This is a genomic window from Chryseobacterium sp. 'Rf worker isolate 10', assembly GCF_050753305.1.
In the GTDB taxonomy this organism is placed as follows: domain Bacteria; phylum Bacteroidota; class Bacteroidia; order Flavobacteriales; family Weeksellaceae; genus Chryseobacterium.
Map to the genome: position 1 here is coordinate 173,015 of NZ_JBOZOF010000004.1, position 115,343 is coordinate 288,357.

The 115,343-nt window shown below is 35.6% G+C and carries 101 protein-coding genes, 4 tRNA genes and 1 pseudogene (2 of these 106 running past the window's edge); 60 read left to right on the top strand and 46 right to left on the bottom strand.

Features of this window, described 5'->3' with window-relative positions; translation table 11 throughout:
• Positions 1-375, bottom strand: partial view of a bifunctional metallophosphatase/5'-nucleotidase gene (locus LKL37_RS18725; RefSeq protein WP_431611969.1) — the beginning only. It extends 576 nt beyond the left edge of the window; 375 of the gene's 951 nt are visible here — the first part of the coding sequence; it begins with the start codon at positions 373-375; its stop codon lies beyond the left edge, outside the window.
• Entirely contained in the window at positions 375-1,133 is a 759-nt protein-coding gene (locus LKL37_RS18730; protein WP_431611970.1) for a 5'-nucleotidase C-terminal domain-containing protein, read from the bottom strand. The genes LKL37_RS18725 and LKL37_RS18730 overlap by 1 nt, the downstream gene beginning before the upstream one ends.
• Positions 1,134-1,240: 107 nt before the next feature.
• Between LKL37_RS18730 and dapA the strand changes: the two genes are divergently transcribed.
• The 4 genes from dapA (at position 1,241) to LKL37_RS18750 (ending at position 4,153) form a co-directional block, all read left to right on the top strand.
• Entirely contained in the window at positions 1,241-2,113 is an 873-nt protein-coding gene (gene dapA / locus LKL37_RS18735; protein WP_431611971.1) for a 4-hydroxy-tetrahydrodipicolinate synthase, read from the top strand.
• 221 nt (positions 2,114-2,334) lie between these two features.
• A complete protein-coding gene (locus tag LKL37_RS18740; RefSeq protein WP_431611972.1) occupies positions 2,335-2,847 on the top strand; it encodes a GNAT family N-acetyltransferase in 513 nt (170 codons plus the stop codon).
• Positions 2,848-3,132: 285 nt separating this feature from the next.
• Positions 3,133-3,714: a helix-turn-helix domain-containing protein gene (locus tag LKL37_RS18745; RefSeq protein ID WP_431611973.1), complete on the top strand. Its 582-nt coding sequence runs from the start codon at positions 3,133-3,135 to the stop codon at positions 3,712-3,714.
• Positions 3,707-4,153: a response regulator gene (locus tag LKL37_RS18750; protein WP_431611975.1), complete on the top strand. Its 447-nt coding sequence runs from the start codon at positions 3,707-3,709 to the stop codon at positions 4,151-4,153. Before LKL37_RS18745 ends, LKL37_RS18750 begins: the two co-directional genes overlap by 8 nt.
• Before the next feature lie 622 nt (positions 4,154-4,775).
• Here the strand turns inward: LKL37_RS18750 and recG are convergent.
• The 6 genes from recG to LKL37_RS18780 all read right to left on the bottom strand — a co-directional run bounded on the left by recG (position 4,776) and on the right by LKL37_RS18780 (position 13,200).
• Positions 4,776-6,869, bottom strand: a complete 2,094-nt coding sequence (recG, locus tag LKL37_RS18755) for an ATP-dependent DNA helicase RecG (RefSeq protein WP_431612153.1) — start codon at positions 6,867-6,869, stop codon at positions 4,776-4,778.
• Between the two features lie 160 nt (positions 6,870-7,029).
• On the bottom strand, positions 7,030-7,563 hold the full coding sequence (locus LKL37_RS18760) for a thioredoxin family protein (protein ID WP_431611977.1): 534 nt from the start codon (positions 7,561-7,563) through the stop codon (positions 7,030-7,032).
• A gap of 41 nt (positions 7,564-7,604) precedes the next feature.
• Entirely contained in the window at positions 7,605-9,116 is a 1,512-nt protein-coding gene (locus tag LKL37_RS18765; RefSeq protein WP_431611979.1) for a peptide MFS transporter, read from the bottom strand.
• A gap of 84 nt (positions 9,117-9,200) precedes the next feature.
• Positions 9,201-9,596 carry a DUF1016 N-terminal domain-containing protein gene (locus LKL37_RS18770; protein ID WP_431611980.1) on the bottom strand — a complete coding sequence of 132 codons (396 nt, stop codon included), beginning with the start codon at positions 9,594-9,596 and terminating at the stop codon, positions 9,201-9,203.
• 61 nt (positions 9,597-9,657) lie between these two features.
• Entirely contained in the window at positions 9,658-11,412 is a 1,755-nt protein-coding gene (locus LKL37_RS18775; protein ID WP_431611981.1) for a peptide MFS transporter, read from the bottom strand.
• A 132-nt stretch (positions 11,413-11,544) separates the two neighbouring features.
• Positions 11,545-13,200: a peptide MFS transporter gene (locus tag LKL37_RS18780; protein WP_105704065.1), complete on the bottom strand. Its 1,656-nt coding sequence runs from the start codon at positions 13,198-13,200 to the stop codon at positions 11,545-11,547.
• Positions 13,201-13,463: 263 nt separating this feature from the next.
• Between LKL37_RS18780 and LKL37_RS18785 the strand changes: the two genes are divergently transcribed.
• The 3 genes from LKL37_RS18785 to LKL37_RS18795 all read left to right on the top strand — a co-directional run bounded on the left by LKL37_RS18785 (position 13,464) and on the right by LKL37_RS18795 (position 16,108).
• Positions 13,464-13,646 carry a hypothetical protein gene (locus LKL37_RS18785; protein WP_431611982.1) on the top strand — a complete coding sequence of 61 codons (183 nt, stop codon included), beginning with the start codon at positions 13,464-13,466 and terminating at the stop codon, positions 13,644-13,646.
• 72 nt (positions 13,647-13,718) lie between these two features.
• Positions 13,719-15,281, top strand: a complete 1,563-nt coding sequence (locus LKL37_RS18790) for a vitamin K epoxide reductase family protein (protein WP_431611983.1) — start codon at positions 13,719-13,721, stop codon at positions 15,279-15,281.
• 8 nt (positions 15,282-15,289) lie between these two features.
• Positions 15,290-16,108 (top strand): GLPGLI family protein, encoded by an 819-nt coding sequence (locus LKL37_RS18795; RefSeq protein ID WP_431611984.1) that lies wholly within the window; start codon positions 15,290-15,292, stop codon positions 16,106-16,108.
• A 49-nt stretch (positions 16,109-16,157) separates the two neighbouring features.
• Here LKL37_RS18795 and LKL37_RS18800 read toward each other — a convergent pair whose 3' ends face one another.
• The 3 genes from LKL37_RS18800 to LKL37_RS18810 all read right to left on the bottom strand — a co-directional run bounded on the left by LKL37_RS18800 (position 16,158) and on the right by LKL37_RS18810 (position 19,320).
• Entirely contained in the window at positions 16,158-16,868 is a 711-nt protein-coding gene (locus LKL37_RS18800; RefSeq protein WP_431611985.1) for a hypothetical protein, read from the bottom strand.
• A gap of 8 nt (positions 16,869-16,876) precedes the next feature.
• Positions 16,877-19,006 (bottom strand): S9 family peptidase, encoded by a 2,130-nt coding sequence (locus LKL37_RS18805; RefSeq protein ID WP_431611986.1) that lies wholly within the window; start codon positions 19,004-19,006, stop codon positions 16,877-16,879.
• 92 nt (positions 19,007-19,098) lie between these two features.
• Positions 19,099-19,320 (bottom strand): bacteriocin-like protein, encoded by a 222-nt coding sequence (locus tag LKL37_RS18810; RefSeq protein ID WP_431611987.1) that lies wholly within the window; start codon positions 19,318-19,320, stop codon positions 19,099-19,101.
• A gap of 125 nt (positions 19,321-19,445) precedes the next feature.
• On the opposite strand from LKL37_RS18810, the gene LKL37_RS18815 reads away from it, so the two are divergent.
• A complete protein-coding gene (locus tag LKL37_RS18815) occupies positions 19,446-19,919 on the top strand; it encodes a hypothetical protein (protein WP_047377895.1) in 474 nt (157 codons plus the stop codon).
• 11 nt (positions 19,920-19,930) lie between these two features.
• Positions 19,931-20,119 carry a DUF6496 domain-containing protein gene (locus tag LKL37_RS18820; RefSeq protein ID WP_431611988.1) on the top strand — a complete coding sequence of 63 codons (189 nt, stop codon included), beginning with the start codon at positions 19,931-19,933 and terminating at the stop codon, positions 20,117-20,119.
• A gap of 97 nt (positions 20,120-20,216) precedes the next feature.
• Here the strand turns inward: LKL37_RS18820 and glgP are convergent, their stop codons facing one another.
• A complete protein-coding gene (gene glgP, locus LKL37_RS18825; protein ID WP_431611989.1) occupies positions 20,217-21,881 on the bottom strand; it encodes an alpha-glucan family phosphorylase in 1,665 nt (554 codons plus the stop codon).
• 205 nt (positions 21,882-22,086) lie between these two features.
• Here glgP and LKL37_RS18830 point away from each other — a divergent pair, with 205 nt between their 5' ends.
• From LKL37_RS18830 to LKL37_RS18850, 5 genes are all read left to right on the top strand, one after another.
• Positions 22,087-22,884 carry a hypothetical protein gene (locus tag LKL37_RS18830; protein WP_431611990.1) on the top strand — a complete coding sequence of 266 codons (798 nt, stop codon included), beginning with the start codon at positions 22,087-22,089 and terminating at the stop codon, positions 22,882-22,884.
• Positions 22,885-23,074: 190 nt separating this feature from the next.
• Complete coding sequence (locus tag LKL37_RS18835) at positions 23,075-25,177, top strand: T9SS type B sorting domain-containing protein (RefSeq protein ID WP_431611991.1); 2,103 nt, start codon at positions 23,075-23,077, stop codon at positions 25,175-25,177.
• A gap of 88 nt (positions 25,178-25,265) precedes the next feature.
• Positions 25,266-25,856 carry a DUF1572 family protein gene (locus LKL37_RS18840; RefSeq protein WP_431611992.1) on the top strand — a complete coding sequence of 197 codons (591 nt, stop codon included), beginning with the start codon at positions 25,266-25,268 and terminating at the stop codon, positions 25,854-25,856.
• Positions 25,857-25,922: 66 nt separating this feature from the next.
• A complete protein-coding gene (gene mtaB, locus LKL37_RS18845; protein ID WP_431611993.1) occupies positions 25,923-27,269 on the top strand; it encodes a tRNA (N(6)-L-threonylcarbamoyladenosine(37)-C(2))-methylthiotransferase MtaB in 1,347 nt (448 codons plus the stop codon).
• 54 nt (positions 27,270-27,323) lie between these two features.
• Entirely contained in the window at positions 27,324-28,841 is a 1,518-nt protein-coding gene (locus tag LKL37_RS18850) for an FMN-binding glutamate synthase family protein (RefSeq protein WP_431611994.1), read from the top strand.
• Positions 28,842-28,922: 81 nt separating this feature from the next.
• Here the strand turns inward: LKL37_RS18850 and LKL37_RS18855 are convergent, their stop codons facing one another.
• Positions 28,923-29,693: a hypothetical protein gene (locus tag LKL37_RS18855; RefSeq protein ID WP_431611995.1), complete on the bottom strand. Its 771-nt coding sequence runs from the start codon at positions 29,691-29,693 to the stop codon at positions 28,923-28,925.
• Between the two features lie 55 nt (positions 29,694-29,748).
• Here LKL37_RS18855 and LKL37_RS18860 point away from each other — a divergent pair, with 55 nt between their 5' ends.
• Positions 29,749-30,186, top strand: a complete 438-nt coding sequence (locus LKL37_RS18860) for an RNA-binding S4 domain-containing protein (RefSeq protein ID WP_431611996.1) — start codon at positions 29,749-29,751, stop codon at positions 30,184-30,186.
• A 17-nt stretch (positions 30,187-30,203) separates the two neighbouring features.
• Here LKL37_RS18860 and LKL37_RS18865 read toward each other — a convergent pair whose 3' ends face one another.
• Positions 30,204-30,719: a shikimate kinase gene (locus LKL37_RS18865; RefSeq protein ID WP_431611997.1), complete on the bottom strand. Its 516-nt coding sequence runs from the start codon at positions 30,717-30,719 to the stop codon at positions 30,204-30,206.
• A gap of 115 nt (positions 30,720-30,834) precedes the next feature.
• Here LKL37_RS18865 and LKL37_RS18870 point away from each other — a divergent pair.
• The 3 genes from LKL37_RS18870 (at position 30,835) to LKL37_RS18880 (ending at position 31,153) form a co-directional block, all read left to right on the top strand.
• A tRNA-Lys gene (locus LKL37_RS18870) sits at positions 30,835-30,907 on the top strand.
• Between the two features lie 35 nt (positions 30,908-30,942).
• Positions 30,943-31,025 (top strand) — tRNA-Leu (locus LKL37_RS18875).
• A gap of 55 nt (positions 31,026-31,080) precedes the next feature.
• Positions 31,081-31,153, top strand: a tRNA-Lys gene (locus LKL37_RS18880).
• A 187-nt stretch (positions 31,154-31,340) separates the two neighbouring features.
• Here LKL37_RS18880 and panC read toward each other — a convergent pair.
• On the bottom strand, positions 31,341-32,189 hold the full coding sequence (gene panC, locus LKL37_RS18885) for a pantoate--beta-alanine ligase (protein ID WP_431611998.1): 849 nt from the start codon (positions 32,187-32,189) through the stop codon (positions 31,341-31,343).
• Positions 32,190-32,360: 171 nt separating this feature from the next.
• On the opposite strand from panC, the gene LKL37_RS18890 reads away from it, so the two are divergent.
• The 9 genes from LKL37_RS18890 (at position 32,361) to LKL37_RS18930 (ending at position 42,945) form a co-directional block, all read left to right on the top strand.
• Complete coding sequence (locus tag LKL37_RS18890; RefSeq protein WP_431611999.1) at positions 32,361-33,131, top strand: glycogen/starch synthase; 771 nt, start codon at positions 32,361-32,363, stop codon at positions 33,129-33,131.
• A gap of 13 nt (positions 33,132-33,144) precedes the next feature.
• Complete coding sequence (locus tag LKL37_RS18895) at positions 33,145-34,785, top strand: DUF4270 family protein (RefSeq protein WP_431612000.1); 1,641 nt, start codon at positions 33,145-33,147, stop codon at positions 34,783-34,785.
• Between the two features lie 31 nt (positions 34,786-34,816).
• Complete coding sequence (gene glmS / locus LKL37_RS18900; RefSeq protein WP_431612001.1) at positions 34,817-36,670, top strand: glutamine--fructose-6-phosphate transaminase (isomerizing); 1,854 nt, start codon at positions 34,817-34,819, stop codon at positions 36,668-36,670.
• A 108-nt stretch (positions 36,671-36,778) separates the two neighbouring features.
• A complete protein-coding gene (gene gldK, locus LKL37_RS18905; RefSeq protein ID WP_105704375.1) occupies positions 36,779-38,203 on the top strand; it encodes a gliding motility lipoprotein GldK in 1,425 nt (474 codons plus the stop codon).
• A gap of 53 nt (positions 38,204-38,256) precedes the next feature.
• Positions 38,257-38,955: a gliding motility protein GldL gene (gldL, locus tag LKL37_RS18910; RefSeq protein WP_431612002.1), complete on the top strand. Its 699-nt coding sequence runs from the start codon at positions 38,257-38,259 to the stop codon at positions 38,953-38,955.
• Between the two features lie 52 nt (positions 38,956-39,007).
• The gene (locus LKL37_RS18915) at positions 39,008-40,600 is read left to right on the top strand and encodes a GldM family protein (protein ID WP_431612003.1); all 1,593 of its coding nucleotides are present in this window, start codon (positions 39,008-39,010) and stop codon (positions 40,598-40,600) included.
• Between the two features lie 20 nt (positions 40,601-40,620).
• Entirely contained in the window at positions 40,621-41,559 is a 939-nt protein-coding gene (gene gldN / locus LKL37_RS18920) for a gliding motility protein GldN (RefSeq protein ID WP_431612004.1), read from the top strand.
• Between the two features lie 54 nt (positions 41,560-41,613).
• Entirely contained in the window at positions 41,614-42,648 is a 1,035-nt protein-coding gene (locus LKL37_RS18925; RefSeq protein ID WP_431612005.1) for an NAD(P)/FAD-dependent oxidoreductase, read from the top strand.
• Between the two features lie 36 nt (positions 42,649-42,684).
• Positions 42,685-42,945, top strand: a complete 261-nt coding sequence (locus tag LKL37_RS18930) for a SemiSWEET transporter (protein WP_431612006.1) — start codon at positions 42,685-42,687, stop codon at positions 42,943-42,945.
• 64 nt (positions 42,946-43,009) lie between these two features.
• Here the strand turns inward: LKL37_RS18930 and LKL37_RS18935 are convergent, their stop codons facing one another.
• Positions 43,010-43,444: an META domain-containing protein gene (locus tag LKL37_RS18935; RefSeq protein WP_431612007.1), complete on the bottom strand. Its 435-nt coding sequence runs from the start codon at positions 43,442-43,444 to the stop codon at positions 43,010-43,012.
• Positions 43,445-43,482: 38 nt separating this feature from the next.
• A complete protein-coding gene (locus LKL37_RS18940) occupies positions 43,483-43,875 on the bottom strand; it encodes a multicopper oxidase domain-containing protein (protein ID WP_431612008.1) in 393 nt (130 codons plus the stop codon).
• Between the two features lie 657 nt (positions 43,876-44,532).
• Between LKL37_RS18940 and LKL37_RS18945 the strand changes: the two genes are divergently transcribed.
• The 11 genes from LKL37_RS18945 to LKL37_RS18995 all read left to right on the top strand — a co-directional run bounded on the left by LKL37_RS18945 (position 44,533) and on the right by LKL37_RS18995 (position 62,826).
• On the top strand, positions 44,533-44,919 hold the full coding sequence (locus LKL37_RS18945) for a hypothetical protein (protein WP_431612009.1): 387 nt from the start codon (positions 44,533-44,535) through the stop codon (positions 44,917-44,919).
• A gap of 147 nt (positions 44,920-45,066) precedes the next feature.
• Positions 45,067-46,149 (top strand): efflux RND transporter periplasmic adaptor subunit, encoded by a 1,083-nt coding sequence (locus LKL37_RS18950; protein ID WP_431612154.1) that lies wholly within the window; start codon positions 45,067-45,069, stop codon positions 46,147-46,149.
• 21 nt (positions 46,150-46,170) lie between these two features.
• Positions 46,171-49,362, top strand: a complete 3,192-nt coding sequence (locus LKL37_RS18955) for an efflux RND transporter permease subunit (RefSeq protein ID WP_431612010.1) — start codon at positions 46,171-46,173, stop codon at positions 49,360-49,362.
• Positions 49,334-50,791, top strand: a complete 1,458-nt coding sequence (locus LKL37_RS18960) for a TolC family protein (RefSeq protein ID WP_431612011.1) — start codon at positions 49,334-49,336, stop codon at positions 50,789-50,791. Before LKL37_RS18955 ends, LKL37_RS18960 begins: the two co-directional genes overlap by 29 nt.
• A gap of 270 nt (positions 50,792-51,061) precedes the next feature.
• Positions 51,062-52,627 (top strand): T9SS type A sorting domain-containing protein, encoded by a 1,566-nt coding sequence (locus tag LKL37_RS18965; RefSeq protein WP_431612012.1) that lies wholly within the window; start codon positions 51,062-51,064, stop codon positions 52,625-52,627.
• 6 nt (positions 52,628-52,633) lie between these two features.
• Entirely contained in the window at positions 52,634-56,770 is a 4,137-nt protein-coding gene (locus tag LKL37_RS18970) for a DUF5977 domain-containing protein (RefSeq protein ID WP_431612013.1), read from the top strand.
• A 6-nt stretch (positions 56,771-56,776) separates the two neighbouring features.
• Positions 56,777-60,265: a DUF6443 domain-containing protein gene (locus tag LKL37_RS18975; protein ID WP_431612014.1), complete on the top strand. Its 3,489-nt coding sequence runs from the start codon at positions 56,777-56,779 to the stop codon at positions 60,263-60,265.
• Positions 60,265-60,729, top strand: coding sequence for a hypothetical protein (locus LKL37_RS18980; protein WP_431612015.1), 465 nt, complete (start codon positions 60,265-60,267; stop codon positions 60,727-60,729). Before LKL37_RS18975 ends, LKL37_RS18980 begins: the two co-directional genes overlap by 1 nt.
• A complete protein-coding gene (locus LKL37_RS18985) occupies positions 60,719-61,354 on the top strand; it encodes a hypothetical protein (RefSeq protein ID WP_431612016.1) in 636 nt (211 codons plus the stop codon). Before LKL37_RS18980 ends, LKL37_RS18985 begins: the two co-directional genes overlap by 11 nt.
• Positions 61,355-61,969: 615 nt before the next feature.
• The gene (locus LKL37_RS18990) at positions 61,970-62,473 is read left to right on the top strand and encodes a hypothetical protein (RefSeq protein ID WP_431612017.1); all 504 of its coding nucleotides are present in this window, start codon (positions 61,970-61,972) and stop codon (positions 62,471-62,473) included.
• Positions 62,473-62,826 (top strand): hypothetical protein, encoded by a 354-nt coding sequence (locus tag LKL37_RS18995; protein ID WP_431612018.1) that lies wholly within the window; start codon positions 62,473-62,475, stop codon positions 62,824-62,826. The genes LKL37_RS18990 and LKL37_RS18995 overlap by 1 nt, the downstream gene beginning before the upstream one ends.
• 114 nt (positions 62,827-62,940) lie before the next feature.
• Here LKL37_RS18995 and LKL37_RS19000 read toward each other — a convergent pair.
• Positions 62,941-63,066: pseudogene (locus tag LKL37_RS19000) on the bottom strand (XRE family transcriptional regulator); the annotation flags it as partial.
• A gap of 981 nt (positions 63,067-64,047) precedes the next feature.
• On the opposite strand from LKL37_RS19000, the gene LKL37_RS19005 reads away from it, so the two are divergent.
• Positions 64,048-64,467, top strand: a complete 420-nt coding sequence (locus tag LKL37_RS19005; RefSeq protein ID WP_431612019.1) for a hypothetical protein — start codon at positions 64,048-64,050, stop codon at positions 64,465-64,467.
• A gap of 104 nt (positions 64,468-64,571) precedes the next feature.
• Here the strand turns inward: LKL37_RS19005 and LKL37_RS19010 are convergent, their stop codons facing one another.
• Complete coding sequence (locus tag LKL37_RS19010) at positions 64,572-64,976, bottom strand: helix-turn-helix domain-containing protein (protein WP_431611080.1); 405 nt, start codon at positions 64,974-64,976, stop codon at positions 64,572-64,574.
• A gap of 536 nt (positions 64,977-65,512) precedes the next feature.
• Between LKL37_RS19010 and map the strand changes: the two genes are divergently transcribed.
• Entirely contained in the window at positions 65,513-66,277 is a 765-nt protein-coding gene (gene map / locus LKL37_RS19015; RefSeq protein ID WP_431612020.1) for a type I methionyl aminopeptidase, read from the top strand.
• A gap of 264 nt (positions 66,278-66,541) precedes the next feature.
• Here the strand turns inward: map and LKL37_RS19020 are convergent, their stop codons facing one another.
• Complete coding sequence (locus LKL37_RS19020) at positions 66,542-67,129, bottom strand: FMN-dependent NADH-azoreductase (protein WP_431612021.1); 588 nt, start codon at positions 67,127-67,129, stop codon at positions 66,542-66,544.
• 131 nt (positions 67,130-67,260) lie between these two features.
• Here LKL37_RS19020 and LKL37_RS19025 point away from each other — a divergent pair, with 131 nt between their 5' ends.
• The 4 genes from LKL37_RS19025 (at position 67,261) to LKL37_RS19040 (ending at position 71,687) form a co-directional block, all read left to right on the top strand.
• Positions 67,261-67,806 (top strand): Crp/Fnr family transcriptional regulator, encoded by a 546-nt coding sequence (locus LKL37_RS19025; RefSeq protein WP_431612022.1) that lies wholly within the window; start codon positions 67,261-67,263, stop codon positions 67,804-67,806.
• 130 nt (positions 67,807-67,936) lie between these two features.
• Positions 67,937-69,067 (top strand): alpha/beta hydrolase, encoded by a 1,131-nt coding sequence (locus LKL37_RS19030; protein ID WP_431612023.1) that lies wholly within the window; start codon positions 67,937-67,939, stop codon positions 69,065-69,067.
• 143 nt (positions 69,068-69,210) lie between these two features.
• The gene (locus LKL37_RS19035) at positions 69,211-70,743 is read left to right on the top strand and encodes a M20/M25/M40 family metallo-hydrolase (RefSeq protein WP_431612024.1); all 1,533 of its coding nucleotides are present in this window, start codon (positions 69,211-69,213) and stop codon (positions 70,741-70,743) included.
• A 248-nt stretch (positions 70,744-70,991) separates the two neighbouring features.
• Positions 70,992-71,687: a hypothetical protein gene (locus LKL37_RS19040; RefSeq protein ID WP_431612025.1), complete on the top strand. Its 696-nt coding sequence runs from the start codon at positions 70,992-70,994 to the stop codon at positions 71,685-71,687.
• 179 nt (positions 71,688-71,866) lie between these two features.
• Here the strand turns inward: LKL37_RS19040 and LKL37_RS19045 are convergent, their stop codons facing one another.
• Positions 71,867-74,032, bottom strand: coding sequence for a hypothetical protein (locus LKL37_RS19045; RefSeq protein WP_431612026.1), 2,166 nt, complete (start codon positions 74,030-74,032; stop codon positions 71,867-71,869).
• A gap of 172 nt (positions 74,033-74,204) precedes the next feature.
• Positions 74,205-74,996: a hypothetical protein gene (locus tag LKL37_RS19050; RefSeq protein WP_431612027.1), complete on the bottom strand. Its 792-nt coding sequence runs from the start codon at positions 74,994-74,996 to the stop codon at positions 74,205-74,207.
• Positions 74,997-75,473: 477 nt separating this feature from the next.
• On the opposite strand from LKL37_RS19050, the gene LKL37_RS19055 reads away from it, so the two are divergent.
• Entirely contained in the window at positions 75,474-77,945 is a 2,472-nt protein-coding gene (locus LKL37_RS19055) for a TonB-dependent receptor domain-containing protein (RefSeq protein ID WP_431612028.1), read from the top strand.
• Between the two features lie 68 nt (positions 77,946-78,013).
• On the opposite strand, the gene LKL37_RS19060 is transcribed toward LKL37_RS19055, so the two are convergent.
• Together LKL37_RS19060 and LKL37_RS19065 are read right to left on the bottom strand one after the other, a co-directional pair.
• Complete coding sequence (locus tag LKL37_RS19060; protein ID WP_431612029.1) at positions 78,014-78,748, bottom strand: hypothetical protein; 735 nt, start codon at positions 78,746-78,748, stop codon at positions 78,014-78,016.
• Positions 78,749-78,935: 187 nt separating this feature from the next.
• Positions 78,936-79,352 carry a hypothetical protein gene (locus tag LKL37_RS19065; RefSeq protein WP_126653696.1) on the bottom strand — a complete coding sequence of 139 codons (417 nt, stop codon included), beginning with the start codon at positions 79,350-79,352 and terminating at the stop codon, positions 78,936-78,938.
• A 253-nt stretch (positions 79,353-79,605) separates the two neighbouring features.
• Between LKL37_RS19065 and LKL37_RS19070 the strand changes: the two genes are divergently transcribed.
• From LKL37_RS19070 to LKL37_RS19080, 3 genes are all read left to right on the top strand, one after another.
• Positions 79,606-81,861, top strand: coding sequence for a zincin-like metallopeptidase toxin domain-containing protein (locus LKL37_RS19070; protein ID WP_431612030.1), 2,256 nt, complete (start codon positions 79,606-79,608; stop codon positions 81,859-81,861).
• Positions 81,861-82,133 carry a hypothetical protein gene (locus LKL37_RS19075; protein WP_431612031.1) on the top strand — a complete coding sequence of 91 codons (273 nt, stop codon included), beginning with the start codon at positions 81,861-81,863 and terminating at the stop codon, positions 82,131-82,133. Before LKL37_RS19070 ends, LKL37_RS19075 begins: the two co-directional genes overlap by 1 nt.
• Positions 82,134-82,227: 94 nt before the next feature.
• A complete protein-coding gene (locus tag LKL37_RS19080; RefSeq protein WP_431612032.1) occupies positions 82,228-82,443 on the top strand; it encodes a hypothetical protein in 216 nt (71 codons plus the stop codon).
• A gap of 123 nt (positions 82,444-82,566) precedes the next feature.
• On the opposite strand, the gene LKL37_RS19085 is transcribed toward LKL37_RS19080, so the two are convergent.
• Together LKL37_RS19085 and LKL37_RS19090 are read right to left on the bottom strand one after the other, a co-directional pair.
• A tRNA-Ser gene (locus tag LKL37_RS19085) sits at positions 82,567-82,653 on the bottom strand.
• A 55-nt stretch (positions 82,654-82,708) separates the two neighbouring features.
• On the bottom strand, positions 82,709-83,725 hold the full coding sequence (locus LKL37_RS19090) for an asparaginase (RefSeq protein ID WP_431612033.1): 1,017 nt from the start codon (positions 83,723-83,725) through the stop codon (positions 82,709-82,711).
• A gap of 161 nt (positions 83,726-83,886) precedes the next feature.
• Between LKL37_RS19090 and LKL37_RS19095 the strand changes: the two genes are divergently transcribed.
• Positions 83,887-84,567, top strand: coding sequence for a TrmH family RNA methyltransferase (locus LKL37_RS19095; RefSeq protein WP_431612034.1), 681 nt, complete (start codon positions 83,887-83,889; stop codon positions 84,565-84,567).
• Between the two features lie 49 nt (positions 84,568-84,616).
• On the opposite strand, the gene LKL37_RS19100 is transcribed toward LKL37_RS19095, so the two are convergent.
• Genes LKL37_RS19100 through tsaD form a run of 3 tightly spaced genes read right to left on the bottom strand, consistent with a single transcriptional unit; the run spans position 84,617 to position 86,717 of the window.
• The gene (locus LKL37_RS19100; protein ID WP_431612035.1) at positions 84,617-85,312 is read right to left on the bottom strand and encodes an RsmE family RNA methyltransferase; all 696 of its coding nucleotides are present in this window, start codon (positions 85,310-85,312) and stop codon (positions 84,617-84,619) included.
• The gene (locus LKL37_RS19105) at positions 85,309-85,704 is read right to left on the bottom strand and encodes a hypothetical protein (protein WP_431612036.1); all 396 of its coding nucleotides are present in this window, start codon (positions 85,702-85,704) and stop codon (positions 85,309-85,311) included. The genes LKL37_RS19100 and LKL37_RS19105 overlap by 4 nt, the downstream gene beginning before the upstream one ends.
• On the bottom strand, positions 85,701-86,717 hold the full coding sequence (gene tsaD / locus LKL37_RS19110) for a tRNA (adenosine(37)-N6)-threonylcarbamoyltransferase complex transferase subunit TsaD (RefSeq protein WP_431612037.1): 1,017 nt from the start codon (positions 86,715-86,717) through the stop codon (positions 85,701-85,703). The genes LKL37_RS19105 and tsaD overlap by 4 nt, the downstream gene beginning before the upstream one ends.
• 4 nt (positions 86,718-86,721) lie before the next feature.
• Between tsaD and LKL37_RS19115 the strand changes: the two genes are divergently transcribed.
• From LKL37_RS19115 to LKL37_RS19125, 3 genes are all read left to right on the top strand, one after another.
• Positions 86,722-91,512 (top strand): translocation/assembly module TamB, encoded by a 4,791-nt coding sequence (locus LKL37_RS19115; RefSeq protein ID WP_431612038.1) that lies wholly within the window; start codon positions 86,722-86,724, stop codon positions 91,510-91,512.
• Between the two features lie 134 nt (positions 91,513-91,646).
• Entirely contained in the window at positions 91,647-92,117 is a 471-nt protein-coding gene (locus LKL37_RS19120; RefSeq protein WP_034696982.1) for an Lrp/AsnC family transcriptional regulator, read from the top strand.
• A gap of 69 nt (positions 92,118-92,186) precedes the next feature.
• The gene (locus LKL37_RS19125; RefSeq protein ID WP_414843949.1) at positions 92,187-92,564 is read left to right on the top strand and encodes a hypothetical protein; all 378 of its coding nucleotides are present in this window, start codon (positions 92,187-92,189) and stop codon (positions 92,562-92,564) included.
• A gap of 134 nt (positions 92,565-92,698) precedes the next feature.
• Here LKL37_RS19125 and LKL37_RS19130 read toward each other — a convergent pair whose 3' ends face one another.
• Positions 92,699-94,549 (bottom strand): helix-turn-helix transcriptional regulator, encoded by a 1,851-nt coding sequence (locus LKL37_RS19130; protein WP_431612039.1) that lies wholly within the window; start codon positions 94,547-94,549, stop codon positions 92,699-92,701.
• 238 nt (positions 94,550-94,787) lie between these two features.
• Between LKL37_RS19130 and LKL37_RS19135 the strand changes: the two genes are divergently transcribed.
• From LKL37_RS19135 to LKL37_RS19165, 7 genes are all read left to right on the top strand, one after another.
• Entirely contained in the window at positions 94,788-95,108 is a 321-nt protein-coding gene (locus tag LKL37_RS19135) for a DUF4870 domain-containing protein (RefSeq protein ID WP_431612040.1), read from the top strand.
• 18 nt (positions 95,109-95,126) lie between these two features.
• Entirely contained in the window at positions 95,127-95,588 is a 462-nt protein-coding gene (locus tag LKL37_RS19140; RefSeq protein WP_431612041.1) for a hypothetical protein, read from the top strand.
• Between the two features lie 29 nt (positions 95,589-95,617).
• A complete protein-coding gene (locus LKL37_RS19145; RefSeq protein ID WP_431612042.1) occupies positions 95,618-96,571 on the top strand; it encodes a DUF3829 domain-containing protein in 954 nt (317 codons plus the stop codon).
• A gap of 25 nt (positions 96,572-96,596) precedes the next feature.
• A complete protein-coding gene (locus LKL37_RS19150) occupies positions 96,597-96,773 on the top strand; it encodes a DUF6903 family protein (RefSeq protein WP_431612043.1) in 177 nt (58 codons plus the stop codon).
• Between the two features lie 99 nt (positions 96,774-96,872).
• Positions 96,873-97,406, top strand: a complete 534-nt coding sequence (locus LKL37_RS19155) for a DUF4303 domain-containing protein (RefSeq protein ID WP_431612044.1) — start codon at positions 96,873-96,875, stop codon at positions 97,404-97,406.
• 144 nt (positions 97,407-97,550) lie between these two features.
• Entirely contained in the window at positions 97,551-98,030 is a 480-nt protein-coding gene (locus tag LKL37_RS19160) for a hypothetical protein (protein ID WP_431612045.1), read from the top strand.
• On the top strand, positions 98,008-98,526 hold the full coding sequence (locus tag LKL37_RS19165; RefSeq protein WP_431612046.1) for a hypothetical protein: 519 nt from the start codon (positions 98,008-98,010) through the stop codon (positions 98,524-98,526). Before LKL37_RS19160 ends, LKL37_RS19165 begins: the two co-directional genes overlap by 23 nt.
• Before the next feature lie 194 nt (positions 98,527-98,720).
• On the opposite strand, the gene LKL37_RS19170 is transcribed toward LKL37_RS19165, so the two are convergent.
• The 3 genes from LKL37_RS19170 to LKL37_RS19180 form a co-directional block, all read right to left on the bottom strand.
• Positions 98,721-99,665 (bottom strand): transketolase family protein, encoded by a 945-nt coding sequence (locus LKL37_RS19170; RefSeq protein ID WP_431612047.1) that lies wholly within the window; start codon positions 99,663-99,665, stop codon positions 98,721-98,723.
• A gap of 30 nt (positions 99,666-99,695) precedes the next feature.
• The gene (locus tag LKL37_RS19175; RefSeq protein ID WP_228406948.1) at positions 99,696-100,580 is read right to left on the bottom strand and encodes a transketolase; all 885 of its coding nucleotides are present in this window, start codon (positions 100,578-100,580) and stop codon (positions 99,696-99,698) included.
• 77 nt (positions 100,581-100,657) lie between these two features.
• Positions 100,658-101,176, bottom strand: a complete 519-nt coding sequence (locus LKL37_RS19180) for a hypothetical protein (protein WP_431612048.1) — start codon at positions 101,174-101,176, stop codon at positions 100,658-100,660.
• Positions 101,177-101,511: 335 nt separating this feature from the next.
• On the opposite strand from LKL37_RS19180, the gene LKL37_RS19185 reads away from it, so the two are divergent.
• Positions 101,512-103,749, top strand: coding sequence for a reprolysin-like metallopeptidase (locus LKL37_RS19185; protein ID WP_431612049.1), 2,238 nt, complete (start codon positions 101,512-101,514; stop codon positions 103,747-103,749).
• A gap of 70 nt (positions 103,750-103,819) precedes the next feature.
• Here LKL37_RS19185 and LKL37_RS19190 read toward each other — a convergent pair whose 3' ends face one another.
• The 13 genes from LKL37_RS19190 to LKL37_RS19250 form a co-directional block, all read right to left on the bottom strand.
• The gene (locus tag LKL37_RS19190) at positions 103,820-105,379 is read right to left on the bottom strand and encodes a sodium:solute symporter (RefSeq protein ID WP_431612050.1); all 1,560 of its coding nucleotides are present in this window, start codon (positions 105,377-105,379) and stop codon (positions 103,820-103,822) included.
• A 185-nt stretch (positions 105,380-105,564) separates the two neighbouring features.
• Entirely contained in the window at positions 105,565-105,852 is a 288-nt protein-coding gene (locus LKL37_RS19195) for a GNAT family N-acetyltransferase (protein WP_171006298.1), read from the bottom strand.
• A 1-nt stretch (position 105,853) separates the two neighbouring features.
• Positions 105,854-106,249, bottom strand: a complete 396-nt coding sequence (locus tag LKL37_RS19200; protein WP_431612051.1) for an OsmC family protein — start codon at positions 106,247-106,249, stop codon at positions 105,854-105,856.
• A complete protein-coding gene (locus tag LKL37_RS19205; protein ID WP_431612052.1) occupies positions 106,249-106,467 on the bottom strand; it encodes a (4Fe-4S)-binding protein in 219 nt (72 codons plus the stop codon). The genes LKL37_RS19200 and LKL37_RS19205 overlap by 1 nt, the downstream gene beginning before the upstream one ends.
• Before the next feature lies 1 nt (position 106,468).
• Entirely contained in the window at positions 106,469-107,047 is a 579-nt protein-coding gene (locus LKL37_RS19210; protein ID WP_431612053.1) for a TMEM175 family protein, read from the bottom strand.
• Complete coding sequence (locus LKL37_RS19215) at positions 107,048-107,578, bottom strand: NADPH-dependent FMN reductase (RefSeq protein ID WP_431612054.1); 531 nt, start codon at positions 107,576-107,578, stop codon at positions 107,048-107,050.
• 21 nt (positions 107,579-107,599) lie between these two features.
• Positions 107,600-108,499, bottom strand: coding sequence for a pirin family protein (locus LKL37_RS19220; RefSeq protein ID WP_431612055.1), 900 nt, complete (start codon positions 108,497-108,499; stop codon positions 107,600-107,602).
• A 58-nt stretch (positions 108,500-108,557) separates the two neighbouring features.
• Entirely contained in the window at positions 108,558-108,869 is a 312-nt protein-coding gene (locus tag LKL37_RS19225) for a GNAT family N-acetyltransferase (RefSeq protein ID WP_431612056.1), read from the bottom strand.
• Positions 108,870-109,014: 145 nt separating this feature from the next.
• The gene (locus tag LKL37_RS19230; RefSeq protein ID WP_431612057.1) at positions 109,015-109,890 is read right to left on the bottom strand and encodes a pirin family protein; all 876 of its coding nucleotides are present in this window, start codon (positions 109,888-109,890) and stop codon (positions 109,015-109,017) included.
• 124 nt (positions 109,891-110,014) lie between these two features.
• Complete coding sequence (locus LKL37_RS19235; RefSeq protein WP_431612058.1) at positions 110,015-111,418, bottom strand: MFS transporter; 1,404 nt, start codon at positions 111,416-111,418, stop codon at positions 110,015-110,017.
• Between the two features lie 141 nt (positions 111,419-111,559).
• Entirely contained in the window at positions 111,560-112,402 is an 843-nt protein-coding gene (locus tag LKL37_RS19240) for a hypothetical protein (RefSeq protein WP_431612059.1), read from the bottom strand.
• Positions 112,403-112,701: 299 nt separating this feature from the next.
• Positions 112,702-114,369, bottom strand: a complete 1,668-nt coding sequence (gene asnB, locus LKL37_RS19245; protein WP_431612060.1) for an asparagine synthase B — start codon at positions 114,367-114,369, stop codon at positions 112,702-112,704.
• Between the two features lie 321 nt (positions 114,370-114,690).
• Positions 114,691-115,343, bottom strand: partial view of a GLPGLI family protein gene (locus LKL37_RS19250; protein WP_431612061.1) — the 3' end only. 1,015 nt of this gene lie beyond the right edge of the window; only the last 653 of its 1,668 coding nucleotides appear in the window; its start codon lies off the right edge, out of view — the gene reads right to left on this strand; its stop codon occupies positions 114,691-114,693.

Sequence of the window (115,343 nt, forward strand, 5' to 3'; positions counted from 1 at the left end):
ATGATTACCCATAGTGGAAGCATCATATTTCATCATGGACATTAATTTGAATTCCAGTTCTCCTCCAAAGAAATTAAAATAAGGAGTTCCCTGAAAAATATCTCCTGAATCAAGAAGCAGTACATTGCTTTCCTGACTTCTGATTTGCTGAATTAAGCTGGCTCTTCTTGCAAAACCTCCCTGATTAGGATTTTTGGTATAGCTTGCATCGAAGGGTTCTATTCTGCTATGCTGGTCATTAGTATGAAGAATAGTCAGTTTATTTGCGGATTTTAAGTCAGGAATTTTTAATTCTTCCGCCATCATCATATTGGGAGCTAAAGCCATTGCTAAAGATCCACCGCCTATTGCTTTTAAAAAACTTTTTCTATCCATTATTTCTTCCCGATAAAATTTAAACGAACATCAGAATTGGCTGCAACTTCAGGTGCTTTCTTGAAATAATCAATAAATAGATCTCTCATTTTAATCCCTGTTGCAATAGATTCTCCTTTTGCAAAAAATTTCATATTGTCTCCACCCAGTGCAAGATAGTCTGAAGTAGCAATATAATAATCCTTTGCCGGATCTACTTCTTTTCCATTGATTAAAGATTTGATGACCTGTCCGTTCTTGGTTTCAATATATAAATGAGAAACAGGATTGTTGACCTGCGTTTTTGCATAATAGTCAAAAAGCCCCTGTAAATCTGCCCCCTTCATTTTCACAATCACGACCTCATTCTCGAAAGGCATTACTTCAAATACATTTTTGAGTAAAATATCCCCTTTCCCGATAGTAGTACGAATTCCTCCTATATTGATCAGCGCAGCGTCTACATTTTGTTTAAGATGAGTTTTTATCCATTCATTACCTCCTTCAAACGTATAGTCAGCTAAAAGATTTCCCAGATTGCTGTTGTCGCCCTGCTTGGTAAGATCCACATTGGTGTGTGAGATCTTCTGGTTCATTTCTTTATCCAGTTTCTGCTTATAGGGCTCAATAAATTTTACAAATTCCTCATCATTTTTTAGCTCATTATTAATAGAAATATTTTTCTGGGTCTTTACATTCGCAAGCTGCGGCGAAGAAGCCGTTTTGCATGCTGTAAGGGACGCCAGGGCAATTCCTAGTAACAAGAATTTATTTTTCATAATATCTTTTAGTATATGCAAATATAACTATATGTATAATAAAACATTATTATTTATTACAAATTCTTAGAGTAAATGATTAAATTTGGCAAAAATAATTCTAACAGATGAGCATTTTAAAAGGAGTAGGTGTTGCATTGGTAACGCCCTTTAATGAAGATTTATCCGTTGATTTCGACAGTTTAACAAAACTTGTTGAATATAATATCGAAAACGGAACCAATTATTTAGTAGTATTGGGAACTACGGCAGAGGCCGCTACGCTTTCTGCAGAGGAGAAGAAACAGGTAATTGAGCATATCATTAAGGTGAATAATAAACGTCTTCCTTTAGTTTTAGGAATTGGCGGCAACGATACTCTTGACGTAAAGAAACAGATCGAAGAAGCAGATCTTTCAGCATTTGAAGCAGTACTTTCAGTATCTCCGTATTATAATAAACCGAATCAGGAAGGTCTTTACCAGCACTATAAAGCTTTAGCTTCCACAGGGAAGAATATTATTATCTATAATGTACCCTCAAGAACAGGACAGAATGTAGAAGCAGATACAACGCTTCGTTTGGCAAAAGAATTTCCAAATTTATTCCTGATTAAGGAAGCTTCACCTAATATTTTACAATATTTTGATATTTTGAGAAAGAAACCTGAAGGATTTTCTTTAGTTTCAGGTGATGATGAATATACATTACCAGTAACGCTTGCAGGAGGAGATGGCGTGATCTCTGTAATCGGACAGGCGTATCCTAAAGAATTCTCTACGATGGTTCAGTTAGCTTTTGAAGGTAAGGTAAAAGAAGCTTATGAGATCCATAATAAGCTGGTAGATATTACCCGTCTTATTTTTGCTGAAGGAAATCCTTGTGGTATTAAAGTAATTCTGACTGAAAAAGGGATTATCAAAAATTTCTTAAGACTTCCTTTAGTAAAGGCTTCAGAAGGTCTTCATGCTAAGATTAAAGCTGAAATGGCAAACATTTAAAGAATGGCTGAATATGTTATCTGGTCACGAATTTTGAATTTTTCCAGTAACATTTTAATATTCCAATAAACTTATTAGGTGAAAGGTTAATACTTTTCACCTTTTTTGTATTCCATTTTTGCTGAATGGAAGGCTTGTTGAAGTATAAAATTTAATATATTCAGGTAAGAATTTTTATAAAGTTTACGTTTGAAATTAAAATAGAAACAAAATTTAAAATAATGAAATTAATAGAAGCAAAAGAAAAGGATATTCCTTTGATTCAGGATTTGGCAAGAAGGTCGTGGGAGAGTGCATATGTGGGTATTATTTCCAATGATCAGATCAATTATATGTTGGAAGAAATGTATTCTAAAGTTGAAATTTCAAAGCATCTTGAGAATACAAACTATCATTATTATTTAATTTTTGATGAGAATAATGATTCTTTTGAAGGCTTTATTGGTTATGAACATGGTTATGAAGAGGGTACGACAAAGCTGCACAGAATTTATCTTGTTCCGGAAAGCAAAGGAAAGGGGTTTGGGAAAGGAGCACTTGACTTTCTGAAGGAAAAACTTGCTGAAAGTAATGACAAAAGAATCATATTAAACGTAAACAAAGACAACAACGCAAAAAAATTCTATGAATCTCAGGATTTTAAAGTATATAATGAAATGATTTTGGATATAGGGAATGGTTTCGTGATGGATGACTATCAAATGGAGTATATAATTCACTTTGATTTGACTTAAAATTCTGTAACATTTAATTATAATTCTATAACAAGTGATGTGTTTTTTTGATTCATCTTTGCTTCAGAACCAAATCACTTATAACAATACATTCATATGCTTGGTTTTGAGCTGAACAGCTTTTTATCAGTATATTTTTTTCATCCTTAGTGTTTAAATTCCTGTATTCAATAATACAGGAGTTTTTGCGTATATACCCCAAAATAAAAAAAAGACAGCTATTTCACTTTTAAATGAAATAAATTGTTATATTTACTAAATAATATTGGCTTATATAATACTAGGATGAAAATGTATGTTAAATTTGATTTCAATGCCCTTTGCAAAAAGGTATTGGACGAGAAACTTAAAGAACACGGGCTGAAGTACAGGTTGCTGAACTTCGGTGAAGTGGAGTTCTATGAGCCCCTTACTCAGGAACAGCATAATCTTTTTAAGAAGAATCTTGAAGATTATGGTATCGAAATCATAGAAAGCCAGAAAACTGCACTGGTACAAAAAATAAAAGATGCCATCGTAGAATTGGTCTTTTCTGATGAGATTATACCGGTAAAAGCATCTATTTATATTTCTGAAAAACTGAATCACAGCTACGGATATCTTTCCAATCTATTTTCAGAAGTTGCCTATACTTCAATTGAGAATTTTATTATTCTTCAAAAAATTGAGCATGCGAAAGCCCTGATTATACGAAATAAACAGAGCCTTACAGAAATTGCCCATAAACTGAATTATTCCAGTGTGGCACATTTGAGCACTCAGTTTAAAAATACAACAGGAGTTACACCATCTCAGTTTCAAAAAATTATTGGCAAACGAAGAAGAATCCAAAGCACGGTAATAAACCCAAAAATGCAGTATGAATAAAGAATTTCTGAACGTAATAGTAGCAGATAACGATGAAAACACTTTAATTTTTTTTAAAAATATTCTGAAAGAGCTGAAAATCTCTATAAAAGTTCAATGCTTCAGCAACGGGAAAGATCTGATGGAATATCTTAATAATGAAGATGCTGTAGTTCCGGAAATCGTTTTCATAAAATATACAATCCCCGGAAAAGAAAGTATGGAATGCCTTGAAGAAATTGAATCAAATTCAAAATTCAATAACATGGTTACAGCTATTTTTTCTGAACCTATTCCGGAAGATGAGATAGAAGATATTTTTGTAAAAGGAGCTAATATTTTCATGAAAAAACCCGAGTGTTTTGAGAAGCTTAAAAAGGTTCTGTCGGAAGTTATTACCATCAATTGGCAGTATCATACATCAGGATTAAACAAAGATCATTTCATCCTTAAAGTTTGATTAATAAAGGATTTATTAATTTAATATTAATAAATCATAAATCATATTTATTGCATACTATTCACAAATAAGTGAAAATTTTATAACTAATAATTAAAATAATATAAAAAGGATTTGAATTAATATACTGACATTTGTAAAAGTAAACTCAGACACAAATTTCATTATATAGTAGAAGATACAGATGAATGAGAAGTAATTGTTTCTAAAGAACAAAAAATTATATAAATCACGATGTTAGTTAAACAAAATGGATTATAATAATTTTCCAATTTTAAAGCATAGAAGATCTTTAAACAAAACGGTACAATCATGAAAACTCAAAAGTAGTTGGAGATATTTTTATTCGTTTCATTCCCTCATCTCCACCGAAACACAGTTAGTTTTTATAATAAGCAAGTTGGAAAAAATAATTCATTTTGTTTTTTATAATTTATTTTAATAGTTATGGTTTTTAACTTATTCAAATAATATTGTATATAAATATTTTCACACCACACCACATCACAAAATATTAAGCTAGAACTATTAAAATAAATTTTTTTGGAGCAGACCAAAAAGTAATTTCTTCTAAATAACAGTTTTATAAGGGGGCCGCAGGAAAATTTTTCTGCGGTTTTTTTTATGAAATTTTACTCCATTTATTTTTCCCTTTGTAATATCTGATATAATAGTTTTTGATGATCAGATTATCGGGTCTGGAAAGCATAGGATCAGCTTCCAGGATTCTTTCTACCGTATTTTTTGTAGTCTTAATGATCGCCGAATCATTGATGAGGTCCAGTCTCTTAAAATCTACCACACCACTTTGCTGAGTACCCAGAATGTCTCCGGGACCACGAAGCTGCATATCCACCTCAGAAATTTTAAAACCATCATTAGTTTCAGTCATTGTCTTGATACGTGTTCTGCTTTCCTTGGATAATTTGTCAGAGGTCATCAGAATACAGTAACTCTGTTCAGCACCTCTTCCCACACGCCCTCTCAGCTGGTGGAGCTGTGAAAGCCCAAATCTTTCTGAACTTTCAATTACCATTACCGAAGCATTAGGTACATTTACACCCACTTCAATCACAGTAGTTGCCACCATGATTTCAGCTTTCCCGGAAGCAAAATAAGCCATTGCAGCATCTTTTTCATCCGGTTTCATCTTTCCGTGAAGCATGGTTACGTTATAATCTGAGAAAAACTCCATAACGTGTTCCAGTCCTTCCATTAGATTTTTATAATCCAACGTTTCAGATTCCTCAATAAGAGGATATACGAAATAGACCTGCCTGCCTTTTTTAATTTCATCTTTACAGAAATTATACACATATAATCTGTCTTTTTCACGTCTGTGAGCTGTAATAATAGGTTTTCTTCCTACAGGCATCTCATCAATTACAGAAACATCCAGATCAGAATAAAAGCTCATTGCCAGTGTCCTTGGAATAGGAGTGGCGGTCATCACCAGAATATGAGGCGGAATTTTATTCTTTGCCCAGAGTTTAGCCCTTTGAGCAACTCCAAATCTATGCTGCTCATCAATAATTGCTAATCCAAGATTTTTAAATTTAACCTTATCTTCTAAAACAGCATGAGTTCCAACCAAGATTGAAAGAGAACCGTTTTCTAGTTCCTCATGTATAATTCTTCTTTCCGCAGCTTTGGTAGATCCTGTTAGAAGGCGGATATTGATTCCTGTTTTTTCTAATAATTCTTTGATCCCGTTATAATGCTGCTGAGCAAGAATTTCCGTAGGGGCCATCAAACAGCTTTGAAAGCCATTATCCATAGCGATCAGCATTGTAAGAAGAGCAACCATTGTTTTTCCGGAGCCTACATCGCCCTGCAAAAGCCTGTTCATCTGAATCGGCCTCTTCATATCCAAACGAATTTCCTTTAAAACTCTTTTCTGTGCATTCGTAAGTTCAAAAGGAAGATGATTTTCATAAAAATCATTGAAATGATCTCCGATAATAGGAAAAGGATTACCATGAGACTGTGTTTTATGATGGAGTTTTTTTAATCCATATCCTAGCTGAAAGAAAAAGGATTCTTCAAATTTCAATCTATAATCAGCCTTATCAAAGTGGATCTGATCCTTTGGGAAGTGTACATTCAGAAAAGCGTGCTGCCTTGATATAAACTTAAAGGTTTTCATCAGGTAATCCGGAAAATTCTCTTCAATAAGATTGGGAATCTCCCTGCAGATATTTCTCAATGCATTCTGAAAAAATCTTTGATTTAAACCTCTCTTAGTCAGTTTTTCAGAACTTGGATAAATCGGTTTAAGACGGGTATCTCCCTCTTTATTTTCTTCAGCTTCTATTTCCGGATGAGGCATAGAAAACTGACGGTTGAAAACATTGATCTTCCCAAAAATATAAACCTCTTTGTTAATAGGAAGCTGCTCTTTCAGCCATTTGGAATACTGAAACCAAACCAGATCCATACTGCCTGTTTCATCATTGAATTTTGCAGATAATCTTTTCGTTTTTCCAGTCTGGATTTCCTGTACATGAGTGATTCTTCCCTTTAGCTGTATTTCCTGACTGGTTTCTTCTTTCAGTTGGGAAACGGTATAAATTTTACTTTTGTCCAGGTAGCGGATAGGATAGAAATTCAGCATATCTTCCACGGTAGATAAGCCCAACACACTTTTGATGAGTTTGGCTCTTTCCGGACCTATTCCTTTTACATATTCTATGGAGGTTTCGAGATTCATCTTCAGGTTTCGGGATGCGGATTTTAGAATTTTTTTGATCCTTATTTCTGACAAAAGAAATAAAGGTTCGAATTTCGGTAAAATAAAAAAGACTTCCAAAAAAATTGGAAGTCTCTATAGTGAATTTTTAGAATTGAAACCGAAAATCAGGATTCAAAGTTCTAAATTAATCTTTGATTTTAGATTTAAACTTTTTCTGATAATCCTCCCATTGCTCTCTGGTCTTGATTTTTTTGAATAAATCTTTCGAGATCAGTTCCAGGTAAGGTTCCAGTTCTTTTGCTGAAAGTTCCCCCTGAAGAATGGTGATAGGATCTCCGTGTCCATCCAGAAATACTGTACTTGGGACGGCTCCTACATTCATATATTGGGTGAATTCATGCAGTGAGTTTTTTCCTTTTTTATGTTCAGTATCAGGATTGGAAAATGTTCTTCCGAAGATCTCAATACTCTTTTTTTCTTCTGCATTAAACTTTACAGGATAGTAATTCTCGTTTAAAATCTGAGCAATTACCGGATGCCCGTAAGTTTTCTTATCCATTATTTTGCATGGGCCACACCAATCTGCATAGAAATCAATCAGTATTTTTTTTGGATTTTCCTTTTGAGCTTTGAGAGCTTCCTCAATGGTCATCCACTTTACCTGAGCAAAACTAAAATTTAATAAAAATAAGAGTACTATGCTTAAAATTTTCTTCATATTGTGGTATTTATGTAAAAATAAGCATAATTACTTATTTTTTATTTTACATCCTGCATTAATTTTTTCACGTACGGAGATATCAAAATTAATACCACTCCGGCAATTACCGCGTATAAACCCAATTGTTTATATCCATCAGTATAAGTGATTAATTCATCATAGTTGGTAGAACCTTTTTTTGCGGTAGCAAGACTGGCTCCGATAATCCCTGCAACATACTGTCCATAGGCAGAAGCGAGAAACCACATTCCCATCATCATTCCCTGAAGATTCTTAGTAGAAAGCTTGGTCATGATGGATAATCCGATAGGAGAGAGACACAATTCTCCAAGAGTAATGATTAGCAATGCCAATGTGAAGAAATTCAGTGAAGTGATTCCCTGAAGGTCTGCAAATAGACGGGTTGCAAACAAAACATAATATCCTAATCCTAGGAAAATAAATCCTAATCCGAATTTGATAATCGTGTTAGGTTCAATTTTTCTTTTGTTGAGCCAGATCCAAAGAAGCCCGATTAATGGAGCAAGGAAAATAATGAAGAAAGCTCCTCCTGAGTTATTCACCCCATTTGGGTCTAATCCTAAGAGGTCTTTGTTTAGATTTTTAGCCGCGAAAATACTTAAAGAACCTCCACTTTGTTCATAAATTCCCCAGAATATGATTGAGAATATAATAAATACTAGTGCTGCCCAAAGCTTTTTACGCTCTGAAGCTGTTACTTTAGACATTTCATAGAACAAATAGATTAAAGTTAATGGCCCGATGGTCCACATAAAATAATCTGTATATTCTGTCTTAGCAACCATTGTCATAATGATAGGTACAAAAACCAATGATAAAACATATACTCCGTATTCTTTCCATTTTGGTATTGGAGCTGTTTTTTCTTCTGCTAAAGGATGTCCTGGCTGTAGGCCAATAGTGCCCAATGTTCTTTGAGTGAATACAAAGTTAATTAAGCTTACCACCATTACTATTGAAGCAAGTCCGAAAGCAATATGCCATCTCATCTCTTCTGCGATCACATTACTTAGAAATTCTCCCTTACCGATGGCAATACACAAATAACCTCCTAATAATGCCCCAAGATTAATTCCCGCATAGAAAAGTGAGAATCCTGCATCCGCTCTTGAATCATTAGGTTTATAAAGCTGACCTACCATAGATGAAATATTAGGTTTGAAGAAACCTGTACCTACTACAGTGAATGCTATTCCTAAGAAAAAGAATTTGTGGGGATCTGTGGCAAGAATTAAACTTCCTACGATCATTAGAAGACCACCCCAGAACAGGGATTTTCGGAATCCTAAAATTTTATCGGCAAAAAGACCTCCTACAAAAGTAAAGGCATATACGAAGGCCTGGGTGGCACCATATTGAAGGTTGGCTTCTTTTTCATGGAAATTAAGCTGTGAGATCATAAAGAAAACCAGCATTCCGCGCATTCCGTAGAAACAGAAACGTTCCCACATTTCAGAGAAAAACAGGCTCCAGATTTGTCTGGGATATTTTCCTTTGAAATTTTGTATTTCATCTAAAGTTAAGCTCATAATGATATATGATTAAGTTCTAATTAGGGTTTTTATTTTCCTGATCCAGTTCAAAACGGATTCTGTCCTGATCAATAATTTGTTTTAATTCTTCTTCTTTTGGGAGGTACAGCAGGTATTTGCTGGCAAATAAATTGTTTTTATCATTGTGAATGGAAAAAGTCTGTAGTGAGTCCAACTTAATTGTTGACGCAATGCGTCAACAATTGGAAATGCTGTGTAAAACTTCCGCATATTGGATAAGTTGGTATAATCAAACCCTTTTCCAAATTCTAATGTAAGCTTCTGAGAAAGTTTTTTCAGCGTATACTTTCCATATTCTGCCCGTTCTTTTCCCTGTTGTTCATCTTCAACAATAAGTTTTCCAATCTGCCAGTAAGTGAGCAGTAGCGTAGAATTCGCTATTCGAAAAACTTTTTCGCGCGATTGTCTAACAATTTCCTTTACGGATTGGAATAAAGAATCTTCGGAGATTTCCATCGTACGAAAATAAAAAAAACCTCTGACTTAGCAGAGGTTTTATTATATTTTGTTGATACAATTAGTTTACACCGTGCATCATTTTCTTTAAGATCGGTGAAATTAAACCTAAAATCACAGAAGCAATACCACAAAGTACTACGAATACCATGAAGAATTCAAATAGATTGTGAATTTCAAATCCTACAAAAGTAGGGTTGTGTAATGGAAGCTGAGCTTTATCAAAAGCGGCAATCTGATCAGCTGTCAGGGTTACTTTTTTATCCAAAACATCCTGTAAATTAACTCCCAATTCTTCAGCTTTCTTGAATTTATCACCTGTTGCAGGGATAAGCGCTCCTAATGAGCCTGCTAATGCATAACCAGCAGCGTTAGAAATGAAGAAAACACCATATAGTAATGAAGCAAATCTTTTTGGAGCTAGTTTACCAACCAATGATAAACCAATTGGAGAAAGGCAAAGCTCACCACAAGTCTGGATGAAGTATAATACCATTAACCATTTGATTGCTAATAATCCTGAGTTTCCAAGATCTTTTACATTGTGTGCAATGATGAAATAAGAAAGAGCAATTAATGCTAGTCCCATTGCCTGTTTGAACGGTGATACAGGCTCTTTTCCTTTAGCTCTTAATTTGTCCCAGCATAAACTGAAAGGAACTGCTAAAAGGACTACGAAAATACCGTTGAAGATCTGAACCATTGAAGGAGGCATATTCCATCCGAAAATGTTTCTGTCAGTCTGGTTATCCGCGATAAACGTTAATGAAGATCCTGCCTGTTCAAATGCTGCCCAGAAGAAAATAATAAAGAATGATACAATGTAGATTACCCAGATTCTCTGTCTTTCTACCTTATTTTCTGCAGAAGACATAATTAAGAAGGCAAGAGCAATACCAGCTGAATAGATGAATGGATAAATGATTCCTTTGATCAGTTGTCCCATTTCTACGGAATTGAATCCAAACTCACCTACAAGAAGGTATCTGAAAACGAAGAATAAAACAACAAATATTCCTCCTGTAATTCCTAAAGCCTGACCTGAAAATTTAGCAGTTTGAGTTTCTCCTTCTTCGAAGTCAGCACTTGTATTATTTTTCGGTAATCCTCCGATAGGTCTTCCTTCCGGAGTTACTACATATTTGTTTTTAAGGATAAAGAATGTTACAGTTCCGATTACCATCGCAATAGAAGCTGCTAAGAATCCCCATTTGAAAGCAAAGATATCTCTTACTCCAGTTGTAGCATCTTTTACGTCTCCTACGTATGGACAGATAAACTGGCCTAAGAATGCTCCGATGTTGATCCCCATATAGAAAATGGTAAAAGCAGAATCCAGTTTAGATTTTTCCTGCTTAGGATAAAGGCTTCCTACCATTGAGGAAATATTCGGTTTGAAGAATCCGTTACCAAAAATAATAACGAATAATGCCAGCCACATGATCATTTTGGAACTACCCAAATCTGCGGAGAAGGTAGAAGCACTAATGAATAATAAGAACTGGCCAATAGCCATTAATGATCCACCAATGATGATTGCGAATCTGTTTCCTATATATTTATCAGCAATAAATCCTCCCAAAAGAGGTGTTAAATAACATAAAGCTAGAAATCCACCATAGATGATCGCAGCATCAGCTTCTTTTATTAATAAGGAATTTACCATGAAGAGCGTCAAAAGAGCTCTCATTCCATAAAAGTTGAAACGCTCCCACATTTCTGTTCCGAAAAGAACCCATAATCCTTTAGGATGCCTGGAATTCTTATTCTCTACAAATTCATCCGGTTTCGGACTCAATGCTTCAATATTATCCATTTCTATTGTTAATTTTTGTTAAGACTGACAAATATAGTTTATTTTGGGTTTTTGGCAAGGTTTTAATTTTATTTTTAAATAAAAAAGCTGCGGAATAGTTCCGCAGCTTGCTAATCGTTATAATATCAAGGATTAATGTCCTTTTTCTTTCATGATTTTGTTCAGTCTTTTTAACATAGAAAGACCTAAAAGTGTAGCAAATATTAACAAAGCGAAGTTCACAAGGAAATAATTCGTCTTGTTTTCGTAATTATACCATGTACTTGCCAGTATTCCCGAAAGCTTATTTCCAACAGAATTGGCAAGGAAGAAACCTCCCATCATCAATGCTGTAATCCTTGCAGGAGAAAGTTTGGAAACAAAGGAAAGTCCCATAGGAGACAGACATAGTTCACCGATAGTAATTACTCCATAACTGGCAACCAGCCATAATGGAGATACTTTCACCGCTCCGTTATCTCCGGCCATTACAGCTAAAACCATCACCAGACAGGAAAGTCCGGAAATGAATAATCCTAAGACAATTTTTGTAGGTGTCAGCGGTTCTTTGCCTTTTCTTCTCAATAATGCCCAGAATCCTACAATGACAGGAGTAAGAGCAATTACCCAGAACGGGTTGATAGACTGGAATAATTCCGTATTGTACAGATATACTTTATTTTCAGGGTTTTTCTCAAGGGCAGCACGCTGCTCAGGTGAAATGTTTTTAAAATAAACATCTTTCCCCATTTCTTTCTTCGTTTCCCCGTTATCATCTTTTTGAGAACGGAACTGATTGTCATAAACAGGTGTTTCTTTGTCTTCATAGCTTTTTCCGTCCACCATATAAATTCCTTCCAATGGTTTTTCAAGAGAAGCGGGAACACTTCTGTCTGTATAATAATTGGCCCATCTTGTCAAAGCTGTTCCGTTTTGTTTGAAAACAGCCCAGAAGAACATACTGATCAGGAATACGGATAATAAAGCTCCGATCGATGCTTTTTCATTAGGTTTAGCTTTAAAGTAAAGAGAGGCGTAAAAGTAAATTACAGGAACACATGCAAAAATAAAAGCATCCGTACTATCGCTTCCGAAGATATTATTAGGAATAAACCAACCTATGGCTCCTGCAACAATAGCTGGTACAAATACTTTCAGCATAATTTCTGAAAGCTTTGTATCTCCTTCCTGTACTGGTTTCATCTGTGCAGCATGAATATAATGCTTTCTACCGATTGTAAAAATAACCATCCCGATCAACATTCCAACTCCCGCAGTGATAAAAGCCTCACCCCAACCGAATTTATTACGCATGAATGCCGCAATAATGTTACAGATAAATGCTCCGATATTGATTCCCATATAGAAAATATTATATCCGGAGTCTTTATTGGCCTTATAAGGTTCCTCAGAATAAAGGTTTCCTAATAAGGTTGAAATAGTAGGCTTAAAGAAACCATTTCCTATTATTATTAATGCTAAAGAGGCATAAAATAAAGGTAAATCTTTAAAAACGCCCATTCCTATATATCCCGCAGCCATTAAAAAACCACCCAGATAAATAGATTTAATATATCCCAACACTCTGTCTGCCAGGAATCCTCCAATGAAAGGGGTTAAATAAGTTAAGGCAATGTAAGTTCCGAAAATATCATCAGCAGTTTTGTCTGGCAGTCCAAGCCCTCCTTTCATACCGGTAGGCTCAATGACATACAGAACAAAGATTCCAAGAATCAGGTAGTACCCGAAACGCTCCCACATTTCTGTAAAAAAGAGAAAGGGCAGCCCTTTAGGATGTTTAGTCTTCATATATTCAATTTTCAAATTTCCCAAAAATAGGTTTTTAATTTCAATTGATAAAATAAATAATACTGCGGTAAATGATTAATGAAATAAATAAGAAATATGAATGTGCATAAGGGTTTTCTATATATAAAAATCTGTACACATCCGGTAATTTACAGGAAAGTTAAAACGCAAAAAATATACATATGTATTTCCTTTCGTAGTGATATTTGTTTTCTACTTTCGTCAATGTCAATAGTGACATATCATTTTAAAAAAACATTTTTATGAAAAAACTTGATTTAAAAAAGATGAAAGGAATTTTATCCAGAGATGAGCAAAGAAAAATTAAAGGAGGAATGGTCGCTCCTGATGCAAGTGTAGGATGTGGATGTACGAATGCTGCTTGTGCAAATACTCATAATGGAAATGGGGATTCTTATTGCAATGGTACTTTCTGTTGTGGGTAATCAGTGTCAATCTTTTAAAATGGCAACAGGAAACTGTTGCTATTTTTTTGAAATGCAAAAAGCGATATTAAAATGACACGCAAAAGTTATACTGCTGTTATCAATTATCTGGATAATAATAAAATTTATATTGATAAGGATGAGTTTGAACTTCAATTGGAAGGGCATCCGGATTTCCCAAGCCTTCTGGCATTTTCTGATGCTTTAAACTTTTTCAATATTGAAAATTACAGTTACAGAATTGATAATGATGAAAAAGATATTTTACCTGAGGATTTTTTGGCTTTAGTAGAAGGAGAGCTAACTGTTGTAAACAATAAAAATAACAGAATAACAGTTAATGGTTCTCCAACAGAATATTTTTTTTCAGAATGGGAAAATATAATACTGATTGTAGATCCATCTGAAGAGCAGCCCCAGACAAAAACAAAATTTCAGTATGCCCCTGTTAATTGGGGAATTGTAGCTTTGTTATTTCTGTTTCTTTTCGGATATGATTCCTCTAATCTGGTTTTGAAACTAATCTTTGCTGCTACTGGTCTCATCGGATTTATCTTTGCCTATGAAGCCTACAAAAAAACTCATGGAAAAGGAACATTTATACCGGTGGGAGTGTGTAAAAGCGATTATCTGAATACAGATTGTGACCTGGTTTTTAATTCAAAAAAATGGAAAATTTTTAATAAAATCGATTTATCTGAGATTTCACTGCTGTTTTTTACCGGTCAGATCGTTTGTTTTATTGTATTGAGTCTGATAAAAAACATCGAATTCTTTTTTGAGATCTATCGGTATGGGCTATTTGCATTCGTGCCCGTTGCTTTCTTATCGTTATTCTATCAGATATTTGTGGTTAAAAAATATTGCCCTGTCTGCATGGTAATCATAGCTTCTGTATGTATTCAGTTGCTTGCTTCCAATCTTATTTTCTTTACGAGCAAACCAATTGATAGTAGTGCTATTGCCTTATTTATCATTGGCTGTTTTGGTTCTCTCATCGTTTTGCTGAACCTTCGAACAAAAAATCAAAATGCACAGAAAGATGAAAATACCCTTAAAAGAAATTTAAAATTCAGGAGAAACTATCAGTTTTTCAAAAATAATTTGTCTTTGCAGAAAAGATTGACCAATAAAGATTTTTCAAGTGCTTTTGTGTTTGGAAATGAAAATGCAGATCAAATTTTGACTTTTGTTACCAATCCTTTTTGTAAGCATTGTAAAGAATTTTATCCCATTTTTCTGAAGCTGGTTAAAAAATATTCTGATGAGTTGAGAATCAATATTTTCTTTGATGTAGACCTTAGTAGAGATGATTTGGATAACAGAATGGTTCATCTAAATCTTACCAATATTTATATTAATAGCGAAAATAAAATAGAATTTTTAGAAGCCTTGAGCGGCTGGTATGATGTTCAGGGGTATAGTGAAAACAAAAATGAATGGTATAAAAAATATTCCAAATATTTTGGAAGTTCAGAGAATGCGCTTGCATTATTAAAAGGACACGAAAAGTGGGTAAGCAGCAATAGTGTGCATTTTACGCCCAATATCTTTATGAATGATATGGAATATCCGATTCAGTATGAGAGAGCAGATCTGGAGTTCTTTATCCCGGAATTTTTATCTGAAAATTAAAATTAGTTATGAAAAATTTATTATTTATACTACTGGGAACATGCATGATGTTTTCACAAAACAACAGGTTCATCTATGAGGTCAAATACAAGAAAGATTCAACCTTAAAAGATATTACTAAAGAAAATTACTATCTGGACATCACAAAACGAGATATAACCTATTATAACAGGTTGTATTATATTAGGGATTCTGTATTTACTACTACCGGACAATCTCCAATTAATAGACTGACCTCTTTTCTCATCAAAAAAAAGAATAACCCATCCTATCAAAACTATGAATACATTGGTGATGTGAACTTCTATAAAATTAACGGAAAAGCAGAACAGAGTTGGAAAATTTCAGATAGTATCAAAACATTTGAAGGTTATCACGTTCAAAGGGCTGTAACGGAGTTTGGTGGAAGAAGTTGGATTGCTTGGTTTTCCAAAGATATCCCAATTTCTTACGGACCCTATAAATTCAATGGTTTACCCGGATTGATTATGGAGCTTTATGACACAAAAAAAGATTATTATTTTAAAGTCATTAAAACTGAAAAAATTCCGGAAGGTTATCAGCATATTTCATTAGAAAGTTTTACCTCCAGAGCTATTCCTGTTAATGAGAAAGAATTGAATAAATTGAAGTTAGATCTTTATTCCAATCCTTTTAAATATGTTTTGAATGGAAATCTTACAATTCCCGAAGGAAAAAAGTTGCTGCTTGATGACGGAACGGTTCTCTCCAAAGAACAGCTGAAACCGGCAGAAGCCAACGAAAGAAAAAAATTAAAAGCCTTTAATAATCCTATAGAATTGGATAAAGCTGTAAAATATCCTTGATGAATATGCTAATAAAACTCCCTTTCAGAACTTCTGAAAGGGAGTTTTATTATTTAGATTTTTTCGGAGCCATTGGTGGAGGCGATCCTTCTGTAATCTCCACAGTTGTTGCTTTTGCTTTTTCTGCTTTTACAATACCATTAACAAAATTTTCCATTTCATTTTTATTGGCATCAAACTGATTAGCATAGGTATGGGTAGATACACTGCAGTAACCTCCATTGGTAAGATAAAGGTTTGCTATATATTCAAAATCCAGCCCTTTAACATTGGCACCGTATTCTACATGAAGTACTTTAATCCCATTAACAGTTCTATATTCGGATTTTTTTAATTTAAAATAATCTGAATTTCTTTGAATAATAGGAATAAGAATATCTTTTAAATTCTTTAAAGTCTGAACCGGCATGATTTCGCTTCCGAATAATGCATACACTGTAGAATTTGAAATGTTATTAAACGCATATTCTACAAAGGTTGCACTTTCCGGAGCTTTTACTATTTTCCATTTTTTAGGATTGTAATAAAAGCCTCCATCTACATTTTTACTTTTTACAAGGAATGTAGATTCTTTTGTTTTTTCAAATGGCTCTTCATTCGTTATAATTGTCTCGAGAGTTTTTTCGTCACTTTCGTTTACAAATTTCCATGTTTTATTGTCTAAAAGAACAACTTCTTTCCCATCTTCTGTTAATGCTTTTACTTGAGACTGAGCAGAAAGTGACAACAAAATACATGCAGATAAAATAATTTTTCTCATTTTGAATATTATAGATTATTCAGGATAAAATCCGTCATTTTCTGATATAATTGTGGTCTAGTCTGTCCGCCATAGATCCCGTGGTTTTTATCCGGATAAGCCATGAAATCAAACTGTTTTTTGTTTTGAATCAAAGCTTCGGAGAATTCCATAGAATTTTGGAAATGAACATTGTCATCAGCCGTTCCGTGAATTAACAGGAATTTTCCTTTCAACAGATTAGCGTATTCCGTAGGAGAGTTTTTATCATATCCGTCGGGGTTTTCCTGAGGTGTTCTCATAAATCTTTCGGTATATACAGAGTCATAATATCTCCAGTTCGTTACCGGTGCTACAGCAATTCCCACTTTGAAAACATCAGCTCCTTTCGTCATTGCTAAGCTGGTCATATAACCACCGAAGCTCCATCCGAACATTCCGATTCTGCTCTTATCAACATAAGATTGGTTTCCGAACCACTTGGCAGCAGTGATCTGATCTTCAATCTCATATTTTCCTAAGTTCATATAGGTTACTTTCTTGTACTTTGCTCCTTTGTAGCCGGTTCCGCGTCCGTCCACACAAGCTACAATATAACCTTTTTGTACAAGGTGATTAAACCACATTGCATTTCCGTTATCCCATGAGTTAGCAACCTGCTGAGATCCTGGTCCTGAATACTGGAACATAAACAGAGGATATTTTTTATTCGGATCAAAGTTTTTAGGCTTCATGATCCAGGCATTCATTTGGTCACCTACAGCATTTGGAATGGTGATGAATTCTTTTTCAACAAAATTATCCGTTTTTAATTTCTGTAGCTGATCATTATTGTTCTGAAGCTCTTTCACTGCCTTTCCGTTTCCGTCCTTTAAAACATACGTGTACGGTCTTGAAGCGGTAGAGGAGGTTTCAATGAAATAATTATAGTTTTTGCTGAAATTGGCAGAGTTGTTCCCTTCTGCATTGGAGATCAGCTGAGATTTTCCGTTTTCAATATTCACTTTAGAAACAACCTTATTGATGCTACCTTTTTCAGTGGTCTGAACGTAGATCTCTTTTGATTTTGGATTAAAACCATAATAATCTGTTACCTCCCAGTTTCCTTTTGTGATCTGCTTTTTAAGTTTACCATCTTTGTCATACCAGTAAAGATGGCGGTTTCCATCTCTTTCAGAAGACCAAAGGAAAGAATCATCCTCAAGGAACTCTAGAGTAGGGCTGTCTGTGTCAATCCACTTATCATCCGTTTCGGTGAATAATTTCTGAACAGCTCCTGTTTTAGTATTTACTTTTAAAATATCTGAAGCATTCTGAATTCTTTCAGAAGTAACTAAAACAATTTCGTCCGCTTTTGCAGTCTGAAATACATTCGGGATGTAGTAGTTTTTGAAAGAACCTAAGTTCAGCTGCATTGTTTTCCCGTTATCAAGACGGTATAGCTGTGCTGAAACTACAGAGTTTTTCTCACCTGCTTTTGGATATTTGTAACGCATTTCAGCCGGGTAAAGGCTTTTTCCATAGATTGGAATATAGATTTCCGGAACCTGGCTTTCATCGGATTTTACAAATACGATAGCATCAGAATTCTTTGTCCACTCATATTGTCTTGCGTGTCCGAATTCTTCTTCATATACCCAATCTGCCAAACCATTAAGGATAGCATTTTTTTTACCGTCAGTAGTAATTTGTGTGATTTTTCCTGAGGCAAGATCCTGGTAGAACAAATTGTTGTCAGAAATGAATGCTACTTTTGTCGCATCCGGTGAAAATGTTGGCTCCTGAACCGTTTTGCCTTCATTCAGGCTGATTACTTTTCCGGATTTTAAATCTTTTACATCAAATTTCCCTAAAAAAGAATGTCTGTAAATAGGCTGGCTTCCTGTCTGTAGAAGAATTTTAGATTCATCATCAGAAAAAATATAGCTTTCAAACTTTCCGTCTACAAGATTTCCTTCTTTCTGCGAAGTTTTGTAAGAATATTTTGCAATCCCCGATGGTTCAATCACAAGATAGTTTTCACCGTTTTTCATCGAAGTAATCCCAGCGATCCCTTTTCCACGGTAATATCCTGAATATATTTTATCTAAAGTAATTTCCTGTGCTGATACACTTTGGAATACAGCAGCTACAGTAAGAGTTAATAGGAGTTTTTTCATTTTCAATTTTAATGATTCCAAATTTAATAATTCTTGCTTACATAACCATATAAAATAAAAATCAGGACTGTTGTCCTGATTCTGTATTTTCATTAAGCTTCGTGCATCGTTCCCGGGTCTTCTGTTTCCGGCGGGTAATATCCTTCAGGAGCACAGAAAGGATATGCAGCTGTGCAGGGAGAGTTTAATCCACCTCCAATCCACCAGGTTCTGATTTTGCAGGTCACTTCGTCTACACATCTTCTCATTCCGGGTAAAACACCTCCGTGTACTTCTTTTAATTGAAGTCTCGACATTTTTTTTAGATTTTTCATGGTAAATATTTTTTAGTTTTCGAATCTAAGGTAATAAAAAATATTCATTAACGAATTTCTTAAAAAAGGCAATTTGGCAAAAAAATTGAATATATAATAAGTATAAATCAAATCAAATGATAATTATGGAAACGAATGCATACAACCAGAAACTGAACCGTTATGTATTAAACGATCAGATTGTTTATACAGGTTTTTCCAGTTTTAACGACGCAGAAGAGTGCGCTCATAAAAAAGGAGGAACATTGGTGGAAGTAGTGTTTAGAGACGGAAATGATAACCCCGAAATTACTGATGAAGCAGGTTTGATAGAGAAAAAAATTCATTACCATGTGTATGCAGGCGATGAATACAAATTTATCCACTCCTCAGATCCCGGATTCAGAAAATATGCGGATGAACTGCAGAAAATTAAAGCAAGGAATGATAAAACCAGTCCGGATGAACGATATTTTGCCAATTTTGAAATTGAAAATATAGAAGACCCGATTATTGTGATCAAAAATGATCATTTTGAATCGGTAACATCGAGAGAGCGTTCAAAATATTTGAAACATGCCTGTGTTTATGAATTAGGGGTTTCCCTGCCAAAATCTTAAAAAATCGGATCATGAGCAAAACGAAATATTCAGACAAAGCTCAGGACAAAGTAGGAAAAGTAATGCACGAATTTAAGGAAGGAAAACTTAAATCTTCTTCCGGAAAGAAAGTGACCAGCAGAAAGCAAGCCGTAGCCATCGGTATTTCTGAAGCAAGAGAAGAAGGTTTAAAAGTACCTTCAAAGAAAAAAAGCAAATAAACTTTAATAAAAATGCCCGGAAAAATTTTCCGGGCATTTTGTATTGATAAGCGAAATTATAAAAATCACTAATTATCGTAATAAGTAATCGGATGGATTATTTCTCTTCATTATACAATATTCTATAATATTCATCCGCCATTCTGTCGCTATTGAAGTGATCTTTCACATCATTCATTGCATTGTGCTGGATTTTTCTCCATTGGTCAGGGCGGTCATAATAGATAGGAAGAATTTCATTTTCCAGAATTTCATATAATGTATTCAAATCATAATTGTCCTGCTCGTAGATGCTCATATTCTGATAATCAGCTTTTGGAACGACGAAAGAGTTTTCTCCATGCTTGGCAAATTCCGGGATCCAGCCGTCATCTGTGGATAAGTTGACAGAGCCGTTCATGGCTGCTGTCATCCCTGAAGTTCCTGAAGCTTCTCTTGGAACCCTTGGATTATTAAGCCATACATCAGAACCTTGCTTTAAAGATTTACTTAAAGAAAGCTCATAACCTGTAAGAACCGCTATATTTTTATGATATTTACTTTCTTCCACCAAAGTATTGAATGTAGAAATAGCAGAATAGTCCATTGGATAAGGTTTTCCTGCCCAAATGATCTGTACCGGATATTTCGGATTATTCAGAAGTCTGTAGAATCTTTCTTTATCGTGCAAAAGGAGATCTGCTCGTTTATAGCCTGCAAATCTTCTCGCCCAGACAATGGTAAAGACATTAGGATCAAATAAATTTCCTGTCTGGTCTGCAACGATGCTGAAAAGTTTTTTCTTTAAATATTTTTTACGGGAGTCAAAAACAGTTGCTTCATTTTCGTCTTTTGCGTTGTATAAAGGTGTATCAGACCAATATTTAAATTCCTGAGCGTTGGTAATAGAAGTAATTTCGCAAATGCCGGGATATTTACTCCACATCGCTCTGGAAACTACACCATGAAGCTGAGAAACTCCATTCGCGATTCTTGCCATTCTTAATGCACAAAGGGAATGATTGAAACGGTCATCATCAGAACCTTCAATGCTTTTTACTTCTTCCATGCTGTAACCGGAGAAATAAGACATGTCATAACATAGTTTGAAATTATGCTTTTCATTTCCTGCTTCTTCAGGAGTATGAGTCGTAAAAACCAATTTTTCTCTGACTTTACTAAGATCTCCGTTGTATTTTTTTAGAAGATGGAATGCTGCCGGAAGTCCGTGAGCCTCATTAAGATGATACACATCTCTTTCAACATTCATTTCGTCCAGTAGCTTAGCACCTCCTTTTCCTAATAAAATATATTGAGCAAGCTTGGTAGATTCATTGGCATCATATAGTTTGTGACAGATTGTTTTGGAAACATGATCATTTTCCGGAACATCTGTGGAAAGGAAAAACATGGGTGCCGTATTGAAAATTTCAGGATCAAGATACCATACCTTTACCCAAACCGGAGCACTGTGGATTTCGATTTGAAATTTTATTCCTGTGTCTTCAAGAAAGCTGTACATTTTCTTTGTCCATACCGGCTGTAAAGTCTGATCGTGGTTTCTCGCCTGATCATAATAACCGAACTTCCATAGGATACCGATTCCGATAAGATCCTGCTTAAGGTTGTAAGCACTCCTCATATGAGATCCTGCCAGAAATCCAAGTCCTCCCGAATATATTTTAAGTACCTGCTCAAGAGCAAATTCCATTGAAAAATAGGCCGTTCTTTTGGAGTATTGAGGGTTAATATTGTAAGGTATTCTGAAATTCTTAAAATCCATAAATATGTATTTGTGTTTAAAAAAGGCAAAGGTATTAATTATGAAAATAAACTTTACATTAATTAATAGATAAATTAATAGTAAAACTAAGTATCGAATAGTTTTTTTACTTATCTTTAAGTGTGTAAATTTTTGATTATCAAAAACTTTTAACGATGAAAGCCCATGGCTGCATGTGTTCTTTAATTAAATAAAAAAATCACACATGAAAAAGACGTTTTCTGAGGAAGATCTGATAAAGAATCTTAGCTTATACTACCTGAACAGGCATTTGAAAAAAAAGCCGATGGAAAAGTATCACCGTACGATAGACGAATCTCCGCTTCATGATCGTGAAAAATACAGAAAGAAATCAGAGATTCTTCTACTTAACTCCTTTATGCATCATTTCCCCGATGTGAAATTTGAAAACCTTACCTGCGAGAGTCCTGACTTTATCGCAAAGCTAAACGACAAAAAAATCGGAATAGAACTGACCGAAGTAATCAACCATCTGGAAATGAAGAAAGTGGAAAGTACTTTGAACAAGATGTTCCGTCAGGCAGAAATATTATTAGAACAGGAAGACACTACGAAATATCGTGGTGTTTATTTTTTAGAATTCCACCCGGAAACAAAATTTGATAATCTGGAAGTACAGCAGGAAAATATCATTAGTATCTATAAAAGCATTAAAAAAAGTAAAGCAATAGGCTGTGTAAAAAGCATCAGGAAATCTTTTCACCGAAGAAATGTATTTATTACCCATGAGTATAATATGAATCTTTTTGATGAGCTCTGCTCGGAGAAAATACTGGAGCTCATCGAAAAGAAAAATGAAAAATTTCCTTATTATGACACCTCTGTAGATGAATGCTGGCTGGTGATTGTCTCGGACATGAATTCTATCGCCTCAAGATATACTTTTATTCAGGATAAAGAACATTTGAAAGAAGTAAAAAGTCCTTTCCATAAAATATTCCACCTCGAAAATCTATGTGGAAATATTACGAGTATTAAATAAATTTCGTCATTTGGTTATTCTTTGCTTTAATTTGGAATAAGATGAATAATTTTAAATCATTTGGTGTTTTAATTTAAAATAGTTTAAAATTATATAGATTTTGTTGTTTGTAATTAAAATATGGGTATATTTGGTGTACGTTGAATATCAGTATGATGTATAACTAATAAACCACAAAAACATATAATCTATGAGAAAACTTTTACTTTTCATACTTCTTTGTATCTCTCATGCTTATTATTCTCAGGCAGATTGTGCTACGGCGCTGTCAGTTTGTGGAAACTCAAATATCACTTACAGCCCTACAGGATACGGTAACATAAAAGAATTGGTGAATTCCGGAAGTTGTATAGATTTTACCGGAGAGCACAATTCAATTTGGTATAAAATCACAATTGCTACCGGCGGAACACTTACATTCGATTTGGTTCCAAATAATCCGGATGCCGATTATGACTGGGCAATTTTTGGACCTAATGTTACCTGTGGAAGTTTAGGATCTCCAATACGTTGTAATGCTGCAACCGTTATCGGACCAGGTCCTGCAACAGGATTGAATATGACCAGTACTCTTTTAAGTGCTGCCGGAGGTTCTCTGACTCCTTATTGCAGATATCTGGACGTTTTGCCGGGACAAACGTATTATTTGTTTATTGACAACTGGGTAAGCGCTACAAGTTCTACAACAGCTCCATTTTCTTTAACCTGGGGCGGAACTGCAACATTGGCTTCTCCATTTACAGACCCAGGTATTCAGACCCAGCCATTTAATCCTCCAGGGATTCCTGCGGCAAATCCTGCAGACCCAAGAGAAGTTGTAATATGTTCTCCTACAGCCTTATTTGATTTTTCTACCCTGTCTGCGGGGATTCTTAATGGAAATCAGAACTTTGGCGTAAGTTATCACCTGACTCAGAATGATGCCTTAACAGGAAATAATCCGATTACAGCTCCTATAACAGTCAATACAACTACGGTTTATTATTACAGTATCAATTATACTGATCCCACTAATGCAACCAATCCGCTTAATAAATGTAAACAGGTTGGAACATTTAAATTCAAAAATGGAGCTATTACGGCTAATAATGTAACATTAACTGCCTGTAACAATAACAATGCAGGAACTGCATTATTTGATTTAACAACCGCTGACGTAATCGCCAATCCGAATGTTACTAAGAAATATTATCATACGATGGCGGATCTCAATGCCGGGATCAATGAGATTACAACTCCGATGGCCTTCGTATCTGCGGAAGGGGTTATTTATGTGAAAATAATATCCGAATTTGGCTGTATTGCCATTGCACAGATTACACTGAAGTTTAATCCGGTAGTGGTAGTGAATGAGGTCACCTTGAGATCATGTTTCATAGAAGCTAATCCATCCACAGCCTCTTTCAATCTCGTAAATGCGTCAGTAACAGGACAGACGAATCCTACGAAGAAATATTATCCCTCATTGTCAGACGCTATTAATCAAACCAATGAAATTTTGAATGCCAATAATTATATTGCACCTAATGGATTTGTGTATGTAAGAGTTTCCAATGCTCAGGGATGCTATGCCGTAGCCCGTATTACTTTAGTCGTTATTGCACCTGTATATTCTGATACGCTTAAGGATGTGACCATTTGTGCGGAAGACCAGACAACGCTGGATGCAGGAGCTGGATTTAAAAGTTATGAATGGAGTACAGGAGCTACTACAAGAACAATCAAAGTGGGAATCGGAGTATATTGGGTAAAACTGAAAACCGGAGAATGTATTACGACACAAACGGTGAAAGTACTTCCTTCCGATCAGCCTGTTGTTTCCGGTATTGATATTTCAAATAATACCATCACAATATCTGTTATAGGAGGAAATCCGGCTTATAAATATTCAATTGATAATATTATCTGGCAGGATTCCAATGTATTCAATAATCTTTCAAGAGGAGATCACAAAGTATATGTAAAAGATGCCTACGACTGCGATCCGATAGAAATAGGAATTGTGGTACCTAATCTGGTCAATGTGATTACCCCTAATGCCGATGGAGTAAATGATGTGATTGATTATTCTGCATTAGCCAATAAACAAAGCCTGATTATGAATGTTTTTGACCGATATGGTAACAAAATCTTCCAGGCAGACCGATCAAATGGCTATAAATGGGATGGTACCCAGGGCGGACGCAGAGTTCCTACCGGAACATACTGGTATTCTATCACCTGGAATGAAAATGATAAGAAGAATACGCCCATCAAATTTAGCGGTTGGGTACTGGTGAAAAATAGAGAATAAAGATCAATAAAATACATAGATAAAACCACTTCATCTGAAGTGGTTTTATTTTTTTAAAGTTGTTAAATTGGGTATCAAATTAGAAAGAATGAAAGACCTGTTTGTAAAACGTTTTGAATATTATAAATCGCTTGGTGATAAGACATTCGGCCAGCTGACAGATGATCAGATGTTCTGGCAGTACAATGAAGAAAGTAATTCTATTGCCATCATTGTAAAACATATTGCAGGAAATATGCTGTCGAGATGGACCAATTTCCTGGCAGAGGACGGAGAAAAACCATGGTGTAACCGTGACGGAGAATTTATTAATATCTTCACAACCAAAGAACAGGTTCTGGATTTTTGGGAACAGGGATGGAAGTGTTTTTTTGATGCCCTTGAAAAAATAAATGATGATAATCTCTATTCGGTAACGTATATCAGGGGTGAAGCACACCCGGTGATTGATGCTGTTCTCAGACAGCTGGCTCATTACCCATATCATATCGGTCAGATTGTTTATATCGCTAAAATGATAAAAAATGAAGACTGGAATACCTTGTCTATTGCCAGAAACCGTTCTCAAGAGTTTAATACTGAAATGAAAACGAAATTTTCAAGTCTTGAGCCTGATGCCAATTCATCACCTGTCTGCTTTCAAAACAGTCCTGAAGTAAGGGACGAATATAAACAATAGATTCAATCAATCTTGGATTATTATTAAAATTACTATCTTTGCACCCATAAAATTCAGGAGTAACAAATGTCTACTTTTCACAGAACTGCCGCGTTTCATACACTTGGCTGCAAACTTAACTTTGCAGAAACATCTACTATTGCCCGTCAATTAACAGATGCAGGTTATGACAAGGTAGGTTTTGATGATAAAGCGAATGTGTATGTTATCAATACCTGTTCTGTGACAGAAAATGCAGACCGTGAATGTAAACTTCATGTAAAAAGAGCAATGAAAGCCAATCCGGAAGGACTGGTCGTTATTGTAGGATGCTACGCACAGCTAAAACCTGAAGAAATTTCACAGATTGAAGGGGTTGACCTTGTTTTAGGTGCAAAAGAAAAATTCAATATTCTGAGCTACCTTGACGATTTGGAGAAATCTGAAAGTGAAGGAGTAGTTCATTCATGTGAAATTGAAGAAACCGACTTCTTTATCGGAAGTTATTCTATTGGAGACAGAACCAGAGCTTTCCTGAAAGTACAGGATGGCTGCGACTATAAGTGTACTTATTGCACCATTCCGTTAGCCAGAGGAATTTCACGTTCCGATACTATCGAAAATGTTCTCAGAAATGCCACTGAAATTGCTGCAAAAGACATCAAAGAAATTGTTCTTACAGGGGTGAATATCGGTGATTATGGTAAAGGAGAATTTGGAAATAAAAGACACGAGCATACGTTCCTTGATCTTATTTCGGAATTGGATAAAGTAGAAGGGATTGAAAGAATCCGTATATCTTCTATTGAACCCAACCTTTTAAAAGATGAAAGTATAGAGCTGGTTTCTAAAAGTAAAAGCTTTGTTCCGCATTTTCATATCCCTTTACAGTCCGGAAGCGATGATCTTTTGAAAAAGATGAAACGCCGTTACCTGACAAAACTGTACAATGACAGAGTAAACAAGATCCGCGAGGTAATGCCTGATGCGGCTATCGGTGTAGACGTTATTGTAGGGTTTCCGGGAGAAACAGAGGAATTATTTATGGAAACTTATAATTTCCTTAATGAACTTCCTATTACTTACCTTCACGTATTTACCTATTCAGAAAGAGAAAATACGGAGGCTGCTGCAATGGACGGTATTGTTCCGATACCTGAAAGAAAAAAACGTAATAAAATGCTTAGAATTCTTTCTGAAAAGAAGAAAATGGCATTCTATCAGACACAACTTGGAAAAACACTTCCAGTTCTTTGGGAGCACGAAAATAAAGACGGGAAAATGTTTGGCTTCACAGAAAACTATGTGAGAGTCCAGAAAGATTTTGATCCTGCATCAATAAACCAAATCGAATTTCTAAATTTAGAAAAAATCCTGTCAGATGGCACGGTTTCTGTGCAATCTTCTTACCAAAGTTTTTTAGCAAAAGCATAGGCTCTTTGCAAAAATTCTACTAAATTTATTTTTAAACTTTTAAATACTACATTCATGAGAGATAAGTTTTTATCTTGGGGAATTGTATTAGTAGCTGCTACATGGATTATAGCACTGCTGATCAGAGCGCATTATTGGATACCAACGCTGTTATCCGCCATCTATGCATTGGGTGTTTACAATGCTTACCAGTCGAAACATGCTATTTTGAGGAACTTTCCTGTATTGGGATACTTCAGGTATTTTTTCGAAAGTATTTCACCCGAAATGCAGCAATACTTCATTGAAAGGGAAACAGACGGGAAACCATTTCCAAGAAATCAGCGTTCTGCAGTATACAGACGTGCAAAAAACCTAAGTGATACCGTAGCCTTTGGTACACAACTGGAAGTGAATCACAGAAAATATGAAGGCATCAAGCATTCTATTTATGCCAAATCACCATCAGAAGAACTTCCGAGAGTATGGGTTGGAGGAGAGCAGTGTACACAGCCTTACCATGCGTCATTATTCAATATTTCTGCAATGAGTTTCGGAGCATTGAGTGACAGAGCTCAGATTTCATTAAACAGAGGCGCAAAAAAAGGAAATTTTTACCATAATACAGGAGAGGGAGGAATTTCACCTCACCACATGGAAGGAGGTGATCTTTGCTGGCAGATTGGGACAGGATATTTCGGATGTCGCGACGCAGAAGGAAAGTTCAATCCTGAGCTTTTTGAAAAATATGCTACACTCCCTAATGTGAAAATGGTTGAGATCAAATTATCACAGGGAGCTAAACCAGGACACGGAGGAGTACTTCCGGGCGTAAAAAATACTCCGGAAATTGCAGCCATCCGTCACGTAACACCGGGTATGACCGTTATTTCACCACCATCACACACTTCATTTTCTGATGCAGCAGGACTGCTGAGGTTTGTACAGCATTTGAGAGAACTTTCAGGAGGAAAACCGGTAGGCTTTAAGCTTTGTATCGGAGATACCAAAGAATTTGAGGACATCTGCGTTCAGATGAATGTATTGAAAATTTACCCTGACTTTATTACCATAGACGGAGCAGAAGGAGGAACAGGAGCTGCACCACCGGAATTTTCGGATGGAGTAGGGATGCCATTGGAACCCGCTTTGATCTTTGTGAACAGAACACTTAACAATTACAACGTAAGAAATAAATTAAGAGTCATTGCCAGTGGGAAAGTTCTTACCAGTCTGGATATTCTGAGAGCTATTTCAATGGGGGCAGATATGTGTAACAATGCCAGAGGATTTATGTTCTCTTTAGGATGTATTCAGGCGTTGAGATGTAATACAAACAACTGTCCTACAGGAGTTGCTACACAGGATAAAATGCTTATCAAAGGGCTTGATGTAACTGATAAGGCCGAAAGAGTATATCACTTCCATAAAAACACACTTCATACCTGCAATGAACTGATTGCTGCTGCCGGAAGAAGTTCTTATGAAGAGGTAGATGCTACCATGTTTATGAGAGGAGATGAATTCGACCACCTTGCAGACCTTTATTTCCCGGATATCTTAGGAAATGTAAAACAGAAGGCAAGATCTTAAACTGATAAAAATATCAATATAAATAAACCCCGCAATAATCATTGCGGGGTTCTTATTTTATGTAAACTTTGATGTTATATCTTATGGTCTTGTAGCTCTGTTATACACCTGGAAGTTGAAAACAAAAGTCTTGTTTCTTAATGAAATTACCTGGCTGTAACCTGGATAATTGTAAGGGAAATAAGGATCTCTTGCGAAAGCTGCTCTTGAAGGAACAATAATTACCCCCTGAAGGTTATAGGGTGATGCAGTAGGATAGTTATTAAATGCTTTAAATTTTTGCATTGCTTCACGGAATCCTTCAATCTCATAGTAACTTCTTTGTTTTGCAGCATCAGTAGTTGCATTTTCGATCAATGGATCTTTTTTACCGTCTACATCAGAAATATAATAGAACTTAGGGTCAATCGCAGGAATTCCAGTCCCATTGATTGTATTCATGAAATCTGTAGCAGCAGTAAATAAAGACTGTCCGTCTGTATTGATCGCCAGATAAGTAGTGGCTTTCATCATTACTTTAAGAATATCCGTGCTGCCAATAACCTGTTCTTCTGCTGGTGAAGGCTGTGCTCCGTTTCTCATGATATAAATAGTTCCTGAAGGAAGTGTTACAGGACTCAACTCAGATAATTTCTTTTCATTATCATCTGAAGTATCTGTGGAACTAAAAGCTTTTACATTTCCCTGCGCATCCAGATAATTTTCATCCATAAATTTCTTAATGGCTTGATCATCATAGGTGTTTTGAGTATTAATGTCTTCCGGCTCTACATAGGTTGACGTGTCATCATCTTTCTTACAAGCAGAAAAACACAAAGATCCTGCAAGGATATATAAAAATATTTTTTTCATTTCAAAAAACTTTAATTACTTTACAAATAATATAACGGCAAAAGTATAAAAAATTATGAGAATAGATAAATTTTTATGGAGCATTCGTTTTTATAAGACGAGAAGTATTGCAGCAGAGGAGATTAAAAAGAATAGAGTTTCTATAGGAACGTCTGCCGTAAAGTCATCTAAAGAGGTAAAAGAAGGAGATACTATTAAAATCCGTAAGAATCAGATTGATTATAAAATAAAGGTAATTCAGATTCCTAAAAGCAGAATAGGAGCCAAATTGGTTTCACTTCACATACAGGATGTCACAGATAAAGAGCAGTACGAATTATTGAAACTTCGTAAAATGTCACAAGACTATTACAGAAACAAGGGAGAAGGAAGGCCTACCAAAAAAGACAGACGAGAGATGGATGATTATGTAGGAAATGATATTGATTCTGATTTTACAGATTGGGATGATTTCTTTGGTGAGACAGGTGATGAAGGAGAAAACGAAGATTAAAATAACAATGAAAAGCTCTAGAGATAGAGCTTTTCTATTATTTCTGTCACAATGTCTTCCGGTTCTCTGGAATCTGTACCTACCGTAAACTGTGCTTTACTGTAAAACTGATTTCTTTCAAACAAGTGTTTAGCGATGAATTCCGGGAGGTCTTCATCGGAAATATTGGCAATCAACGGCCTTTTTTCTTTCTGTTTTGAAAGTCTTTCAACCAACGTTCCTACTGAACTTCTTAAAAAAACACTTTTAGAGTTATGATTGATGATCTCCATATTATTATAATACACAGGAGTTCCTCCACCAAGGCTTAAAACTATATTTTCGGCAGAAGCCAATATCTCTTCCAAGGCCTCTCTTTCCAGCTTTCTAAAGTAAATCTCACCCCTTTTTTCAAATATTTCCGGAATGGTTAATTTATTTCTTCTGGAAATCTCTTTATCGAGGTCAATCAATTTAAAATTGATTTTTTCGCTTAATATTTTGGAAATGTGAGATTTGCCACTTCCCATGTATCCGATCAATGAAATTACCATGAAATTTTTTTTAACAAATTTGCGAAAAAGTTTTGAGATAAAGAAAAAAGTCATATCTTTGCACCACTTAAAACAAGGGACATTACTTAAATGAAAACTTGTTGCACAAGTGGCCGACTCGGTAGCTCAGCTGGTAGAGCAATACACTTTTAATGTATGGGTCCTGGGTTCGAATCCCAGCCGGGTCACTAGCAATAAATATTACTTATTTTGTAATTTTATTGCCTGCGTGGTGAAATTGGTAGACACGCCATCTTGAGGGGGTGGTTTCCTAAGGATGTGCTGGTTCGAGTCCAGTCGCAGGCACTGCAAAGAAAATTTTATAATTAATATTGAAATTTATTTCATTTTAATTGTGGCCGACTCGGTAGCTCAGCTGGTAGAGCAATACACTTTTAATGTATGGGTCCTGGGTTCGAATCCCAGCCGGGTCACAAGTTTACTGAAAAGTAAATTTTTTTCATATTAATATTTTGTGATTTGGTGTTTCAAAGGCTTCCTTCAGGAGGCCTTTGATTTTTGTATTAAAACTGAATAAAAGAAACAATAATTATTATCAATAAAAAACTCTGACAGCTATGGTCAGAGTTTTTGTTTTTATAAATATATAAGGATATTGTCTTAATCCAGGTGCATGTTATCAATCAATCTTACGCCATCTACCACTACAACAATAAAGGCTCTAAAATTTCTGTCTTTATAGAAAAAATCAGTTTCCTGTAAAGTGTTTTCGTCGGCAATCAAAAAGTATTCAAGCTTCATTCCCTGCTGATCATCAAAAATATCTGTCACCCTTTCCTTTATTTCCGGTATCGTAACTGTTCTGAACCAATCGTTTACTTTCTTTAATGTTTCGTAAATAAGTTTTGAGGCTTCTTTTCTATCTTCATGAAGTCTTTGGTTTCTTGAGCTTAATGCTAATCCGTTTTCGGCTCTGTAGATAGGAACTCCGGTTATTTTAACGGGAAGATGCTTTTTCTCTACCATTTTCTTAATAATAGCAAGCTGTTGAAAATCTTTTTCTCCAAAATAAGCACTGTCAGGCTGTACTTGTCTGAAAAGCTCTTCGACAACGGTTCCCACTCCGTCGAAATGCCCAGGTCTTGATTTTCCTTCCATTTCATTTTCCAATCCGTCAAAATCGTAACGCTGGCTTTCAGTTTTCTCAGGGTAAATATCTGCTACCTCAGGAATATAAACAGCATCTACAAGCCCGGAATTTTGAAGGATAAGTATATCCCTGTTAATATCTCTTGGGTATTTTTCAAGATCTTCAGGATTGTTGAACTGGGTAGGATTTACAAAAATTGAAGAAATAACAAGGTCATTTTCTTTTCTTGCCTCTTCATACAGAGAAAGATGGCCTTTGTGCAAAGCGCCCATAGTAGGGGCAAAGCCAATTTTTTTTCCCATTTCTTTCTGTCTTTCAATGAAATCCTGAAGGACTTTCCTGTTTTTTATAACTTCCATAGTTTATTTTAATACTATTTCAAAAATACTAAAAATATCGTATAATAATATGTACTTTTAATAATTTGGGATAGGGAATTTTCGTAAAAAAATGTTAATTAAAATAATGTTGGATGTTTTTTTGTAATTTTGCACATTAAAGCATTTTTACAAAAATTAGATAGAAAGTTTATGCCGAATCAAAAAATACTGTACATTACTACAGAGATGTATCCATATCAAGAAGACACGAATATGGCTGCAGTGGTAAACAAAATGGCACTTAAGATGCACCAAGAAGGCAATGATGTAAGAGTTTTTATGCCAAGATTTGGACAAATAAGTGAGAGAAAGTTCCAGCTTCATGAAGTAATCCGTCTTTCAGGGATGAATATCATTATCAATGACCTGGACCAGCCTCTGATCATTAAAGTAGCGTCTCTTCCGGGGGAAAGACTTCAGGTTTACTTTATTGACAATGAAGAATACTTCAAAAGAAAACAATATTATTTCGACGATGAAGGAACCCCTTTCGAAGACAATGACGAAAGAGCTATTTTCTTTGCAAGAGGAGTTATTGAAACCATTAAGAAGCTAAACTGGGTACCAGATGTTATTCATTTGAACGGATGGATGTCTTCTTTTGTTCCAATTTATCTTAAAACTTACTACGAATCAGATACTTATTTCAAAGACGCAAAAATCGTACTTTCTCTGTATAATGAGAAAGATGCTGATCTGGATAAAAAAATCGACGAAAAACTACAGTTTGATAATATTTCAGGATTAAAAGCGTTAGATAATCCAACAATTAAAAGTTTTGTTATCGAAAGTATGAACTATGTAAATGCCGTTGTGAAAGGTGACGAGTTTCTGGATGAAGACCTGGATAAGGCTTTCAACGAAACAGCCATCGAAAAGTCGGAATATCTTGACATAGATTCTATTAATCAACTTTATTAAAAACACATTTTTAATGACTCATACTCTTAAAAGGACATTCGCCATGCTTTTATTGGCGATTTTCGGAAGTACAATCCTTTATAACTGTGAACCTGATGCAGATTCTCTTGGTGAGCAGTTGTTTAATAATGACGCAGCACAAGGTAATGAAATATCATATGATGTGGTTGCATACAATTATAATAATAATGACTCTATCAGAAGTGATGCTGCCAGATTGATCAATGGATTGAATGAAAGCGGTGGAGCCTTAACAGTAGGTGTTCTTGGAGCATTTACAGAAAGTCAGTTCGGAATGCAGAGAGCTTCTTATCTTACTCAGTTAAGAATGCCTGTAGATAATTTTGATTTTAATGGTGCAAACCCAAAAGTAGACTCTGTAGTTCTTGTGGTGAGACCACCAGCCAATACCATTTCGAATACTTATTACTTTGAAGGAGATTCATTAAAGACCAATACATACGCGAAAACTGATTTTCCGGTAGATGGTGTCGCTACAGAAGTTTCTATTGAGAAGAAAACATATCCTGTTCGTAAATACGGTAAAATAGGAGGTGCTTCAAAATCAATGAAAATCAATGTACACGAGATCACTACATTCCTGGATTCAAATGATGATAGTTTCAAACGTTCCAATAAGACTGTAAGTACTGGTGAGCTGTTAGGATCAGGAGTATTTGACGGTAACGTAAGCGCAATCTCTATTACTAAAAAATCTGATAACTCGGTTGTATTCACAGGAAATCTTGGATACAGACTGAAACTGAGCAATACAGACTTTTTCCAAACTCATATTCTTGATAAAAAAGGAAAGCCTGAACTTCAGGATGCTTCCAACTTTATCAGATATTTTAAAGGAATCAGAATTTCTGTGGATGAAACGGATAAATACCTTTACCAGTTCTCTCCTAATGATCTGCAGCTTATCATGTATTATAAATATGATAAAGTAGATAACGGAACCACTACAAGACCACAAACAAACCTTGTCTTCAATGTAGGAGGTCTTAATGCTCACATTGGACAATATGAATTCAACAGAAGTGGAACTCCGTCTGCAAATGCATTGGCATCAATTAATACCAATGATGGAGATGCAAAACTTTACGTTCAGGGTATGGGAGGTCCTTCTGCAGTTGTGAAAATTAAGGATGAAACGATTGCTGCTCTTAGAGATATTTATACAAAAGATAAGATAGGTATTTTAAGTGCTAAGATCAGAGTATATCTGGATCCTGCAAGCTGGAAAAATACCAATTCAACAGAAGATCGCAGGTTTACAGTGAATCCAATGAAGGCTGATGGAACTCTTGATTTCTCAAAATTAGCTTATTCATCAGACTTATTAGCTGGTCTTGGGTTATATAGCTACAATGAAAGTAAAGGGTACTACGATTTTGTAGTAACAAAAACTCTTAAAGATCTTGTTGAAGGGAAAACAGAAAAGGATGCGAGTGGAAATGATCAGCCAATAACTAATAAACCATTATGGATCAACGCAGGAACATTTGCTGCAGATGCTACAGGAAAACTTTTAGGAGTTCGTAATACAACAAGAGCATTTGATATGAATAGAGTTATTCTTACAGGTTCATTAGACAAAACAAATGCGAATAGAGTCCAGCTTAAAGTGACTTACGCTACAAAAAAATAAATACAATTAAAAAAAACACTAGACAAAATATATGTGCGGAATAGTAGGATATACAGGTTTTCAAGACGCTTACGAAGTTGTAATCAATGGTCTTAGAAGATTAGAATATAGAGGATATGACAGTGCCGGAATTGTTTTAGAAGGTTCAGACAATAAGCTTGAAGTGGAAAAAACAAAAGGTAAAGTTGAGGATTTGGTGAATATTTCGAAAGAATTAAAAGGAACATCTAAAATTGGTATGGGGCACACGCGTTGGGCAACCCACGGAGTTCCCAGTGACAGAAATTCCCACCCGCACTTGTCAAATAACGGAAAAATAGCAATTGTACATAATGGGATCATCGAAAACTATGATACTATTAAAACAATGCTTACTGAAAAAGGATTTACTTTCAAATCAGAAACAGATACAGAAGTATTGGTAAATCTTGTTCAGTATTTTATGGATCTTAAATCTGAAACCGATTTCCCAACTGCAGTAAGATATGCATTGAATGAGGTATATGGGGCATATGCAATCACTGTACTTCATGAAGATTATCCGGGAGTATTGGTAGTAGGAAGACTGGGTTCTCCTTTGGCAATCGGAATCGGAGATAAAGAATATTTTATTGCATCTGATGCTTCTCCTTTCGTAGAATTTACAAAAGAAGCCATTTATCTTGAAGAAGGACACATGGCTACAATCTCTCTTGAAGGAGGTGTAGATATCAGAACTATTAATGATAACTCTAAAATTGAACCAGAAATTCAGGAGCTTAAATTTAGCCTTGAGCAGATTGAAAAAGGAGGTTATGAGCATTTCATGCTGAAAGAAATCTTTGAACAGCCTAAATCCGTACACGATACCATGAGAGGTAGACTTCTTGTAGATGAAGGAGTGATCAAAATGGCTGGAATCTGGGATCATGTTGAGAGATTCAAAAATGCCAACAGAATTATCATTATTGCTTGTGGTACTTCATGGCATGCAGGTCTTATCGGAGAATATCTTATAGAAGAGTATGCAAGAATTCCTGTTGAAGTAGAATATGCATCAGAATTCAGATACAGAAATCCAATTATTACAGATAAGGATGTTGTGATTGCCATTTCTCAGTCTGGAGAAACAGCTGATACAATGGCTGCTTTAAAACTGGCAAAAGAAAAAGGTGCATTTATATATGGTATATGTAATGTTGTAGACTCTTCAATCGCTAGGATTACAGATGCAGGTTCCTATACGCATGCCGGCCCTGAAATTGGGGTTGCTTCTACAAAAGCATTTACAGCACAGCTTACTATTCTTAGTTTAATTGCACTTAAATTAGGAAAACACAACGGAAACTTAGGAAACGCTGAATTTATGAGCTTAATTGCTGAGCTTGATGCCATCCCTAAGAAAATTGAAGAAGTGTTGAATACGACCCATGAGCTGACTCAGAATATTGCAAAAGATTTTGTGAAAGCTACAAACTTCCTTTATTTAGGAAGAGGGTACAATTATCCTGCTGCCTTAGAGGGAGCATTAAAATTAAAAGAAATTTCTTACATCCATGCAGAAGGATACCCGGCTGCAGAAATGAAGCACGGTCCTATTGCCCTGATTGATGAAAATATGCCAATTGTAATTATAGCGCCTAAAAAAGGTCACTATGATAAAATTGTAAGTAATGTTCAGGAAATTAAAGCGAGAAAAGGAAAAATTATCGCTGTAGTTAATAAAGGAGACCGCCAGGTGAGCGAAATGGCAGATTATGTTATTGAAATCCCTGAAACTTCAGAATGTTTCTCACCTATCGTTGCTTCCGTGCCTCTGCAACTGCTTGCTTATTATATAGCAGTATATAGAGGAGCTAACGTAGATCAACCGAGAAACCTTGCAAAATCTGTAACCGTGGAGTAAAAAGTTGTTGTAAATAAAATAAATTTAGATTTCTTCCGTTATTTCAAAAAAAATCTTAAAAGTTTCTTAAAAAAATTATATATTTACGGCTTAATTATAAAAATTAACATGAAAAGGATATTTCTTTTATTATTGTCTGCGTCGGTAGCATCGGTATCTTGTTCAGGTGGTGGCAGCTCTTCTGTAGGGAAGCCAGGAACAAAAGGAGAATTGATACCAAGAGAAAAAACTAAATCATTTGTTGCGGAAAGACCATACGGAATGGTCGCAATTCCTGCAGGTTCATTTGTTGCTGGTTTAGCAGACCAGGATCCAACAAATACTCCTGAAAAAGCAGCATTGAAGACAGTTACTGTTTCTTCTTTCTTCATGGATGAAGCAGAAACTACCAACTCGGAGTACAGAGTATTTATCAATTATGTAAGAGACTCTATTGCGAGAACTTTACTTGCTGAAGCTGCCGGAGAAGGTGGTGATGAAGGCGGACGTAAAGGAGCTGCAATAGGTGATTATGCATATCTTGCTAAAAAAGAAGAAAATTTAACACCTTATCAAGAATATATGGAAGGCCAGGGTGGCCGTGAAGATGGAGGATATGATGCTAGCAAAAGGTTAGATTGGAAAATTCCTTTACACTGGAGTACAACAAAATATCCAGATGTAGAATACGCAGAGGTTTTAGAATCTATGTATCTGCCTTCTTCTTCAAGAATCGGAAACGAGAGAATTTTAGATGTAAGTAAGCTGAAATATACTTACCGTTGGGGAGATATGGACGCTGCTGTTGCAGATAACGAAAGAGGAGCAAACTACCTGAAAAGCGAAAGTATTGCGATCTATCCTGATACTACAGTTTGGGTAAAAGATTTCCACTTTGCTTACAATGAGCCATTATTTGAACAATATTTCTGGCACAAAGCTTACAAAGACTATCCTGTAGTTGGAGTAACATGGGATCAGGCAAGAGCTTATTGTAACTTCAGATCTAAATTGAAAACTGATTACAACGAAAGTTTAAAAAGAAAAAAACAAAGACCATTAGAGTTCCGTCTTCCAACAGAAACAGAATGGGAATATGCTGCAAGAGGTGGAATGCAAAATGCTACTTACCCTTGGGGTGGTCCATATTTAATGGATGACAGAGGTTGTTACCTTGCTAACTTCAAACCGAAGAGAGGTAACTACATGGAAGACGAGAAAAAAGGTACTTATACATATACAGCTCCAGTTAAGAAATTTAAGAAAAATGGGTTTGGGTTATTTGATATGGCTGGAAACGTTTCTGAGTGGACATTATCTTCGTTTAACAATTCTTCATCTGGATTCTCTTCTACATTAAATCCTTCTACTAAAGATAAAAAGGATACGAAGAAATCTGTAAGAGGTGGATCTTGGAAAGATATAGGATATGCCCTGATGACAGGTGCTAGAGATTGGGAAAGAAAAGATTCCGCAAGAAGCTATATCGGATTCAGAACTGTACAGGATATTCCTGAAGCAGCTGTTAAACCAAGAAGAGTTAACAGAAATTAATCAGACAATTTTTCAATAACAATTTTATTTAACATTAAAAAAACTAACTCAATATGTTTAAGACTAAAGATGCTTGGATGAATTTCTTTTATTCATTCGGTGCTGCAATTGTAATTCTTGGAGCTTGGCTTAAAATTACTCACATTTCCTATGGACCAATTAATGGTAATGTTGCCCTTACCGTGGGGCTTATTACTGAGGCAATTATCTTTATCATTTTTGCATTTGACCCTCCAAAATCAGAAGAGTCTTATGCCTGGGAAAATGTTTATCCTGAGTTATTAGATAAGCATGCTAACCCAAATCCTTTACACTCTAATGTTTCTTCCAGAAATAATAACGCTGCAGCTCAGTTTGCTGAATTAGAAAACTCTCTTTCAACTAAATTGGACAAAATGCTTGAAGATGCTAGATTAGACGTTCAATTATTTGAAAGACTAAGAACAGGTATTGATAAATTTTCAAACTCTGTTGATCAGATCAATCAAACTGTTGACGTATCTGCTTCTACGCATAAATATAATGACCAATTAAACAAAGCTGCTCAGCATATGGAAAGCATGAATGCTCTTTATGCAATGCAATTGGAAAACGGTAAAAAACAATCAGAATTTGCTAATAAATATGTAGCAGATATGCAGAAATCTGCAGAACACTCTGAGAAATTCAACCAGGAGCTACAAGGTTTAACATCTAATCTTAATAACTTAAATAGAGTTTATGGTGGTATGCTAACTGCTATGAAGTCTTAATTCCTAACCATTTCTAAATTTAACTACTTAATCAAAAAACAAAGAAAAGAGAATGGCACAAGGAAAACAGACCCCTCGTCAGAAGATGATCAACCTGATGTATTTGGTGTTCATCGCGATGATGGCCCTAAATATTGATGCAGAAATCATCAGATCATATTATGACTCTACAGTTTCTTTAAAAGCAACACGTATGCTTACGGAAACAAAAAATACTGAGATATTTGAGAAAACACTAGCGGCTAAGGCACAGCAGGTACCAGATACTTATGCACAGCCTTGGGAGCAATATAAGGTATTGAAGCAAAAAATCGATGATTTAGTTTCTCATGCAGAACAAATCAAAGGAAAGCTGAAGAAAGAGGCTGAATTTATAGAAAATGATCCAGCCACTGGTAAGCCAATTGATGTTAGTGAGAATTTTTCTTCACTTAATAATAATGAAGGTGCAACACAATATTTCTTTAAGGATGGAGAAGAAAATACTCTTTCAAAAGGAGCAAATGAGTTAAAGGCTAAGATTGATGCTATAAGAAATTATATCAATACTACTTTCGGACAAAATCATCAATTGCAAGATTTAGTGAATAGAGCTAATGCATCTCTTATAGCTGAATATCCAAAAGGAAAATCTCCAAATGATAAGACCTGGTTTCAGAATAAATTCTATCATCAGCCTTTAATTGGTGCAATCTCCAATTTAGAGATTATCCAAAATGATGCCAGAAACGTACAGTCTGATGCATTGGCAATGTTGCTACAAGAGAAAGTAGATGCAAGTATCAAATTTTCAAGCTATGAGCCTATTGTTTCAGGTCCGGTAGATATCCAGGCAGGAAAACAGGTTGAAGTAAAAGTAATGTTAGGTACTTATTCTACAAGTAACAAGATCAGTATCTCTGGTGTAGGCAGAGTAGAAAACGGTAAAGGTATTACATCTATTTCAGGTTCTGGAATTGGTGAGCATAAATTAGGAGGTACTATTACATTAACAGATGCTTCAGGTAAGCCACAGTCTTTCCCTTGGACGCATACTTATAATGTAATCGCAGGACCTAGAGAAGTAAAACTTGAAAAAGGACTATTACTTTCTGCAGACAAAATGAATGTAATGTATAGAGGACTTGAGAACCCTGTTTCAGGATCAATCTTAGGTGCTGACAATTCTAAACTTTCATTATCTGCTCCGGGTGCATCTGTGAAAAGTACAGGCCCAGGAAAATGGAGTATAAAACCAACTTCGGGTAATACGGTTAAGTTAACATTGTCAGGAACAGATCCTTACGGAAAATCAGTATCTCAGGTGTTTGAATACAGAATTAAAAATGTACCACCACCACAAGGTCAGATCAGAGGAAGCAGTATAGTATCTATGCCGGCAACTTCTATCCAGAACCAAACGGTACAGGCTGCAATTCCTGACTTCGACTTCCCTGTTTCATTTACTGTAACGCAGTTTATGGTAAGAGTACCAGGTAGAGCAGCGCTGTTAGTTCACGGAAATTCATTGAATGACGCTGCTGGACTAGTGAAGAATCTTAGATCCGGAGATGTAGTTTCTATCTTTGATATTAAAGTTACAGCTCAAGGTTTAGATGGCCAGGTTATTAAAAACATTACTCCTATAATTATTAACATTCCATAGGACTAAAATTGTAATTTATTATGAAAAAATATATTAGCACCCTTTTAGTATTAGTTTCGGGATTTGCTTTTTCCCAGACTATTCTGAACGCAGCCTCTCCGGAAGAGTTCAGACAGATGAGAGCGGAAAATAAACAAAAAGTTGGTGATACTATTGTAGATAAAACAGTAAAGCCTCTTGAGTATGGTTTTGTAGAAGACAAGGATATCCTTAAAAGTATGTTTGTATGGGAGATCATTGATATGAATGATAAGATCAACCAGCCATTCTACTATGATAATGAAAATAGTCTTCTTTCTACTCCAACAAGATCTTTATACCAATTATTGTTGGATGCAGCTTTAACAGGAAAGATTCAGCAGGTATATGATGATGAAAACTTTACTGTAAAACTTTCTCCGGAAGGAATTCAGAAAAGATTAGAAAAAGTAATCATCAATGATGCTGCTATTGATATCTTAAACTCAGGAAGACAGCTTACAGAAGCAGAAAAGAAACAATATACTGACGTATTTAAGACCACTACTGATAAAGTAAAAGTTCTTAAAATTATGGGTATGTGGTTTATCGATAAGAGAGATGGACAAATGAAATACAGACCTCTAGGTATCGCTGCAATGGGACCAGATCCTGCAGTACAGGGAGTTATTGGTCCGGATGGTAAGCCTATTGCAGGTAACGATGAGCTTATTGACCTGTTCTGGATCTATTATCCAAGCGCTCGTGATGTTTTAGCAAACAATTTCGTCTTCAACAGAAAAAATTCATCTGCTGACTTATCTTTCGATGATGTAATCAATGCAAGAAGATTTTCTTCTATCATTTATAAGTCTTCAGCTGGTTTAGGGGATGGTACTATTAAGGACTATATTCCTAAAAATGCTGATGAACAGCTGGAAGAAAGCGATAGAATCAAAGCACAGATTCTTGATATGGAAAATGATATGTGGAATTACTAGATTTCACTTGATATTTATAGAAAACCTGAGTATTTTTACTCAGGTTTTTTTATTATGAGAAATGTAGAGTATATTATTGTAGGAGACGGATACGCTGGGCTTTTTATGGCTCATCAGCTAATTAAAAACAACAAGTCCTTTGTCATTTTTTCTGAAGGGAAAAAAAGTGCTTCACAAGTTTCAGCAGGAATTATCAATCCTGTTGTTCTAAAGAAGTTTACCACATTCTGGAAAGCACAGGAGCAAATAGATTTTCTTAAAGACAGTCTGAAGGAAATAGAATCTTATACCGGAGAAAATTATTTGATCAATGCTCCCATTCACAGAATCTTTCATGATGAAAATGAACAGAACCTTTGGTTGAGAAAATCAGAAAATGAAGAATTATCTGCTTTTCTTGACAAAAATTTTGATCGTTTAAATATAGTTAAAAACGACTTTCAGACCGGAAAGGTGAATCAGTCTGCCAGACTTAATGTTAATGGATTTTTCAGTGGTTTATTCAGTTATTTTGAAAAAAACGATCATTTGGTAAAAGAAAAATTCGATTATGCTAAATTGAACCCTTCCGAATCTATATACAAAGATTTTACCTTCAAAAATATTATTTTCTGCGAAGGAATGGGAGTGAAAGATAATCCGTATTTTTCAGAGATCACAGTGAATCCCAATAAAGGTCACCATGTAAAAGTAAAGCTTTCACAGCCAATTCCTGAAAACATAACCATTAAAAAGAAGCATTTTTTATTCCCAACCGAAAACGGACTTTATTTCTATGGGGGAACCTATGACAGAGAGCAGCTTCATCATCATATTGACGAGTCTGCAGTTGAACAATTGGTCAAAGGACTTTCCGAGTTTTATCCATATGATTTTGAAGTGGCAGAAGTACACTTTGGCTTCCGTCCCACAGTAAAAGACAGAAGACCTATCATAGGCAGGCATGAAACATTGAAAAATTTATACGTTTTTAACGGATTAGGTGCCCGTGGTATTCTGAATGGCTGTTATTTTACAAGAGATTTATTCCGCTTTATTGAAGAAGGTGTTCCACTGCATGAAGAAGTTTCTATGAATAGATTTCATTAACATATTTTAGTATATCTATCCAAAAATATAGCATGTATGAATGAAAATATATTAGGTATCATTGCCGGAGTTCTTACTTCTGTTTCCATGATTCCACAATTGATAAAAGTGATCAGAGAGAAGAATGTAGAAGACATTTCTCTGCTTATGCTTTTGGTGCTTATTTCAGGTCTCTCACTGTGGGTATGGTATGGCTTTGAAAAAGGCGAATTACCTATTATTTTGTCAAATGCATTTGCTGTTCTGGTGAACATCAGCCTTCTGATTTGTTACATCATTTACAATAAAAGAGAGTAAAGCACATAAAAAAGACGCCTGAAAATTGGGCGTCTTTTTTTTATTTAAGTGAGATAGAATTATTTTATTGAAGAACAAATTTTGCTAAAGGAGCCATTCTTGCTTTGTTTAAAGTAAGTGTGTTTCCATTCACAGAATAGTTATCTGCAGCAAGGATTGCTTTTGTAAACTGGTTTTCAATATCCAGATCTTCGCAAGCCATCATGGTAGACATTCCCTGGTTGAATTTTATTCTCATCATTTCAGGTTTGATCTCGAATGTTCCTCCCAAACCGTTGCATCCTGCATGTCCTTGGTATCTCATACCATTCATATCAAGTTTGAAATAAGGATTGTTCTTAGGGTTTTTAAGATCAATCGGCTTTCCGTTAAGCTCAGTAAGCTTCCATGTTTTTCCTGTAATATCAGTAGTTGCTTTTTGTGTATTCTGTGTTTTACAAGAAACTACTAAAAACGTTGCGATAACAAGTGCCGATAAATAATAATATAAACTTTTCATAATACTTATTTTTTTTAAGATGAATGGTGTTCAATATGCTAATACGATGCCATTTTCGCCGGACCTGATTGTTTTTTTTCCTGTTTAAGGTGGAATAGGACCATATCTACATTCTTCTTCAGGAAAGTTATATTTCCTTTAATATCAGAATATTGATACTCTTCATTAGAGGCTGTATACTCCGGTAAAGCATCACTTTTTTTAAGGTCAAAAGTTTTACCGTTTAAATGTATAGTTGCGGTATTTTTGGTGCTGTTGATGGTTACTTCTATCTTTTCTCCATAGCTGTCAACATAAACATTTTTGGAAATTTCGTCTGCATTTTCCGGAGCAGCAGTAGTAAAGGTTTCAGTTTCTTTTCCGGGATGCTTACACGCTGTTAGGGAAATAATGGTCAATCCGAAAAGGACTGGTACTAATAATTTTTTCATAGTGAGATGTGATTTTAAAGTGTTCCATGAATAATGATGTTAATGCCTTATAAATTTACAAATATTTTTAATAAATATGTGTTAAATTTTCATAAACTAACAGAAATTATAAATTAAAGTAAATTTATCTCACTGTTTTTGGAAACATTTTTCACGAAACGGGAAATAATAATTGTTGTTGAAAATTAAGGGAAATGGTGTTTAATAAGAGAATTTTAAGCGTATTATTCTCAGGAAGATGTGGTAATTCTTTTTCATTTTTTTTTATCTGCTTGTGTTAATTTTCGGCAAAAGTAATTCAAAAAGGAAAGACAAACAATAAGTTAATATTAATAAAATGAAATCATGACAAAAGTTATGTTAAGTTGTTTTAATTCAGTAATAAAAGTACAGTGAAACTGATTTAAATGGCACTTTATAATGTCAAAAAACACAACAGATTTTTGACTAGAATTTTTTCTAAGGGTAAAAATTGGCTTGATTTTTGAAAATTGATTGGTGCACAGATAGGATGTCAGAATTGTTCAAATTGTGCTTGAATAAAGGAAATATTTACTATTTATAAGGTTTTTATATTCAGGTATTTTAAAGGATAGTTAAATTTTGTTAATCCATGATGATAATATCATAATCTGGGTGTACATTTGCAACTTCAAAATGAGAAACTTCGTAGTATACTTTTTAACCGGTCTTTTTCTGCTCTTTGTAGTAGAAAGCAGAATCGACGTTAAAACTCTTCGAAATGACTATAACAGTCATACCTCTCATCATATGCCAAAAAGAGCCAACCGTTTGAATCAGACTTTTGAAAAACTTTCTGTTCAGCAAATGGCCGACAATGTAGATAATTCAACCTTAGAACTTACCGAAAATAATTTCCAGCTGTCTGATGTATGGCAGGCTGTTATTGTTTTTGCCGGAGTTTTCTCTCTGGTCTATATTTTTGGATTAAAAAGCTATAAAAGATCCAAACCGGATATTCACGGATTTGTTTTGGGCTTGGCGACCAAAAGATTTATTCTTATCCGTTCCATCAGAATTTAAAATTTTTCCGTTCTATTGATTTTCTGCCTGATAACGGGTGGGAAATCCTTACGTTGTGTATGTTGGTAATCATCACATTGTACCCCTTTTATTACCGTTTTTTATTTCTATCAAAACATTAACGATTATATAAACTCTAGAATTATGATAAAAAGAGTTGCTTCGGGAATTGCGCTGAGTGCCCTTTTGTTGGCGGTTGGTTGCAATAAGAAAAAAGAAGAAAAAGAAGAAGTTACCGTCTATCCGGTGACATCCCCTGTGGTAATGGATACCGTAATCAACAAAGAATACGTAGCCCAGATTCAATCTGTAAAAAACATTGAAGTGAGAGCTCAGGAAAAAGGTTTTCTGGAAAAAATCTTTGTAGATGAAGGACAATACGTACAGGCCGGACAAACCTTGTTCCGAATTATGCCAAAACTCTATCAGGCAGAATTATTAAAAGCAAAAGCAGAGGTAGAACAGGCTTCTATCGAACTTAAGAATGCAAGTACATTGGCAGGAAACAACATCGTTTCCAAAAATGAAAAAGCAATGGCAAAAGCCAAGCTGGATGCTGCCAATGCAGAAATGAAACTGGCTCAGATCCACCTTTCATTTACTGATATTAAAGCACCATTCTCTGGTATTATCAACAGAATTCCTTTGAAACTGGGAAGTCTTGTAGATGAAGGAGATCTTTTGACATCATTATCGGATAACACCAATATTTATACGTATTTCAATGTTTCCGAGCCTGAATATTTAAGTTATCAGACTCACGCAGCAGACAGAGGAAGTAACCAGGTATCTCTGATTACTGCTAATGGTGAAATGTATACCCAAAAAGGAGAGATTCAGACGATTGAAGGAGAATTCGATAATGAGACCGGAAATATTGCTTTCAGAGCGAAGTTTCCAAATCCAGATAAACTTCTGAGAAATGGAGAAACAGGAAAGATACAGATGACAATGCCTGTTCATAACGGTTTGATTATTCCACAGAAAGCTACCTATGAAATTCAGGATCAGAAATATGTATTTGTTATTGACAAAAACGGAGTGGCAAAATCCAGAAATATTAAAATTGCTTATGAACTTCCGGATCTTTATATCGTAGGTTCAGGACTTTCAAAAGGAGATCAGATTCTTCTGGAGGGAGTTCAGAAAGTGAAAGATGATCAAAAGGTGAAAACAAAATTCCAGGATCCTAAGAAAGTTCTTCAGTCATTGAAATTAAAAGCAGAGTAGTGGTCTCTAAAATGAAGTAGTATGTTTAAAAAATTCATTCGCAGACCTGTTCTGTCTATAGTAATCTCATTGATTATTGTATTTATGGGAGTATTGTCATTGGTAAAACTACCCGTAACGCAGTTCCCGTCCATTTCTCCGCCTAAAGTAAATATTACCGCAGAATATCCTGGAGCTAACAACGAATTGTTGATTAAATCCGTAGTAATCCCTTTGGAAAGAGGATTAAATGGAGTTCCGGGTATGAAATATATGACCTCAGATGCAGGTAATGATGGGGAAGCTTCCATTCAGCTTGTATTTGATCTGGGGACAGATCCAAACGTAGCTGCAGTAAACGTTCAGAACCGTGTATCTTCGGTAGTGAATAAGCTGCCGCCCCTTGTAGTACGTGAAGGGGTAAAGATCACGCGTGAGGAACCCAACATGTTGATGTACATTAACCTGTATAGTGATGATCCTAAAGCTGACCAGAAATTCCTCTTCAACTATGCAGATATCAACGTGATGTCTGAATTGAGAAGGGTAAGTGGTGTTGGTTTTGCAGATATCCTGGGAACCCGTGAATATGCCATGCGTATCTGGCTAAAACCGGATAGATTAACAGCTTATAATATTTCAGCTGATGAAGTAATGGAATCTCTGAATGAGCAAAGTTTGGAAGCATCTCCGGGTAAAACGGGTGAAAGCTCCGGAAAACGCTCTCAGTCATTTGAATACATCTTAAAATATTCGGGTCGTTTCAACAACGAAAAAGATTACGGAAATATCATTTTAAAAGCAAAGCCGGATGGAGAATCGGTAAGATTAAAAGATGTAGCTGATATAGAATTCGGTAGCTCCATGTATGATATTTATTCTACATTGAACGGGAAACCTTCTGCCGCAATTACTGTAAAGCAATCCTATGGATCTAATGCAAGTGACGTTATCAAAAACGTAAAAGCATTGATGAAAGATCTTGAAAAGAATAATTTCCCTAAAGGAATGCATTATGACATCAGTTATGACGTTTCAAGATTCCTTGATGCATCCATGGAAAAAGTAATCCATACTTTATTTGAGGCTTTCGTTTTGGTGGCCATCGTAGTATTCTTATTCCTTGGAGACTGGCGTTCAACTTTGATTCCAGCCTTGGCCGTTCCGGTTTCATTGGTAGGAACATTCGCTGTAATGTCAGCCTTTGGAATTACCCTGAATATGATTTCCCTCTTTGCCTTAGTAATGGCGATCGGGGTTGTGGTAGATGACGCGATTGTAGTAATTGAAGCCGTTCATGCCAAAATGGAAGAAAAACATCTTTCTCCGTTAAAGGCAACAGAAGAAGCAATGCATGAGATCAGTGGAGCAATTATTGCTATTACGCTGGTAATGGCATCTGTATTCATTCCGATTGCATTTATGTCCGGACCGGTTGGGGTATTTTACCGTCAGTTCTCTATTACAATGGCTTCGTCCATTATCTTATCAGGGGTTGTGGCTCTTACGTTGACACCGGCATTGTGTGCTTTGATCTTGAAAAATAATCATGGAAAAGCTAAAAAGAAAACTCCGATTACCATTTTCCTTGATAAATTCAATAATGTATTTACAAAAGGAGCAGGGAGATATGAAAAGATGCTGAATAAAACAGTAACGAAAAAAACAATTACGTTACCGTTACTATTAGCATTCTGTGCCTGTACATTCTTCCTGAGTAACTCTCTGCCTTCAGGGTTTATTCCGGCAGAAGATCAGGGGATGATCTATGCCATTATTCAGACACCTCCAGGATCTACATTGGAAAGAACCAATCAGATTGCCAAAGAACTTTTGAGAGAATCTGAAGACATTGATGGTGTGCAGTCTGTTTCATCCCTTGCTGGATATGAGATTCTGACAGAAGGAACCGGATCCAACTCAGGAACCTGTCTGATCAACCTTAAAAGCTGGGAAGAACGTAAAGAATCTGCCACAGAGATTATAGAAAAGCTGGAAGAAAAAGCTAAAAATATTCCGGGAGCCAATATCGAATTTTTCCAGCCGCCATCCGTTCCGGGATATGGAGCAGCAGGAGGTTTTGAACTTCGTTTGCTGGATAAAGCAGGAAGTGGAGACTATCATAAAATGGAGCAGGTAAGTAACGATTTTGTGAAGGAGCTTAAGAAGCGTCCGGAGCTGGGGTCGGCATTTACATTCTATTCTGCCAGTTTCCCACAATATATGCTTAAGATTGATAATGATCTTGCAGAACAGAAAGGAGTGACGATTGAAAAAGCGATGGATAACCTATCTACGCTGATCGGATCCAACTACGAAACGAGTTTCATCCGTTTCGACAGACCTTATAAAGTAATTGTTCAGGCTGGTCCTCAATACCGTGCCTTACCAACAGATCTATTGAAATTGTATGTGAAAAATGACAAAGATCAGATGGTTCCATACTCAGATTTTATGAGGTTGGAAAAGGTTTACGGATTATCAGAGATTACAAGACATAACATGTATAACTCTGCAGAGGTGAGTGGAACTCCGGCACCGGGATATAGTAGTGGACAGGCGATCCAGGCGATTCAGGAAGTTGCAGATAAAACACTTCCGAGAGGATTTGGTATCGACTGGGCAGGGATTTCCAAAGATGAAGTAAGCCGGGGAAATGAAGCTGTATTTATCTTCCTGGTGTGTTTAGGATTTGTTTATTTAATCCTTTCTGCACAGTATGAAAGCTTTATTCTTCCGTTACCGGTAATCTTATCTTTGCCAACAGGTATTTTCGGAGCCTTTTTATGTTTAAAACTTTTAGGATTGGAAAACAATATCTACGCACAGGTGGCGATGGTCATGCTTATCGGACTTTTAGGTAAAAATGCCGTGTTAATTGTTGAATTTGCCGTACAGAAGAAAGCTGAAGAAGGAATTCCTGTAGCAAAAGCAGCCATTGAAGGAGCAGCCATTCGTTTCCGTCCGATTCTAATGACATCGTTTGCATTCGTTGCGGGATTGATTCCATTGGTTATCGCAACAGGACCTGGAGCTATTGGTAACAGAACGATTGGTACTGCAGCAGCAGGAGGAATGTTGATTGGAACCATTTTCGGATTGATGATTATCCCAGGATTGTATTATATCTTCGGAACAATTGCAGATAAGTCGAGACTGGCCAAATATGAAGAGGAGAATCCTTTAACAGAACAAACTGAACCTTATGAACATGATGGAAAATTCGAAGACTAAAAATATAATCACAGCCATTGCCTTATCGCTTGTACTTGCAAGCTGTAAGGCGCCAATGGCGACTGTCATAAAAGACGAGGTAAAAGAAAATATTCCTCAGAACTTTAATCAGGAAGAACAGCAGGATGCGAGCAATAACAGTGGAACAACTCCCTGGAGACAGTTCTTTACAGATCCAAACCTGGTAACTTTAATTGAAACAGCGTTAAAAAATAATCAGGAGCTGTTGATCACTCTTCAGGAGATTGAAATTGCAAAAAGTGGTGTTTTAGCCAAAAAAGGAAGATTAACTCCCACTGTTTCTGCAGGGATAGGAGCTGGATTGAAAAAATCTGGTCGTTACACCAGCGAAGGAGCTGGTGATGCTACCACAGAGATTGAACCAGGAAAAGAAATGCCGGATCCGCTTGGAAATTTTGGAGCGGGATTAAATGCAAGCTGGGAGATTGATATCTGGAAAAAACTCAGAACAGAAAAAGAATCTGCAGTTGCCCACTATCTTTCTACAGTGGAAGGAAAGAATTTTGTTTTGTCTAATCTTATTGAAGAAGTTGCTGATAACTATTATGAATTATTGGCCCTGGATAATCAGTTGGATATTATACAACAGTATATCAAGCTTCAGCAGAGAGCGTTGGAAATTTCCAAAATTCAGAAAGAAGCTGCTGCTGCAACAGAACTGGCAGTGAAAAAATTTGAAGCAGAATTAGCGAAATCCAAAGCGGCAGAATATACAATCCGTCAGCAGATCACAGAGAAGGAAAATCAAATTAATGCTTTGCTGGGAAGATATCCACAGCCAATTGTGAGAACAAAGGAAAACTTTATGTCTACGATTCCTCCGACAGTGTATACCGGAATTCCGTCACAGTTATTGGCCAATCGTCCTGACATTAAGCAGGCAGAATTGGAGTTAAAAGCTTCAAAACTGGATGTAGAAGCTGCAAGAAAAGAATTCTATCCTTCTTTGGAGATTTCTGCAACATTAGGTCTGGAGGCTTTCAAACCTTCCTATCTTGTTAAAATGCCGGAATCCATTGCTTACAATCTGGCAGGTGAACTGGCAGGTCCGCTGATTAATAAGAGCGCGATAAAAGCTAATTTCCAGACAGCAGATGCGAAACAGGTTCAGGCATTGTATGAATATGACAAAACCATATTGAATGCTTACCTGGATGTTGCCAATTTAATGTCAAAGGTTAAAAATATAGATCAGTACTATCAATTGAAATCACAGGAAACCAAAGCCCTGGATCAGTCTATTGATATTGCCAATCAATTGTTCCGTAATTCGAGAGCAGATTATCTTGAAGTTCTTTTGAACCAGAGAGATGCACTGGATGCTAAAATGGAGCTTATCGAGGCAAAACAAAAACAGCTCAGCACAGTAGTCGACATCTATAAAAGTTTAGGTGGAGGCTGGAAATAAAACATCATAATTCTATCAATAAACAGTTAATGTTTTTGGGGGTCAATTCTTTTAGAGTTGGCCCTTTTTTATTTTTAATACGACTGGTTTTGTCTCTATACTGTGATAATTTTGCATTAAAATAAGATAAATTTTACTATATCATAAATAAGATTTCATTATTAATAGTATGACTTATGTTAAATGATAGGGTTGTATTTTCTGATGTGTTAATAAAAGTTAAATTCGCGGAATTTTAAAAATCGTTATAAACTCAAATAACAACACAGAATGAAAAAACTTTATCTCAGTGCATTTTCCATATGCGCAGTCTTGGGCTTATCTGCTCAGGAAGTGATGTGGCAGAAAGACATCAAATCCTCTACCCAGGATTTTCTAAGTCAGGTTATCACAACTATTGACCAACAATATCTGATTACAGGAAGTTCTATACAATCTAAAAACCAATCGCCAGCGGCCAGCGGCCAAAAGCAAAACAACGGTTACGATTTTCACCTGGTAAAACTGAATCAGCAGGGAGAAGAAGTCTGGGAAAAATACTTCTCAGGACAGAATCATGATTATTTATCAGCAACCGTTACTACACAAGATGGAGGTTTTCTTTTAGCAGGAACCTCTTATTCTGGAACAGGTCTTGATAAAAAAGAAGATTCCAAAGGAGGATCAGATATCTGGCTTATCCGTATTAATGAATTCGGGGATGAATTGTGGCAGAAAACGTTAGGAACTGTGGCGGATGAAGAAGCCAGAGCTGTGATTCAGACTACAGATCAGGGATTTGTTGTAGCTGGCAATGTTACAGCCCTTCGACAAGCTCAGGATTCTAAGGGTTATGGTTCAAAAGATGTTCTGATCATTAGATTAGACAAAGACGGAAAAGAATTATCCCAAATTATTCTAGGCGGAAAAGGTTTAGATGAGGTAGAAAAGATGATTCCTACAAAAGATGGAGGTGCTTTACTTGGAATTTACTCACGTAGCCATGCCAGCGGAACCAAGAAAACGGAAAATTATGGCGAAGGTGACTACTGGATTATCAAATTGGACAAAACCGGAAAAGTAGAATGGGAAAAGAACTTTGGAGGCAAAGATGATGACCATTTAAGAACCTTAGCCTTGACCTCATCAGGATATATAATAGGCGGAGAATCCAGATCGGAAAGATCCGGAAACAAAACGGTTGGAACCCAGGAAGGAACAGATCTTTGGTTGATTTCTTTAAATGAAAGAGGTGATGAACAGTGGCAGAAGTCCTATAGTTTTAAGAATCGTGATATTTTGATGGGAATGAGCGTTCTACATTCTGCAGATGACAAATCTTCCAAAGGAATTCTTTTAGGAGGCTACACCCAAGCTGAAGGAAGAATTGAGAAAGACGATGAGGTTTTTTGGATGCTGTATTTGGATCAGAATGGGAATGAACAGTGGAGAAAACATGTGAAAGGAGAATCCAGACAAAAGGAGGAAAGACTTTCAGATTTAAAGCTGAATAGGGATGGTTCCATTATTTTGGCCGGAACCAGTGCAGAAGAACTGGGGAAAGAGAACTGGAAGATTGTAAAGTTAGGAGACAAACAGGTTAATGATTTGATTGAAAAGTATGATATCAAGATCTATCCGAACCCTGTCTCAGATTACGCGTATGTAGAAATAGGATATGATTTCAAAGATGCTAATATCCTGTTGTATGATATGTCGGGAAGACAGCTTCAAAACCTTACAACCAAAAATAAAGTCACCAAAATCAATACCCAGGCTTTAGTTCAGGGAGCTTATCTGGTGACCATAAAAACTGATACCAATAAAACGGCAAGTGCCAAATTAATCAAGAAATAAAACATAATGAGAAAAAAATTAATAATGTTATTCAGTCTGGTTACGGTAACAATCTATAGCCAGGCACCTTCTGGTAATTTAATTCAAAATTCCGTAAATAGCATTGCTCCGAAATCTCCTGATGCGGCAGCACTATTTAGGTATACAGAAACACCGGTCTCCCTTTATACAGGAGTACCCAATATCGATATCCCAATTTATACAATTAAGGAAGGAGATATAGAAGTTCCTATATCAATATCATATCATGCAGGAGGAATTAAAGTGACAGATGAAGCTTCTTCGGTAGGGTTAGGATGGTCGCTTAATGCAGGGGGAAGAGTTTCCCATATTATGGCAGGAGTTAATGATTTTAATCTATATGGATATTATAATGTTTATCCAAAAACGGTATATACACAATACGGTGGAATATCAGGATGCCCACAGCTTCCTTGGAACACAGCTACTTATAATGGAGCCTTTTATACGGACTGGTTCATGAAAATAGATAATTCCGCACAATCAACATCAACAATATATGAGGGATTTGATTTTCAGCCGGATCTTTTCTTAATTAACCTTCCTCAAAAAAATTATAAGGCTTACCTTGATATGGCAAAGACAATAAAGCCCAATGGAGCCATTAAGTTTTTAATATCTGGACAAGAGAACATCAATTTTAAGTTGATTGGAGCAGCAAATTCAGGAGGGAGTTATACTTTTCAGGTAACTGATGAAAGAGGGCTAAATTATTATTTTGATAAAGGAGAAATAACAACACGTGAAACGGGTTGGAATACCATATCAGGACTTTCGAGAATACTTTCCAAAATTGAAGATACGAAAGGGCATACAGTTAATTTCTATAATTCCAATAGCGTCCGAAATGCTAGATTGTCAGGTTGTAAAAATACACGGACTGATTTTTCATATCTGTCGGGACCCAATCAAAATTTGGGGTATGATAAAGAGAATGGATTAACGGATTGTTCTAAACAACTTACTGATGAAAGCTATTTAGAAAAAATAGAATTTACTAACGGGAAAGTTGAATTTATCTGGACAGCAAGAGATGATATTTATAATTCTAAAAAATTGTCTTCAATTAAAATTTACAATAATTATAAGCTTATCAAGCAATATGATTTCAATTACGATTATTTTGTTGCGACTGATAATTTGAATACAAGCCAATTAGCAGCCTGGTTAGGGGCCTCTAGTAATAATATATTTACGCATCGATTAAAGTTAGTAAGTGTAACAGAATCTGTAAAAAATGAAAAATACTCTTTTGAATATAACTCTAGCTATAATTTACCAAACAAATTAAGTTATTCTTCGGACTTTTGGGGGTATTACAACGGACAAAATAATAGTGATACATTTATCCCTAATCCCGAAAAATATATAAAAGGAGAAACGGTATACAATGTTACATCTTTTAATAAAGATGATTCAAATTACTGGTATAATGAATCCTTTGCATCTCCAACGTTTAATCCAAATAATGGAGGCTCCCAAATTTATTATAACTTTTCACCGGATGGTAAACATTATCTTTCGGATAGAAGGACTTCTTTATATTCTTTAGCAGGAATGTTGACCGCTATTAATTATCCTACAGGTGGTAAGACCGAATATGAATATGAGCCAAACACATTTTCTAATTTTCCTATGCAGTCATTAATTAATGACAATACAAGCAAAGAAGCAGGAGGAAGTCATACTATTAATACTATTAGTGGAAATATTGTTAATACAGGTAACCCAATAGAATTTAATGTTATAGGCAATAATATTAAGGTCAATATTTTTTCTCATTTTGGTTTTAATTTTCTGTCTTCTGTAAGTGATGATGTAAAGAAATCTTTTTGGACATATGTAAAAAATAAATCAACAGGAGCAATTGTAAAAAAAATATATAATCCAAATATAGGTTCCTATCAGACTACTCTTGTCTCCGATAATGTAATTTTACAATCTGATACGTATGAAGTTGGAATGTCTTATAATAATGATTTTACTGTGGCAAATATACAGGTTTCAGGAGGCAGCAATGCTATTGATAATACATATAAGGTAAAGTATGTTAATGAAAAAAGCATTATTAACGGGATTGAATATAATTACAGCTCCGGCGCAGGAGCTAGAATTAAAAATATTAAAACAACTGAAAAAGCGGGGGCAAATCCAATTGTCAAAAACTATATCTATGATGAAGTTTCAGATAATGGAACTAAAATTACTTCTAATGGAAAATTAGCGGAGCTTCCAAAGTTTTTTGAAATAGAAAATAGGTGTTTCTATAGAGATGCAACAAGTAATAATGAATCTATTTATTCCAATCCAGGATGTTATATGAATCTTGAACCAGCTAAAACTCCTTTCAAAATGTCCATTTATGAAGGTCTACCAAACCAAGGGACTTCAACATTGCCCCAAGGTAAATATGTGGGTTACTCAAAAGTAATAGAGCAAACTGTGGGTAGAGGAAAAAAAGAAAGCTATTTTAAGAGTGATTACAATCAATCTTGTCTGTTGATGGGAGCAAAAGGAGAGTCATTACTTATTGGTGATGGTGACCTTTTAAAACAAAGTAACTATGATAGTAATAATAATCTAATAAATGAAGTCATATATAATTATAAGCAAAATAACCAGGATGGTTTGAATACTTATGTTTTGCCTGGAACAGTTATTGAGCCAATAAGTAACTTTTTAAAAGGTACGGGACAACACATAAGTTATCCTGATCAAGGAATTATTTATAACTCGTTTGCAGGGCTTTTTTTCAATTACTCAATTAATTTGTGGAAATCTTTATTAGAATCTACAACTACGAAAGAATACTTTCCTGCAGGATCAAACACCTTTGTCGAAACAAAAACTTTAACTACGTATAATAATAGATATCAGCCGAGTATTCAGAAAATTACTAACCCTGATAAATCAATAAACGAAACCACCTATAATTATGCTGTAGAAAAAGGAAATCAGCTGATGGTTAATAAAAATATGGTTGAAATTCCATTAGAAACTATTGTAACCAAAACTGACAATGGAATAACCAAAACTTTATCAAAAATAGAAACTGTTTATCCTACTTCAATACCAGATTCTCAAACAGGTAATTTTGTAGTGCCAAAATCTGTAATGTCTTATGATTTAGCAAGCAATACATCTTTGACAGAGATGAAAGTGGATAAATATGATGAAAAAGGAAATATTATTCAGTATACAACAAAAGAAGGATCTCCGGTATCTGTTATTTGGGGATATAATTTTAGCCTGCCAATAGCAAAAATTGAAGGTGCACAATATAATGATATTGCTATGTACGTTAATGATATTATTGCAACATCTGATTATGATGCATTGAACCCTACTAAAGAAGAAGTTTTATTAAGTGCAGAAGACAATTTAAGAAAAAATACTAATCTAATTAATTATCAAATTACCACTTATACACATGATCCTCTAATTGGCGTAACAAGTGTCACTCCGTCTTCAGGAGTTAGGGAATACTACAAGTATGATACAACCAATAGATTAGAGAAAATTGTAGATGCTAATAATAAAATAGTTAAAGAATTTAAATACCACTATGGGACGACAAATTCTATAATTTATTCCAATACGGTACAAAGTAAGACATTTACAAGAACAAATTGTACAGGAAATTCTATTGGTAGTTCTTATATATATACAGTTCCGGCGGGATCATATTCTTCCGATGTAAGTCAATTAGCTGCAGATCAGAAAGCTTTAGATGATATTAACATGAATGGTCAAAATATAGCAAACCAAAACGGAACTTGCATGTCATCAGTATCTTGTCCGTTTACATTTTCATCCGTTACGGCAAATTCTCAGTTTAAATATAATAATACTTCAACGATAAATAATAATGTTAGTTTCAATGTTTCTTTTTCTGCGTATGGAATATGGCAGAACTGGGCGAATGGGGTTAACATAGGAACAATTGAAGGGGATTGCAAACCTACAGTTAATAAAGAAATTACTTATTCTGAGCCAAACTTTAACCGTCAGTGGAAAATTTTTATAGATACTTCAGGTACTTGTACTTTAAGATTAATTTCAGGAACTGTAGATGGCTCGTCAACCAATCCAATTATTTTACAATTCCAATATCAAAAATAACAAATCATGAAAAAAATACTCATCCCCATTGGTACTCTCCTTTTATCAGGAGTGGTACATGCACAATTAAGTTCCTCGGAAAATTATGTTTATTCCAAAAAATACCTTGACTATAATGGAACCTCAGCTACAAAATCTTCAGAAACCGTTCAGTATTTTGACGGTTTGGGAAGACCAAAACAAATTGTTAATGTAAAAGCATCTCCATTAGGAAAAGATGTGGTAACTCCTATTAAATATGATCAGTTCGGAAGACAGGTTCAGGATTATCTTCTTGTTCCTCAAGGAGGAACGCTGAACGGAGCCATTACTCCAGATCCCTTAAGTAATCTAGGAAGTACACCTTATGGTACTGAGAAGATTTATTCTGAAAAGGTTCTAGAGAATTCCCCTTTAGACAGGATTCAGCAGCAGATTCAGGTAGGCAATGACTGGAATACCAAGACTGTTAAATTCGGATATGAGACCAATACAACAGCAGACAATGTAAGAAAATTTGCGACCTCTACCAGCTGGGCTAATGAAGCTACTTTATCAGCGATCAGTAATAATGGAATGTACGCAGGATCCCAACTCTATAAAAATACGGTAACGGATGAAGACGAAAATAAAACCATAGAGTTTAAAAATGGTAAAGGACAGGTTTTATTGGTCAGAAAAGTGATTAGTACTACTGAAAATGCGGATACTTATTATGTTTACAATGAGTATGATCAGCTGGCTTTTGTTCTTCCTCCACTTTTATCAAAGTTAGCCAGTTGGGGAATGTCGGAGCATGATGCCTTGGCTTATCAGTATCGTTATGATGGAAAGGGAAGGTTGGTAGAAAAAAAGCTTCCCGGTAAAGGATGGGAGTATATGGTTTATGATAAGCAAGATCGATTGGTAGCCATTCAGGATGCGAAATTAAGAGAGCAGAACCAGTGGCTGTATACCAAGTATGATCAGTTTGGAAGAGTAGCTTTTACAGGGATTGCAACAGGGTCTTCAAGAAATACTGAACAGGCTCTGGCAGATAGTTTTGCAGGTAACAATGTAAAAAGAACAAATTTCGTTTTCTTTAACAGAGAGGGAATGGATGTGTATTATGATCCCAATAGCACTTATCCTAATGTCAATTGGGTAAAGTTATTATCAGTAAACTATTACGACTCTTATCCATCGTATAGTTTCAATCCTGCTTTTCCTTCTGTTATTTTAGGGGAAAACACCCTTACAGACAATCCTGCAAATACAGAAAGAAGTACCAAAGGATTGCCGGTAATGAGTTTTGTAAAGAATATTGAAGATGATAACTGGACGAAGAACTACACCTATTATGATACCAAAGGAAGGGGAATAGGTTCTTATTCGATTAATTATTTAGGTGGATATACTAAAACAGAATCCAAGTTGGATTTTGCAGGAATGCCCAAACAGACCAAAACTTATCATAAAAGACTCAATACCGATACTGAGAAAGTCATTGCGGAAACTTTTGAATATGATAATGAGAACAGGTTATTGGTACATAAACATCAGGTGGACAGTAATCCGGTAGAAATTCTGGTACAGAATGAGTACAATGAGCTTTCACAACTGAAAAATAAAAAGGTTGGAAATAATTTGCAAAGTATTGATTACTCGTATAATATTAGGGGTTGGCTCACTAAGATCAACAATCCTGCTAACTTAGCAGGTAAATTGTTTGGTTACGAAATAAAGTATATCAACCCTGTTAATAGCTCATTAGCTACCGGAAAATACAACGGAAATATTGCTGAGATAGACTGGATGGCTTCAGGTGATGGTATTTTAAGAAGATATTCTTACCAATATGATGCATTAGACAGGTTGAAAAGTGGAATTTATTCTGAGCCGAATGCTTCCATCCCTCAAAATAATTATTATAATGAATCTTTGAGCTATGACCTGAATGGGAATATTACCTCTTTACAAAGAAACAGAAATGCAGAATATATCGGAGCACAGCTCATGGACAACCTCAGCTATTCCTACACAGGAAATAGACTTGATGCAGTTATGGACAGTTCGGGAAATTATTTTGGCTATCCCGATACTTCAGGAACACTTATTCATTATGATACCAACGGAAATATGACGGATCATGTAGATAAAGGAATATTACAGATTGATTACAATTACCTGAATCTTCCGAATTATATTAAGTTTAATAAAGCATTATCTGTAAGGGCAACAGGAAATATCAATGAAAACACAAATTATCTTTATCGTGCAGACGGAATTAAACTAAGAAAAATATATAATTTTGCTCCTTATAATCCACTAGGAACCATTACACAGTTATCTACAAAAATTACAGAATATTTGGATGGTTTCCAGTATGAGGCCTCTGGAGCCAAAAAAAATACAACGGTTCTAGCATTACAATTCTTCCCAACTTCAGAGGGATATTATGACTTTGTAAAAAATAAGTATATTTACCAGTATAAGGATCAAGTAGGAAATATTCGATTGGGGTTCTTTAAAGATACATCAGGAAATGCAGTAATCGACAGAACAACAGATTACTATCCTTTCGGACTAGAGTTTGGCGGAGATTTGAATATTGGCGGCTCTATGTCTCCGAATTACACCTATACTTCACAGGGACAGGAAAAACAAATGGAAACAGGATGGGTATCTTACAGATGGAGAAATTATGATCCGACTATAGGTAGATTTTTTGGGATAGATCCTTTGGCGGAGAAGTTTCCTCATAATAGCACATATGCATTTCAGGAAAATATGATAGGGATGGGTATTGAGTTAGAAGGATTAGAATTGCTTAGAAATAATTCAGGATATTTTGCTATTCGTGGAAATGAAATGATTGTAAAACAAGCTCCGGCTTCACAGAGAGACAGTTTTGGAAGGCCATCTTTCACAGCTGCAGATATTGGTTTATCAACAAATGGATATAATCCCACAGTACCAAGAATAAGTTCTGGGGAAACAGGATTGAAGCTAAATTCTTATAACTATAATGGATCGAAACCTGAAGGCGCAACAATGGAAAATGCGGAAACGGAGAGCATGGGAGAACAAGGAGTTGAAACAACAGGTTCAAATAGATTAGCTGAAGCTAAAGAGAAATTGGCTACTGTAGCAGATGGTGTAAAGGAATTGATGAACAATGCTTTTATGGCTATGGATATACCTGCTGCTATAAAAAGTACGGATGACCATGTAAAAGCAGCGAAAGATATTAATATGGTCGAAGGAAATGCAAAATTCATGGGGCAAGCAATAGGTCTTGTTGATAATAGTGGTATTAAAATGAATAGACAAACAAGAAATGATGTTATAAACTATGTTTATGATGGTACGTTATCTACTAAAGGTTTAATGCCAAATTCATCGATTATTCAAAATGGTAATACTATTTTAAAAGCAAATAAATTACCTATTCGTCCAAGCCAAGATCAAATAAAAAAAATGCTAAACGATAAACAAAAACAAATTGAAAAAAATCTTAGAAATATTCCACAATAATGAAAACAATAAAAATTTTTAAACTAATACTTATACTTATAATTTTGTTCAGTTTTAATAATTGTGTCAATCAGAAGCAAAAAGATGAAGACCAAATAAAAAAAACTGTAAAAAATTATTGGAAAGCTGTAAAAGAAAATAACCTTGAAGAGTATAAGAATCTTTTCGAGGAAAAGGAATCTTTTGATGGTGGTATACAAGGAGAATTTTATTTTTTGCATGATAATTATGAAAAAATAAATTCTAATGATATTTTACTCAAAAAGATAAAAATTAAAGATACAGTAGGATTAGCTCCTTCAATCAAATTAAAATATGTACAATTTATTATAGAAAAAAAGAACGATTCAAATAATTTGAAAAAAGATTTAATAATTACATTAACCTTTTACAAACCTGTAGGGTATAATAAAATATTTAACCCATCTACCTTAGAAAATCACATAGGTTGGAATGAAAATTAAATTTAAAAAGGTGAAAAATATTATTTTATTAATTCTACCGTTTTTTTGTTTTTCGCAAAATAAAAATAATGATTTGAACTATTTGCAAAAAGCAATGAAGGATATTCAGAATAATGATTTCACTGCTGCTATTTCAAATCTGGATAAAAATTTAAAAGTATTCCCTAATGATGCGTCTTCCTTTTATTTTAAGGGACATTCTCAAATTGTAATTGGAGAAAATGAAAAAGGTTGCAAAACTCTAATTGATGCAATTTATTATGGGAGTAATAATGCCAAGAAAGTTTATGCTGAAAAATGCATAGATTATAACCCTAAACTTAATATTGAAAAATTTAAGTCAGGGAAATTTTCTTTACAAATTTTAAGTGAAGAGAATTTAATTTATACTTTTGAACGTAGAAATAATATTCAATATGAGAAAAATGAAAATCAAACTTATGCAGGGAAAATTATTTGGCTTGGAAATGGTGAGTATAAAATAATTGCAGATCAAAAAACTGAGAAGACGATGAATGAAAATCCAAAGTTTATCATCAGAGTTTTAAAGATTGAAAAAAATGAGTATCTATACGAAAAAATTGAGGATGCTCAAGTTCAATTTGGATTAGTAAAAAAACTTTAGTTGAATTACATTTAATTATTCTTTTACTAAATAAAACAACCTTATAAAGATAGAGTGATTAAAAAATTCCCACTACCGCACGATTGCATCGTGTGGCATGTCTGCCCAGCAGCAAAAAGTCTCCAGACTTTAAGCTTATTAAATAAACTATCTTTGGGTTTCCAAGGTAGAATAAATAACAACCCTTGCATATTTGCAAGGGTTGTTCATATAGATTATTGTCATACAAGCTTGTATAATAAATTTTCTTTACTTTTATGCTTCATATATTCATTGTTTATAATATAATAAGAGCTTAACACTATTATCTAAAATCCCCCGCTCCCGCACGATTGTATCGTTTTGGTACTTATACAGATTATCTTGTATTAGTTAAATATATAAAGAGCTATTGTTAGAAATATAAGATAAAGGTTCTTAGGAATTCAATTTTATATATTGGTCTATAGTTTTTCAACCACACGAAAGGATTCGTGCGGTAGCGGGGACATAGGGAAAACATATTTAGGATTTAATGGACAGGCTTCTTATATACCAGCTAATAGCAATGGGTCAGCAGAACTTCTCGGTTTATCTAATTGGTTTAGGGATGCTATATCAGGAACAACTTCTGCTATGTCTTCACAACTGTCAGGAGGATGGGATAGTAATTTTATAAGAAGTTTCACTGGTGATTTTCTTAATGTTGGTGTTGGCTTTTCGGGAATTGCATCTGGAGGAGCAGGAACCAGTTGGGAGTTAAATTGGGTGTTGCATGGCCCAGAAGCAAGTTTTTATCCAGCAATTACAACAACACCATCTGTAGGCGGAGGGTATAATGTTGATGCCACTTTTAATGTAGGAAATGTTAATTATACAGGAAAGGCTTCTGAAATTACTCGAAGTATGCTCGTTACCAATACAACAAATGGAGATATTCCTACAGCTTGGGGGTCTGGTTCATTGTCTGCTGGTGGAAATATTGGAGTGACAGGAGCTGCAACAAGATTGAGCGGAGGGAAATATTTAATTGGAGGTCAAATAAATCTTGGTTTAGGGCTTCCATTAGGACCAGTCCCTTTTAATGGTTCAGCAGGTGTTTCAAATACATATTTAATACATGATTTTTATAAAAAATAATGAATAAAAAGATACTAATTCTATTAGCAGTTATATCTGTAGTATTACTCTACTTTTATTACGGGGGAAATTACATGGATGATAGGGGGAAAAAATATTTCAATCAGTTTAATAAAATGTCTATAAATGATACCATTTTGAATTTGAATGAATTTTCCAGAGGTGTAAAATTACATTTTAAGAATAAAGAAGTTGTCTTTTATCCTTTAACAAGTGAACTTAATGAAAATAATATATTTCTTTTTATAGCTAAAAAAGGAGATAGAGTTATAAAAAAACCTTTTCAAGATACACTGACATTGGAAAAAAAGGATGGAACTATCTTAAAATACATGTTTGTAAAATCTGAGTAATAAAAGAGGTTAAAGAAAATTATTCTATATTCCTCCTGCTGGCGCGAGCGTCTCGCTCGTGTCCACAAACAAAACAAAACCACTGCTTCAGCAGTGGTTTTTATCTTTTATCTCTTACTTTTCAAGCAACTTTTCCAGCCTGCTCATCATTTCATCCTTTTCTTTCAGCATACGTTCATACAACGCAATTTTTTCTTCGTGAAGTTTTTTGATTTCTTCAATAGGATTGATATTAAATGTAGGTTTAGAATTACCCCCGCTACCGCACGATTGCATCGTGTGGCATGTCTGCCCAGCAGCAAAAATTCTCCAGACTTTAAGCTTATTAAATAAACTATCTTTGGGTTTCCAAGGTAGAATAAATAACAGCCCTTGCATATTTGCAAGGGTTGTTCATATAGATTATTGTCATACAAGCTTGTATAATAAATTTTCTTTACTTTTATGCTTCATATATTCATTGTTTATAATATAATAAGAGCTTAACACTATTATCTAAAATCCCCCGCTCCCGCACGATTGTATCGTTTTGGTACTTATACAGATTATCTTGTATTAGTTAAATATATAAAGAGCTATTGTTAGAAATATAAGATAAAGGTTCTTAGGAATTCAATTTTATATATTGGTCTATAGTTTTTCAACCACACGAAAGGATTCGTGCGGTAGCGGGGCGAAAAAAACAAAATGCAAAATAGAAAGTAATTATGAGTAATAAAGTAATTATAAGAGCAATTTATTTATTGATATTTTGTGGAATTATCATAGCAATTGATATTACTTATAGTATTATAGTGTTTCATCAATTAAAATCAGTTAATATAATATTTGATTTTATCTTTGGTTTTCTTTTTTGGATACTATTTCTTTTTTCTAATAAATTTCATAAATAATATTGAGATTCTTTACGTCTGCAACAATAAGTGGTGAATTTATTGTTTAGCTAATAAAAGATTATTCCCCAATGGTACGAGCGTCTCCCCCCGCTCCCGCACGATTGTATCGTGTGATACTTATACAGATTATCTTGTGCGCGGGCTAAATATATAAAGAGTTATTGTTAGAAATGTAAGATAAGGGTTTTAGGAATTCAATTTTATATATTTGTTTATAGTTTTTCGACCACACGAAAGGATTCGTGCGGTAGCGGGGGAAAGGATTCGTGCGGTAGCGGGGATGGCCTCAGAATTTAAGGCATATTTTAATTTAGGAAAATAATTTATGAATGATTTTACAAATAATTTAAAAGTAATTTTTTCAAAAACTGGAGATTCTCAATTGCAAAGGTGTATCTATAATAATGGTAAAATTAATATAGATGTTAACCTTTTTGATGATGAATTATTGGAAATGGAATTTTTGACAGAAATTGTTTATATCAGGAAAATTAATCAGATTAATCCTTTCAATATAGGATATTTTAATTGTATTAAACTTTCTGAAGTTTTGGAGATTGAAAATAATCATTATACTTTTTCTGGTGATTTTATAAGTATTATGAAAGCTCAAAAAAATAAATTAAATCTAGCATTGGGTTTAAATGTAAGTAAATATTCACACATGATTATTTTTTCAAATAGTGAGATTAATTTAGCTTTTATAGTTTCTGAAAAAGATGCTTATAAATGTGATTTTAAATAGCAGGTAAACTAAACTTTATCCCCCCCTGCTGGCGTGAGCCTTTCGCTCGTGTCCACAAACAAAACAAAACCACTGCTTCAGCAGTGGCTTTTATCTTTTATCTCTTACTTTTCAAGCAACTTTTCCAGTCTGCTCATCATTTCATCCTTTTCCTTTAGCATGCGTTCATACAACGCAATTTTTTCTTCGTGAAGTTGGATAATTTTATCTATTGGGTTGATGTTACATTTGTATTGTTCAGCATAAGCAACAGCATCATCTTGAAAAGTATTCGCTATAATATTCACAGCCTGTTCTTCATCAAAATTTTGAAAAGCTTCTACGGGAATTTTCAGTACTTCGGATATTTTTTCGAGCAGTTGGTTTTCAATGGTTTCTTTTTGTTCAAGTAAAGAAATCTTCTTTTGGTTCCAGTCTTCGCCTAAATCAAGAGCCAATGCTTCCTGCTTTATTCCCAGCATTTCTCTAAAACGTTTTACATTTCTTCCCTGATGTATTTTGTAGTCCATTCTTAATCAATTTGTGAAGATTCAAAGATAATACATTCTTTAAAGTAAAAGTTAAAAAATGTCCGGTAAAATATTCTTGTTAAAATGTTGGGAACTATTTTATAAACTGTCTTCAACAGCTTTGGAGGTGTTTGCGGTCACTACAATAAGTCTCTGCAGCCGCTCATTAATTTGCTATAACCATTTCGTAAACTGTCTCAAACGACTTAGAAAACCCCTCTAGCCACTACGATAAGCCTCTCCATCCACTTCATCAAGTGTCTATCGCCGGTTCAGAACTGCCTTCAGCCCCTTAAACAACGGCCTCTAGCCAGTTGTATAAGTCCCTCTAACCCCTTATCAAAGTGGTGTCAGGCTCTTACGAAGTACCTCTAGCCCCTTGTGAAACTGGGTATACCCCCATACCCAAGGGGGTAGAGGGGGTTGGTGAAGGGGGTAGTAACCCTATTTTTCAATAAATAGATTTGATTTAAAACTGTACATGTCTGCATATTTTAATTTCCTAACTTTGTAGTTATCAACAATAATCAAAAAATATGTCAATCACCAACGAAGATCAGATGATCGGAATGCAAAAAGTAAGTGAAGCCGTTGCCTATACGCTGAAGAAGATGATGGATTATGCTGAACCCGGCATGACCACAAAAGATCTTGATGAATATGGTGCCAATATACTGGAAAGTTTCGGGGCAAAATCAGCTCCTTATCTGACATACGGATTTCCGGGCTGGACTTGTATCAGCGTGGATAATGAATTCTGCCACGGTATTCCTACCGATCAGAGGATTTTGAAAGAAGGTGATCTGATCAATATTGATGTTTCTGCAGAGCTGGATGGATATTGGGCAGATAACGGAGGTTCTTTTGTCATTGGAAAAGATATCCACGGGCATCAGAAATTAGTGGAAGCGTCCAAAGATATTTTAAGAAAAGCGATTGACAATATAAAAGGCGGTGTGAGAATAGCCGACATAGGGCATCTAATGGAAACGGAAGCAAAGAAAAGAGGCCTTAAAGTTATTAAGAATCTTGCCGGGCATGGAGTAGGCACAAGCTTACACGAGCAGCCTGATGAATTGCTGAACTACAGAAACCGTTATGATTCCAGACGTTTTAAGAAAAACTCTGTTGTGGCTATTGAAACTTTTATCTCTACCGATTCTAATATTGCTGTAGAATTAAAAGACGGCTGGACGATGGTAGGAAATAAAGGCGGCTATATGGCTCAGCACGAACATACCATTGTAATTACTGACGGAAAGCCAATCATTTTAACCGAAATGAACGAAATCCTGAATTAAAAGAAACCGCAACGGTGCGAAAACAATCATAATCTTTTTTTAAGGCACAAGAACATTGAGCGAAGTCGAAATGTTCTTGTGCCTTAAAAAACGTATCAGGATTAAAAACCTTTGCGTCTTTGCGTTAAAAATAAAATAATAACATGCTAAAATCAGAAAGCTTCATCCAATCAACTTGTTGATTCCCTCTTTGCTCCATTCTATTCAAGATTCACAATTAAAACTTTGTGTTAAAAATAACATGTAAAACCATATTATTCACGATCAAAACTCTTTCAGAATACTTTCATAATCCGCTGTAAAACCATTTTCCATCGTCCCTTCTATACGGTACGTTTCAATATCCGTAATTCCCGTATAACTCCTGAAAACATCTTTGAGATAAGCAGAAATATAATCATTAGCCCCATTAATACTTCTTCCACCGGAAGCAATCGCGAGATATACTTTTTTATCTTTAAACTGTCCCACACGATTCCATTGTTCATCAAAAACGTAAGTAACTCCTGCCCGGATCAGCTGATCCAGCCATGCTTTCAAAGGAGTGGAGAGTCCCAGATTAAACATAGGTGTTCCAATGACAATAATGTCGGCTTCACGTACTTCATCTACAATTGTATTGGCATACGAAAGAAGCTTTCTGCTTTGTTCATCATACAGTTCCGGATGTTTATAAAACTCATAGATTGACACTTCATCTGCGTGAGGCGGTGTATCTTTCACCAGATCACGTACCCTAATTTGACTGATAGTGTTTTGCTGTGAAATCTTCTCAATAATGGCTGAACTGAGCCCTTTACTATAAGACAATTCTCCTCTTGCGCTGGAAGTAATGTGCAGAATATTCTTCATAATATAATATTTTACCCTAATGACGATCAAAACTTAAGGGAGGGGACAAAAAATTAGAATAGTTATTCAATAGTATTGAATGATAAAGAGTACCTTTAAATGATCATTGTCAGTTGTAAATAGAATCAGTTATGATCAGCCAGAAACATTCCAAAGCCATTGAAATCCTTACTCAGGTATTTGAAGCTCATATCTATCGAAAAAAAGAAATAATAGTAGATGTGGAGCAGGTTCACCGCGATTTATTTTACATCAGAAAAGGAGTTGCCCGTATTTTCTATTACGATGATAAAGCGATGGATCATACCCACTGGATCAGTTCGGACGATCATTTTATTGGTCTTTTTTCAAGTATATTGTCAGCTAAACCGGTACCGTTTGGAATTGAAGTGATAGAAGAGAACAGTGAGATATTTCGTTTGCCTTATCAGAAACTGCTGGAATTAAAATCAAAAAATCCGGAAATACAGCAGTTGATGGAAGATCTATTTACCGAAAGTTTAATCACCATGGGAGGTAGGCTGATAGACCATCAGATAAAATCTACAGATCAGCGCTATCATGATTTTGTAGTTTCACATGCAGATTTACTTCAAAGAATTAATCTCGGATATATTGCCGGATATCTGGGAATGACCCAGCAGCAGCTCAGTAAAATAAGAGCACAGCGTTCATGATTCTTTTTTAATCCAGATTAAAAGAAAAGCTAAACTATAAACTTAATTTCGATGAAAGTTAAGTAATAAAGGCATGTCTGTATAGAATAAAAAATGCAGGCATCTTGTTTTTCACCAAAAAATAATCATAATGAAAAAAGGAACGTATCAATTACACGATGAAGCCAATTTTAATTTTCAGTTGAACCGTACCCTGATGTGGGGAGGAGGAGATCTGGAAGAGATTGAAACTATTGCTCCGGCAATCAGTACAACGGAAGACTGGGTAAGGGAAATGAAAACCCTTGCAGTAAGAGCAGAAGCCACTCAGCAGAGATCCAGAGCAATTGGATATTACAGAATGGCGGAATTCTTTGAAGCGGATGGATCATCGGATAAATCAGAACTTTACACCAAATCAAAATCCCTGTTTTACGAAGAATATAAGGAGATTTTTAAAACAAAAATCAGAAGAGATGAGGTAGAATATGATAATGGAAAACTTCCTGTTTGGGTAGGTTTGCCAGGAACAGAAGTGAAGGATACCGTTATTATTCATGGAGGAAATGATTCTTATATGGAAGAATTTTTTCCGCTGGTTCAGCGGTTTTTATCAGAAGGAATTGCTGTTTATCTTTTTGATGGTCCTGGTCAGGGAGGAGCTTTAAGAGAATATGGAATTTATTATACCCATGAATGGGAAAAACCTGTAAAAGCTATCTTGGATACGTATCAGCTGGATGATGTGACCATTATCGGATTATCTTTAGGTGGAATGCTGGCTCCAAGGGCAGCTGCATTTGAAAACCGTATAAAAAGAGTGGTTGCATGGGGAATTATGCCGGATTTTTATGAAGTGGTATTGAGTAAAGTACCTGAACAGCTAAGACTGTTGATGGATCTTGAAGATAAAGAGCAGGTAAACACTTTAATTCAAGCCAAAATGAAAGTAGACCCTTTGATAAAATGGGCGATCCAACACGGAATGTTCAGTATGAATGTAGATACCCCGTACGATTATCTTCACAATACCAGAAAATTTGAAATGCAGAGTATAGGAGATCAGATTACTCAGGACTTTTTACTGCTGGGTTCTAACGAAGATCATTTTATTCCTGTGGAACTGTACAAAAAGGTGATCGATGCTTTACCTAATGTAAAATCACTCAGCTATAAAATGTACACGAAAAGTGATTCTGCTGAAAACCACTGTAATATTGGAAATACAGAACTTGTCTTGGGCGATATTATTCACTGGATACTGCGGGTAAAAAATAAATAACAGATGAATATCATAAAGGCTGTTTCTTTTGAGACAGCCTTTGTTGTTGATTTTAAATAGAAAGCAAAGCCGTTTTAAAATTGTTAAAGATCAAATACTTTGCTATATTTATAGGATCAAATCCATCACAAAACTTATCTGCTATGAAAAAATTTCTTTTAATCCTTTTGGGAATCATTGTTATTCTGGCTGCTGTAGTGTTGATCAAAACATACACCTATCCTTTTAAGAAAAATAATATCGGAGCAGGTGAAGGATGGAAACCTGTAAAAAATGACTCTGCAGTCATGAGATTTTCCGGAGGAATAAAAGTTCCTACCGTTTCTACAGGCAGTTTGGGTGAATTCGACTACGCACCGTTTGATCAGTTCAAAACCTATTTAAAAACATCTTATCCACTAGTTTATCAGAACACAGAAAATGCTGAAGTAAACCAATATGGGCTGGTGTTCAGGCTTAAAGGAAGCAATCCTGCTCTGGAACCTATTTTATTCCTTTCTCATATGGATGTGGTACCTCCCGGAGATGCTGATATCAAAAATAATGAAGAAAATGTATTCCGTCCGGATGATAAGCCATTGGAGCCGGTTTCCAAAGTAGCAGAAGACTGGGAATATGCCCCTTTTTCAGGAGCGGTTGCCAACGGAAGAATCTATGGTAGAGGAGCAATTGACATGAAAGGTATGCTTTTTTCCTTAATGGAATCCATGAATTCTATGATCAAAAACAAACAGATTCCACAGCGTGATATTTATTTGGCTTTTGGTTTTGATGAAGAAGTAGGAGGACAAAAAGGAGCAATTCAGATTGCCGATTATTTTAAGAAAAAAGGATTGAAGTTTGATGCCGTTTATGATGAAGGTGGATTAATTATGCGAAAAGGAAATGTAGCAGGTATAGATACAGATGTTGCAGTGGTAGGATGTGCAGAAAAAGGCTTTCTTTCCGCAAAAATAAAAGTAAAAGGATTGGGCGGACATTCCTCAATGCCTCCTATGGAAAGTGCTATTGGGAAAGCTGCTGTTATTATGCAGCGTCTCGAAGATCATCAGATGAAACCTGTAATCACGCCTTTAATCAAAGAATTTTTTACTAATATTGGAGGTGAAATGCCTTTTACAACAAGGATGGCGCTGGCCAATCAGTGGCTTTTAAAACCAGTGTTGATTTCACAGCTTACCAAAAATAATACGACCAATGCTTTGGTAAGAACTACCACCGCTCTCACCATGATGAAAGGAAGTGATGGAACCAATGTACTTTCTCCTGAAGTGGAATTTGTGGTTAATTTCAGACTGCTTCCCGGAAATTCGGTGAAAGATGTAAGAGATCACATTGCCAAAGCGACTGAAGGTTTTGACGTTGAGGTAGAAGAAATTGATAATACCAGAGAAGCGTCTGCTATTTCCCCAACCAATACAAAAGCATTTAAAATGATAGAAGCCGGAGTCAAAGAAATTCATCCCGGAGCTATTGTTACACCATACCTTACGATGGCAGGAACTGATGCCGGTAAGTATGAGATTGTAAGCAAAAACGTCTACAGATTTATGCCCATCAAGATCAACAGTGCCGAGCAGCAAAGTATTCACAGTACCAATGAATATCTTAGCATTGTAAATTATCTGAAGATGATTCATTATTTTGAATACATCATGAAGAATTATGACAAATAAATGTCAATGGTGAATGGTCAAGCCGCTTTGCTTGTGAATTTTTTTGAGTTTCAGGTTACGTGATTCGGGGTGTGAATGCTCAATTTTGATTAGTTAAAATTTACGGCTTACCTATTCACGATTGACTTTGCGAAGCAAAAATTGACCCTTCACTGAATAATCATCTAAAATCTTTTTTAAAAAAAATATATTGCGTCAAGTTTTGTCGCATTACGGATATAGCTTTGTCATATCAAAATTACAGAGCTATGGAATTACCATTTTACTTAAACTTTAACGACTTTGAAAGTAATTATTACGATAACCTTGAAAAATGGTTTGAAGAATATCATAATACCAGCGAAACAGATTATCTGAAAGCTCTTGCTGAACTTTACAGTCCGTATGTCTATTATAATTTTGCAGACGACATGTTAAAGCCGGATGCTTCCATTGAAGTGAAAGACTGCTTTTTTCCTTACCACGAAAAAATCGGGATTTCTTTCTGTATTGATTGTGAAAACGGAGCTTCTCCATCCAATGGAATGAACCAGGTTTTTGAATTTAAAAATATTTCCATGATGGAATATGCCCAGTATATTCTTGATAAGATCAATAAGTTTTGCTCAAAAAATGCGCATGCTCTGGACGGAACCAAAAATATTCAGGATTATATTAATAATTATACTATTGTAACATCTATGGAAGGAGTAGGGTATTGCATCAGCTACAACCGCCATCAGAAAGCAATTCCTTTTTTAAAAGCTTACCTTCCGTACTATGGCCAGACAGTCAATATGGCCATATACAGAGATTTTCTTTTTTCTGTTGTTCAGATTGCTGAATTCATAGATCAGAAACTGAAAACGGTACACGCTTTTAAACAGACTATTTATGCACGCTCAAGGGCAGAAGCGAAATTCAATGTGCAGTTGAGCCGACAGTTTTTGACGTTGTGCAACTAAAATTTTACACCAAACATTCATACTTAATTATATTGCGGAAAACTTATGTTTTTCAATTAAAATCCCGGTCAGTAATGATCGGGATTTTTCAGCTGGGTAATAATGGATAATTTTTACTTCTATTCATAAAAAAGGTTGCCTCATTATTGAGACAACCTGAATAAGCATAATGAGCTTTATTAGTTTTGCATTACCCCTGCATTTTTTAATTTTAATAATAAACTGTTGAAATCATTACGGAGGGTATTTATATCAGCAGCTGATGAATCGGCCTGGCTCAATGATTTACTTATAGGTAAATTGTTCATCATCGGCTGGCTATTTAGATCATAAGGAGCAGAGATATTGACTGGAAAATCATCCGTGTAATTTCCTAATACTTCAATAACTACATCCAAAGCCCATTTTTGATTGACTGAATCTGAACTGCTTTGAGCAAAAGTAAGTGTAGCTTTATTGTTTTTAGTATAAATGCCTGTTGAAACCGGAAGTCTTTTAAAATCATCTATCGTACCGGTATAGCTTATAGGCTTTACATCTGACAGGGATACAATTTCTTCTTTCACCTGTGTAGAATCCATATCATACCAGTATCCTTTTGTAGTTACTTTAAGATAAAGATCTCTGGCTTCAAAGGCGCTTGCAAGATTATCAAAGGTGATATCTACAAATTTGTCCTTAGATAAATCAGCCAGATGAAAGCTTCTTATCAGTTTATCTGCCTGGGCCTTTTTAACAATGGAAACCATTGGTGGCATTCCGGGAATCTCTATTTTATTATTGTAAGCATTTTTGAGAAAACTTTCAATATTGGTATAAATAAGATTATTAATAGGAGAGTTGGTAAGAAATGCTTCGGTACTACGGAATGTATTATCATAGAACTCCAGTGTTCTGTCCTGTGGACCATAGATGAATAAGAAATTGTCTTTAGAGGCCAGATTGATGAAAGTATTATTAAAGACTTTTACACCATCTTTGTATTCTCCTATCGTTAATGATCCTGCAACTTGTCCAATAGGTCCGGTTCCAGCTTCTCTTTCAATATAATTATCATAAACCAGTGTTTCACGACATTTCCTGTTTTTGAAATGCGGTTTTTCACAAATTACCTGTAAATGAAAAGGATATTGTGGTGACAAATGAAAGCGGTTGCCATAAAAATGCTCGCCACCACCTCTTAGTTCTGCATAGGAATCATAGAAATTATTATTATAAATGGTATTGTTAGAGCTCAAAGCATCCGGATCAGGAGCTGTGAATAAAAGATTATTTTTGAAAACACAATTTGTTACATTGGCACCACGTGTGCCAAGGTGAAGAGATAATCCTGCATTATTATTATCTTCAAACAAAACACCATCAATTACGGTATCAGTACTTCCTCTTCCAAAATCAGATAAAAAACCTTCTTCAACATCAATTCCTGCTTCAGGAGATGTTCCATAGGTTTTTCCAGTATTGGTATAAGATCCGCCAATTACTTTGAACCTCCTGCTGTTTACTACCGAACTTCCTTGTCTGTAGTTATTGTCTGCATGGCAGTTTTTTAGTATTCCATCTTCGTTCCAGTTATTGGTTTTTACCACGGCAAAAAGTTCATCTGAAGAAATAAAAAAACCATCCATACAGCAATTATCAGATCTGCAGTCTGTCAGTTCATATTTTTGAGACGAACTAACCTTGAAACCAGATTGATTATTATATTTATTTGGATCTCTACCATCCGGTTTTCTGTCATTTTTAGAACCATCATAATTAAGGTTTTCTACTTTAAAATTCTTACATCGGATAAATTCAAAGCCACGCATGTTAATAATAGGTGGATTATTTGGATGAGCTTTAATAAGAGCTCCGTTACCATAGATGGTGAAATCTGATTTATCCGCAAAGCTGAAAAAGAGTTCAGGGCCTATGTTTTCATTTCCGCCGTACACATAAAGTCCTGATTCTTTATCCTTAACTAATGGGTACCTTTCTGTAAAGCTTCCGTCTCCCTGCATATATTTTGCATTTTCAAATACTACGATGAAATCTTTTTGTGGAAGAAAAGAAATCATTCTTCTGATGGCTGGTGCATCATTCGTAATACCATCACCTACTGCCCCGAATCTTTTTACATAGACGGTGCGATTGGCCAGCCAGTCGACATCTGCATAATAATCATTATCTTTTTGTCTGTAAATAATGCCATCGGCTTTTATGGGATTCATTGCTGTCCCATCATGCCATAAAGTGACTTTTTTAAAATTTACATTTTCGTTAGTGAAACTATCCACCAGTTGCACTAAATTATCGTTGGGATAAGTGCTTCCTGTTGCGAAGAAATCATTAGTGTAAATCATTGTTCTTTGTTTTTGGTGTTATACTTTTAGAATAGATTTGACAAACTCTTGCAAGATTTTTGTTTTGATCTACAGCAAAAATAAATACCCGATACGACAGAACTTGACGTGATTTAAACAAATAAAAAAAGTCTCCTACATTTTGTAAAAGACTTTGGTTTTTAAGTTATTCTTATCTCTTTTTATAAGGAATATTCCAGATCAGATCCGCTGCCAGATACTGAACACCACCATGATGAATACTTCTGCTGCCTCTGATCAGATCATCCATATAGCCTATATCCACTGTAAAAGGAGAATTGGGAATGGTGAACATATAATAAGCCGCAATACGCATTTCACGATATTCGAATGAGCTCCACTCAGAGTCCGGTTCATTAAGATGGCTTATAGAAAACAGTGCTTCTGCACTCAATGCCAGTTTCTGATTGTTTTTAGGAGATAAATTATAGGTCAGCTGGCTTTTGATACGGGTTCTCAACTGAAAATCTTCCTCTACCTTATGAAAGTCTGCGTCGAAAAACTTCCTGAATTCCTGTCGTAATGTATTTTTCAGTTTCCATTTTTTTCCAAGGTCAAAAGTATACGCATATCTTCCGTAAATCCTGAATTCCTGTTCCGTATTTTCCTTATCATAAGGTGCTGTACTTTCGTATTGTGGCTGCCGGCGGTAACTCAAAGCATAGCTATACTGCTGGTGCGGAGCAAAGGAATGGTAAACTTCATGATTCAAGACAATAATAGCCTGTTTTGAAAATAATTGATGACTATCCGGACTGCTTTTTCTCCCGATTGCAATATAGCTCAAAGCCTGTTTCTTACCCAAAGAATCCAATTGCCGCTTCACTCCAAAGGCTCCCCAGAATGCATTGTTGGCATCTCCCAATCCGGGTGGACTGATCTGCGCCTGCATAGTGGCTCCTATACATCCCAATAAAAATAAACCTGCAAAAAATTTCTTCATGCTCAATAATGTGGATAACGGCTTTACTGTTAATTTTAAATGACTGCGAAACCATGAAACGGATAAGAATACTGTTGATACGCAGAGAGAATACTTTGTAATAGCAAAATTATAGGCTTTATTCATAGATTGTTTATTCAAAATCTTTTAATACTGTTTAAAAACAAGACAAAATAAAGATCTGATTTAGGATAGATTTAGGAATAAAATACCTTTTCAGATTATGATCAATATTCAGAACATAATCCGTTGTTAATAAAATGTGGATAACTTGTGGAAAAGTGGACAACTTATGATTAATAAAAATTCAATCACCTTTATAGTCGGCTGTACACTATTGTTTTAATATATCATTTTTCAGGACGGAAAAACTATTGGTTAAAATTTATTTAGAATAATTCAAATTAATATTGTGGGATAATTTGCTATTGCCTTATTTTGCATTTTTATTTATAATCACTTTAAATAAGGCTGAAAATGATACAATCAAATGAATGTATGCTCTCATCAGGGCATATGAATCATTCTGGAGCGACTATACAGAATGATATATCAACCCATCGCAACATACAATGGTTTCAACAATTACTCATCCTTTTCTTCTCGTTTCTGAGCTTTACAACTCTGTATGCCCAGGATGTACATGGAGGAATAACAGGTAAAGTAAGTATGGTAGACGGACAGCCTTTGAGAGCAATATCAGTGTCATTACTTGAAACAGATCGCCAAACTCTGACGGATGATGAAGGGAATTATCATTTTGAAAACCTTAATGCAGGTTCTTATACCCTAAAATTACAAATTCTGGGAAGTAAAGAAATCCGTCTCCCTGTTGAGGTTAAAACAGGAGAAGAAACTCAACTGGATTATCAGCTTACCAAAGAAAATATTCAGGCGATACAGGAAGTGGTTATCATGAAAAATACAAACAGGTTTTCTAAGAAAGAAAGCGGATTTGTAGCAAGATTGCCCTTGAAGAATTTAGAAAACCCACAAGTATACAATACGGTTACAAAAGAACTTTTTCAGGAACAGGTAGCTGTAGACCTTGGAAGTATTTCTAAAAATGTACCGGGAGCTGGAGTTCCTATGATTGCCAATCAGGGAAGGGTAACATTCCGTTCAAGAGGATTTGAAACAGAACCTAATGCGAGAAATGGAGTAGCAGGAGCCGCATTCTCGGTGATTGATCCTGTAAATCTTGAACGTATAGAGGCTATTAAAGGACCTTCAGCTACATTATTCGGGAAAAGTGTAGTCAGCAGCTATGGCGGAGTCTACAACAGGGTAACGAAAAAACCTTATAACAATTTTGGCGGTGAAGTAGGCTACGTGGGAGGAAGCTGGAGCTATAACCGACTGACAGTAGATGTGAATACTCCCGTAAACAAAGATAGAACTGCCCTTTTCCGTCTTAATGCGGCAGGAACTTTCGAAAAGAGTTTTCAGGATCTTGGGTTTACCAATTCTTTAGCCATTGCGCCTAGTTTCTCTTATCAGATCAACGATCGTATGTCGCTCCTTCTTGACGTAGAGTTTAACCAGGCAAAAGGGACATCTGTTGTCCGTTTTAATCCTTATACAGGAAGCAACAAAACTCAGTCTATTGCAGATATGAAGTTTCCGTATTATAAAAAATTTTTAGGTGATGATCTGGCGTATGAAACCCAGATGATGAACATCTTTGCCCAACTGAATTATAAAGTTTCAGAAAACTGGACATCCCAGACCATATTATCCCGTGCAAGATCAACAATCAAAGGATACATTTCTGCGATTAATGGAAAAACAGACTCTACAGCAAGTGCTCAGGTAATGGTAGGGACAACATCGTTTATTGCTACGAATATCCAACAGAATTTCATCGGAGATTTCCATATCGGACGTTTCAGAAACAGAATGGTTGTGGGATTGGATTATTATAACAATTCCAATCATTTCGACCGTTACCACACCAATACCAAAGTATTCAACTTTGTTCATCCTTCGGCGGATTTCAGAGTTAATCAGAATATCATTGATGCGCTTACAGCAACTTCCGCTTTCAGAAAAGAAAATAATAGTGATAATACTTATGCTGCTTATGTATCGGATGTATTCAATATCACAGATCAGCTTATGGTGATGGCCAGTTTGAGGGTAGACCGGTTTCAGTTTAAAGGAGTCTATGATATCACTACAGGAGAAATCAAAGGAGGTTTAAGCAATAGTGGAACCCAGTCGGGTCCTTATGGACAGACCGCTTTTTCTCCTAAAATGGGAATCGTCTATGAAATATTGAAAAATAAAGTTTCCTTATTTGGAAATTATATGAATGGTTTCAATAACGTAAGCGGTGTGGATATCAATGGAAATACATTCAGACCGGAATACGCCAATCAGTTGGAGTTTGGAATGAAGGCAGATATTTTCAATCACAGATTGGTAGGAACATTAAGCTATTATAACATCCGTGTGGATAATATTTTAAGAACCAATCCTGATGATGTCAACTATTCAATACAGGACGGAACACAGCTAAGCAAAGGGATAGAAGCTGAAATTACAGCCAATCCTTTTGAAGGATTCAATATTGTGGCAGGATACGCATATAACGACAGTAAATATACCAATGCCAATCCTTCTGTTGACGGTTTAAGACCTGCACTATCGGGACCTGCCAATATGTACAATTTTTGGATCAGCTACCGTATTTCTGAAGGTAAATTAAAAGGACTTGGAATAGGTGGAGGTGGAAATATGGGATTTTCTTCCTACCAAACCAATACACAAACAGCAAAAGTGATTATTCCATCTTATAAAATTTTTGATCTTGGAATTTTCTATGATCAGCCGAAATATAGAGTAGGATTGAAATTTGACAATATCACCAATGAAAAAGCATGGTCTGTACGTTTGACACCACAGGCTCCGGCGCGTTTTCTTGGAAGTGTTTCTTTAAAGTTTTAAATAGAATATATAATAATTGGAAAATCCCAGATGTAAATCTGGGATTTTTATTTTTTATAAAGATAGGGTCAGTTGATCCAAAGGCAGTAATTATTCCGGTAACGTATTTTTCCATAAGAATTCCCCTGAAAAGTTCCCGGATTAGTATCGTTCCAATCCTGTCGGATTACATACAGCCCTGGTAGGGTTGGTTTAAAAACAGCCTGATGGTTTTCATCAACAGAAATGTTCTTCTCCCAATTTTCAGGGTTGAATATTCTGATTGGAGTTCCCTTTTCTACGGGTTTCCTATTTCGATATGGAGAAACGGTGTAAACACCATTCTTTTCCTGAAGAATAATATCCATGAACTGAGCTGGTGACATTATTTCTGAAGGTTTCCCAACATGATAAGCACCACACATAAAATCAATAGGACGTACATTTTCATCAGGATTTTTAGAACGCAGAAGAACGGGCAGCTGATCATTCATGCCTAAAATCCGGTAGGTTCCTTCACTATTAGGGGTAAAAGTTCCTTCCCAGTAATCTCCTTTCATTTGTAAATCAAGTTTTGATTTTTCTCCTTTGGCATTAATAATAAAGAACCGGAAGTTTTTAATCTCCTGAAATTCCGGTCCAGTAGTACGGTGACGCTCACTAAGATCATCAATAAAACCATAAAAAACCTGAACCTTTACAGGATCTTTTAATTTTCCAGATCCATGAATTTCCATCCAGTAAGCACTGGCTTTTGCCCATTGTGGAAATAGAAAGAAAACTGAAAATAACAGCAAAGAAAATACAGTTCGGAGTTTAAACATCTTGAGAAGTCCTATTTGAATAAGCGAATTTAGTGAAAAAGAGAATAAACAAATTCTTTGAATTAATAGTTTTATCATCACTACTCATTTTAAAAGTGTCATATTGATCCTCTGTCCGCAGGAATAATAAATTGCCACAATATATAAAATACTGTGGCAATCTGGTTGTATGGACTGTTATTTACATTTAGTTCTGTCTTACTCCGCACATAGCATCCCATGTGGTCCAAAAATGAGCATTGATGGCTCCAATAGGAGGATTTGTGCTGTCTGCAACGATGCCCACCATAGAAGCACAGTTGGAGTTACAGCCTATTTCATTATGACTTCCCTGTTGTGGCGGAATCTGACGCCAGGTACCGGTAGATCCGCTCAATAATTCTACTTTAATTTCAAAGATTCCTGAAAGATTAGGAGTCTGAATTTGTTTAGTAGGATTCTCACTTGAGATAAAGTCACTCCAGTTTCCTTGTGAGAAAGTTACACGCCATGTAGAAATCATTCTTGAGGTATCATTTTGTGGTGAAAGATACACCCAGAACTGTGCTCCGTTTCCAAGTACTAACTGACCTGAAGAATTTGCATTTACACTTGTTGATGTCATATCGATTTGGATTTTAGATGGTTAGATTGTATTTCAAAGTAACGAAGAACAGAGATTATATGGTATAGTATAAATAACCAATTGTAGGGTTTAGTAGAAATACTTAGGAAAAGATGAAAGGTAAAACTGAAGCCTGATTTGTATTAGTTGTTTTTGCTAGAAATATGAGTATTAATTTAATACGTCGAGTTTTGTCGCTATCACGATAGATATTTGTGTCAAGAAAAATCACATAATAAAAAATGAAATACAAATGGACCTTCAGAATTATTTAAACGAAATACAGGATTTTGATGATGCTTCGCAAAAACAGCTTTTAGCAGAATGGAAAGACGGAGCATTTTTGGATATCCCTTCCATGATGCAGCAAACTAACAAAAGTTTGCAGGATTTTATCAATACTCAAAGTAGTAGGCCTCTACCTAATGAATTGGGAGAAACTATAAGAGGGATGAGTAATGTGAGCCCGCTAGCAACCTGTAAATTTTATAATCAAAATTCAAATGAAATTGCTTCAAAATATTTTGTAGATGGCGATCCACCAGAGAAAGGAACATTTACTTATGTTTCGGATATTCGAAGTGATCTTACCCAATATATTAAAGATGTAAAAGATTTTTATTATTATGAGAAACAGGATGTAGATCATTTTGCATTTAAAGTGATCCTTTTTTCCTCTACAGAAGCTACTAAGCTTAAAGAATGCTTTGAGGTTTGTAAACCAAAAGGCAGGGAAGTTTTAATGTTTGTAGAAGACAACAAAGGAGACACTAGCGGAACATATGGAGCAATACGCTTTTCTGAAGAACTTTTACAATTTTTCACAAATAAAGACAAGCAATATAAAGACTATAATTTTTTATCGTATGATCTTCAGGATAATAAAAATGTATATGAATATTTAAGAAAATCTGTTCCCGGAATTACAGAAGAGCAGCTTAACAGTCTTTTTCACAAAGGATATATTGAAGATAAAAGAATAGGTCTTGTAAAAGATTTTTTTCATCTTGCTTCTGCATTTTCTAGTGGAATGTCTTTTATTCCCGGTGTATCATGGCTTACCAATGATGTAGCAAGAACAGCAATGAGTACTATCTTGGGGAAAGCTATACAATTGATAGAAAAAACCCGATTAGAAGAAAACAGATGGCAGCCAGCCCCTCCTAAAAAAGAAAACGGAGAACCGGATGAAAACTACCGTTATGAGCCTCTTATATCCTCAGGAAAAGATGAAAACGGTACGGTAAATATTACTCAGATTGTAAAAATTCTGAAAGACATGCTGGAAGCACAGAATTTTGTCATGAGAAATATTCTTTTAGTAAGAAAAGATTTTACCAGCAATACAAAAGCTACAGGCATTTTAGAGTTTTTATATGCGAAGTATCTGGATTCCTATGATATAGCATTAGGTGTCATTAATGGGCTAAAAGATCTTTCCGAAATGGAATTTCTTAAGTCTGGCACTCAAGCTTATAATGCATTGCTTTGTGGTATTTGGAATGGATTGATAGATGCTGTTTCCGGTTTATTTGCTCTTGTAAAAATGCTTTATGATGGTATTACATTAGGAAAAGACTTTGTACAGAATATAGAAAAGTACCTGCCAATTCTTTTGGAACAATACGATGAAACTATAGAGGCGATAAAGAATATTAGTTTTTCCGAAACAGCTAAATATCTATATTCGAAATTAAAGGAAATAAATCTTACATTTGATCCTGTTGCCTGCGCATATTTTACAGGATATGTTTATGGCTTTATTATCTCATTAATTATTGAGATCGTTCTAACGGTCATTTTAACAGGTGGGACAGTAACTGTACCGTTGATTATAGAAAAGCTGGAAGAAGCTATTTTTGGGATCTTTAGGTTAGGTTGGGGAATTGCTAAAGGGACTGTAAAAGCGGTAAGAACTTTTGCCAGATTTGTGATAAAATCTATCGAAGATTTAATTCAGGCTTTTCAAGAATTATTGCGTATCTTAAAAGGAGAAAAAGGAAGTTTCAAAAAAATTATTGATGAAGTTTTTGAAGCAAGTAATATCAAGAAAATAGGTTATAAGGGAGGAAAGATTCTTTCTGAAGCTGAATTAGAAGATTGGGCAAAACTGTTGATGAAAAAGTATGGTACTAAATTATTAAAAGTTGATAAATTTGATGATCCAGAAGTTTTAGCCTCTTTTGACCCCAATACTAATACTATAAGATATACCGACGATGTAACTGAATATTTAATAGCACACGAACATTATCACGCAGAGGAAATGTCTAAGATAGGTTTTTCGGAATATGTGAAAGATGCTCCTTTAGCAGGAATAGCTAAGGCTGATTATACTACAGAAAATTGGATCAATCGATACAAAAGAGAAAAATATGTGTATGATCAACTTGTAAAAAATGCTAAAATTTTTAACCTTAATGATGATGAGCTATATCATGCTTTCATTTATCTTGATTATGAGTATATATATCAATTAGAAATTAGAAACATTAAAATACCTAAATAATGATGCTTGAACAAGAATTAGTACAAAGAGTTAAAAACTATTTGGAAAAAAAAGAAAAAAAATATTATCCAAATTCTATAGAATATACTGGAATTAGAAATACAAAACAAAGAGATGGCAGTTTCAAAAAAATGCATTTAATTCATTTTATGGTGTCTATTTCTAATCAGCAATATGGAGGCGATGCTTTTTATACTGTTGCTTTCGATGAGAAAACCCTAAAAATGGAATTTATAGTAGGACCGCAATCCTTAGAGATAATTGAAGAATAGTTTCAAACATAATCCACTTCTTAAATATAGTGGAAGTGGATTTATGAACTAATTCTAAAATCAAAATTTTAATATTACTGTTGACCAAATAAAAATGAAAAAAATAGTAATTAAAGAAAATAGTCAAGATATTTTGTTGGCATTAAAAGTTTTATATTCTAATCAGTGTTTATCTTCATTAGAAGATGTTGCTGAAAAGTTAGAATTATATAGGAAAAATGATTTTGTAGAAATTATAGCTGACGAGAATAAAGTTATGGAGTCAAAAAAAATGTTGGACTCATTAAATATTAGTTATGATATTGAATAGATTATTTTAAAATTAAAAATAATCTATGCTAGCTTTGCTATATCATAATTGTTATATCCTATTCAATGTATTATGAAAACAAAAAATCCTGTGCTAGTGTTAGCACAGGATTTTATCTTTTTGCAGAGAGGAAGGGATTCGAACCCTCGATACAGTTACCCGTATACTACCTTTCCAGGGTAGCTCCTTCAACCACTCGGACACCTCTCTTTTTGAGATTGCAAAAATAGTGTATTTTCTTTAATATCCAAATTATTCTTACAAATTAATCCGTAATTTCTCCACAAAGGCTTCTGGTGAAATTATCAGCGAAGCTTCCGGAGTAGCTTGGATTATCAATAAGGTGCATTGCTTTGGTAATCGCAGTTTCCGCAGTCATGTCTCTTCCACTGATCGCGCCGATTCTTGAGAAAATATTACTGTTTTCATACTTTCCGAATGAGATGCCTCCTGAAATACACTGACTTACCACCACAATTTCAGTTCCGTTATTTCTGATTTCCTGAAGCGTTTCCTGTGTTTTTGCACTACTGAAAATAGTTCCGGAACCAAAAACCTGAAGAATAAGAACCTTCATTTTAGGGATTTCTTTGAAGTGGCTCAGATGCATACCCGGGAAAATTCTCCAGAATAAAATATCTTCAGAAATATGTTCGTCTACATGAAATTCCACCTCCGGATTGCAACGGAACAGATTATCTTTAATAATATTCAAATGAACTCCGGATTGCCCTAAAATAGGGTAGTTCGGACTTGAATAAGCGTCAAAATACTCCGCGGAATATTTCAATGTTCTGTTTCCTCTTAATAACTTGTACTCAAAATAAACGGCAACCTCCTGAATAACTGCTTCATCATTCTCATAAAGACTGGCATAATAAAGGCTGGTCAGAAGATTTTCCTTAGCATCCGTTCTCAGATCACCAATAGGAAGTTGAGAGCCTGTCATGATCACTGGTTTTCTTAATCCTTTTAGCATAAAACTTAATGCTGATGCCGTATAAGACATGGTGTCCGTTCCGTGAAGGATCAAAAACCCATCATAATCATCATAATTTTTTTGAATATAATTGGCGATTACTCTCCATTCTTCAGGACCCATATCTGAAGAATCCAATGGTTTGGCAAAAGGATGAACAAAAACCTCACATTCCATGAGCTTCATTTCAGGCATTTTTTCAAAAATATTACCAAAATCAAAGGCACGGAGACTTCCGGTTTCATAATCTTTTTCCATTCCGATGGTTCCACCGGTATAGATGAGCAGGACTTTTCGCTTCATGTACTATTTTTAATTAAGAATTGGAGCCCGATTAGGGTTCATAGGTCAAAATTACGTTAATTTGCAAAGATTTGAAAATGAATGAAACGCTTATCATGAAATTTTATGAAAATAAAATGGAAATTGCAGACGTTTCATAGGGCTATTGAAAAAATAACTGAATGCGGATGAAAGACTTAGCGCAAACTTACGAATATTTAAAACAGTTTTTAACCGAAGAAAGACTCACGAAAATTGAACATTTTTCCCAGGAAAGTTCAGATTTTGTACTTCCTGTTGTAGAGGATGTTTATCAGTTTCGAAATGCAGCAGCAATTGTACGTTCTGTGGAAGCCTGCGGTTTTCATAAAGTAGTGGCTTTGCAGGAAGAATATAGTTTTGAACCCAATCTTCGGGTAACAAAAGGAGCTGATACATGGGTTGAGGTGGAGAAACTTCCCAGAAATATGGAGTCTTTTCAAAGCATTAAAGACAGAGGATACAAAATAGTAGTTGTTTCACTGGAGAACAATGCTAAAATGCTGCCTGAATATGAAATTACCGAGCCCATAGCTTTGGTTTTTGGAACTGAAATGGAAGGCGTTTCTCAGGAAATTCTGGACTTTGCCGATGAGACACTGGCGATTCCTATGTATGGTTTTACGAGAAGCTTCAATGTTTCTGTAGCCGCATCCATTTGCATGTATGAGCTGAAACAAAAGCTGATAAAATCTGATATAGATTATAAACTGAATGAAGAAAAGCTTTTAAGAATGAAAATCCTTTGGACAGTTAATTCAATCAGGAGCGGACAGCAGATTTTTGAAAAATACCTGCGCGAAAACAATATTGATTGGAAATAATTAATGAGAAATAAAAAAGAGAAGACGTTGAATCTTCTCTTTTTGTTTTTTATATCATGTTGTAATAATTCCATGCGGCTACAAAAACGCCGGCAGTTTCTGTTCTGAGTCTTTGATTACCGAGTGATACAGCTTTTACCTGATTTTCTGCCAGAAATGCAATTTCCTTTTCAGAAAAATCACCTTCAGGACCAATTAAAAAAGTTAGCTGTTCCAATTGAGGAATATTTTTAAGGTCAATTCTTTCCAGATTTTCATGACAGTGTGCTACAAAAGTATTTTCCGGATTAATATTTTTCAGGAAATCCGTTAGTTTTATAGCATCGTTAATGACCGGGAAATGAAATCTAAGACTTTGCTTAGACGCGGCAACAGCCTGTTTTCTGATTTTATCAATATTGATATTTTTACGCTCAGTTTTCTCCGTTACAATAATACTGATCTCAGAAACACCTATTTCCACAGCCTTTTCTACAAAGAATTCAATTCTGTCTATATTTTTGGTAGGAGCAATTGCAATATGAAGTTTCGGATTGAATTCCGGCAGGTTTTCTTTGATCTCAGAAACTTCAATACCAGTTTTCTTACCTTCTATAATCAATTTTCCGGAAGCCAGTTTTCCTTTTCCATCCGTCACATGAATATCTTCACCATCTTTCATACGAAGAACTTTTACAATATGTTGCTGCTCTTCATCGTTGATGATCACTTTTTGATCTGCTATTTCTCCGTAAAATAATTTCATATATCCTGACTTATAAATGCAACTCCTGTTTTGATGGTTGTATATATGTCTGTATCACACTCCCTGTAAGAACACATGTATATTTCTTCTATCCAGATATTATTAATAAAAATCAGATTTAAATATTCCTGTTTTCTCAAATTATTTTTGATTGACAAATAATCTCCTTCTTTTGGAGTATAAGGAAAACTAAAAAGATGTTCAGAATTGATTAATTGTAAAACGTCATCTTTTATATCCTGAATATATCCTGTCTCAGAACTTTCTCCGGTAAACTCTGAAAAAGTTTCTGATCCTTCATGCTTTCCTGTGACAGTTTCTAATACCCAGTAATATTTTGAATTCTTTTTAGACTGTGTCCCCAGTACTTTTTCTTCTAAGAGTATTTTCATAAATCGTATTTTGCCGTTGCGGAAGTTCTTAAATCTGTAAATTCTCCCCGCTCAAATTTCAGCTTCGCTACCATGGCAATCATGGCTGCATTATCTGTTGTATATTCAAATTTTGGAATATAGATATCCCAACCCAGTCTTTCTTTATTGTCTTCCATTGCTTTTCTAAGCGCAGAATTGGCAGATACACCACCTGCAATAGCAACTTGGTTTACATGGAGATCTTTGGCCGCTTTTTCAAGCTTATTCATCAGAATTTCAATAATGGATTTTTGTACAGAAGCACAAAGATCATTAAGATTTTCTTTGATGAAATCCGGATTTTTTCTTACTTCTTTCTGAATGAAATACAACACGGAAGTTTTAATACCACTGAAAGAATAATCGTAGTTTTCCAGCTTAGGTTTGCTGAATTTAAAAGCATCAGGATTACCTTCTTTCGCCAATCTGTCGATAATAGGTCCTGCCGGATAATCAAGGTCAAAAATCTTTCCGATTTTATCAAAAGCTTCTCCTGCTGCATCATCAATGGTTTTCCCGATAATTTCCATATCGAAATAGTCTTTTACCAGTACAATCATCGTGTGTCCTCCACTTACGGTAAGGCACAAGAAAGGAAAGGTAGGCGGCACAGGATTTGCATCTTCGATGAAATGGGCCAGAATGTGGGCTTGAAGGTGATTTACTTCAATTAAAGGTACATTCAGGCTCATAGCCAAAGACTTAGCAAATGATGTTCCTACAAGAAGAGATCCTAAAAGTCCCGGTCCGCGAGTAAATCCTATAGCAGAGATAGCATTTTGTTGTATATTTGCTTTAGAAAAAGATTTTTCAACAACGGGGATAATATTTTGCTGATGGGCTCGTGAAGCCAATTCAGGGACAACGCCGCCATATTCTTTGTGGATGGCCTGGTTCGCGGCAATGTTTGAAAGAATAGAATTTCCCTTGATGATAGCTGCTGAGGTGTCGTCACAGGACGATTCAATACCTAAAATTATAGAGTCGCTCATAATAATGGCAAAGTTAGAGAATAATAACGAGAATGAGAATAAAAAATCTGTAGCTGAAAACCTAGGGGATCAGGTACAGAAAACTGTTGAAAATGTAGAGGGGAAAGTGAGGGAAACAGTAAAAGAAGCATCTGAGCTGGCCTCAGATGCCATACATCATCCTGTGGAAACAGCTGAAGAGTTTGGTAAACAGGCTGTGAAGGATGTTACCAGCTATACCTGGTGGGCAAAACTTCTCCTGATTCTCTTTTGGCTGGGTATTGTTCTTGTGGGGGGGATTCTTATTGCCATTAATCTTCCGGTAACGAAACAATGGGCAGCAGATCAGGCCCTAAAGCTTGTTAATAATGATTTTAAATCAGGCTTTACCACAGAAAGTGTAGACGTTAATTACTTTGGTGATGTAACAGTAAAAGGGTTAAAAGTAAAAGATTATAAAGGATTTAATTTTATCACAGCCCGAGAGTTTCGTGCAGATTCAGACTGGATATCTCTTGCTGTAAATGCCATCTCAGGAAACAGTAATTCTTTAAGCTTTAACTCCCTGGCTCTGGTAAATGCTGATGTAAAAGTAATTACTTATAAAGGAGACAGCATATCAAACTTTGTAAGATTTGTTGACCTCTTCGACAACGGGAAGAAAAGAGACCCCAAAAAACCTCCTTTTCAGCTGAATTCCAGAATTCAGATTATTGATTCTAAAGTTTCCATCGTCAATGAGAATTCTCCCGGAGAACAGGGAAAATGGCTGACAGCAACTAAGTTCAACTTAAAAGCACCGAACGTGAAAGTCAATGGCCCGAATGTTTCGGCGTTGATTAATAATATGTCATTTGTAACTTCAAGGTGGGGGAAATCTCATTTTGTGGATACTTTTTCAACAGAACTGTCTCTAACGAAGCAGTTTTTGTCATTAAAAGACCTTACACTGAATACAGATCACAGCTTACTTCAGGGAGATATTAAATTTAATCTTCATGACGGATCCTGGGCAGATTTTGCAGACAAAGTGCGTTGGGATATGAATATTCAGCAGGGAAGCCAGCTTAGCGGTTATGACATTAGTTATTTTGTGACGAACTGGGATAATATCAAGCCATTCAATCTTGCGGGGAAAATGACGGGACCTTTGAATAAATTCCATCTGGAAAATTTCCTGATCAGAAATCCTGACGTTAATATTGCAACCAAAACAATGAAGGTTGATAATTTGCTGAAAGGACACTTTGCGATTGAAACAAAAGACCTTTCCACAGATTTTACCTACAAAGATTTAAAAGCAATGATGCCCTCATTTATCTCCAAAAAGATGAAGAACTTTGCGGACGACTTTGGGAAACTAAAATATAATGGAACAGCCAAAGTAAATCCGGACCAGATCTATGTGGATAACGGAAATTTAATAACCGGGATAGGGCAGGCTAAAATATCCAAGCTTACCTTAACAGGTTACAGCACTGCAATGCCAAAATATTCAGGTTATCTTGATGTGAAAGACCTGAATACATCTGTTATCACAAAAAATAAAACTGTAGGCTTGATTTCCGGTAAATTTGATCTTAACGGGCAAAGCTTTGATGTCAATACGATGCGTCTGACGACCAAATCCCAGATTGCCAGTGTTGAAATAATGGATAAAACGATCAATAATCTATACCTTGATGGATTATTGGATCATAAAAAATACAACGGATTGATTACTGTTAATGATGAGCAGGCGAAAGCTACTATCAAAGGATTAATAGATTTCAGTACTTCAAGAGTCTCGATGGATGTGAATGCAGATGTCACTTATCTGAACATGAACTATTTTACCAATAAACCCGGCAGTCAGATCGTAAGTGGTCAGGTAGAAGGAAAAATGGCTATGTCTTCGATCAATGATCTTACTTTAGATGTGAATGCCAATAATCTGAATTTTGCTACGGCAACTCAAAAATATAATATTCCGAATGCTAAATTAAAGACATTCGTGGAAGCGGGAGGTCGTGTGATTGATGTGGATGCTCCGGGAGCTGCTACCGGTAAAATATCAGGAAGATACAGTCTTGCAGACCTTGCCGGAATGGTAGAAAACGGAGTAGGAAGAATCCTGGTAGGACCACCACCGCGAAAGTTATACCGCGGACAGAATTTTGCCCTGAAGTTTGATGTTCAGCAAGGATTGGTCAATTATTTCTTACCAGAACTGAGATTGCCTCAGGGAGCTGTTGTGGAAGGAGAATATAACGGAGATTCAAACAACCTGATTCTGAACCTGGATGCAGCCTCTCTGAAATATATGATGACGAAAGAGGAAGAAATTACAGAGGCTGATAAGGCACTGGCATCTTCCAATCCTGATTATAAAATTAATGACCGAAAGAATATCAACAGAGACAGTGCAATGGTGGATAGTGTTAAGGTTAGAATTAACACAGCAGATCTTAACCAGCAGTTGTATGCCAGGATCAACAGGGTTCTCTATAATAAAAATGTGATCAAAGACTTTGAGCTGAAAGGGAATAATGAAAATGGAAATACACTTCATTTAGCAACTACATTTAAGCATGGAAGTCCTGATGATGAATTGAATGAAAAGCTTAAAGAATATGCCATCAATGTAGACCAGTCTACTGATGCAGCTGGTGACTATGTGTTCAAATTTGAACCTACAGAAGTAAAATTCAATGAGGTGACCTGGGCAATAGATACAAGTCCGGAGCTAAATCACTCTATTACTTACAGAAGAAACACAGGAGATTTTGATATCAGAAATCTGAGGGTTTATTCCGATAAAAGTGCTTTGTTTATAAAAGAAGCACAGTTTAAATCAGCAAAAGATTTTTATGTAGATGCTGATATCAATGATTTTGCGATAGAAAAGCTTTTGGAAATGCAGTCCGGAGGAAATACCATGGATATAAAAGGTCTTGCCAACGGAAGTGTCAAGATCAAAATGGATAAAAGTACACTGCAGCCACTCGTAGATCTTAATATTGATAATATTAAGATGAATGGTAATGATATGGGAGATATCTCTATTTCTGCTACCAATGGTTTCTCACTGAATGTTTATGATATTGATGTAAAAGTACATTCTGCAGGAGTTTTAGGCAATAACAGCCTTAACCTGACAGGAACAGTTAATAATAATACTTCTTCTCCGATTATTGATCTTACAGCTGAAATGCGTGATTTTGATCTTTCGTTTACCCAGCAGTTTGTACAAACTGTTTTTGGAAATATTCGCGGAAAAGCTACCGGAGATCTTAAAATCAATGGAAAGCTTAGCAATCTGGATTATAGCGGAGACATTGCTTTAAAAGATTTTGGATTAAAACTATTGTTTACAGGAGTTGATTACTCATTTGATGATACTGTGATTCAGCTGACCAAAGGATTGGCCATCCTCAACAATATTGAGGTACATGACGGAAGAACCAATTCCAAAGGGAATATATCCGGGGCGATTCAGTTTGAAACCCTTTCTTCAATGGGGGTATCTCTCGTAATGAGAGCAGATAACCTATTGATGCTGAATACCACACAAAAAGACTTTGACCTGTTTTGGGGTAGAGTTTACGGACAAGGAGATCTGTACGTGGATGGACCTGTTTCAGGATTGAGTATAACCACTCCTAATATGAAGGCGCTTAACGGAAGTACCTTTACCTTCAATTCCAGTTCTACTTCCAACGTTGAAGAGTTCAAGATGCTGAGGTTCCTGAAAGAAGGAAAAGACGGTTTGATTACCCTGGAAGAAAAGAAGAAAACAGGAGCCAATATGAATATTGATTTCAATCTGGCTGTAGATAAAGGAACTACCGTAAATGTACTGGTAGGAGATGATGTAGGAAATATTACCGTAAAAGGATCTGCGGATCCGCTGAGGTTCCATATGAACAGACAAGGGAATATTGCCATGAGTGGTACCTATAAAGTAGATAACGGAACATTTGTCTCTAAGGCAATTCTTAATAAGACGTTCCAGATTGAGAGAAACAGTAGTATCAGATGGGACGGGGATGCCATGAAACCTACTTTAGATATCAATGCCAACTATATAAGAATGGTTTCCAATGCCGGGGAATACCTGAGTATGGGAAAACTACAGCCTATCAGTATTTTGCTGCAGGCGCACATTACCCAGTCGTTGGTAGACCCTCAGATTGATCTTAATGTGACTGCAATGGATGTATCCAGCCAGGTAAGAGAAACTCTTGCTGCAAAAATGAGCCAGGAGGGAGAGAAAGTTCTTCAGTTTGGTTCTGTATTGCTATTGAGTACCTTCAACGTATCAAACACGGGTGGAGTAGATGTAAATGTAGGAAACGTAGCAGAGTCTTCAGGGTACAATATGCTCTTGAAGCAATTAGGATCTGTGCTTAATACAATGAGTAATGAATTCCAGATTGACCTTAATTATGTAAAAGGGGATCAGAATTCCAACTTTGGAGACAGAGCCAATGCCGGAGTAAGCGTAGCCCTTTCCCCAAGAGTGAATATAAAAACCGGTTTGGGTATTCCACTATCCAAAACCGATGGTGCACAGAATAACTATTTGTCTACAGAAGGCTCTGTAGAGTACGACTTATCGAAGAAGAATGACGGAACGCTGGTAATACGTGCTTATTCCAAGCCTACGAACATCGGAATGGTGAGTACAAACGGTTCTGCAAATCAAGCCTATGGAGGAGGGGTAGTGTGGAGTAAAAGCTTTAATTCTTTGTTTAAAAAGAAGAAAAAAGACAAAAAAACTCCAGATGCAAAAGGTGAAATAAAAACAGATTCTATAAAATCAAATGCTAAATAATTAGAATATTTTAATGATTTTTATCATCTGTGTTAATTATTGTTAATATTTGATATGTATTTCTTAGTTAAATTATTTTTCGTAAATTTGCAAAAAATACATAGGTTTTTTAAAGAAATTGTAATTTAACTAATATGAACTATCAACTGGACGAAATAGACAAGAAGATTCTTGATTTCTTAGTAGAAAACACAAGAATGCCTTTTACAGAAATTGCAAAGCAGATGGACGTTTCTGCTGGAACAATTCACGTAAGAGTGAAAAAGATGGAAGATGCAGGTATTATTTTGGGATCATCTCTTAATATCGATTATGGTAAGCTTGATTATCACTTCACAGCTTTCATAGGTATCCTTTTGACAAAATCAAACCGTACTCAGGAAGTATTGAAAGAATTGTCAACTTTACCTAACGTAATCGAAGCTAGCGTTATTTCCGGAAAATATAATATTTTCTGTAAAGTAAGAGCTAAGAATACTGATGATGCTAAAAGAATCATTTACCAGATAGACGACATTCAGGACGTAATGAGAACTGAAAGTATGATTTCTATGGAAGAATTCTTAAGTGACAAAAACAGACTGATCAACGCTATCTCTGTGTAAGTCAAATTTTAAACGAATAATTATAAAAGAACTTATGAAATCTCTCATAAGTTCTTTATTTTTGCAGGTATGGAAGAATACAGCTATTTTGACGAAGATCCAAAGAAAGGATGGGGATTTGTACTGGCATTTGCAGCTTTAATGTTGTTTACCATAATGGGACTGGGAATTGATGTGGATGAATATCTGCAGCATGAATATCTGCAGATTCCAAGGTGGTATTTCTATGTTATTTTTTCAATTGACTTGCTGATGATGATCGGATTGGTACTGATGTTTTTTTACCGAAAAATAGGAATCTTTATGTTTCCTGCTTTACTGGTACTGCACTTCTTTATGCATAATTACTATCTGTCTACATTTTTGTATACGGATGTTACCAATCTTTTCCTTTTCACAGGATTTGGTATGCTTGCCATTATCCCGAAATGGAAGTTTTTTAAATAAGGACATAATCAATATGTACAAACATAATAAACCGCTTTTAAATCCTATTTAAAAGCGGTTTTTGAATTAAATAAGACCTTTCTACAGAGACAGATTTAATAGCTTAAAAAGCTTTCAGGAATAAGTTGATTTGTTTACTTAGAAAACACACCCTGGAAAAATAATTCTAAAGCCATATTTTCATCCAGTGCAAATTTCTTTTTTAGGCGGTATTTGGTCATTCTTACGCTTTTGGGCTCCACGTTGAGGAGATTGGCTATTTGTTTGGTATCCATTCCGAGATAAATGTAAGCGCAGTATTTCAGATCCAGAGCGGTAAGCTTTTGTTTTGCTCTGTCATTGATATTTTTAAAGAAATCAGGATGTAGCTCCTGAATCGTGAATCTGATCTTTTCAAAATCATTGTCCACACGGTTTTCTCCTTTTACAACCTGGTGAATATTGATATCCGTATCAGAAAGCTGGGTCTGAAGCTGCTGAAGAACTTCATTCTTATGCTGAATATGAAGCTGGCTGGCCAATACCTCACTTTGAAGTCTTTGCTGCTGAAGTGTAAGAAGTTCCTGCTCAGCTTTTAATCTTGCCTGTTCTTCTTCCTGAAGTTTGATCTGCATTTCCGCTTCGTGCTTTTCAGTATCCAGCTTATTTTCTCTTTCAATAGAATAGCGCAGTTTAAAATGGTAGGAACGGAACATAAAAAATGTTCCAATCAACCCGATAATACCCAACCCGATATACAGGAGTTTTTCTTTTTTTAGGCTGGCCGTTTTTTCGGTAAGAGATCTGAGTTCAGATTCTTTCTTTTGAGATTGGTATTGAGCTTCCAGTTTTTTTGCTGTTTCAGCCTGTCCTTCATTAAAGAGAAGATTACTGTATTCTGTTACCTTTGATTCATATTCATAGGCCTTCTGATAATTCTTTTGTTTTGCATACAGTTGCGCAAGATCTTTCACTACGTTGATCATGACATGGTAATAAACAGGCTTTTGAGTTAGGAGAATCTGTTCAGCTTTTAGAAGATATTGTTCTGATAAAGCATCATTCTGATCCCGTGAGGCAAGATTACTTAAAACTCCAAGTGCTCCTGCCTGAATACCCTGGTTGAGAGTGGTATGCTGAGTAAGGGTAAGAATTTCGTTAGCATTATTTTGAATTTCGGAACGAATTTCCGGAGTCATAACGGGATAATTCAAATAATAATTAATAAGATTCAATAATGCCATGGCCTGCACATGTGCCGAAACATACCCTGGAAACTGATGATACAGAGCGACGGCCTTTTTGCACATTTCAATCACAGGTTTCAGGTCTTTCTGATTACCTGTTTTTTCATATTGAAAAGAATAAGAGACTGCAAGAGCAGAATAAGCAGAACTTAGTAAATTTTTATTTCCTGATTTCTCAGCAAGTTCAATAGCTTTTTTTGCATATTTGGTAGCATTTTCAGCATCATTCCATTCTGTATAAATTCCGTAAAGAAGATAATTAAGCTTTGCATTCAGCATGATTTCCGAAGGCTGTTTTTCAATGAGCGGAAGCGTCTTCTGGATGAGTTTTATGGTGTTTTCAGGTTCGGCTAAAGCATTGCTGTAGTAAATGTTCAGATAGTTAGCATACAGCAGGGCTGCTTTATTATTGCTCCTCTGAACAATTGCATTTACTGCATCAATGATTGAGGGGATTTTATCGTATTCAGACTGATTAAGTTTAATGATACCTTTTTGGGTAAGAGCTTTTACTTCCTCGGCAGCATTTTTTTCTTTTTTGGCAAGCTCCAGCTGCTGCTGAACGTATTTTTCAGCTGTAGAATATTCATCGCTGACTCTGTAATATTCGGTAAGCTCATTGTAAATTCTGAATTTTTCTGCAGTTGAAATATCATCTCCGTTCAATTGGTTTTTAAGACCATCAATCAATGTATTCTGTGCGGGATATAAGGTGCAGATAAAAAGTATACAATAGATAAGTAAGTACTTTAATTTCATAGGGTGAAAGTACAAAAATTGTAGACATTCGTCAATTTTCTATCTAAAAAAGTGTATAGATGGAGTGTGTGTAAGTTGTTGTTAATTAGTTTGTTGTTTGTTTTTGTAGACGTTTTGTAGTCATTGGTATTTTGAGTTGAAGGTGTTTTGTAGTTGTATAAATCAAGGGAGGATTATTTTTCTGATGCAATTTTAAACCAGAGAAAATCAAAGAATATTAATTTAAAATTTTACAGTTATGAACAACAAAACATTATCTATTGTTTCTTACATTACTCTTTTCGGATGGTTGATTTCTTTTGTTATCGGAAAAGAAAAATCAAACAGTCTTTTAAAATATCATCTGAAGCAATCGTTAGGTTTGCTTATCTTTTCAATTGTTTTATCTATTATTCTGAATGTTCTGCTGGTGGCCACTAAAATTGGAATCTTGGGAATATTTGGATTTATCCCGTTGATATTAATGATCATAGGAATCATTAATGCAGCCAATAATGTTGAAAAACCTTTACCATTGATCGGGAAAATGTTTGAAGACAAGTTCTCTTTCATTGGATAACCATTGGAGCTTCTGAATATGAACGATTTTAAACATTTAAAAAAAGAAGGTCCAGAATATCAGGTGAAGCAGTATATAGCATTTCAGCATGTTATAGTAGTAGCCTGGGTTTGTATTTCTGTATTTCTGATCATCAATACCAATTATCTGAAAACAGGCATTGCTTTGCTTATCTTTTCATTATTGCTCTCCATTGTTTCTTTTATTCCACCGAAAATTAATTTTGATGCACAAAATCATTTGCTTACCGTAACGAACAGCGGTTTGGTCCGGAAGAAATTCATTTACAAAATGGAAGATTTTGAAGGCTTTGAGGTGCATGCATTCCGGGTGGGATTTATTCCCATAGGATGTTATTTATATGCTAATTTTAAAAATGTATCAAATCTTAAACGTCCTTTAATATCACAGTCTTTCAGCAAAAAAATAATACAGGAGATTACCAATGAACTTGAAGATGTGAATGTGAAAATCAGATAAAAACACCTATTACAATTGAATACAGAACTATGAAAAGATCAATAATTATAGCAGGAATACTTTTCCTGAACTTTTCTGTCATCTCATGTGATAAGCTGGAAAAGATGAAAGAAAAACTTTCGCAGAATGAGAGCAAACAGATCAATCCTTTCAGTGTTAACTCCGGAGATACCAACAGGGATATTATTTCCTTTAATAATAAAGTGGTAAAAATGGATGATGCTCAATCGGATTTTATCAAAAACTTTCAGAACTCATTGATCCAAATGGATGAATTTGTGAAGAATGCAGCTGCCAATCCGCAGTTTTCCGGAATTTCACCCACTTTTACTCCTACCATCATGATGTATTCCCATCAGGAACTGAAGGCTCCGGATGTACTAGGGAAAGAATTTCAGGGTTTGGTTGATACAATGAAGAATACAACGACTCAACTGGAAGCCCTAAAGAAAGAGCTCGAAACCTATAAAGAAGCAGAAGACTGGAAAGATGATAAAGGAAAAAAAGTAACAGAAATTACTGAAAAAGCAAAAAAGCTTATTCAGGAAAACCGCACTGCAGCCACCGAGCTGTTTGCAAAACTTTCCCCAAAAGCAGACAAAGCCGAAATGGAAACTCTTAAAGATCATCCGCTTAAAATACAGATCCTCCAATCCAGAGAAACGATGGAGTTGACGCAGAAAATCATTGACGATTCTTATCATGTAACGGATATGAATGCCTACAAAAATAAATTTTCCCAGCAATATCAGCAGATGGAAAAATTATACAACAGGAATATCAACGAAAAGATTCCGTCTTCTGAAAAACAAAAAGAAAGCAGTTATCAGGCATTTAATAATTCTGTAAATGATTTTCTCGGTAAAATGCGGATTGTGCAGCGAAGCCTGAATGAAAATAGTCAGGAACTGAACAGTAATCTTGATGATCTGGAAAGGGAATCTGGTTATGTGCTTGATCGTTATAACACTTTTGTAGACTGATTTACTAATAATTAAACTTGATACTATGAAAAAAATAGTTGGAATTATTCTGATTCTGATAGGATTCTGCCTGGTAGTAGTTATTAAAATAGGACCATCCAGAGAAACTTCCTGGTTGTTCAAATATGGAGAATTGGCCCCTATGCTAGCTGGAGCAGCTATTTTGATCCCCGGATTGATCCTGTATAATAAAAACAGATAGCCATAATCACGAAACTGGCTATACCTTTAGTGAATATAATGAGCTGATTTGACAGGATAAAGGTAATTTTACCGCCCACTTTTAAAAAAGAAACGAAATATGAATTTTGAAATTTTGAAAGAGAAGATAGAAGATGCTGCTAAGAAAGCTTTTTTAGAAATGTATGAAAAACACGGAGCGGAAGAAATATACAGTTTTGCGTTATACAGTGATGAAGGTGCAATGACGGTATGCCCTGCATCCAATACTATGAAAGTAATGGAAGGGGCAGATGAAGATGATGTACTTTATTATAAGTATGAGCCGGCAGAATGGGCTTATGAAATGCAGGGCGCTGATGAAGAATTCGATGAAATCTGTACCCAGCTGAGGACAGAGCTTTATAAACATGATGACGATGATCAATGGTTTGAAGGTTTTCAGACTAAGCTATATTCCATCTGTATTGAAGTACTGGAAAAGCTTAAAAATGAAAACTTTTTCACAAAGATTACAGGGAAAGAGGTGTTCCTGATTTTTACGGTTTCAGATTATGAGTTTGATAAAAAGGATCTGCAGGATCTCATCATCAGACTCAATGATAATGACTATAAAAGTGAATATCTGGACTGGATGGCTACCTGGGGCAATTAAAAGAATGAGGAATTAAAAAAAACACTTTAAATATACATATGAAGCCAGATAAATTAATTGTCTCAGAAGCCTCTTATTAACTTTCATAAACTACTTCTAAACCATTAGATATCACACCAAATTATAAAGAAAATCAATTAAATTATGAACAACTACAAATTTTACAAACAGGAAGGAAACCAATATATTTTTAAAAATCAGCCCGTGTTTATCACGGTGCTCTGTATCCTTTTTCTGATTGTTGCAGGATTAATTTTTAATAGTGTAAGAACCGGGAGCTATATTATTATTGCGGTAGTGGTACTTATTTTAATCAACTTCTTTACCAAGAAATTCATCATCGATATGGATCGTAAAACGATTACCGGAAAGCATACCATTTTTGTTCCGGCAAGAACATATCCTTTAGAGAATTTTAGAAATTTCCATGTGCTGGCCACAAAATACATGGGTTTTATTACCACAAATGTGATACTGTCTATTTATTTCGAAGTGGATGGCAAAGAGAAACAGCTTACTATAGGCCAGGCTCTTACCCAAAAAGGAATACAGAAAATGGTCAACGAAACAGAGGATATTATGAACATCAATACTCCTGAAAATGGATATCAGAGACCGTTATAAGTTTGAAGAAAACGGAAGTGAAATAAGTTTTATGCCCAATTACAGTTTTCTACGGACTTTAGTATGGTGGCTTGTATTGGGTGTGATTGCCCTTCCTGTGATCATCTACTGTTTTATGGATAAAATGTCAGGGGACCAGTTTAAAATCGCAATAGGAGTATGGTCTGTTTATATGATCTATTTTCTTTTTGATCTGGTTTTCAGAATTCCGGTAAAATTTATTTTTGATAAATCAGAAAAGTGTATTTACAGAAAACTTTTACTCTCCAAAAAGCTGATGAATTTTGATGAAATGACCTATTTCGTAAATGATGAAAGAGGAACGTACTATTATTCAATCGGGAAAAAAAGAAACCAGTTTGTGAAAAACTACAGGATCAGCAATTATTTTTCAGGTTCAAAAGCTTCAGACAGAAGAGAAGATGAATACATCAAAGAAATATTGTGTCCGGTTCTGATTGCCGTAGGAATTCCCCTGATTAAGGATGAACAATAAATAATAAAGGGTAAAAACTAATACGATGAAGAATTGAGGCATAACCATTCCCCTCCTCTGGAGGGTGGCAGAAATTCAAAGAATTTTTGACGGGGTGGTTTATACGCAGCAAACAATCAACTTTTACTACTCAATAAAAAAACTCGGCGGTTTCGAAGAAACCGCCGAGTTTTGTCTATATAAAATAGCTTATATTAAGCTAAAATTCTTTTTACAGCTTCTTTTACTGCAGCAGAATCAATTTTGTACTTTTTCATTAGTTCAGCAGGTGTTGCAGACTCTCCGAAAGTATCGTTTACTGCTACAAACTCCTGTTTTGTAGGTCTTCTTCTTGCAAGCATACCTGCAACAGATTCTCCTAAACCTCCAAGGTAGTTGTGCTCCTCAGCCGTTACAATCTTACCTGTTTTTTCAACAGATTTTAAAATGATTTCTTCATCAAGAGGCTTGATCGTGTGAATGTTGATAACTTCACAAGAAATACCTTCTTTCTCAAGCTCATCAGCAGCTACAAGAGATTCCCATACAAGGTGTCCTGTTGCAACAATTGTTACATCGGTACCTTCCTGAAGCATGATTCCTTTTCCGATTTCGAAAGGCATATCTTCCGGAATGAATACAGGAACTACCGGTCTTCCGAATCTTAAATATACAGGACCTTCAAAATCTGCAATGGCTAATGTAGCAGCTTTGGTCTGGTTGTAGTCACAAGTGTTGATCACTGTCATTCCAGGAAGCATTTTCATCATACCGATATCTTCAAGAACCTGGTGAGTTGCCCCATCTTCTCCTAACGTAAGACCTGCGTGAGATGCACAGATTTTTACATTTTTGTTAGAATAAGCGATAGACTGACGAATCTGGTCATATACTCTTGAAGTAGAGAAGTTAGCAAAAGTTCCTGTGAAAGGAATTTTTCCTGTAATGCTAAGACCTGCAGCAATTCCCATCATGTTCGCTTCTGCAATACCTATCTGAAAAAATCTTTCCGGTGCTTTTTCAATGAATTTCTCCATTTTCAAAGAACCGATAAGGTCTGCACAAAGTGCTACTACATTAGGGTTTTTGTCCGCCAGTTCTGCTAATCCTGCTCCGAATCCTGAACGAGTGTCCTTTTTTTCTGTATATGTATATTTCATTTTTATTGTATTAATCGAGATGTTAAGATATTAGTAATCAGCCGGAGCTTCTAGGTACAATTGCTTGAATGCTGTTTCCAACTGCTCATCATTAGGAGCTTTACCATGCCAAGCATGAGATCCCATCATATAATCTACCCCGTAACCCATTTCGGTGTGAAGAAGAATTGCTACCGGTTTCCCTTTTCCTGTTTCTGTTTTTGCTTTCTCAAGGATTGCAATAACAGCTTCAAGATCATTACCGTTCTTTTCTTCCAAAACAATCCATCCGAATGCCTCTAATTTGGCGTGAAGATTTCCTAAACTTAATACATCATCTGTATCTCCGTCAATCTGACGTCCGTTATAATCAATAGTAGAAATGATATTATCTACCTTTTTAGCAGAAGCATACATCAATGCTTCCCAGATCTGGCCTTCCTGAAGCTCACCATCTCCGTGAAGAGAGTAAACAAGAGACTGATCACCATCTAATTTTTTACCCTGAGCCACTCCAAGTGCTACAGAAAGTCCTTGTCCTAGAGAACCTGAAGCAATTCTGATTCCCGGAAGACCTTCATGAGTAGTTGGGTGCCCCTGTAATCTTGAATCTAATTTTCTGAAAGTACTCAGTTCTTCTACCGGGAAGAAACCGAATCTTGCTAAAGTAGAGTAGAATACCGGAGAAATGTGTCCGTTTGATAGATAAAAATGATCCTCATTTTTGCCTTCCATTGTGAAAGGAAGTTTATAGTTCATTACCTTTCCGTAAAGGGCTGTGAAGAACTCTGTACAACCTAAGCTGCCACCCGGGTGTCCTGAATTTACAGCATGAACCATTCTTAAAATGTCTCTTCTGATCTGCGTAGTAAGAGTTTTTAACTCTTCAATACTTTTACTCATTATATCTGATTTATTTGCATGCGAATTTACAATTTTTTACCGGCTTATGGAAATGCAAAAATCCGGATGTTAAAACCCGGATTTTGATTAATTTGAATATTTTCCCGCTTTTAACAGCCTTCATTCAGGTAAACGGAAATTTCTGTCACAATATTATTAACAAATTTAAAACTTAACAACGTTCCTGCCTGGCTGTCTTCAAGATTAAAATAACCGGTATCTTTAATTGGTTTGCCATTAGAATCCCAGTCCGGACGTACACTGAAGTTAGCATAATTTCTATAAGCATTGATCAGATCATCCCTTGTGCTTCCCACCCCGATTCCGCTTTTGGTCTTAAATTTTTTACTCGAAGTGGTCATATAGGTAATGGAAGGAACGCTTGGATTGGCTTCATTAATATAATTATCAAAAAGATCAATCTGGATGGTTTCTCCATTATATTTTACCAGATTCTTCTTTTCTCCGCCAGAGTTTATCAGTTTTGTTCCGGCTATCTTTTCAGCGTCAACCTTAGGCATGAAAACTTTAAAGGGCCCGATTCGTAATGTTGAGACTTCAAAATTTTCCTGAGCACTCATGAATCCAAATGTTAATGAAAACAGGAGAATTGAGATTGGTTTTTTCATAGTTTTTAAGTTTCTATTTTTTTTGTTTTGATAAATTTTGGAATGATGTTGATATTTTTCATGCCAAAGATAATCAAAACGAAAAGTCTATAAAATCAGTTATTTTACGGAAAAGAAAAAAAAGAAAAATATTTATTGATTGTGATGCTTTATAGTAGCAGGATCGTTGTTTTTTGCAAGAGAACTTTGCTTTTTTTTGAATTTTCATATGTGATAATTGGATTATTTTAACTAATTTTATAACTCCTGATTATTTGAATTATTAACCTTTAACTAATTATTCTTTGGTTTTTGGTCTTATTGTTTGAATTAATAAAAATTACATACCATTATATATGAAAATTAAACAATTATTTTATTTGGGGATATTTGTGATATCCATTTCCTCAGGGAAAGCCCAGGACTTTTTTACGGTAATCAGTGAAAGGTCTATCAAAGCAGATCCTAAAAACAGGACAGTACAGCCGGAAAAGTCAATGACCTATACATTGGACGTGGCTGGAATGAAAAGTTATTTTAATTCTGTTCCGGAATTGAAAGACAGTGATCATAAAGATAACGCTCCGATTATTGTTTTGCCAATGCCAGATGGTACGAAAGCAAAATTCAGAATCTGGAAATCATCTGTGATGGCTCCGGGATTAGCCAGTCAGTTTCCTCAGATCGTTACCTTTACAGGACAAGGTATCGATGATAAATATGCCACTATCAAATTGGATTTTACAGAACTGGGATTCCATGCTCAGATTAAATCTGTGGTAGCTGGTGATACTTATATTGATCCTTATGCAAAACTGGATGTCAACAATTATATTATTTACAAGAAAAGCGATTTAATTGATAAAAATCCTAGGTCTTGTGGAGTAAAAGATGAGGACGACACTCCACTGGGAAAAAAAAACGCTCAAAAAACCACAGCTCCAAGCGTAGGAACTCAAATTAGAGTTTTCAGGCTTGCTGTTGCGTGTACAGGAGAATATGCAGTAGCAGCAACGGGTACAGCTACTCCTACTGTTGCGCAGACACTTTCAGCCATTGTAACTTCTGTAAACAGAGTAAACGGAGTGTATGAGCAGGAAGTAGCGTCAAGATTAGTATTAGTGGATAACGAAGTAAATGTAGTATTTACCAATGCTACTTCAGATCCGTTTCTTGGAAATAATAATGCCAATACACTGATTAATGAAAGCCAGACTCAGATTGACTTATTGATAGGAAATGCCAATTATGACATCGGACATACCTTCAGTACCGGAGGTGGTGGATTAGCCGGATTAGGTGTAATCTGTAATAATTCAAATAAAGGAAGAGGAATAACAGGTTCACCTAACCCTGTGGGGGATCCTTACGATATTGATTATGTAGCCCATGAAGTAGGACATCAGTTTGGAGGTCCTCATTCCTTTAATGCAACTACAGGAAGCTGTGGGGGAGGAAACCGCAGTGCAGCCAATGCTGTAGAACCCGGAAGTGGTATTACGATTATGGCTTATGCCGGAATTTGTGGCAGCGTCAATAACCTTGCTGCCAATAGTATTGCTATTTTTCATACCAAATCATACCAGTCTATTACAACGAAAGTTCAGTCAACAACATGTCAGGTAACCATTCCTTCCAACAATTTTGCACCAACTGTAAATGCGGGAGGTGATTATACAATCCCTAAGAGCACACCATTTAGGCTGGAAGGATCAGCTTCAGATATAGACAACAACCCACTTACGTACTGCTGGGAACAGAATGATGTAGGCCCGGCAAGTGACTGGAATATTCCTACAGGAAATGCGGCTATATTCAGATCATTTCTGCCTGTAACAGTTCCTTACAGATATTTCCCGAAAATTACCGATGTGATCAATAATACAGTAACCAGAGGAGAAATTTTACCATCCTATGCCAGAACGATGGAGTTCAGACTGACTGTAAGAGATAATAACGCGGGTTGTGCAGGAGTTTCAAATGATGATGCAATCATTACTGTAGATGGAAACTCAGGACCGTTTACTGTAACAGCACCTACTACAGCAGTAAGCTGGGCAGGTAACTCTACTCAGACCATCACATGGAATGTAGCTAACACCACAGCATTTCCGGTGAATGCTGCTACTGTAAATATTTACCTTTCAACAGATGGAGGTCTTACGTATCCTACAGTAATTCTGGCATCCACACCGAATGATGGTTCTGAAACGGTTACCATTCCTAACGTCAATACGACACAGGCCAGAATTATGGTGGCTGCAGAGACAAACGTCTTCTATAACATTAATCCAATTAACTTTACCATTACCCAAACATTAGGTGTGAATGAAGCGGCAGCAAATAAAGATGTATTCGTAGTATATCCTAATCCAAGTAAAGGAATTCTGAATATTAAATTTGCCAACTCAAATGATGTATACGATATGACAGTATATGATGTAAGTGGAAAATTAGTATTCACTCAGGCTAATAATAAACTGAATCATGATAAAACAGGTACTTTTGACTTATCTCATTTGGTTAAGGGTGACTATGTGATCAAAGTGAAATCTAAAAACTTAGAGAAAGCAATCAAATGGATTAAAGAATAATCTATTCCATTGATTCCAATAAAAAGGCTGTCCTCCATTGAAGACAGCCTTTTTATTTATTTAGTAAAGATTAAACTACTCTTAAATGTTGTTTGTTTTTTACCAGCCACAGACCAATAAAGGTTAATAATCCGTTCAGAACAATCAGTTCTACCCCGATTTTATAGTCTGTATAAGTAGTAACAGACAGATTGATTAAATAAGTCAATACCGGTGCTAAAAGGGTAACTGCAAGAATGGAATATTTTCTTGAAATCTGAAACTTAGTAAAGATTCCAAAAGCAAACAGTCCAAGGAGCGGCCCATAAGTATATCCTGCAATTTCCATGATCAGATAAACGATAGATTTGTCGTTCAATGCTTTGAAAACCATGATCAGGATGAAGAAAACCACAGTGAAAGTCAAATGCACTTTCATACGAAGGCGTTTTTTCTCTTTTTCAGTTTTGGTTTTATCTTCATTAAGGTTTAATAAATCTACACAATATGAGCTTGTGACAGCTGTTAAAGCACCGTCAGCGGACGGGAATAATGCTGAAATCAGTCCGATGATGAAAATAACCGAAATAGCCATCGGGAAATATCCCTGAAGTGATAAAGCAGGAAAAAGGTCGTCTCCCATAATATTTTTAATATTTCCCGCAGAATCTTTAAATCCGAAAATATTGGTTACCGTTTCAGCGTTTAGAGTTCCATATTCTGCGCCGTGCTGCAATGCAAAAAGGTATAATAACCCTCCCAGGAATAAGAAGGCAAGGTTCACAATAAGAAGTGTTCCTGCAAAAGTCAGCATGTTTTTCTTTGAATTCTGAAGATTATCCACAGAGATGTTTTTCTGCATCATTTCCTGATCCAGACCTGTCATGGCAATCGTAATAAAAATTCCTCCCAAAATAGTTTTCAGGAAAAAGGTTTTGGAATTCGGATCAAAATTGATGAAATGCGTATAGTTTTTCTGCTCCAGAATGGTATAGGCTTCCCCAAATGATAAATTCAGGTTGGATAAAATATAAACAATACATGCTACAAGACTAATGATCATGAAAGATGTCTGCAGTGTATCTGTGATGACGATGGTTTTCACACCTCCTTCAAAAGTGTACAGAAGTACCATTAATAAAAGGACAAGAGAAGTTACCCAAAACGGAACTCCCAATCCTTCAAGTAAGAATATCTGTAAAACGTTAACAACCAGATATAATCTTGCAGTAGCCCCAATAGCTCTTGAAATAATAAAGAATATTGAGCCGATTTTATGCGCTTCTACATTGAATCTTTTTCCCAGATAGGTATAAATAGACGTCAGATTCATCTTATAGTAGAGTGGGAGCAATATTGCTGCCACAATAAAGTATCCAATGAAGAATCCGATCACCATCATATAATATTCGAAGCCTCCGTAAATATATTCTGAGCCGGTCATTTTTCCTACCGTTCCCGGAACGGAAATAAAAGTTACCCCGCTTAAGCTGGTTCCTATCATCCCGAATGCAACGAGCCACCATTTACTCTTTTTGTTACCGATAAAAAATGACTGGTTATCGGAATTCCGGCTGGTGAAATAAGAAATGACCAAAAGGCCGATAAAATAGATGAAAACAAATAGCAAAAGGATAGTTCCTGGATTCATGCTTGATTTTTAAATTTTAGCAAATATATAAAAAAGATCAGTCGTGAATCATGAATTTAAAATCCTGTTAGTTTTAAAACAAATTGTAATTATTAATTTACTTTTAATCAATATTTTATATCAAAAATAAAAACCTTCCAGAGAGATCTCTGAAAGGCTTGTATGGTAAGGGTGTTATAGGACGATTAATTCACTAAAACATCCTGAAGTTCCTCACTTTTCTGAAAACTTGCCTTAGCAAAAGGACAGAGGGGAATAATCTTCTTGTCATTTTTTCTGGCAAAATCTACTGCTGCCAGAAGCATTTCCTTGCCTACACCTTTTCCGTTGTAAGCTTCTTCCACCTCGGTGTGGTCTATAATAAATCTTTCTTCTCCGGCCCAGGTATAGGTCATCATTCCTGCGCGTCTTCCATCTATGAAAGCTTCAAAACTTCCGTGTTTCTCGTCGTTGTTTTGTTTTACTTCGATCATGTTATGAGAATTTAGTTAGTATTTCTATGTCGTTGGTTAATATTTTATGAACTGGGCATGCATCAGCAATGGTGTGCAGTCTTTTGAGCTGCTCATCATCCAGAATTCCTTCAAAGCCGATGTCTCTTTTGAAAACTGCTCTTTTTGTTAATGGAAAATTTTCAAGCTCTACCTCTACATGAATGTTTTCCACATCCCATTCCTTTCTTTCAATATACATTCTTAAGGTAGCTGCTGTACAGCTTGCCAGTGATGTAGCCAGAATTTCCATGGGATTAAGACCTTTGTTTTGTCCGCCTTTATCAATCGGTTCATCCGTAATGATCTTATTTTCTCCGGCAGTTACTTCTGTATAATATTTTGTTTTTCCTAAACTTGCTTTTACTGTTACCGCCATTATTTTGCTGTATTGAATTTATAACTTAATGCACCTGACGGGCATAGATCTATCTGATTTTTAAGTTCTTCAGGACTTGCGTTTTCTGCTTTTATCCAAGGTCTGTCTTTAGGATTGTAGACTTTTGGAAGTGTTTTTACACATATGGCAGAATGGATACATTTCTGGGGCTGCCAGATGACAGTGATGTTTCCGTTAGGATATTCGTGTGTTTCCATATCAATTTTCTTTTAATGTTTTTTCGATTCTTCTGTCGGGAATCAGCCATATAAGAGCCACTAGATAATAAAAACCTATGGCAATATAAGGATAAAAAAATGAAGTAGCGATTCCCAGGACATAAAATACAATAGAGATATATTCCTTATATTTTGAATGAATGGCCTCTTTCAGCTTTGAATCTTCTCCCTCGCACCGGATGATCACATGCTCCAGAATCGTGTAAGCAATGGCGGACATAATGAGTCCGATACCATATACTGCAACTGGGTTTTCGGCGAAATTCGTAGTTCCGATCCATTCTGTAGCAACAGGCATTAGGGAAAGCCAGAACAGAAGGTGAAGATTGGCCCAAAGAATGCTTCCATTGACTTTCTTTACGGTCTGAAACAGATGATGATGATTGTTCCAGTAGATTCCTACATAAATAAAACTGAAAATATAGGCCAGAAATTTAGGAAGGAGAGGTTTGAGGCTGGCCCAGCTATTTCCTTCCGGTACTTTCAGTTCAAGTACCATGATGGTGATGATAATAGCAAGGACACCATCACTGAACGCCTCCAGTCTTCCTTTATTCATTTACTGTACCTGATTTTTAAAGTTCTGTATTTTACCTTTCAGCTCATTCAGCATATCAGGATTAATCACTCCGCTTTCCAAATCAAAATTCTCGTAAAACTTCGATAACGAAAAAGTATCCTTGATATCTGCTGCAAACTGTGGGAAAAATGTCTTGGCTGTATTCATCACATTTCCGCCGCCATAACCTCCTGGAGAGGTACTCATCAGAAGCATTGGTTTATTCTGGAAAACTTTTACATTGATCCTTGAAGACCAATCAAAAACATTCTTAAAAGCCGAACTGTAAGAACGGTTGTGTTCTGCAAGGGAGCAGATAATCACATCACATTCTTCAATAGCTTTCAAAAACTGGTGGGCTTCATCCGGAAAGCCTTTCTTTTCAAGGTCTACAGAGAAAACGGGCATCGTGAAATCGTTGAGGTCGATCAGATTGATTTCCTCTTCCTGAAAATCTTTCAGTACAAATTTTACGAGTTCTCTGTTGATGGAAGTAGAAGATGTACTTCCGGCAAATGCTAATATTTTCATGTTTGATAATCTGAACTGAAATTATTTTCTGTTTAAAATAGCCTTAGGAAGCGGAACATATTCGTTTTCATCGCCCGGAACCAAAGGAAATGCTTCGTGATTCTGGTCATTCCAGTTTACTTTTGCCTGATCAATCAATTCTTTATCAGAATTAACGAAATTCCAGAATATAAAACGTTCTTCATCAAATGGCTCGCCTCCAAAAAGATAAACTGTTCCGTTTTCGCTCATATCGAATTCGCAAAGCTTGGTGTCTTTAGCAATCATCAACTGTTTTGAGCCATAAGAATTTCCTTCTGTGGTAACAGTTCCATCCAGAACATACATGGCTGCTTCTCCATAAAGATCTTTCCCGATGCTTATTTTCTTAGCTTCTTTTGTTTTGATCTCAATGAAAAATAACTTGCTATGTACCGGAACTGCAGATGATCTTCCAAATGCTTCACCAGCAATTAATTTATACTGAATGCCATCTTCTTCCCAAACCGGAATTTCATCCGCTTCAATATGGTGAAAAGTAGGCTCAGACTGTTCAAGATGCTTTGGAAGACCTACCCAGATCTGAAATCCGTGAAGTCTTTTATCAGTATGTCTTAAATATTCAGGAGTTCTTTCTGAATGTACAACCCCTTTTCCGGCAGTCATCCAGTTCACAGCGCCCGGTTTTATTTCTATAGCGCTTCCAATGCTGTCTCTGTGGAAAATAGAACCTTCCAACAGATATGTTAACGTAGATAAGCCGATATGCGGATGGGGAGGAACATCAAGATTCTGATAATCTTTTAATTCTGAAGGCCCCATGTGGTCAATAAAAACGAAAGGACCAACGGCTCTTTTCTCACGGAAAGGAAGGAGTCTTCCTACCAGGAAATTTCCGATATCCGCTGCTTTTTCTTCTATGATAAGTCCAATATTTGACATGATAATGTGATACTTTTTAAAATGTTATTTAAATAAACTGATGAGTTCTGATGAAGATTTAAAGTTTGTCATATCCTTCAAATTTCTCATCTACGATGCGTTTCCATTCGGGATGTTTCTTAATAAAAGCGAAAACATAAGGACAGAATGGAAGAAGTTTTTTTCCGCTTTCTTCAATATAATTCAGGGTTTTCTCTACTACCGCAGCCGCTGCACCTGTTCCCGCCAGTTCAGGATCTGCTTCAGTGTGTACCAAAGCGATCTGATGCGATGTCTCACGGTAATCTATGAATGCATAATGTCCGTTGAATTCTATTTCAAATCTTTTTTCGGCTTTTACGAGAGGTATATTTTCAAATTCCGGTTTCATACTATTTTACGTTAAGGTGTCTGTTTTTCTTCAATAAACAGAATTAAAAGACAAACCTTCCAGATTGTCAAAACCTGGAAGGTTTGCCATTATATAAAGTTAATAAAAAAAGGAATAATCAAAGATTAAGATAAATTTAATTCTTTTAATCTTCCAGATATCCGAATTTTCCTGTGTTAAAATCTTCGAAAGCCTGCATAATTTCTTCTCTGGAATTCATTACGAAAGGTCCATGAGGATAAATAGGCTCGTTAATAGGTTCCCCGCTGATGATCAAAACAACAGCATCTTCTTTTGCTTCGATGGTGAATGCTTCCCCTTCATTTTTAAACAGGGCAAAGTGATCTGCTTTAACGGCTTCTTCTCCGTTTATGATTACATTTCCTTCAATGACCAAAGCTGCAGTATTGAAATGGGCAGGAAAATTAAATTCCGCTTTTCCTCCTGCTTTTAGTTTTGCATTCATCATATGAACCGGAGTAAAAGTGCTTGCAGGTCCTTTGTGATCATTATATTCTCCGGCAATCACTTCTACGTAACCATTTTCACCTAGATCCACTCTTTCCATTTTAGAGTTTTCAATAGCCTGGTATTTCGGGCAGCTCATTTTATCTTTTGCAGGAAGATTCACCCAAAGCTGAACCATCTGAAAAATACCTCCTTCTTTTGCCCATTCTGTTTCATGATATTCTTTGTGGAGAACCCCTTTGGCAGCAGTCATCCACTGAACATCACCTTCTCCAATAACACCTCCGCCGCCAGCGCTGTCATGATGTTCTACTTTTCCGTTATACGCTATGGTTACGGTTTCAAAACCTCTGTGCGGATGCACTCCCACACCTCTTGGTGTGTCTGATCCATTGAAATGAAACTTCGAATTGTAATCCAGCATAATGAACGGATCCATTCTTTTCATATCCAATCCAGGTACTCCCGGAATGAAATTGTGAACCCTGAATCCGTCGCCTACAAAGTGCGCAGGTTTTGGAGATACTACGATTTCTATTTTTTTAGTTGCCATCACATTGTTGATTTATATAAACAAAATTACCATTGTTATATGCGAAAAGCATTGATCTGTGTTAAGTTCGTAGCAAGTGTTGAATACAGAAAAGGAGAAAAGATGAAATTGTGATTTGATGTGCTTAATCTTCTTTTGATTTCATATTTTTTCCATCTGAGATATGCAGTCTTCTGAAAACAAATCCCGACAAAATCGTTAAAATTCCTACCGTGAGGAAAGTGTATCGGAACGCGTTGTGAATTTCTCCATTAATAAGATCTGTGTTTTCAAACAGTTTTAAAACAATCAGTCCAAATGCAATTCCAAAACCGATAGCCAGCTGCTGATTGACGGAAATTAAAGAATTTCCGCTGCTGGTCTGAAAATTTCTCAAGTCAGCAATAGAAATAGTGTTCATCGAGGTGAACTGTATAGAGTTGAAAAAACCTAATATTGCAATAATTGGAACAAACCAATATAAAGAAGTGTGTATATCAGGTATGGCAAGAAGACAGATGAGTGTTCCAATAATGAATGTATTCACCATCAAAGTCTGACGATAGCCGTATTTATCCAGAATTTTAATAACAGATGATTTTCCGAAGATGGCCGTTAAAGCCATTGGAGCAATGATCCAGCCCGAAGTTACAGCTGACTGTTTGTAAGCAATCTGGATCATCAGCGGAAGCAATAACGGAACAGAGCTGATTCCTAATCTGGTGGCAAGGTTTCCTACGATCCCAACACGGAAAGTTCTTACCTGAAAAAGGTTTAAAGGAAAAATAGGATGTCCTCCCTTTTTAGCATGTTTGTAGTAATAATAAAGAAATAAGAAACCAAGAATAAACACTACAAGAACCGGAGTAATATTCTGCATATCTCCAAAAAGTTCCAGAGAAACGGAAAGCAGGAGAGAGGCTGCAGCGAAAATTAAAAATCCTTTTAAATCAAAATCAACATTATCGGATTTGTAATTGGGCATGAATTTTAATCCTAAAAGAATTCCCAAAATACCAATAGGAATGTTGATCAGAAAGATCCAGTGCCACGAAAGATAGTCTACCATATAACCTCCCACTAATGGACCCAATACAGGACCGATAAGGGCTGGAATAATAGCAAAGTTCATGGCTTTGAGCAGTTCATTTTTGTCAAATGTTTTAATCAGTGCCAGCTTTCCGACAGGGGTCATAAGACTTCCTCCAACTCCCTGGATCACTCTTGAAATAACCAAATGGGTGAGATTTTGAGACATGGAGCAAAACAACGAGCCTAAACTGAACAGTACCAATGAAAAAATGAACACCTTTTTTGTTCCGAATCGGTCTGCCAGAAATCCACTTGCAGGCATGAAGACTGCTAATGTCAGAACATAACTGATAATGGCGTTCTGCATGTTAAGCGGAGACTCTTTTAGATCTCTTGCAATAGAGGGCAATGAAGTATTCAGAATGGTGGAATCCAGCATTTGCATAAAAATAGCGGTAGCCAGAATAAGGGGAAGTATTTTCTTTATGGGGGTTTGTTGTGTGTTTGCTTCTGTCATTTGGTGTAGGCTGGATAGTACAAAGACTTCCAGACTTATTTTTATATGAAGAGCCTGCTTGCTTTAAGCAGGTTAATCTTTAGATAAAGAAATCCATATAAAATTAAAAAAGTCCTGCGAGATTTCACAGGACTTTTTGATTTATTTTCTAGGTTTTTCTACTCCTTTCCATTCGTCACCGGCTTTTCTGTACTGACTTAAGGTAAAAGTTTTGAAATCCTTTGTTTTGTATTCGATGTTATCGGTATTCTGTTCAAACGGCATGATGTAATAGTATTCGATATCCGTTTTGTCAGATTTGTTTCCTTTTTTTACAGAAGGAACATATTTCGAGAATTTGTAGCTTGGGAGATACTGCTTCAGTCTTGTGTAGAAAGCTTTGTCGTCTTTTTCGCTAGGGATGATATCCACAATGTTCAGATCATCTTTTTTCTTATCTACCCAAAGGTAATAGGTCTTCTCTTCTCCTATATTTCTGTTGAATGAGTTGAAAGCAAACAGTTCTTTCGGAACCAGCTCTTTAATCTTTTCAGGATCCACCTTTGTGTAGAATTGTCCTTTAGAAGGATCTACATACGTTTCAAGATTGTACATCAAAACAGAATTGTTTTCAAAATTCTTATTTTTAAAATATTGATTCAAAGATAATTCTGCAGTTGCTCTCAGTTCTTTACCTCTTGCATCCAGTTTTTTCGTTGGATTCTGAGGATTTACATATTTTACAAACTCATATAAAACGACAGGTTTTATGTCCTTAAGGTGAGGATACGTTTTCAGCTGCTCTGCTTTTACAAGCCAATAGAATTGTTGATAGTAGTCATCTTTATCTGCATCTTTCACACTCTTATAAGCTAAAGCAAGCTTTTTTGAATTCAGATATTTGCCGTATTTTCCCTGTCCAAAAGCAAAACTTATGGATAATAAGACAAATAAAACAGTAAGGTTTCTTCTCATTTTTTTATAATTGATATTTTCGTTTTCCAAATATAATTATTTATTAGATATTATTTTGGATTGTCAGTTAAATTATGCTATATTATTATCGTTAATTCAAGAAAAAATCCTGTATTGCTACAGGATTGATAAATTATAACTGAGGGAGTTAGATGTTTGAATGAGAAAAATATACATGTCAATAACGAATTTTGCTTTACAAGTGAATGGTCAATAGTGAATTTTTGCTTCGTATGTGAATATTAAACTCATAATCTCGAAACCCCGAATCACGCAACAAATTCATAAGCGCAGCGGATTGACGATTGACTATTCATCAGTTTTCCTCTCTAATACGAAGTTTCATGCACCTTCACTGCTCTTCCACTTGGATCATTCATTTTTTTGAATGCTTCATCCCATTCTAAAGCAATAGGAGTGGAGCAGGCTACAGACGGAACTGATGGAACGGTAGCGGCGGCTGTTTCACTTGGGAAATGTTCTTCAAAAATAGTTCTGTAACGGTATTCTTCTTTGTTCTGAGGGGTGTTGAGCGGGAACCTGAATCTTGCATTGGCCATCATTTCATCCGTCACTTCTTTTTCTGCAACTTCTTTTAACGTATCGATCCATGAATATCCTACACCATCTGAAAACTGTTCTTTCTGTCTCCAGACAATAGAGTCTGGAAGCATATCTTCAAAAGCTTTTCTCAATACCCATTTTTCAATTTTTCCTTCAGCAGTATTGATCATTTTATCTTGAGGATTAATAGTCATCGCGATATCCATAAATTCTTTGTCAAGGAAAGGTACTCTGCCTTCAATACCCCAGCTCATCAGGGCTTTGTTGGCTCTTAAGCAGTCATACAAGTGAAGTTTACCCAGTTTTCTTACGGTTTCATCATGGAATTCTTTTGCGTCAGGAGCTTTGTGGAAATATAAATATCCTCCGAACAATTCATCAGAACCTTCTCCTGAAAGAACCATTTTAATCCCCATAGATTTGATGACTCTTGCTAAAAGATACATTGGGGTAGATGCTCTGATAGTCGTTACATCATAAGTTTCAAGGTGATAAATGACATCACGTATTGCATCCAGTCCTTCCTGAACGGTAAAATTAACTTCATGGTGAACAGATCCGATGTGTTCTGCAGCTTTTTGAGCGGCGGCCAGATCGGGAGAACCAACCAATCCTACTGCAAAGCTGTGAAGCCTTGGATACCATGCTTCCTGTGTATCACCACTTTCAACTCTCTGGCGGGCAAATTTTGCAGTAATTGCTGAAATAACAGATGAATCCAAACCTCCGGAAAGAAGTACTCCATAAGGAACATCACTCATCAGCTGTCTGTGAACAGCGTCTTCAAGACCTTTTCTGAGTTTTGAAATGTCGGTTGTATTTTCTTTTACATGATCAAAGCTGTCCCAGTCTCTTGTATACCATTGTTGAAGTTCAGCTCCGTCCGGGCTGTACATCAAATGTCCTGGCAAGAAGGTATCTATTTTTTTACAGATGCCTTCAAGAGCTTTTAATTCTGAAGCAACATAGTAGTTTCCGTTTTTATCCCAGCCCTGATAAAGCGGGCAGATTCCCATATGGTCACGAGCGATAAGATAAATATCGTTTTCAGTATCATATAATGCGAACGCGAAAATCCCGTTCAGTTTTTCAACAAAATCTTTTCCGTATTTTCTATAAAGTGCAAGAATCACTTCACAGTCAGATTGAGTCTGAAATTCATAATCCGGAAATTCTTCTTTGAGTTCTCTATGGTTATAGATTTCACCGTTTACAGCTAATACTACTTTTCCGTCTTTTGTAAATAAAGGTTGTTTTCCAGAGGTAGGATCTACAATGGCTAGTCTTTCATGAGAAAAAATTACTTTCTCGTCCTGAAAAACTCCACTCCAATCCGGTCCTCTATGACGGATTTTTTTTGACATTTCCAATACCTGAGGTCTTAATACTTCAGTTTTTTGTTTGGCGTCAAATAAACATACAATTCCACACATGATTTCTTATTATTTATGGAACAAATGTATGGGTGATGTTTATAAATGACAATAAAAAATATTTAAATGCGAAAAATTTTAATCAATTAATATTTTAAAGTTAAAAATTTTAACTATTTATTGAGATTAGCAGGTGTTTGATTAATTTTTTTCGTTGAGCTGAAAATAGAAAAACTTCTATACGAAATAAAAATGACATATTTATTAATCTATGGTAATTAATTATATAAATTTTACCCCTTACTTTGTGGCTCGAAATAATTTTTTTTCATCATTTGTGTTTTTACCTTCTTGCAATTCTCATGCAAGAAGGTTTTGTTTTTATTGGACTCCCAGTAATGTTCCCGAAACATTCCATGAGCTGAAGCTTGTTCCTTCTGTAGGTCCCTGCGGAATTTTTATCTGTATGATATGTTTCCCGGCTTTCAGATCTCCAAGAGGAATGAAATTAGGATTGGTAACTGTTCCCGGACACCAGTTTGATCTGCTGAGGTCTGATGATGAAAGCCCGTCCGGGAAATTTCCTGAAGCTGGGTTGTATAAACGGTATGAACCGCAGTCTGTTCTCCACGGGACAAATGAAAATACGGGATTTCCGTCAACCAAAATAGAATTAGCTTTTGGAACGAATTCGTCTCCGTTTTCCCAGCCGCCATGTCCTGTTGTGGTATATCTCAGCTGTGCATTTTCCACATCTTTGCTTAAAGTGAAATTGACAAGAAGACCTTTGTCCTGATTAAACATAGTAGAATAGTCCTGTCCTGCCATTTCCATAATATTTAAAGTATTAAACAAAGGAATGGCTATATTGTTTTTATAAATATTCTGATCGCTTTTATGGATGGTAATATCAAGGCTCACTTTATGTCCGCCTTTATCATAGTTACCAATAAATGCACCTACCCAAAGTTCTTTTCCTGATAAAGCAGGTTTCAATTCTGTGATATCCTGTCTGTAGGGACTGATCGTCTGCC

Bases quoted from the DNA above. Each gene is read 5' to 3' on its own strand.
- LKL37_RS18730 (WP_431611970.1), bottom strand. From the start codon at position 1,133: ATGAAAAATAAATTCTTGTTACTAGGAATTGCCCTGGCGTCCCTTACA.
- dapA (WP_431611971.1), top strand. From the start codon at position 1,241: ATGAGCATTTTAAAAGGAGTAGGTGTTGCATTGGTAACGCCCTTTAAT.
- LKL37_RS18740 (WP_431611972.1), top strand. From the start codon at position 2,335: ATGAAATTAATAGAAGCAAAAGAAAAGGATATTCCTTTGATTCAGGAT.
- LKL37_RS18745 (WP_431611973.1), top strand. From the start codon at position 3,133: ATGAAAATGTATGTTAAATTTGATTTCAATGCCCTTTGCAAAAAGGTA.
- LKL37_RS18750 (WP_431611975.1), top strand. From the start codon at position 3,707: ATGAATAAAGAATTTCTGAACGTAATAGTAGCAGATAACGATGAAAAC.
- LKL37_RS18760 (WP_431611977.1), bottom strand. From the start codon at position 7,563: ATGAAGAAAATTTTAAGCATAGTACTCTTATTTTTATTAAATTTTAGT.
- LKL37_RS18765 (WP_431611979.1), bottom strand. From the start codon at position 9,116: ATGAGCTTAACTTTAGATGAAATACAAAATTTCAAAGGAAAATATCCC.
- LKL37_RS18770 (WP_431611980.1), bottom strand. From the start codon at position 9,596: ATGGAAATCTCCGAAGATTCTTTATTCCAATCCGTAAAGGAAATTGTT.
- LKL37_RS18775 (WP_431611981.1), bottom strand. From the start codon at position 11,412: ATGGATAATATTGAAGCATTGAGTCCGAAACCGGATGAATTTGTAGAG.
- LKL37_RS18780 (WP_105704065.1), bottom strand. From the start codon at position 13,200: ATGAAGACTAAACATCCTAAAGGGCTGCCCTTTCTCTTTTTTACAGAA.
- LKL37_RS18785 (WP_431611982.1), top strand. From the start codon at position 13,464: ATGAAAAAACTTGATTTAAAAAAGATGAAAGGAATTTTATCCAGAGAT.
- LKL37_RS18790 (WP_431611983.1), top strand. From the start codon at position 13,719: ATGACACGCAAAAGTTATACTGCTGTTATCAATTATCTGGATAATAAT.
- LKL37_RS18795 (WP_431611984.1), top strand. From the start codon at position 15,290: ATGAAAAATTTATTATTTATACTACTGGGAACATGCATGATGTTTTCA.
- LKL37_RS18800 (WP_431611985.1), bottom strand. From the start codon at position 16,868: ATGAGAAAAATTATTTTATCTGCATGTATTTTGTTGTCACTTTCTGCT.
- LKL37_RS18805 (WP_431611986.1), bottom strand. From the start codon at position 19,006: ATGAAAAAACTCCTATTAACTCTTACTGTAGCTGCTGTATTCCAAAGT.
- LKL37_RS18810 (WP_431611987.1), bottom strand. From the start codon at position 19,320: ATGAAAAATCTAAAAAAAATGTCGAGACTTCAATTAAAAGAAGTACAC.
- LKL37_RS18815 (WP_047377895.1), top strand. From the start codon at position 19,446: ATGGAAACGAATGCATACAACCAGAAACTGAACCGTTATGTATTAAAC.
- LKL37_RS18820 (WP_431611988.1), top strand. From the start codon at position 19,931: ATGAGCAAAACGAAATATTCAGACAAAGCTCAGGACAAAGTAGGAAAA.
- glgP (WP_431611989.1), bottom strand. From the start codon at position 21,881: ATGGATTTTAAGAATTTCAGAATACCTTACAATATTAACCCTCAATAC.
- LKL37_RS18830 (WP_431611990.1), top strand. From the start codon at position 22,087: ATGAAAAAGACGTTTTCTGAGGAAGATCTGATAAAGAATCTTAGCTTA.
- LKL37_RS18835 (WP_431611991.1), top strand. From the start codon at position 23,075: ATGAGAAAACTTTTACTTTTCATACTTCTTTGTATCTCTCATGCTTAT.
- LKL37_RS18840 (WP_431611992.1), top strand. From the start codon at position 25,266: ATGAAAGACCTGTTTGTAAAACGTTTTGAATATTATAAATCGCTTGGT.
- mtaB (WP_431611993.1), top strand. From the start codon at position 25,923: ATGTCTACTTTTCACAGAACTGCCGCGTTTCATACACTTGGCTGCAAA.
- LKL37_RS18850 (WP_431611994.1), top strand. From the start codon at position 27,324: ATGAGAGATAAGTTTTTATCTTGGGGAATTGTATTAGTAGCTGCTACA.
- LKL37_RS18855 (WP_431611995.1), bottom strand. From the start codon at position 29,693: ATGAAAAAAATATTTTTATATATCCTTGCAGGATCTTTGTGTTTTTCT.
- LKL37_RS18860 (WP_431611996.1), top strand. From the start codon at position 29,749: ATGAGAATAGATAAATTTTTATGGAGCATTCGTTTTTATAAGACGAGA.
- LKL37_RS18865 (WP_431611997.1), bottom strand. From the start codon at position 30,719: ATGGTAATTTCATTGATCGGATACATGGGAAGTGGCAAATCTCACATT.
- panC (WP_431611998.1), bottom strand. From the start codon at position 32,189: ATGGAAGTTATAAAAAACAGGAAAGTCCTTCAGGATTTCATTGAAAGA.
- LKL37_RS18890 (WP_431611999.1), top strand. From the start codon at position 32,361: ATGCCGAATCAAAAAATACTGTACATTACTACAGAGATGTATCCATAT.
- LKL37_RS18895 (WP_431612000.1), top strand. From the start codon at position 33,145: ATGACTCATACTCTTAAAAGGACATTCGCCATGCTTTTATTGGCGATT.
- glmS (WP_431612001.1), top strand. From the start codon at position 34,817: ATGTGCGGAATAGTAGGATATACAGGTTTTCAAGACGCTTACGAAGTT.
- gldK (WP_105704375.1), top strand. From the start codon at position 36,779: ATGAAAAGGATATTTCTTTTATTATTGTCTGCGTCGGTAGCATCGGTA.
- gldL (WP_431612002.1), top strand. From the start codon at position 38,257: ATGTTTAAGACTAAAGATGCTTGGATGAATTTCTTTTATTCATTCGGT.
- LKL37_RS18915 (WP_431612003.1), top strand. From the start codon at position 39,008: ATGGCACAAGGAAAACAGACCCCTCGTCAGAAGATGATCAACCTGATG.
- gldN (WP_431612004.1), top strand. From the start codon at position 40,621: ATGAAAAAATATATTAGCACCCTTTTAGTATTAGTTTCGGGATTTGCT.
- LKL37_RS18925 (WP_431612005.1), top strand. From the start codon at position 41,614: ATGAGAAATGTAGAGTATATTATTGTAGGAGACGGATACGCTGGGCTT.
- LKL37_RS18930 (WP_431612006.1), top strand. From the start codon at position 42,685: ATGAATGAAAATATATTAGGTATCATTGCCGGAGTTCTTACTTCTGTT.
- LKL37_RS18935 (WP_431612007.1), bottom strand. From the start codon at position 43,444: ATGAAAAGTTTATATTATTATTTATCGGCACTTGTTATCGCAACGTTT.
- LKL37_RS18940 (WP_431612008.1), bottom strand. From the start codon at position 43,875: ATGAAAAAATTATTAGTACCAGTCCTTTTCGGATTGACCATTATTTCC.
- LKL37_RS18945 (WP_431612009.1), top strand. From the start codon at position 44,533: ATGAGAAACTTCGTAGTATACTTTTTAACCGGTCTTTTTCTGCTCTTT.
- LKL37_RS18955 (WP_431612010.1), top strand. From the start codon at position 46,171: ATGTTTAAAAAATTCATTCGCAGACCTGTTCTGTCTATAGTAATCTCA.
- LKL37_RS18960 (WP_431612011.1), top strand. From the start codon at position 49,334: ATGAACATGATGGAAAATTCGAAGACTAAAAATATAATCACAGCCATT.
- LKL37_RS18965 (WP_431612012.1), top strand. From the start codon at position 51,062: ATGAAAAAACTTTATCTCAGTGCATTTTCCATATGCGCAGTCTTGGGC.
- LKL37_RS18970 (WP_431612013.1), top strand. From the start codon at position 52,634: ATGAGAAAAAAATTAATAATGTTATTCAGTCTGGTTACGGTAACAATC.
- LKL37_RS18975 (WP_431612014.1), top strand. From the start codon at position 56,777: ATGAAAAAAATACTCATCCCCATTGGTACTCTCCTTTTATCAGGAGTG.
- LKL37_RS18980 (WP_431612015.1), top strand. From the start codon at position 60,265: ATGAAAACAATAAAAATTTTTAAACTAATACTTATACTTATAATTTTG.
- LKL37_RS18985 (WP_431612016.1), top strand. From the start codon at position 60,719: ATGAAAATTAAATTTAAAAAGGTGAAAAATATTATTTTATTAATTCTA.
- LKL37_RS18990 (WP_431612017.1), top strand. From the start codon at position 61,970: ATGTCTTCACAACTGTCAGGAGGATGGGATAGTAATTTTATAAGAAGT.
- LKL37_RS18995 (WP_431612018.1), top strand. From the start codon at position 62,473: ATGAATAAAAAGATACTAATTCTATTAGCAGTTATATCTGTAGTATTA.
- LKL37_RS19005 (WP_431612019.1), top strand. From the start codon at position 64,048: ATGAATGATTTTACAAATAATTTAAAAGTAATTTTTTCAAAAACTGGA.
- LKL37_RS19010 (WP_431611080.1), bottom strand. From the start codon at position 64,976: ATGGACTACAAAATACATCAGGGAAGAAATGTAAAACGTTTTAGAGAA.
- map (WP_431612020.1), top strand. From the start codon at position 65,513: ATGTCAATCACCAACGAAGATCAGATGATCGGAATGCAAAAAGTAAGT.
- LKL37_RS19020 (WP_431612021.1), bottom strand. From the start codon at position 67,129: ATGAAGAATATTCTGCACATTACTTCCAGCGCAAGAGGAGAATTGTCT.
- LKL37_RS19025 (WP_431612022.1), top strand. From the start codon at position 67,261: ATGATCAGCCAGAAACATTCCAAAGCCATTGAAATCCTTACTCAGGTA.
- LKL37_RS19030 (WP_431612023.1), top strand. From the start codon at position 67,937: ATGAAAAAAGGAACGTATCAATTACACGATGAAGCCAATTTTAATTTT.
- LKL37_RS19035 (WP_431612024.1), top strand. From the start codon at position 69,211: ATGAAAAAATTTCTTTTAATCCTTTTGGGAATCATTGTTATTCTGGCT.
- LKL37_RS19040 (WP_431612025.1), top strand. From the start codon at position 70,992: ATGGAATTACCATTTTACTTAAACTTTAACGACTTTGAAAGTAATTAT.
- LKL37_RS19045 (WP_431612026.1), bottom strand. From the start codon at position 74,032: ATGATTTACACTAATGATTTCTTCGCAACAGGAAGCACTTATCCCAAC.
- LKL37_RS19050 (WP_431612027.1), bottom strand. From the start codon at position 74,996: ATGAAGAAATTTTTTGCAGGTTTATTTTTATTGGGATGTATAGGAGCC.
- LKL37_RS19055 (WP_431612028.1), top strand. From the start codon at position 75,474: ATGATACAATCAAATGAATGTATGCTCTCATCAGGGCATATGAATCAT.
- LKL37_RS19060 (WP_431612029.1), bottom strand. From the start codon at position 78,748: ATGTTTAAACTCCGAACTGTATTTTCTTTGCTGTTATTTTCAGTTTTC.
- LKL37_RS19065 (WP_126653696.1), bottom strand. From the start codon at position 79,352: ATGACATCAACAAGTGTAAATGCAAATTCTTCAGGTCAGTTAGTACTT.
- LKL37_RS19070 (WP_431612030.1), top strand. From the start codon at position 79,606: ATGGACCTTCAGAATTATTTAAACGAAATACAGGATTTTGATGATGCT.
- LKL37_RS19075 (WP_431612031.1), top strand. From the start codon at position 81,861: ATGATGCTTGAACAAGAATTAGTACAAAGAGTTAAAAACTATTTGGAA.
- LKL37_RS19080 (WP_431612032.1), top strand. From the start codon at position 82,228: ATGAAAAAAATAGTAATTAAAGAAAATAGTCAAGATATTTTGTTGGCA.
- LKL37_RS19090 (WP_431612033.1), bottom strand. From the start codon at position 83,725: ATGAAGCGAAAAGTCCTGCTCATCTATACCGGTGGAACCATCGGAATG.
- LKL37_RS19095 (WP_431612034.1), top strand. From the start codon at position 83,887: ATGCGGATGAAAGACTTAGCGCAAACTTACGAATATTTAAAACAGTTT.
- LKL37_RS19100 (WP_431612035.1), bottom strand. From the start codon at position 85,312: ATGAAATTATTTTACGGAGAAATAGCAGATCAAAAAGTGATCATCAAC.
- LKL37_RS19105 (WP_431612036.1), bottom strand. From the start codon at position 85,704: ATGAAAATACTCTTAGAAGAAAAAGTACTGGGGACACAGTCTAAAAAG.
- tsaD (WP_431612037.1), bottom strand. From the start codon at position 86,717: ATGAGCGACTCTATAATTTTAGGTATTGAATCGTCCTGTGACGACACC.
- LKL37_RS19115 (WP_431612038.1), top strand. From the start codon at position 86,722: ATGGCAAAGTTAGAGAATAATAACGAGAATGAGAATAAAAAATCTGTA.
- LKL37_RS19120 (WP_034696982.1), top strand. From the start codon at position 91,647: ATGAACTATCAACTGGACGAAATAGACAAGAAGATTCTTGATTTCTTA.
- LKL37_RS19125 (WP_414843949.1), top strand. From the start codon at position 92,187: ATGGAAGAATACAGCTATTTTGACGAAGATCCAAAGAAAGGATGGGGA.
- LKL37_RS19130 (WP_431612039.1), bottom strand. From the start codon at position 94,549: ATGAAATTAAAGTACTTACTTATCTATTGTATACTTTTTATCTGCACC.
- LKL37_RS19135 (WP_431612040.1), top strand. From the start codon at position 94,788: ATGAACAACAAAACATTATCTATTGTTTCTTACATTACTCTTTTCGGA.
- LKL37_RS19140 (WP_431612041.1), top strand. From the start codon at position 95,127: ATGAACGATTTTAAACATTTAAAAAAAGAAGGTCCAGAATATCAGGTG.
- LKL37_RS19145 (WP_431612042.1), top strand. From the start codon at position 95,618: ATGAAAAGATCAATAATTATAGCAGGAATACTTTTCCTGAACTTTTCT.
- LKL37_RS19150 (WP_431612043.1), top strand. From the start codon at position 96,597: ATGAAAAAAATAGTTGGAATTATTCTGATTCTGATAGGATTCTGCCTG.
- LKL37_RS19155 (WP_431612044.1), top strand. From the start codon at position 96,873: ATGAATTTTGAAATTTTGAAAGAGAAGATAGAAGATGCTGCTAAGAAA.
- LKL37_RS19160 (WP_431612045.1), top strand. From the start codon at position 97,551: ATGAACAACTACAAATTTTACAAACAGGAAGGAAACCAATATATTTTT.
- LKL37_RS19165 (WP_431612046.1), top strand. From the start codon at position 98,008: ATGGATATCAGAGACCGTTATAAGTTTGAAGAAAACGGAAGTGAAATA.
- LKL37_RS19170 (WP_431612047.1), bottom strand. From the start codon at position 99,665: ATGAAATATACATATACAGAAAAAAAGGACACTCGTTCAGGATTCGGA.
- LKL37_RS19180 (WP_431612048.1), bottom strand. From the start codon at position 101,176: ATGAAAAAACCAATCTCAATTCTCCTGTTTTCATTAACATTTGGATTC.
- LKL37_RS19185 (WP_431612049.1), top strand. From the start codon at position 101,512: ATGAAAATTAAACAATTATTTTATTTGGGGATATTTGTGATATCCATT.
- LKL37_RS19190 (WP_431612050.1), bottom strand. From the start codon at position 105,379: ATGAATCCAGGAACTATCCTTTTGCTATTTGTTTTCATCTATTTTATC.
- LKL37_RS19195 (WP_171006298.1), bottom strand. From the start codon at position 105,852: ATGATCGAAGTAAAACAAAACAACGACGAGAAACACGGAAGTTTTGAA.
- LKL37_RS19200 (WP_431612051.1), bottom strand. From the start codon at position 106,249: ATGGCGGTAACAGTAAAAGCAAGTTTAGGAAAAACAAAATATTATACA.
- LKL37_RS19205 (WP_431612052.1), bottom strand. From the start codon at position 106,467: ATGGAAACACACGAATATCCTAACGGAAACATCACTGTCATCTGGCAG.
- LKL37_RS19210 (WP_431612053.1), bottom strand. From the start codon at position 107,047: ATGAATAAAGGAAGACTGGAGGCGTTCAGTGATGGTGTCCTTGCTATT.
- LKL37_RS19215 (WP_431612054.1), bottom strand. From the start codon at position 107,578: ATGAAAATATTAGCATTTGCCGGAAGTACATCTTCTACTTCCATCAAC.
- LKL37_RS19220 (WP_431612055.1), bottom strand. From the start codon at position 108,499: ATGTCAAATATTGGACTTATCATAGAAGAAAAAGCAGCGGATATCGGA.
- LKL37_RS19225 (WP_431612056.1), bottom strand. From the start codon at position 108,869: ATGAAACCGGAATTTGAAAATATACCTCTCGTAAAAGCCGAAAAAAGA.
- LKL37_RS19230 (WP_431612057.1), bottom strand. From the start codon at position 109,890: ATGGCAACTAAAAAAATAGAAATCGTAGTATCTCCAAAACCTGCGCAC.
- LKL37_RS19235 (WP_431612058.1), bottom strand. From the start codon at position 111,418: ATGACAGAAGCAAACACACAACAAACCCCCATAAAGAAAATACTTCCC.
- asnB (WP_431612060.1), bottom strand. From the start codon at position 114,369: ATGTGTGGAATTGTATGTTTATTTGACGCCAAACAAAAAACTGAAGTA.